The following is a 115,343-nucleotide window of genomic DNA, read 5'->3' on the forward strand; positions in this document are numbered from 1 at the left end:
ATTCGGGCTGGGGCTCGTTTTTAAAAGAGAATCCGGATCGAAAACGCTAATGTAAAATATTCAATTGATGAATTTTTCTTAAAATTTGTATGTTTACCCAAATGAATTTAAATATGAAGAATAGGTTTTGTTTTTTATTGTTGCAATTGCTTTGGATGCCGTTGTGGGCGCAAGAAAATAGTTGGCAGCAAAGAGTGGATTATGATATGGAAATTGATGTAGATCATGCTAAATTTCAGTACGATGGTAAAATGAAGTTGGAATACACCAATCATTCTCCAGATCAGTTGGACAAAGTGTATTTTCATTTGTATTACAATGCTTTTCAACCCGGAAGTGCGATGGATGCCCGATTGACCAATATCAAAGACCCTGATGGACGTATGGTCATCAAAGAAGCAGATGGAACGATCAAAAGCCGAATTGCTGCATTGACCGACGAGAACATCGGTTTTCAAAAAATAAGTTCACTCAAACAAAACGGAAAAAACCTTAGTTATAAAGTCAGCGGAACCATTTTGGAAGTTCAATTGGTGGATGCATTGAAGCCAGGAGCGAAAGCGACTTTCGATATGATTTGGAAGGCGCAAGTACCGGAGTTGATCAGAAGAGGTGGAAGAAATTCAAAAGAAGGCGTTGATTTTTCCATGACGCAATGGTACCCAAAAATGGCACAATATGATGCTTTTGGATGGCATTTGGACGAATATGTAGGTAGAGAATTCATCGCGCCGTTTGGTGATTTTGATATAAAAATTAAAATCCAAAAAGACTACGTGATCGGGGCTTCCGGTAAATTGATGAATCAAGATGCCGTAAAAGGCTATTCAGAAAAAGGAAATACAAAAACTGCAAGTTTAAAAAATTCGGACAAAGTCATTTGGCAATTTCATGCAGAGAACATCCATGACTTTGCATGGGCGGCTGATAAGGAATTTCTAGTCACCAAACAAAAAGCAGTGGATGGACCGGAAATTTATTTTGTACGAATGAATGATGAAACCACAGCCAAAAACTGGAAAGAAGCAGAAGTTCCGACCGTTCAGTTTTTTGAATACATGAGACGGAATTTTGGGAAATATCCTTGGGAAACCTACACCATCGTTCAGGGCGGAGATGGTGGAATGGAATATGGAACGGTAACTTTAATTACTGGAAAACGAAGTTTCGAAAGTTTGGTGGGTGTGATTTACCACGAAGCGGCACATTCTTGGTTCCAACATTTATTTGGGATCAATGAAACTGTAGACGAATGGATGGACGAGGGATTTACTTCTTATGCGGAACATTTGGCTTATTTGGAAATTTTCAAAAAACCGGTTGAACCCAATCCAAATTATGCTGCGTATGAAGGTTATTTTGCCTTGGCAAAATCAGGTTATGAAGAACCGATGAGTCTTCTGGCAGACTATTATGACACCAATTATGCTTATGGTGTTCAGGCTTATGTGAAAGGGCAGGTTTATTTGATCCAATTGGAATATATCATCGGAAAAGAAAATTTGAAAAAGACTTTTTCAGAATTTTATAAAAACTGGAAATTCAAACATCCGACGCCAAATGACTTCAGACGTACGGCTGAAAAAGTATCGGGTTTGAATTTGAAATGGTATGAAAATCTTTTTGTCAATACGACAAGAACAGTCGATTATTCCATTGAAAACCTGAGCGATACCACAATTGAGTTAAAAAATTTAAGCAATTTCCCGATGCCGATTGATCTTTTGGTCGAATATGCAGACGGAAGTAAGGAATTATTTTATATCCCAAATTTGGAGTTAAGAGGAGAAAAACCGGCAGAAGACTTTGAATTGTACAAAAATGCAAAACGAACGATTTTAGAACCTTGGATTTGGACCAATCCAAATTATACAGTAAAAATCTCAAAAGCAGTCAAAAGGGTGACGATTGATCCTACATTGCGATTGGCAGATTTGAATTATTCCAATAATATTTATTCGAAATAAAATGCTTTTAGCGGTAAACATAGGAAATTCAAACATTCGTTTTGGTGTTTTTAAACCAGAGGAAGAAATCATTTCCTGGACGATCAATACGAAACCTTATCGGACGGAAGATGAGTGCTTTGCGAAATTTAACAGCATGTATAGGCCATTTGGTTTAAAAAAAGAAGACATCACGGGAATTGTGATCGGATCTGTTGTTCCGCCGATGACTGCATCTGTTGTGAATTCTTTGGAGAGAATTCATCAAATTACACCCAAAGTAGTTGACCGAAATACACCATCTGAAGTGAAACACCAATCCAAACAAATGGGAACGGATCTCTATGCCAATGCTGTTGCAGCTCATGGATTATACGAAGGAAAAAAGATCGTCATTGATTTTGGGACGGCGCTCACTTTTACGGCTTTGGATGAAAATGGGCAGTCGTTGGGCGTTGTGATAGCGCCGGGAATCAATACCGCACTAAAATCTTTGATAGGAGAAACGGCTCAGCTTCCCGAAATCGAAATGAAAGCACCTGAAAAGGTTTTGGGCTTTGATACGGTAAGTTGTATGCAAAGTGGTATGGTTTATGGTTTTTTAAGTTTTGTTGAAGGGATGATCGATCGTATAAACGAAGAGGTAAATGCCAAATGTTTTGTGGTTGCAACCGGAGGAATGAGTTATGTGTATGCGCCATTGACAAAAAAAATAGATAGACAAGATGCTTTGCATACCATCAAAGGATTAAAAATATTGTACAATCAATAATTCAAACTAAAAAATTAAAATATGAAAAAGACGTTGGTTTTAGTTGCCATATCCGCTTTTTTAGCGATAGGATGTGAGTCAAAAAAGGAAGAGTCAGTCGTAGTTCAGCCGGAAGAAGTTGTGGATGAGCATACGGCCAGAAATTCGTTAGATTATTTGGGGACCTACAAAGGCGTTCTGCCTTGTGCGGATTGTGAAGGAATCGAAACGGAAATCACTTTAAATCAGGATGAAACCTATGTGATAAAGACCAAATATTTGGGTAAGGACGATAAGGTTTTTGAAGAGTTGGGAGATTTCACTTGGTTGGAAGACGGGAATAGAATGAGTTTAGAAGGAGTAGACTCTGAACCTATGTTGTATTTTGTTTCTGAAAATAAATTGACCCACTTGGACCAAGATGGAAATAAAATTCAAGGAAGTTTGGCCAAAAATTATGAATTATTAAAGTCGAATTGAGAGTTTGGCACGGGGATTGCTATTATTAAATAGGAATTTAGTAAAATAAATTGTCCTCATGTGTTAATTAAGATAAAAGCCCGTTCCTCAAACGGGCTTTTTCATTTTTAAGAATTTGCCATTAATTCTTCTGCTTTTTCCACCATATTTTTTGAGCCACAAAAGAAAGGAACTCTTTGGTGTAATTCTGTGGGCTGAATGTCCATGATTCTTTGGAATCCGTCTGTGGCTTTTCCGCCGGCTTGTTCGGCGATATAAGCCATAGGATTGCACTCGTACAACAAACGCAATTTTCCATTTGGACTTTTGGAACCTGAAGGATAAATGTAGATTCCGCCTTTCAGCATATTTCTATGGAAATCGGCACAAAGGGAACCGATGTATCTTGAGGTATAAGGTCTGTCTTCCTCAACTTTCTGACAATATTTCAAATAATCTTTCACTCCTTGTGGGAAATGCGCATAATTTCCTTCATTGATGCTGTAAATATTTCCGTCCTCGGGAATTCGCATATTGGGATGAGACAAATAAAAAGTCCCGATGGAAGGATTGAGCGTAAATCCATTCACACCATTTCCGGTCGTATAGATCAACATGGTTGAACTACCATAAATCACATAACCGGCGGCGACTTGTTGGTTTCCTTTTTGTAAAAAATCTTCTATTTGAACCGGTGTTCCTTCAGGTGTAACTCTTCTATAAATGGAAAAAATGGTTCCGACTGAAACATTGACATCGATGTTTGAAGAGCCGTCCAGAGGGTCAATGAGCACGACATATTTGCTTAGATGCGAATTGACAGTATTGGTGATTTGGATGAAATCATCGTTTTCTTCAGAAGCGATTCCACATACAACTTCTCGCTGGGAAAGGGTTTTGATAAAAGCTTCGTTGGCAAAAACATCCAGTTTTTGTTGTTCTTCTCCTTGAATGTTTTCTGATCCGAATTTCCCTAAAATATCTACCAATCCAGCTTGATTGACTTTGTGGTTGACTACTTTGGTTGCCAATTTTATCGAACTGATTAATCGGCTTAATTCACCAGATGAGTATTTAAAATCTTTTTGGTTCTCGATGATAAATTCACCTAAAGTTTGACCTGCTTCTAAATTCATGATTGATTTTATTTTTTTGCGTTGCACAAATATCGTAAAATTCTAAAACTACCGATTTAAATTGAAATCTAACATTACTATATTTGTCAGAATTTTATAGAGCTAATTAATTCAATGAAACCGACATGATTAAAATAGTCTTTAAACACATGGCGTAATGATTATTTTAATCATCTAAGGTTGCATGTGTCAATTGAAAAAATATAAAATAAATACATGAAAGTATACAAATTTGGGGGGGCATCTGTAAAGGATGCCGATGGGGTAAAAAACATAGCTTCCGTTTTAACATCTACTGGTTTTTCAGACACATTTATGGTCATTTCTGCAATGGGAAAGACGACTAACGCACTTGAGGAGGTCGTAAAATCCTATTTTGATAAAAAAGATTTCGAAGCAAAAATTGATGAAATTCTCCATCAACATTTGCGTATTTCGTCCAATTTATTTGAAAAACCGGAGCTTACCAATTCGGAAATTCAATTGTTTTTTGATGATTTAAAAGCCTTTTTACGTAGAAATAAATCTCCAAATTATGATTTCGTTTATGATCAAGTGGTTTGTTGTGGCGAGTTGATTTCAACTAAAATCGTCAGCAATTATTTGAATTCGATAGGAATCGACAACGTTTGGTTGGATGTGCGCGATTATATCAAAACGGACGAAACTTATAGAGAAGGAAAAGTTGATTTTAATTGGACCGAAAAGAATTTTGCAGCGTTAGAAAAAAATAAATTCTACATTACCCAAGGTTTTCTCGGTTCAGATCCCAATTATTTTACGACAACACTTGGGAGAGAAGGCTCTGACTATACAGCTGCTATCATCGCATATTGTTTAAATGCAGAAAACATGACAATTTGGAAAGATGTACCGGGTGTTTTAAACGCAGATCCACGTTATTTTGACGATACGAAATTGTTAAACAAAATTTCGTTTGAAGAAGCCATTGAATTGGCTTATTACGGCGCATCTGTGATTCATCCAAAAACCATGCAACCGCTTCGTCAGAAAGGAATTCCGTTTTTTGTCAAATCATTTATCAGCCCAAATGATCCCGGAACTGAAATCCAGAAAAAATTTCAATTGGAACCGCAGATTCCTTGTTTCATTGTTAAAAAAGAGCAAAATCTCGTCACTTTGACGACTGCTGATTTTTCGTTTATTTCCGAGGATAAAATCAGTAAAATATTTAAAGTTTTACATGCCTTAAAAATTAAGGTCAATATGATGCAGAATTCCGCCATCAGTTTGTCGCTTTGTTTGGAAGATAAATATGGAAAGTTGGATGAGTTTTTAAAAAGTCTGGAAGACAGCTATCAGGTTGAAATTGAAAAAAATGTATCTTTATACACCATTAGGCATTTCGAAGAAAGATCATCTTATTCTTTTTATAAAGGAGAAGAATTGCTTCGTCAGATCATTAAAAACACCTTGCAAATCATCGTAAAAGAAGCATGAAGCTCGTCAGCACAAAAGATATTTACCAAGCATCCGGGTTAAAAAAGATTTGGCCTGTAGGTTATCCTGTGGCCTGGCTTTATAAAAGCATCGGTGGAATAAATAAATTAAATGACCTTTATAACCGCGGATATAAAAAAAATGCACCGGACTTTTTAGACTATTTATTGGATGATTTAAATGTAACTTATGAATTGCATGAAGTCGATCTGAATCGGATTCCAAAAGAAGGACCTTTTGTGATCGTTTCCAACCATCCGCTCGGCGCACTGGATGGGATTTTGATGATGCACATCATCGGAAAAATACGCCCCGATTTTAAAGTCATGGGAAATTTCCTTTTGCATAAAATCAAACCGCTTGAACCGATGGTCATTGCGGTAAATCCTTTTGAAACGAGGAAAGAAGTGTACAGCAGTAGTTCCGGAATGCGTGAAGCCATGCGTCATGTATGGGATGGTGGATGTTTGGGGATTTTTCCGGCAGGCGAAGTTTCGACAAAAGATGAAGATGGAACTGTTACGGACAGAGCTTGGCAGGAATCGGCTATCAAATTGATTAAAAAATTAAATGTCCCGATTATTCCCATGTATTTCAGAGCGAGAAACAGTCCGCTTTTTTATAGAATGGCAGCTTTGAGTCCCAATTTGCAAACGGCCATGTTACCGTCCGAAATGGTTCGGCCGAGGACTAAACCCATTCAAATCCGAATAGGAAAGCCGATTTTGTTAAAACAACAAAATGAATTTGATGATATCGCTTCTTTTTCTGAATTTTTAAGAAAGAAAACCTATGCGCTTTCTACTTATTATACCCAGAAAAGATCTTTGTTGATGGAAACCTTAAAAATCCCATCGACGATTGCCATCAATTCGAAAAGTAAAAAACCAAAACCTATCGTTGGTGAAACCGATAAAGAATTAATTCTCAGCGAAATAAATGAGCTTCGGAAAGTAGAAGATCAATTGTTGTTTAAAAATAACAATTACGAATGTTATTTCACAAAAGCCCATGAAATTCCCAATATCTTACGTGAAATAGGGCGTTTGCGCGAATTGACCTTTCGTGAAATTGGTGAAGGAACCAATCAGGAAATCGATTTGGATCGGTATGATGTGCATTATCACCATATGTTTTTATGGGACGAAGACACCCAAAAAATAGTAGGTGCCTACCGAATGGCGCTTGGAAAAGAAGTCTACGAACAGTTTGGGGTGAATGGTTTTTATCTTCACGAATTGTTTCATATAGAACCGGAATTGCATCCGTTTTTCAAAAGATGTATAGAAATGGGACGCGCATTTGTGGTTCCCGAATACCAACAAAAACCCATGCCTTTGTTTTTGCTTTGGCGCGGAATTGTCCATGTGACACTTCGAAATCCGGAGGAAAAATACATCATAGGAAGTGTTTCTATTTCCAATCAATTTTCCGATTTCTCCAAATCCTTGATGATCGAATTCATGAAATCGCATTATTATGATCCATATGTGGCGCAATATGTACGACCGAAAAACGAATTCAAAATCAAACTCAAAGACGAGGATAAAGAATTCTTTTTTGACGAAGCGGAAGCCGATTTGAATAAATTTGATAAACTCATCGACGAAATCGAACCCAACGTTTTGCGTCTTCCGGTTTTGATCAAAAAATACATCAAACAAAATGCGAAATTAATCGGATTTAATGTCGATCCGAAATTCAACGATGCTATTGATGGACTGATGTACATCCGCATTTCTGATTTACCTGAAAGTACGGTAAAACCGGTACTGGAAGAATTTCAAGCGGAGTTGAATAAGAAATTGAACGGTGGTGGAAATGGTGGGGAAGAATCGGGAAAAATCTAAGTCGTTTTTTAATTTTTGCGTTGCAAACGATTTTAATTCTAGCGCGCGTTTGCAAACCAGCGCCAGACTCAAATGTTTAAAACCCCAAAAATTTTCTCTTTTTCGGGCGGGAATCATCATCGTAAAACTCTAACATCCAAACCAATGCGCATCCGGCGACATATGCCCAAATATCGTTAAGATCGAAAGTCGTTCCGATTACAGTGGAGAAAAATTTATTGTCTTGTAGATTTAGTTTTTCGATGATTTTGAAGGCTTGTGCAACTTCAACCAAAAGGGCAAAAATCCCTACACCGATGATGGTTTTCTTTTTATCCACCGCAAAAAAGGTTTGGATGAAACAATAAATCAAAATCACAACCAACACATCACCAATCGCACCTCTGATGATTTCGTTTTTTATAAAAAGAGCAATCAAAATTTCTACGATGAGTAAACCTAAAAAGTAAAGCGCGTATTTTTTATCAAATCTGAACATACCCAAAGATAATTATTCCTGAGAAAATGAGAATAGAAGATAGAACATCTTGGCTTGGATCGAAGTGACAAACTATTTTTGGAGTATTTCTATCAAAATTTCCGGCTCGTTTGTGGTGATGAAATCGGCTTTTTGGTCGATGAGCCATTGCATATCGGCTTTTTCATTGACCGTCCAAGCATTGATGGTCATTCCTAAATCATGTGCTTCACTTATCCATTTGGGATATTTTTTATAAACAGAAAAATGGTAATCCAAACCGTTGTATCCGGTAGCTTTCACTTCAGCAGGCGTTTTATCTCCTTCTAAGTAGGCAACATTTGCATTCGGACTTAATTTTGCGATTAATTTTCCTGCTTCGAAATCAAAACAGATGTAATCGACTTGATTTTGTAAGTTAAATTTTTGGACTAATTCGACTGATTTTCGGGCAGCTTCTAATGTTTTTTCCGTTTGTTTGGCTTTTTTGACTTCCAGTACCAAACGCATTTCGGGGAATTTTTTTCCGGCATTTAAATATTCTTCCAGCGCAGGAACTTTTTCACCATTGGAAAGTTGGTGTTTTCTTAAATCTTTGAAATTGGTTTCAGAAATGATCTGCCCATTGATATCAGCATCGTGGTTGACTATAATTTCGCCGTCTTTTGTGATGTGCACATCAAATTCGCTTGCAAAACAACCGATTCTTGCCGCTTCTTCTAGTGCTGCAATAGAATTTTCAGGCAAATTGTTATTCTGAAAAGCACCACGGTGTGCGATGACTTTGGTTTGAGAAAATGTGGAAATGGACATGATAAGGATGAGAATATGGATTAAAATTTTCATTTAAAGTTGGAATTAATGTTACAAATTAAGCATCAAAATTCAGACTTAAAATCGAATTGGATGTTAATTTAAAATAAAAAATCCCCTCACCGAAGCAAGAGGATCTGAGTACAAAGTATAAATGAATTTACGATCGAGCGTAAATGCTTATCGTTTGATTAATTTGTTGGTAAAAATTTCGAAATTATGAAGGGCTTTGATCACATAAATTCCGACAGGAAGTTCACGTATATCAAATGCTTTTCCTTTTTCAAATTTTCCGGTAAAGGTTTTCAGTTTTTTCCCGGTCATATCGTAAATCTCAACTGACTGAACTTCTTTGTTCAAATGAAATGAGCCGGAAGTCGGTGTCGGATAAACCTGAATTTTTTCTTGGGATGGATTTTCATCTGAAATGCCCATTTCAGGAAGTTGGTTTCCGTAAATATGGAACTCTCCAGGTTGTAAACTGATCGTGAAATTCTCGCTGGTTGAGGTCACATTGAGTGTTTCTTCGGTCAATAAATCATACCAAATTCCAGTATAAGGAAAATAAGGAATGATGTCTTTTTCAACCACATCAAAGTTGGCAACTACAACGACATTTTTCAATTCGGAAGGCTCGATTTCGTCGTTCCAAACATAAATTCTCGGCAGCAAATCACCAGACTGGATATCATAAGTTGTCGTATTGAAAACCTCTTGTGAAATGCGTAATTGGATGATGTCCGCCCAAGTATTGTAAACCGCCAAACGGTTTTCATCTGTCGTATAACCGATTTCAGATGGAATCGGCTTTGGATCTGTACGACAAGCATCGCTGATCGTTCCGTCTTGACAATGGTTGATGCTGAAATCATATCCCAATTCTCCAAACTGCCACAACATTTTCGGTCCGGGAATGGTAAACAAAATCGCTCCTAATGCTTGTTGGCGTTCTAAAGCGGTTTCGGTGTCTTTTACATCATAAGTTCCGCTTTCATTTCCCCATTGGGAGTTTTTGTACATCATGCGTTCTTCATCATGGCTTTCTGCGTAAGCGACGTTTCGTCTGCCCGGATAGCCTTGGGTTTCATGATCAATCCAACTGAAAGAACTATTTTCAACCCAACCCATCGTGTTTTGGTTGTAAGGTTCGGTCGCTTTGTTCCACAACATGATTCCTTTTCCTTCCGGGAATTTATAATTGGCCCATTCGATTTGTTCTTCATGCGAACCGCCATAGCCCAAATGTTCAAAAATGATGTAGAAATCATCATCCATCGCCCATTGGTAATCAGCATATTGTTTCAAAATCGCGACACGATCAGCTTGGTAATTATTGGTACATTCTTCGTCTGAAGCGCTACAGTTTTGGGTAAAACCTTTAGTCAAATCCCATCGGAATCCATCGATTTTGAATTCTTCCATCCAATATTCGACTGTTCTTCTGACGTAATTTTGTGTGGCAAAGGATTGATGGTTCAAATCATAACCGACGTTATAAGCATGACGCGCTTCAGTATTCAGGTAAGGATTTTCAGCTGTCGGATTTCCAAATCCGTCTCCATCGGGATCGTCCATCCACATTCTGACCAACGGCGATCGACCGAAAACATGGTTCAATGCAAGATCCAAAATCACAGCAATTCCGTTTTGGTGACATAAATCGATGAATGCTTTCATAGCATTTTTATCACCATAAGCTTTGTCGAGTGCCATATGGTAAGCGGTGTTGTAGCCCCAAGAAATATTGCCTTCAAATTCCATAACCGGCATGATTTCGATGGCGTTGACGTTGAGGTTTTTGAAATAATCGAAATCATCTATCAAGGAATTCCATGTTTTTTCCGAATTAAAATCACGAATCAACAATTCGTACACGACCAAATTTTCTTTTGCCGGACGGTTAAAGTTCTCAATTTGCCAATCGAATTCGGGTTGGTTCGTTTGCAAAACGGATACTTCAAATTCTTGTCCGTCAGGATATTCCGGTAAGTTTGGATACATTTCCGGCGTGATATAAGGATCGTCCCAAGGACTTAAAACCAATGTTGAAAAAGGATCGGCTGTTTTGATGCCGTCGCTGGTTCGGTATTGGAACGTATAGATTTGTCCAGGAGTTAAATCATTGATTTCGAGCCAATATAAATCAGGATTGGTCGTATCGCGTTTCATGAGATAATTATTTTGAATCGTCCAATCGTTAAAACTTCCGATCACGTGCACAAAACTTTTTCCGGGTGCGTACAAAGCCAGCGTAACCCGCGTTGTAGTTTGATTGTAGTTGATCCCTTGATCTACCCAATCCGGAATGGCCTGAGATTGTACGACTGGCGTAACGATTGCCGTAAATTCTATGGAAATGCTTTGTCCGCCGGAATGTGTAGCGGTCAATTCAAAATTGATGGTTTCGTTGATGGCATAGTTAAAAGCATAATTCGAAGTATTATTGGACGAATTGACAATCGTTCCATTGGCTTTTAATGACCAATTAGCATTTAAAGAAGTAGAAGCCGTGATGTTGAGGTTTTGCCCTTGATTAACGGTTACGGTTGCTCCGTTTGTAGGATTGGAAGCAATTAGTTGGAATCCGCCAACGGGAATGGTATAATCGGGATTGGTTTGTTGGGTGCCGTCTGCGCTTCTGAAAACCACGTTGATCGCAGAAATGTTGCTGGATTCCGGTGCGCCAAAGTAGGCAAATAGGGTAGGCGACATGGTCAAAGAATAAGTCGTTCCGGACACATGTGTCAAAGCAGGTTGAGCGCCATTATCTCCCCATTCTCCGATGACGTTTTGCCAGGCCTCTCCGTTTACCGTTACGCCCATATGCGCATAAATAGTTCCATTGTATCCGGCCAATCCAGTTCCGGCTTTATCAAAATACAAGATGACTTGTCCATCAGCTTCAGGTGGATTGGGGACAGTGGTTACTTGACCAAATGCAACTGAACCGAAAAGTAAAATAATGAAGTAAAATAATTTGTTCATGTGTAAATTTTAAAAAAAAGGCCGCTCATATTGGGCGACCTTTTTGATAATGATATTTATTCGCTTGGCGTTATGGAATAGGTATTGGTCGAAAGATCAAATACCACATCATAATTTCCATCTGCGGCTATTACGATATTTGCTCCCCCGTTTTCTAAGGTTCCATCCGCACCATCATCTCCATAATTCAATCCCCAATCGTTATCAGCTCTGAATTTGATTTCTCCGGCTACTAATTGAACACCATTGATGTACCAAATGCCTTGGCCTGATGCATATTCGCTTGAATAATCAATGTTCAAAGGAACGTCAGGACCGTCCCAACCATTTGGTGTAGCAGAACCGACTAGTCCCCAAATATTTGGAATGGACTCTAACTCATAAGTCATGTCGTTCATGTTGACCGTTACGACATATTTTCCTGCAGTTACCATGATGTTGTCTCCTCCTAAATCTAGGACACCATCATTACCAGTATCGCCCCAATTGGTTCCCCAATCGTTGTTCAATCTGAATTTCATTTCGCCTTCGGCCAATGCAACGATCGCTCTGAATTGGTCAGAAGAAGAATCAAAAACCATTTCCACATCTGGACCATCCCAACCGTTTGGTGTAGCGGAACCTACAATTCCCAACGACCAAGTTTCGATGGAATAAGTTAAAGCATTTAAGTCAATGGTAATTTTGTATTTTCCGGCTGTAACAGGGATATTTGGGCCATCCTGAACCAAACTTCCACTCGTACTGCTGTTTCCTCCATAGTTGATGTTAGGAGCATCCCATGAATTATTCATTCTGAATTTAATTTCTCCATCCGTTAATGTTGCATAAGCGACAATGATTCCATTGTTCTCGCTTCCTTGCTGTTTCCAGAAAGGAACATCCGGACCATTCCATCCATTTGGTGTAGCAGAACCGACCACTCCCCATGGAGTAGAAAGATCCAAAACGTCTGTATAAGGTGTAACTGTAATGGAAACGGTCTCGGAAATCAAATCATGATTATCTGTCGTTCCAATTCTGGCGATTACCCGAAAGTCGATCGTCCCTTGTGTTTCCGGTAAAATTCCGAAAGTAACCGCTCTTGAATTTAGCTGCCCAACGGTCATACTAAAGGAAGTTTCGGTTGAGTTCTGTAAAGTAGCCGGAGCTGCAAAATTGGTTCCGCCCAAAGCTGCTTCCAAAATGTAAGTAACGGGCGTGTTAACGTTTAGTGTGGTTTCGTTCCAAGAAAAAGCCAAAGCTTCCAAACTTGCATTCTCACTCAATAAAACTTGGGTAGTATCACCTGTTACGGATACAGTAGGCGCCTGTTCAGATCCGCTAAGCATCGTATAATCATCATCCGTACAGGAAGAAATCATTCCTGAGATGAACAGGATTCCGAATATATATTTTAATAATTTCATGTGTCTAATTTTTTAAAAATTAATAACCCGGATTTTGAGTCAGATTAGGGTTTGCTGATAAATCGGCAACCGGCAACGGGTAAATGTCGTATTTAGCATCGGTAGAAGTTCCTTCCGGTGATTGTCCTTTCCAAGGCCAAACATAAGTTCCGCCCGTAAATTTTCCGAAACGCACCAAATCCGTTCTTCTGGTTGCTTCCCAATACAATTCTCTTCCTCTTTCATCCAAGATGAATTGGTCGTTGATTTGTCCTGCTGTAACCGTCGAAGCATTGGCACGCGTTCTCAATAAGTTCACATAAGTCGCATCAGCTCCTCCCGTTCTCAATTTGGCTTCTGTCCACATCAAATACACATCACCCAATCTGAACAAAGGAAAATCTACGCTAACTTGGCTTGCATCGTTTGAACCGGTAGTACCGGCTGTTCCGTCAGCATTTAAGTTTTTAAATTTGAATACGCCAAATCCATTGCTGTATTGGGTTACATCTGCCATTTCCAATTGTTGTCCTTCAGTAAAGAAAGTTCCATTTCCACTTGAGTAGACTTTTCCACGTGTATCTACAACATTGTTAACATTTCCATCTGCAGCAAAAAGTTGCACCAAATTTTTGGTCGTACGGGTTCCGCCCCATCCACCACCTGGTACACCCAATTCAGATGGGCTTGCGTCTCCACCTATGGAAGCATTGATGATGAAGGTCATTCCACCAAAAGTCTGCATATAGTTTGCATCATAAGGAATTGCAAAAATGATTTCGTTTAAGGCATCACCTTGGTGATTGTCTGCTCGGAAAAGATTTTCATAATTGGCAGCTAAGGAATATCCGCCGTTCATGATTTTTTCACAATACGTGATACAATCTGCATAACGAGCTGTTCCGGTATAGACTTCAGCGTTCAAATACATTTTGGCCAAAAGCGCCCAAGCGGCAGCTCTGTCAGCGCGGCCATAATGTCCGGCGGTACGCGGAGCCACCATTTCGTTTTCGATGGCGATCAATTCAGATTCGATATAATTGAACAATTCCGTTCTGGAATATTGCGGTGGATAATAGCCTCCAACCGGATCGTTTTCCGTTTTGAATGGAACATTTGCAAACAAATCCATCGCATGGTAATAGCCCAAAGCTCTTAACCAACGGGCTTCTGCGCGGTATTGATGCACAACTGCTTTGTCAGCATCAGAAAGTCCGATTGCGTTCAATTGGTCATCGCCTGAATCGCGTAAAAATTGATTGGCCAATTCGACCTCATATAAAAATCGGCTGTATCCGGCATTGATGAATTCACTTGAACTGGACCAAGTTTGGAAATTGAACGTTTGTAAAGTTCCGTCGTTCCATGCGATTTTGGTTTCGTCTGTTGGCAATTGTTGCAATTGCCAATAAGCACGTAAATATTGTCCAAATCCTTCATCGATTCCTCCGATGTCGCCTTGTCCTGCAGATCCTTGTTGACCTGATAAAGCCAATCCGGCATAAACTTTTGCGATACCTGAAGTATAATCTTCCAAATTTTGGTAAGCATTTCCACCGATGATTTCGTCCGGATCTTCAATTTCTACATCTAAGTCATCTACACAGGCCGTTGTGAAAAACAAACTGGATAGAAAAACAAATAAGATTGAATATTTTATATTTTTCATTGCTGTTGATTTAATAAGTTAAAAGTTCACATTTACACCTAAGGTATAGATTCTTGGACGCGGATAAACATTGTTATCGATTCCACTTCCGATTTCTGGATCTAGTCCATCATATTCCGTAATGGTAAATACATTTTGAACGGTTCCGTAAAAACGCATATTGGTTTTGCCAAAGATTTTGTCAAACGTATAACCCAAAGTCATATAATCCATCTTCAAGAAAGAAGCGTTTTGGATATAATAATCTGAGAAATATTCGTTGTTCTCAAATTGTGAATTCAAAGCGTCAGCCTGAATGTTCGCCAAATATCCGTTGGTTCCGCGTGTTGCAGCATAAGTTCCGACGTTTGAAGCGACGTTGTTGTACAAATAATTTCCAATGTTGGCACGCATAGAGAATCCGAAATCCCAATTTTTATAATTCAAATTGGAGCTGAATCCCAACATCCAATCCGGTCTTCCACTATGGAAAATACGCAAATCCTGGTCGTTGATTTGACCGTCTCCGTTTTGGTCAACATAAGCCCCTTCGATAGGCGTTCCGTTTGCGTCATAAACTTGTTCATATACATAGAACGAATAAGAAGGCGCACCGACCATATTGGCCAATACCAAATTTCCAGTTCCTCCTGCAATAGCATCACCTGTTAAGTAAAATTCGTTGTTTCCGGCACCTGAAATTTTGGTGATTTCGTTTTCATTGAATGTTGCGTTTGCATTTACAGTCCAAGTGAAATCTGTTGATTTGATCAGATCTCCACCGAGTGCGATTTCCACACCTCTGTTTTCCATGGTTCCGATGTTGGTTGTGATTCTGTTGTTCAAATTCGGAAGTGGAGCAGCCACATTTTGGATCATGTCTTCCGTTTCTTTTAGATAATATTCAACTGAACCCCACATTCTATTGTTAAAAAATCCGAAATCTAAACCGATGTTCCATGTCGTCGTTTCTTCCCATTTGATCAATGGATCATAAATGTTGGGACGCAAAGTCGGTACATAATTTCCACCGATTGGGTAATAAGCGTATTGGTTAACAGAGCTCAAATAGATCGGCAAATAAGGATAAGGTTGGTTGTTCAAATTCTCCTGACCTGTAATTCCCCATCCGGCACGTAGTTTTAAGTTAGAAACCGTTTTTGAATCTTTAAGAAATCCTTCTTCCGAAATATTCCAAGCCGCAGCCAATGAAGGGAACCATCCCCATCTTACGTCTTCCGCAAAACGAGAAGTTCCATCATAACGCAAAGTACCGGTTAACAAATACTTTTCGTTGAAGGTATAATTGAAACGTCCAAAAAACCCTAACAATACACGAGTGTTAATGTCCGAAATTTCACTGTTTAGTACTTCTCCGTTTTCGCTGGTGCTCAACTCATGGTTGTCATAATCAAAACTTTGGTAAGAATAACCAGCCGTTACATCAAATAAACTTTTGATGGAAGCAACTTCTTTGTTATAATTCAAATAAAAATCAAACAATTGATTTCTTCTGATTTGATCATAATCTCTCCTTAATCCTCCATTGTCAGGAACATCAGAATTATAATTCATGCGTGCAAAAGCAGGGACAGTCTCTGAACCGCTGGATTGTGAATAATCCAATCCTAAATTCATCACCGCTTTTAAATCTTCAAATCCATGGATTTTATAATCAAACTTCACGTTTCCAACCAATCGGTTGACATAAGAATGATTGTCTTTCAACATCAATAATGCAAGCGGATTTCTTGTTGCATTGGCATTTGGATTTCCATCCGCATTTAACCATTCCCAATAACCTCCAAAGTCAGAGTTCCCCGAATAAACCGGCTGCGTCGGATCCATCATGATCGCAGAACCGATGGCTCCTGTGTCAGCAAATTGGTTTTCTTCTACAGATCCTTTTGCATTGATGTCAATTTTCAAATGATCGTCCAATAAAGATGGCGACAAACTAACTGAAGCCGTAGTTCGTTCGAAGTTGCTGGTTTTCAACATACCATCTTGATTGGTGTATCCAAGTGATAAACGGAAAGGTAGGTTCGGAGTGATGTTTCCGGTCAAACCTACATTGGTATCATAACCCAATGCTTTTTTAAAGATTTCATCTTGCCAGTTGGTGTTAGCAGTACCCAATAAAGCAGCCACATCTTCATTGGCTCTTTCATTGATTACCTGACGGAATTGATCGCCCGATAAAACATCAACTTGATTGATACGGTCTTGAAGCGATACGGAACTGTTTAAAGTTACACCTAGTTTTTTGTTTTTATTTCCTCTTTTTGTAGTGATGATGATCACACCATTGGATGCTCTTGCGCCATAGATGGCCGTTGCAGAAGCATCTTTTAAAACACTGATGGACTCGATGTCCGCTGAATTGATGTAATTCAAAGGATTGGAGGAACCCGCAATCGAAGCCCCATTATCCATCGGAACACCATCTACGACAAATAACGGATCATTTACCGCATTGATGGAAGAACCACCTCTGATTCGGATCAGTGATCCGGTTCCAGGTTGTCCACCACCTGTGGTAATCGCCAAACCGGCTACTTTTCCGGTCAACAATTGCTCCGGTGCAGTTACGATTCCTTCGTTAAAATCTTTTTCCGTAACGGCGACCACAGAACCTGTTGCGTCTTTGTAAGTAGTTGTACCATATCCGATTACGACGACTTCATCCAATTGAAATGAAGAGGAAGTTCGCATGGTGATATTGAGCGAAGACTCATTGTTATAATTGATGGACATATCATCATAGCCATCCAATGAAAACAAGATGACGTCACCCTCACTGGCTTGGAGACTGAAAGCACCATCCAAATCTGTAAAGACTTCTTCCAGTGTGCTTTGGTTAGTGACAGTAACATCAGGAAGCGTAAATCCGGCTTCGTCCTCAGTTACCACTCCGGTCACTGTTGTTTGTGCGACTGCCCATATCGGGACAACCAAAAGGCAAACAACATAAATTTTGTTCAATAATTTCATCTGTTTAAATTTTATTGTTTTAAATAGTCAGATGGAATTCGCCATAAATCTGTTCAAATAGATTTCCAATTTTACGGCTCATTTCAACCCTCAGTTATTAATTAACGTTTTGAAAAAAATGTTATATTTTTACTTCTCGGTGTTAAAAATATGTAAATAGAACATATGTTGGTGTAGTCGCGACACTATAAAAAACTCCGAAAACGTTTTCGTGTTGATAAGTTTTTCAATTTCTTTAAGAATTCTAAGTAATTGAAAGATAAAAATTTAAAAAACTTGGAGAATTGAAGAAAAATGTAACCTTAAAACAAATTGCCAAAGAATTGGGCGTTTCCGTTTCTACCGTTTCTAAATCTCTTCGCGATAATGAAGAAATTGGTCTGGAAACTCGACAAAAAATTCAGGCATTTGCCAAAATGTACAATTACAAACCCAATAGTATTGCATTAAACCTTCGCAATAAATCCACAAATTCGATTGCGATCATCCTTCCCCAAATCGTGAACCACTTCTTTACCAACGTGGTACAAGGAATTGAGTCTGAGGCCAATCGTCGGAATTACAACGTCATCATCGCAGTCTCAAATGATTCTTTTGAAAAAGAAGTCCTCAATATGGAAACTTTGGTCAACGGAAGCATCGACGGTTTCATTCTTTCTGTCGCAAAAGAAACGATGAAAAGAGGTGATTATCATCATTTTAACGAAACCATTTCGCAAGGCGTTCCCATAGTTATGTTTGACCGGGAAGTCCAAGAGGTAAATTGTGATAAAGTGGTGATCGATGATGTTCAGGGAGCAAAAGAAGCCACACAGAAATTACTGAAAACCGGCTGTAAACGTATTGTATTTATTACAACAGAAGACTTTGTTTCGGTAGGAAATCTTCGATTAAAAGGATATAAGGAAGCTTTAATTGAAAGTCAGATTGAAATTGACGATGCATTAATTATCAAAGTGAAAGACCAATTTTCTTCGGACGAAATTGAAAAATTCATCTTTCAAGAATTGGAAAAACTAATCCAAATTTATCCGGATGTAGACGGACTCATCGGCGTAAACGAGTTCTATACCATTACAGCTGCCAATTATTTTAAAAAGAAAGGCTCTAAAATTCCGGGTGAGGTCTCCATCATCGCTTTTTCAGACGGAGATTTGCCCAAATATTCCTATCCGAGTTTAACGGCGGTTCGGCAACACGGCCGCGAAATGGGAGAAGCCGCAGCCAAACTTCTACTTGATAAATTGGAAGGCATCACACCGGAAGAAGAATACCAAACCATCGTCATCGAAACCGAATTAAAAGAAAGAGAATCTACTAAGTAGTGGCGTGGTTGAGTGGTTGAGTGGTTGAGTAAATGGGTGAGAGTTTATAGGATGGGGAAATTTTATTCTTTAAGAAAGCTGTTAAACGATAAATTGATCATTTTTGCTTGTATTTTTGATGTGCAACATTCAAAAATCATGACAAAATTTAACATTAAATCTTTTTCATAAATTATTCTAAATCAAATTATCCATTATATTTGCCTTGTCGAAACTTATATTTTTACTTCTCACATGATTATAGGTTTTGATAAGCTTTTAGCTTATCGTATTGTTTAACAATTAATTACGATAATGAAAAAGCGTAAATTAGGATTTCTCGAAATCTGGAATCTCAGTTTCGGTTATCTTGGTGTACAAATGGGATTTGCACTTCAAAATGCAAATGCCAGTAGAATTCTCAGCACTTTTGGTGCAGACATACATCAATTATCATGGTTTTGGATCGTGGCGCCATTGATGGGTTTGGTCGTTCAACCAATAATCGGTCATTATTCAGATAACACTTGGTCCAAATTCGGAAGAAGAAAGCCTTATTTCCTTTTGGGCGCGATGTTGGCTTCGATTGGATTAATTCTCATGCCGCAGGCAGGTGCTTTTACAGCAATTCTTCCGGCACTTTGGATGGGCGCAGGATTTCTGATGATCATGGACGCTTCTTTCAACATTGCGATGGAACCCATGCGCGCATTTGTTGCAGACATGTTGCCATCAGATCAGAGAACCTTGGGGTACTCTATTCAAACCGTTTTGATTGGTTTGGGAGCTGTGATCGGTTCTTGGTTGCCCTATGTTTTGAGCAATTGGTTTGGGGTTTCAAATGAAGCGGCAGTCGGAGAAATTCCTTTGCATTTGATTTTGTCATTTGGAATTGGAGCCGTTGCAATTGTCGTGACGGTATTGATAACGGTATTTACTACAAAAGAATATTCGCCTGAAGAACTGGAAGCCTTTGAGAAAGCTGAAGGAAAAACAATCCTAGTAGAAGAAAAAGCCAGTTTCTCCCAAATCTTCAAAGATTTTGGCCAAATGCCCAAAACGATGAAGCAATTGGGTCTGGTTCAATTTTTCACCTGGTTTGCGCTATTTGGCATGTGGGTTTTTTCCACACCTGCGATTGCGCATCATGTTTATGGACTTCCACTGGATGACAACCACTCTGCCACGTATCAAAAAGCAGGAGATTGGGTTGGGATTATTTTTGGGGTATACAATGCAGTTTCAGCTGTTTATGCCTTTTTCTTACCCGCCATTGCCAAAAAATTAGGAAGAAAAAAAACACATACGTTTTCTTTGATCGCAGGTGGTTTGGGTTTGATCTCCATTTATTTTATTCAAAATCCAAATTATTTGATTCTTTCTATGGTCGGTGTCGGAATAGCTTGGGCGAGTATTTTGGCGATGCCTTATGCGATTTTGGCAGGATCGATTCCAGCCAAAAAAATGGGGGTTTATATGGGAATTTTCAACTTTTTCATTTGTATGCCCCAAATTGTCAATGCAGTAATTGGTGGACCGATTGTAAAATATTTCTATGGTGGAAATCCGATTTATGCCATGATGACCAGTGGGATTGCTTTGATCATCGCCGCTCTTTTTGTGATGCGTGTACATGATGTGGACGAACCTTTAATCACCAATTAAAATGATAAACACCTACATATTTGATCTCGACGGCGTTATCGTCGACACGGCGAAATACCATTATTTGGCATGGAAAAATTTGGCTGATGAACTCGAAATCGATTTCACAAAAGAACACAACGAATTATTAAAAGGCGTAAGCCGAATTCGTTCACTCGAAATCATTTTGGATTTGGGTAATAAAACCATTTCCGATGCAGATTTTGATCGGTTTTTACACAAAAAAAACGAAGAATACCTTTCCTATATTGAAAAAATGAATGCTTCCGAAATTCTTCCAGGGGTTTTAAATGCATTGGATTTCATCAAGAAAATAGAAGGAAAAATCGTTTTGGGGTCGGCGAGTAAAAATGCCAAACCGATTTTGGAAAAAGTTGGGTTGTTGGATTATTTCGATGCGATAGTAGATGGAAATGATGTTTCCAAAGCCAAACCCGATCCGGAAGTATTTTTAATCGGTGCGGAAAAAGTCAAATCAAATCCAGTCAATTGTGTCGTTTTTGAAGATGCCGTTGCCGGAATTCAAGCTGCAAATAGTGCAGGGATGCTCAGCATTGGCATTGGAGAAAAAGAAATTTTGAAAGAAGCCGATTTTGTTTTTTCGGACTTTAATCAAATTTCAAATGAGTTTTTAGAAAAATTAGAAAACAACTAAAAGTACTTTGTACGTATTACATTATACTTATTACAATTAAAAATGAATCAAAATTATATCATACCGGATGCGTGGTCGATCATCGAAGAAGGATTTGACAAAGATCGCGTGATGTCATCCGAAAGTCTTTTCAGCATAGGAAATGGCGCAATGGGACAACGCGCCAATTTCGAAGAAATGTACACCGGAGAAACTTTTCAGGGGAGTTACATCGCCGGGGTTTATTATCCCGACAAAACCAAAGTGGGTTGGTGGAAAAACGGCTATCCTGAATATTTTGCCAAAGTTTTAAATGGGCCAAACTGGATCGGAATCGATATCGAAATCAATGACGAAATTCTAGATTTAAATCAAGTAGAAGTTTCCAACTTCCGTCGCGAATTGAATATGAAAGAAGGTTGGCTCGGGCGTTCTTATTCTGCAAAATTGAAAAATGGAACTGAAATAGAAGTCCATGTGAAACGATTTCTGTCTTTGGATTTAGACGAATTGGGAGCGATCAAGTATGAAATTAAACCTTTAAATAATTCCGCTAGAATTAATTTCAATCCTTATGTCGATTCAGGCGTAAAAAACCGCGATGCAAATTGGGAAGAAACTTTTTGGGAACCGATTATTTCCGGAATTGACAACGAATTTGGATTTGTGCAAGCCAAAACATTCAAAACCGGATTTAACGTCGTGACTTTCATGGAAAATTCCATTTTTATCAATGATCAAAAACAAAAAATTCATTCTTCCGAAAATATTCAATCCGAAACCAAAGTTCAGTTGAAATATGAAGTTGATGTCAACCAGAATGAAACCGCTTCTTTAGTAAAATTCGGCGGATATACCGTTTCGACGAATCATGATGAAAAAGAATTGGTAAAAGCTGCACAAAGTGTTTTGGCGAAAGCAAATGATTTAGGATTTGAGAAATTATTCCAAAATCAAAAAAAGGCTTGGGCCAAAATCTGGGAAATGGCAGATATCACCATCGATGGCGATGTCAAAGCCCAACAAGGCATTCGCTTCAATATATTTCAATTGAACCAAACTTATTTAGGTAAAGACGCCCGATTGAACATCGGCCCAAAAGGATTTACCGGAGAGAAATATGGTGGATCAACTTATTGGGATACAGAGGCTTATTGTCTTCCTTTTTATATGGCGACCAAAAATCAGGAAGTAGCACGAAATCTTTTGGTTTACCGATTTAATCATTTGGAAAAAGCCATCGAAAATGCAGAAAAATTAGGATTTAAAAACGGAGCAGCGCTGTATCCGATGGTCACGATGAACGGTGAAGAATGCCATAACGAATGGGAAATCACCTTTGAAGAAATCCACCGAAACGGTGCGATTGCATTTGCGATTTACAATTATGTTCGGTACACGGGCGATTTCAGTTACGTTCCGGAAATGGGATTGGAAGTTTTAATCGGGATTGCGCGTTTTTGGCACCAAAGAGTGAATTGGTCGGAAGCCAAACAAAAATTTGTAATGCTCGGTGTGACCGGCCCCAATGAATATGAAAACAACATCAATAATAATTTCTATACCAATTATTTAGCGAAATGGTGTATCGATTATACGATCGAAAACATAGAGAAATTGGAAAAGGAATTCAACTCGGATTACATCCGAATTTTAAACAAAGTTCGACTGTCCAAATCCGAAATCGCCGAATGGAAAAATGTTTCCGACAACATATATTTTCCTTTCTCGGAAGAACATGGCGTTTATTTACAACAAGACGGATTTTTGGATAAAGATTTAAAACCTGTTTCCCAATTGGACTCTTCGGAAAGACCGCTGAATCAGAAATGGTCTTGGGACCGGATTTTGCGTTCGCCTTATATCAAACAAGCTGATGTTTTACAAGGATTTTATTTTTTTGAAGATGATTTTTCGGTAGAAGAATTGGAAAAGCATTTTGATTTTTATGAACCTTTGACTGTTCATGAATCCTCGCTTTCGCCTTGTGTACACAGCATTCAAGCAGCGAAATTGGGACGAATGAATCAAGCTTACGAATTTTACTTAAGGACTTCACGTTTGGATTTGGATGATTACAACAAAGAAGTGGAAGAAGGTTTGCACATCACGTCGATGGCGGGAACTTGGATGAGTATCGTGGAAGGATTTGGGGGAATGCGTGTGAAAAACGGGAAATTGTATTTTGAACCTAAAATTCCTATTGAATGGAAAAGTTTTTCGTTTAAAGTCAATTTCAGAAACCAAATATTGAAAGTGAATGTTTCACACGAAGGAACAGAATTTTCGCTTGATGGAAATGATCATTTAGATGTGAATCTGAATGGAAAATCTGTAAGAATTGAACCTGGTAACTTTGTAAAAGTGTAAATTATAAACGACCTCCAAAATTATTTTCAGATTGTATATGACCTTGACGTAAATAAAAATGTAACCACATAGAAAAACTAGATAACTATCTGGTTAGTAGTTAAACTTTAAATTAATTAAAAATGAAAAATAATATTCTGAATCTAAGTATAATGCTGTTGATTGCGAGCCTTTCCTTTGGGCAGCAATTGAAGTCTCCCAACGGAAATTTCACAATGGAATTTGCTTTGTCTTCAAACGGAACCCCAACGTATCAATTGAATTACAAAGGAAAACCGGTCATCAAAACCAGCCAATTGGGATTTGAATTGAAATCCAAAAATATGGATATGGAGTTTGACTCGCAAAAATCGGTAGAAGCCGAAAAAGCTAGAGCCATGACCAATCTTCAATCAGGATTTAAAGTAAGTGATTTGAAAAATTCAACTTTTGATGAAACTTGGAAACCGGTTTGGGGCGAAGTTTCAGCAATAAGAAACCATTATAACGAATTGGCGGTAACGCTTCATCAAGACAAAACGGATCGAAATATTTTGATTCGTTTCCGCTTGTTTGATGATGGATTGGGATTCCGATATGAATTTCCGGAACAGAAAAACCTGACTTATTTCGTCATCAAAGAAGAAAAAACGCAGTTTGCAATGACCGGCGACCACACCGCTTGGTGGCTTCCGGGCGATTATGACTCACAAGAATACGATTATACCGAATCCAAACTTTCTGAAATCAGAGGATTGTTTGACACGGCGGTTACAAGCAATGCTTCGCAAAAACAATTTTCCAAAACCGGAGTTCAAACGGCTTTGATGATGAAATCAAGCGATGGAATTTACATCAATTTGCACGAAGCAGCTTTGATCAATTTTGCTTGTTTGAGTTTAGAATTGGACGATAAAAATTTGGTTTTCAATGCGCATCTCACACCCGATGTTTTGGGTGACAAAGGTTACATTCAAGCGCCGACCACAACACCTTGGCGTACGATCATCGTGAGCGATGATGCACGTGATATTTTGGCTTCAAAGATGACGTATAATTTAAATGAACCTTCCAAAATCGACGATACTTCTTGGATCAAACCGGTGAAATATGTCGGCGTTTGGTGGGAGATGATCACCGGAAAAAGTTCATGGGCATATACCACTGATTTTTCAACGGTTCAATTGGGTGTGACCGATTATTCAAAAGCCAAACAAAGTCCAAACCACGGCGCCAACAATGATCACGTAAAATCCTACATCGATTTTGCTTCGAAACATGGGTTTGATGCGGTTTTGGTAGAAGGATGGAACGAAGGATGGGAAGATTGGTTCGGCAACCACAAAGATTATGTTTTTGATTTCGTGACACCTTATCCCGATTTTGATGTGAAAATGTTGAATGCTTACGCAAAATCAAAAGGAGTTGAATTGATCATGCACCATGAAACTTCAAGTTCGGTTCGTAATTACGAGCGCCACATGGACAAAGCCTATCAATTTATGAAAGACAATGGTTACAATGCCGTGAAAAGTGGCTATGTTGGTGATATCATTCCGAGAGGCGAATACCATTACAGCCAAAATACAGTCAATCATTTTCAGTATGCCATTGAAAAAGCGGCAGATTATCAAATCATGGTCAATGCACACGAAGCGGTTCGTCCGACGGGTGTTGCGAGAACTTGGCCGAATTTAATCGGAAATGAATCTGCGCGGGGAACGGAATTCCAAGCTTTTGGTGGTTCAAAACCCAATCACACAACGATTTTACCTTTTACCAGATTGATCGGTGGGCCGATGGATTATACACCGGGAATTTTTGAAATGCACATCGAAAAAGTAAATCCAAACAACAAATCACATGGGAATTTCACAATCGCAAATCAATTGGGATTGTATTTGACCATGTACAGCCCATTACAAATGGCTGCGGATTTGATCGAAAATTACGAACGCTTTCCCGATGCGTTTCAATTCATCAAAGACGTTCCGGTGGACTGGCAGGACAGCAAGTATTTGGAAGCCGAACCGGGAAAATACATAACGGTAGCGCGAAAAGATAAAAACTCCAACAATTGGTTCATAGGTAATTCAAATGGTTTGGAAAAAAGAACTTCGAAATTGAAATTGGACTTTTTGGACAAAGGAAAAAAATATGAAGCAACCATTTATGCCGATGCTAAAGATGCGCATTATAAAACCAATCCACAGGCTTATGTGATTTCGAAACAAAAAGTAACTTCGAAATCGGAGTTGAGTTTGACATCCGCTCCGGGTGGTGGATTTGCAGTAAGTATTGTTGAAGTGAAATAAAAATCTGCGTTTATCTGTGCAATCTGTGGGCGATTTATTTCCCGCAGATCTCGTAGAGTTTCGCAGAAAAACTAAATTAAATATGAAGAAATTAACATCGATTTTATTCCTATTCATTCTAATCAATTCATTTGCCCAAATTCAAAAAATAGAACCAGAATTTTGGTGGAGCGGCATGAAAAACACCGAATTGCAATTGTTGGTGTATGGAAAAAATATCAACCATTTGGTGCCGGAATTTTCGAACGGAATTCAAATCAAAGAAGTCCTAAAAGTTGAAAATCCTAATTATCTTTTTGTAACGATCGACACCAAAGGTGTTCAACCTGGAAAAGTAAAATTGAACTTTAAAAAAGGAAAAAAAACAGTTCAATCCTTTGATTATGAATTCAAATCAAGAGAAAACAATTCCGCTCAGCGAAAAGGTTTCGACAGTTCAGATGTGTTTTATTTATTGATGCCGGATCGTTTTGCAAATGGAAATCCCAACAACGATAACACCAAAGAAACAGCCGAAATCGCCAATCGTTCTGACCTGAACGGTCGTCATGGAGGAGATTTGGAAGGAATCATCCAGAATCTTGATTATTTGGACGAACTAGGCATTACGACGATTTGGAGTACGCCGCTTTTGGAAGACAACGAACCGGCGTATTCCTATCACGGGTATGCGCAAAGCGATTATTATAAAATCGATCCGCGTTATGGAACCAATGCTGATTATAAACGATTGGCAGACGAATTGCACAAACGTGAAATGAAATTGGTGATGGATTATGTGACCAATCATTGGGGATCTAAACATTGGATCATTCAGGATTTACCTATGGAAGATTGGATTCATGTTTGGCACACGGAAGAAGCCCAAAAGCAAAATGGATTTCAGCGAAGCAATTACCGCATGACGACACAATTTGATCAAAATGCTGCGGAAATTGATGCTGAAGGCTGTATGGATGGTTGGTTTGATACAACGATGCCGGATATGAATCAGAGCAATCCTTTGGTGTTGAATTATATGGTGCAAAATGCGATTTGGTGGATAGAATTTGCCGGATTGGATGGATTGCGGGTGGATACGTATTCATATAATGATAAAAAAGGAATTGCCGAATGGACCAAACGCATCATGGACGAATACCCAAATTTCAACATCGTAGGCGAAATCTGGATGCATGACCAAGCCCAAATGGCTTATTGGCAAAAGGACAGTAAAATCGGAGCATTGGATAATTATAATTCCAATTTGCCTTCGGTGATGGATTTTACTTTGCACGATGCAATTGGTTTGGCGTTCAAAGAAAATCAAGGTTGGGACAGCGGAATGATGCGTGTTTATGAAAATTTCACAAATGATTTTTTATATCCGGAAATCGACAACATCATGGTATTTGCGGAGAATCATGACACCAACCGATTCAATGAAATTTATTCGAATATTGAAGACTACAAATTAGCGATGAGCTTAATTCTTACCATTCGCGGGATTCCGCAGCTATATTATGGTTCCGAAATCGGAATGAAAGGTGATAAAGGAAAAGGTGATGGCGACATCCGTCGTGATTTTCCTGGTGGTTGGGCTGGAGACAAAAACAATGCTTTTACGGAAGAAGGAAGAACAGCTGAACAAAAAGCTTATTTCAATTTCACCAAAAAATTATTGAACTGGAGAAAAGGAAAAGATGTGATTCATACTGGAAAGACTTTACATTTTATACCGCAAGAAAATGTGTATGTGTACTTTCGACATAACGAGAAAGAATCCGTTATGGTGGTTTTGAATAGTTCGGAGAAGGATCATAAGTTGGAATTAAAGCGATTTATGGAAGGAATTAAAGATTTTACAGCGGGAAAAGATGTGATGAGCGGAAATGAATTTAAATTAACCGATCAATTGAAAGTAAAAGCGAAATCTTCTTTGATTTTGGAGTTGAAATAAGTAATCCGATTAGCCCTGCCAGGGTTTCAAACCCTGGCAGGGCTGTTAAGAAAAAATACAATATGAAAAAATTAATCATAACAAGTCTAAGTTTATTCTTATTTGCTGTGGCTTGTAAAAAGGAAAAAACAGTAGAAGTAGACCAATTGGCGATGAAAGAATATTCGCCTGCGGAAATGGAAAATGCAGTGATTTATGAAGCGAATATCCGTCAATATTCGCCTGAAGGAACCTTTGAAGCCTTTACGAAAGACATTCCCGAACTGAAGAAATTGGGTGTAAAAGTGATTTGGGTGATGCCGATTCAACCGATTTCGATGAACCGAAGAAAGGCAACTGGCGATAAATCGATTGAAGATATCACCGACCCGGAAGAAAAGAAAAAATATTTAGGCAGTTATTATGCGATTTCCGATTATACGGCGGTTCATCCCGATTATGGAACGCTTGAAGATTTTAAGAAATTGGTTGATACAGCACATGAAAATGGAATGTATGTGATTCTGGATTGGGTGGCCAATCATACCGGATGGGACCATAAATGGATAAAAGAACATCCTGAATTCTATCAAAAAAATGCAAAAGGAGAAGTAACCGATCCGCTGAATCCAGAGACGGGCGAAACCTGGGGCTGGACGGACGTTGCGCATTTGAAATATGAAGACCGAGGGCTTTATGATGCGATGGCTGAGGAAATGGTGTATTGGATCAAAGAAGCGAACATCGACGGATTTCGTTGTGATGTGGCGGATAACGTGAAATACGATTATTGGGAATTTGTGTATCCGAAATTGAAAGAGCAGAAACCGGTTTTCATGTTGATGGAATCTAACAAACCTGAATTGCTAAAAGGTATTTTTGATATGGGATACAATTGGCCTGTGCATCATTTGATGAACGAAATCGCAAAAGGAGAGAAGAATGTTTCGGATTTTGACCAATTGATTTCGGAACAAGATTCGATGTATCAAAAACAAGATATCATGATGAATTTTACTTCCAATCACGATGAAAACGCATGGAACGGAACGGAATACGAGCGACTCGGCGATGCAGTGGAAACCTTTGCTGCTTTGACTTACGTGCTTCCGGGAATGCCGTTGATTTACAATGGGCAGGAATATGATTTGGATAAAAGGTTGAAGTTTTTTGAAAAAGATACGATTCCGCATGAAAAGGGAAAAATGTTTCCAGTATATGAGAAATTGGGGAAATTGAAAAAGGAAAATCCGGCGTTAAATGGTGGCGTGAACAAAGCTTCTTATGAACGAATTCAAACTTCGGACGATAAACATATTCTCGCATTTAAACGTGAAAAGGATGGAAAGAAAGTTTATTTCATTGCCAATTTATCTAAGGAAAGCAAAACCTTTACCTTACCGATTTCCGGAGAATTTGAAAATTATATGATGGGCGAAAAATTCAATTTAGAAAAAAGCCAGGAATTGGAGTTTCAACCCTGGCAATATTGGATTTTGGTAGATGAAATGGAATAGAAAACAGGAATTGAGTTGGTTTAATCAAAAATCATCATACGGGGTCCTCTTCCAGGCCCCCGTTCTTTTTTACCGCCAAATTTGTCCAATTTGAACCCAAGCGAGAACATCAAATAACGTTTCAAGACATCATTTTGAACATCAGAAATATAAGTGTCTGAAACCGTTCTTCTATCTCCGGTATTTTGATTCAAAATATCATAAACTTTGACTTTGAAAGTAAGTTTGTCTTTCCAGAAATTATACGCCAAACTTGTATTCCATAAAAAGAAATCTTTTTTAAATCCGTCGGCGATATTGGAATTATAGGTATAACTGAAATCGTTTCCAAACACGAAGTTTTTCGGCCAATAATTCGTCGTGGTCAATTTAGCTGTATGGACGATATTGGTTGAATTTTCGATTTGATAATTTTCATAATCTGTGAATTGGTACCGCAAATTATAGCTTGGATTTACGGTTAAAATTTCGCCTAAATCCCAATTGAAATTCACACGAGGGGAAAGACTGATGATTTTTGACAAATATTCTGCACCATCCACAAATCCTTTATTGGAAGAGTGGTTGACGCCGATTCCACCACCTAAACGAAACTTGCTTTTCCCTTTTGTAAAAGATTTGTTTCCGTTCACTCCAGCCCAGAGATTATAGTTTCCATGGACATTTCTATAAGTCGAAGTCGTCACGAAATCTTCATCGATTGAGCGGAAATTGGTGATGGCAACTTCGTTAAAATTCCCTCCGAAATAAACATTGTATCCTGTGCGGGTTTGAAAGTTGAAATTATTGTAGCCGAAATAAACATTATGCGTTTTAGTTGGATCTAAATCAGGATTTCCGATATAATAATTCAAAGGATTGTTACGGTTTTCAATCGGCAATAATTGTTGTGCCGAAGGCAAATCTACACTGTAACTATAATTGAAATAAAGCGAATTCCCTTTCCCAAACCGATAATTTCCATTGGCAGAAATAGAAGGAAGCGTATAGTCTTGTCTTTGGAAATAGGTTTCTGAAAGATAATTTCCGTTGTTTTTTTGTGATAAAAATTGAACACCACCATTTAGGGACAAATTGAATTTCTTTTTTCGCCATTTAAAGGCAGCATAAGGGTTGATGTTATAAAAATCAGACGCATACTCGAAACTTAAAAATTCGTTTTGCGTCACATAGTCCTGAAAAGTTTCATCATAATTAAAAGTATAGGTGTTGTCCGTCCTGTTTCTGATGGCATAATCTGAACCTAAAGCAAGATAAGCCGAATCCAGAACCGGAATTTCATATTCTAAATTGAATTCAAATTCATCAGACTGATTTCGGTCTTGTGTATATTGATTCCTGATGTCATCAGCATCGCCTGACTGATAGAAATAGGTGTTGGAAATATTGTAAGCATCGGCTTTATCACGTGAATTGGAGTTGGAGAACTCTAAGTTCAGTTTGGATTTATTTCGAAATGATTTGAAGAAATTGATGTTGTTGCTGAAAGTTTGTTTGGATTTTTCATCTTCCGTTGTTCCATTGCTTTCATTCAAAAGTTCTCCAGCTTCATTGACTGAATTCTTATCAAAAATACTGGAAGATTTGGTTTTATTGTACGCATAACCCGGTTCAAACCAAATGGTAGAAGTGGAGTCAATTTTCACTTCCAATTCGGTGGTAAAATTATGGTTGTAGGACTGATTGCGTGATTTCGTAACTGAAGTCGTCGTGTACAAATTGTCGGGCAATAAATTTTGTTGCACCGTTCGGTTGTTGTTTTTCGTGTCAGAATCGGTATAATAATAACTTCCGTTGAACTCGATATCTTCGTCTGCCCAACTATCCGAATAATTGATTCCACCGACGTTGGACTGTGTAATTCCGTTTCCAGAACCACCAAAATTGATCCCATTGATGCTGAAAGATCCGCTGTCATTCATCCATACAGAACGATTTCTCCCGCCGGACATATTGTCAAAAATATCATTCATAGAAAAACCTACGGAATTGATGTTATTGGACGAGCCTAAAATGCTCAGTCGGGTATTTCCTTTAAAATAATTGGCCATCAAACTCGATTCATAACGGTCATCCGTTCCGTATCCGCCCATCGCTTTGAGCATAAATCCTTTGTTTTTATCTTCATCTATGGTGAGGTTGATACTGGAATTGTTTCCACTGGCTTTGTCACCTGAAAGTTCTTCCTTTTTGGTTTTGGTGTCGGTGACTTGGACTTTATTGATGAGATTGGCCGGAAGATTTTGTAGTGCAATTTTTCCGTCTTTGTCAAAAAAGGGTTTTCCGTTGACCAGAATTTGATTGACTTCTTTTCCGTTGACCGTTATTTTTCCTTCTTCATCGATTTCTACGCCGGGTAATTGTTTGAGAAGCGTTTCCACATTGGCGTCCGGACGGACTTTGAACGAAGAAGCATTGAACTCCAAAGTATCGGTTTTGATGCGAATCGGTGGCGCACCTGAAATGACAACGCCTTCCAAATCGATGACCGTTTTGAGTTGTACTTCACCTAAATTTTTATTTTCGGTTAAAGATTCAAAATCAATTTGATAACTGCCTGACAAATCATCTGATACCGTAAAAAATACCGGTTTTTCTATTTTTTTTACTTCCAAATTGAAATTTCCTTCGGCATCGGTAATCGAATACTCCACAACAGTTGAATCTCTCTTCAACGAAAGATAGACGGTAGCGGCCTCAACGGGCGTTTGAAGGATTTCGTCAATGGCGGTTCCAGTGATATTTACTTTTTCTTGTGCAAAATTGTAGGAGAAAAATGCAAAAAATAGAATAAGGAGGAAAGGTCGAAACATGAAAATCAAATAAAATTCTTGCAAGTTTACAAGGAAATTGGGATGGGAGCGGTTAATGAAACGTTAATCTGATTAAAATCGTTTCAAATCCTCCACTATCAATTCCGCCGTTCGTCCGGAAGCACCTGCGCCGCCCAATTTTTCCCGAAGTTCTCTGTAATCGTTTAAAACCTGAGAACGTTTGGGTTCAGTCAGAATTTTAGTTAATTCTGTTTTTAGATTTTTCGTATTTAATTCGCTTTGAATCAATTCTTTGACGACTTCTTTGTCCATGATCAAATTGACCAATGAAATATAATCGATGTATTTCACCACTCTTTTTCCGATTTCATACGAAATCCGACTTCCTTTGTAGCAAACCACTTCCGGGATATTTAACAAAGCCGTTTCCAAGGTTGCCGTACCGGAAGTGACCAATGCCGCTTCCGAACTTCGAAGCAAATCATAGGTTTTCCCAAATACGATTTTCAAATCCTTTCCTCCGACTTCTTTGTAAAATCCGGCATCCTGAGATGGAGCGCCGGCTACTACAAATTGGAATTCCGGGAAATCTTTTTGAACCGAAAGCATGATGGGAAGTTTTACACTGATTTCCTGCTTGCGGCTTCCAGGAAGAAGCGCGATGACTTTTCGTTCGTCCAAATTATTTTCCGATTTAAATTTTTCCAAATCCAAATCGGGTAAATCTTTCATCGCATCCAGCAATGGATGCCCCACGAAATCCACTTCATAATCGTATTTGGCATAAAAATCCTTTTCAAACGGAAGAATGACAAACATACGGTCCACAAATTTTTTAATCGTATGAACCCGTCCGGATTTCCATGCCCAAATCTGTGGCGAAATATAATAATAAACCTTGATGCCGAGCGATTTTACAAATTCGGCAACTCGTAAATTGAACCCCGGATAATCGATCAAAATCACTGCATCGGGTTTCCAATTTTCGATGTCCTTTTTACAAAACTTGATATTTCCGAGAATGGTACGTAGATTCATCGCAACTTCGATAAATCCCATAAAAGCCAGATCCCGATAGTGTTTGACGGGTTTTCCGCCTTGTTCCGCCATCAAATCTCCACCCCAAAACCGAAATTCGGCAGATGCATCTTTTCGTTTGATTTCTTTCATCAAATTAGAACCGTGTAAATCTCCGGACGCTTCTCCTGCTATGATATAGTATTTCATCTATTTTCCAACTGTTTAAATTTCGGTCAAATTCCTATATCATGAATCGATTTGAAAAGAATTTTTAACCGAAAAAACAAAGGTAGCGTTTCTTACAAAAAAAATCAGGGAAACCAATTGGGTTCCCTGATTTCACAATTAAACTATAGAACAAATTTCTATTTTTTCACTATTTTTTTGGTTTCCGTTTTTCCATTTTCCAATTGGATTTGTAAAAGATAAATTCCTTTTGGAAGCGTAGAAATGTTCAATGTAGAGCCGGAAGGTTCACCCAATTTTCTTCCCGTCATATCCATTAAAACCATCTTTTGAATTGCAGATTTGGATTGAATTTGAAGGATGCCGGTAGTCGGATTGGGATAAAGTATGGTTTCGGCGGCATATGTTTCACCATCTGAAACACCCATCGTGGTTAAGTCCAAAGTATATTGAATCAAACCTAAATCGGAAACTTGAAAATATACATCAGCCGAATTTTCATCGGTAAAAATAATTTCCGTTGTCATGGTCCGCATAAATCCTAATTCGTCTGTGGAAATTTCGATCCAATTGTCTCCACCGTCTTTTGTATAAACCGTTTTTGAATCGGATGCCGGATAAAAGCTTCCATCCTCAAAACGTGCAGTAGCCACGATTTTCCCGTCAACAAAAGGAGAGAATTCCACCCGGTTCATAGGGCTTGTAATAGCCGTTTCTTCCCAGTTTTGACCGTTGTCGTTTGACATAAAAACACCTTTTGATGTTGCTATGGCCAATTGATCATTATTTACAGGATTTCGTTTTAAATCATAAATAAAATCGTTTCCGGTCAGGGATTCCAAACCCGTTGAAACATCTACCCAATTTTGACCGTCATCAGTGGTTTTATGTATTTTATTGAGTTGGGCGATAAAAAATTGATTTTCATTTTCATCAAACAACATAGTTTCCACAAATCCAACAGACGGAACGGTTAATTCCTGATGGGTTACATTTTCCAAATCACTTACATCAAATTTGAACAACATTTCGCCAAAAGCAATTAAAAGGATATCCGGATTGGAAGGTAAACTTCGCGTTGCGGTCAACAACAAATACGAGCCGTTATAAAAAGTCGTGAAACTGGCGCCGTGATCATTGCTTACATGAACTGCGGATTGTCCCATCATGGAAGAAGTTGAGAAAAAGAGACGTCCTTCCTCATTTAGGTCTGCATACACGCCACTATTGGAAGAATTGGAAAATCCACCCAAAGGTATCAGACCTACTTCATTTTCAGTTTGGGTTTGGAGATCTTTGTGGATAAATCCACCACGCAATCCATAATACACATGGTTATTTTCACCTTGAAAAGCAGCCATGCGCCCGGTGCTGTTGAGAAATGGCGATCTGAATTTTTCGATGGTGGCACCACCGTCATGGGAAATAAACGGATAATAATTGGCAGAAATGATAACTTGGTTTTCTACGAATGGATTATAGGATGCAGAAATTCCATAATAATATTCGGTTTCGAAATCCTCTCCGGAATAGACATGATTTTCCCATGTTTGGCCTCCGTCTTCCGAAAGAACGATTTCGTTTTCTTCCAAAATGATCAATTTATCTGAATTGGAAGGATTAAAAACGATAGAATGGATGCTATTGCTGGACATAGCGGTCCAATTTATCGGAACGATGTTCCAGTTTTCTCCTCCATCGTTCGATTTGTAGAGGTTTTCTTCCATATCACCACTCAAATAATAGGTTCCTAAATAGATTTCGTTTTCATTTTCCGGATGGAAAGTCAAAGCGGAATAAGTTGTATTGGGCAATTTCTCTTCCCAGGTAATTCCTCCGTCACCGGAAATTAAAAGGCCTCCTTGTGTGGGATTGGGAGAGCCTCCGCGCATGATAAATAAACGTTGAGAATCATAGGGAGAAATCATCACATTGTTCACATTTATATCTCCATAATCGGGGCCGAAATAAACCGAATCCCAATCCGTGCCTCCATTTACCGTATAAAATATTTCAGTAGTCAAACCCCAGTTGATCATGCGGGTCGTATGCAATAAAGCAACGTCAGCGTCATCGGATGCTAAGGAATACGACTGCACCAAACTTCCATTTTCCGCTCCGATCGGTGAAAACATTTGTTTTTCAACGGTTTCGGTAGAAAGATTTAGGATTTCCAATCGATTATAAATGGTTCCTTCCGCAACGCAGAGATAAGAAAGCGAATTCCCATCGGCAGTCAATCGAAGATCTTTTATGTTTATAAAATAATTTTCCTGTGGAACGGAATGAATCACTTCCCAGGTTTCGCCTAAATCGATCGATTTTACGATATGGTTGTTTACGGTACGTCCATAAACGGTATTTTGTTGGTTAACAGAATAGGTCACATCGAGAATTTGTCCAAACTCATCGGAACCGGCCAATTGAAATTGACCCTGTAGGTTCACAAGAATTCCGAAAAACAAACCAATAAATATTTTTTTCATTTTGTGGTGAATTTAGTTCTAAGGTAAATTTCCAAAATAGAAAGATGAAACCTGAAAAAATAGGTGCGACATTTTGTGACAAAACAGAATTCCGGTGTGACAAAAAATCTAAATACTTGATAAATAAGCAAATAAAGATTCTCCTTCCGTTAGATTTATTTTTTTACTCAGTCTTTCTTTGCGTTTACGCGTGGATTGTGGAGTGATGTTTAGAAGTGAAGCGATTTCTTTGTTGTTCAGATTCATATAGATATAGGTGATGAATCGGATTTCTCCCGGGATCAAATCGGGGTGTTTTTCAGAGAGTCTCTTTAAAAATCCCGGATTGGCTTCTTCAAAATGGGTAAAAAAGGAATCGAGTTGCCGGTCATTTTTTAATTGGAATTTTAATTCGGTCAAATATTTTTTTACAAATTCACTGTTGGCCGTTTGAGGATGAGCCGATAATTCTTTGATGACCTGTTCGATTATTTCATTTTTACTCGAAAGATGCAAGGCACGGGTCGCCAATTTCCGGTTTTTCTTTTCCAATTCGTTTTGAAGGCGTTCGTTTTCCAATAAATTTAAGGTTTCCTGCTCTTTCCATTGTTTTTCCAACAAAAGATTTTCATTTCGTTCTTTTTCCAATTCCAATTCGACGATTTTTTCTTTTTGTTTGTGTTTGATATGGTTGTTTCGGAAGGCTAATCCGATTAAAAGAATAATCAAAATCCCCGAAATCAAAAACGTCAACAACAATTCCCGGCTCGCTTCCAGTTTTCGCTGGCTTTCTTTGAGTTCGTATTGATAATTTTGAATTTCAAATTTTATTTTCCCGTTTTCATACAAAGCGGAATTGGTGAAATTGCTCAAAGAATCTTTTGTATAAATCACCGAATCCTTGTACAATAGAGATTTGTCGTATTGATTTTGTCGGGCATAAACCTTCGAAATCAATTGGTAAACTTCTATTTTATCCTGAATATTGAGGGGTTCGTTTTGGGATTTTTTTAAATAAAATAGGGCTTTATCGGTTTGGTTTGTTTGTTCATAAATCTGCGCCAACACCAGATAATTAAAAACCCTGTTTTCCTGTTGTTTATTTCCGGAAAGCTGAGGGATTATACCCAATGCAATTTTTTCTGCCAACGGATAATTTTTTCGAAACAATGCGTTTTCGGCTTTGGAAAGTTGGATCATGGGAAAGAAATCCGAATCTGCCGGAATGAGTTTTTCCGCCTCTTTTGTATAGGTTTCGGCTTCGTCCAGTTTTGATATTTTATTCAAAACCAAACTTAGATTTAATGCATAATATCCTTTTTTTTCCGATTGTTTTTTCTCGTCCGCCAAATCATAGGCTTTCAAAAAATATTCATAGGCTTTTGGATAATTTCGTTCTTGAAAATACAAAATGGCGATGTTATTTAAGACCGCCATGATGTTTCGTTTGTCGGCCGATTTTTCGGCTATTTCATAGGCTTCGAGATAAAATTTCAGTGCTTCTTCAAAATCCATCATCATGTAATAATTGGCCCCGATGTTTATGGTCGCTCTGAAATTTTGTCGGATCCAATTTTTATTTTCCGAAACCGATTTTGCCTGAACCAAAAGTTCCAACGAAGAAGCGTGTTCTTTCATGTACATTTTTTCAATTGCATTTTCAATTTGAGCATCGCATTCTTTTTCATTTTTGGGCTGAGCCAAAAGAAAAAGGGGGAAAAGGATCCAAAACAGAAATTGATTCAGCTTTCTCAAAACCGGGATTTAAGGGGATAAAAAATCATGATTCTTTTGTAAATTTACAACCTGAACAAAGATAGAGAATTTAAAATGGAAGAGATCGTAAATAGAGTCGCCAAAAGTCCACTCATCACCATAGATTTAGAAGATTATTATCCGGAAGGAAAAAGAATTCAATTTGACCTAAAGGATTTTTTATATGAAGAATTGATTTTAAAAGAAAAAGACTTTCGTGAACAATTGAAAAATCATGATTGGAACATTTATCAGGATGCTTATGTGGCGATGAATTGTTCAACTGATGCGATCATTCCTTCCTGGGCTTTTCTATTGGTTGCAACTTATTTACAGCCGGTTGCTAGAAAAATCGTGAAAGGAAATTTGGTGGATTTGGAGACTTCAATTTACCAAGAAATCATTTTCAAATTGGACATAACGCCATTTGAAAACAAAAAAATCATCGTAAAAGGTTGTAGTAAAAAACCGGTTCCGGACGCAGCATATATCCAATTGATAGAAAAAATCCAACCGCATATTCAAACTTTGATGTTTGGCGAAGCTTGTAGTACGGTTCCACTTCTGAAAAAGAAATAATTTGAATAGTAATATAATCCGTTCACTGAGGTTCTCGAAGTGAACGGATTTTTATTTTATTTCAACTCTTTCAAAAGCACTGTGTACACCGGAAAATGGTCGCTGTATCCTTTTGCTCTAAAGGTGTCACCAGAAAACATACGATAAGGATAACCTTTGTATTGGCCGTCCGGTTGAACCAATTTTTCTGGAGAATAGATTTCTGTTTTATACACTTTATAAGAATCAAATTTTTTGTCTTTGTCCATTAATGTTCCCGTTACGAGAAATTGGTCAAAGAGATTCCAAGAGTCGCGGTAGGCCAGAGTTCCATTGCCATTTTTAAACATCGTATACATCAAATTGACGATGTCTCCATCTTTAATTTTCCCTTTAGTGGAAATGGCGCCCATCGTTTTGTCTAAACTTGGACTTACGGGATCATCATTAAAATCACCCATGGCGATGATTTTGGCATTGGGGTTTTCCGCTCTGATTTCGTCATAAATTCCTTTCATAACCTCAGCGGCTTTTTGTCTTCTGGGGCGGCTTGCTGCTTCACCACCACTTCTGGAAGGCCAGTGATTTACCAAAAAGGTGATTTCTTCACCATCTAAAAGCCCAGTTACACGTAAAATATCACGGGTATAATCACGGCTTCCATCGTTTTCAAAAATATCGATCACATAAGGTTTTGCTTTTGTTACTTGAAATCGGCTTTTCTGGTAAATCAAAGCGACATCAACGCCTCGAGCATCAAAAGAATTAAAATGGGCGATGCCATAATTATATTTTTTCAACAAAGGTTGGTTGATGAGGTCTTCAACGGTTTTGAAGTTTTCGATTTCACAAAGACCGACGATGACGGGCGCATCATTTGTGGTTTCTCTACCCAATTCAGAGATGACTTCAGCTAAATTTTTTAACTTTTGGTTGTATTTTTCTTCATTCCAAACCTTTTTTCCTGAGGGTGAGAATTCTTCTTTTTGTAAAATCAAAGGACGGATGACTTTCTTTCCTGCGACATTTTCATAGGTAAATTCACCTAAAAATTCTTCATGTTCATAATTGGAAATTTCATCTTCAGAAATTGAAATATGGTACATAGGGTCTTCTGGACTGCGGGTTCCGTCAATGTATCCGACAGAAATTCCCGTATCAAATAGGTTTTCAACATTATAGAAGCCGATTGTTGCTGCTTGGTAATTTTGTTGACCATTAACTGAAGAAACAATTAAAAGGAAAAAGAAGGTTAAATTCGTTAATGTTTTATTAATTTTATACATAATTATATTTGTTACATTTGTGCCCTCATAAAAAAATGAGCTGAGGCAAATTTGAATTGCAAAAATAGAGATTAAAATTCTTTGAATGGATAAATTATTATTAAGTATGGCGATAAGTGTGATGATGAGCGTTGCACTTTGGGGTCAAACGAGAATTTCAGGTGTTGTAAAAGACGCTTCGACTGAGAAGGAAGTCTACAATCTATCGGTAATCCTAGTGGAAACCGGTGAAGAGGTGAAAACCGACAGGATCGGTTATTTCCAATTTGTGGACGTTGAAACCGGAACGTACACAGTTCGCGTTTCTGGAGTGGGTTATTTGACTCATGAACAAGAAGTTGTGGTAAGCAATGAACCAAGAATCGATTTGGGAGAAATGAAAATCGTTTTCAATCCCAAAAATGAAGAAATTGGAATCATAACGTTAACTTCAGATGAACTTTCTGCAGACGAGTCTTCTTCTCAATCTGCTGCAGGTCTTTTACAATCCTCTCAGGATGTATTTGCCAGCACGGCTGCATTTGAATTGGGAGCTTATTGGTTCAAAGTTCGTGGCTACGACAACAAATACAACGATGTATTTTTCAACGGAGTTCGTATGAACAAAATCAACAATGACCGTGTGAACTTCGGTGATTGGGGAGGTTTAAATGATGTGACCCGAAGACCGGCTGAACAAACTTTAGGTATCGAGCCTTCTCAATATGTTTTTGGTGATGTAGGTGGTGTAACTTATTTTGACACACGTCCTTCCATGATGAGAAAAGGAACCAGTTTGGCTTATTCGTTTACCAACCGTTCGTATAACCAACGTGTTTTGGCAACTTACAACACCGGATTGATGGACAATGGATGGGCTTTTATGGCTTCTGGAGCGCGCAGATGGGCAGAAGAAGGAGTGATCGACGGAACTTTTTATGATTCTTGGGCGTATTTCTTTGCAGCGGAAAAGAAATTCAACGACCGACATTCCATCGTTTTATCAGGTTTTGGTTCGCCAACGCGTCGTTCTACCAACAGCCCCAACACACAGGAAGTTTATGATTTGATGGGGAAAGATTATAATGCTTATTGGGGATGGCAAGACGGAGAGAAACGCAGCGAAAGAATTCGTCAGTTCCACCAACCTTTGTTCATGTTGACGCATCATTTCAATATTTCAAATCGTACCAATTTGATTACAACACTTGGTTACCAATTCGGAAAAGACAGTAGAAGTCGTTTGGACTGGCATACGGCCAACAATCCTTCACCGACTTATTATCGAAACTTGCCGAGTTATTATGCGCAACTGGATGATGCCAATCCTGAAAATGTTGCGGAAATCACCCGACTTTGGCAAACCGACCAAACCGTTTCTCAAATAGATTGGACTGATATCTATAACCAAAATAGAAACCGTACCGGTGCTGCAGCTTATGTTTTGGCTGCCGATGTAAACGAAGACCAAATCATGACATTCTCTACGAGATTGCAATCACAAATCATGAGCAATTTCAAATTGACAGCGGGATTGAATTATCAAAATACCCGTTCAGAATATTATAGAGAAGTATTGGATTTGTTGGGTGGAAATTATTTCGTGAACAACAATGCTTTTCAAGATACACGCTACAACATGGACGAGGATGAAAACCGTCAAGTGATGGAAGGCGATAAATACCAATACAATTATATCATCAACCACCAAAGAGGAGATGCCTTCATTCAAGGGGAATATACCTCTACAAAATTTGATGTAACGCTTGGAATGAAAGCAGCATATACGTCTGTCAATAGAGATGGAAAATACCGTCACGAACAATATTTGGACCGATCTGCAGGAAAAAGTGAAACCTATGATTTTGTAGATTGGGGATCTAAACTACAAGTTCTTTATAAATTAAATGGTCGTAATTTCTTCCAGTTAAATGCGATGTATGCTTCTTATGCACCGACAGTGGATGAAATCTTCCCAAATGCACGTTCCAACGATTATACCATTGATAATTATGTAGCCGTAAAAAGAAATGGTGCGGTTGAAACGTTGGAGAATGGAAATAATTTAAAGAATTCAAAAATTTTGTCGACAGATTTAAGCTATATCCTAAGAGCGCCAAGAGTAAAAGGACGTTTGACCGGATTCTATACAAGGTTTTTTGACGAATACGAAAAGAATTTTGGGTACATTGACGTAACAGATGGTTCTGGTGGACAGGAAAACTTATTTGGAGCGGAGTATCTATACAACGTAGACAAATTATTTTTCGGTGGAGAATTTGCGTTAGAAGCGCAGTTGACCACAACATTGACTTTATCTGCTGTTGCTTCAGTTGGACAATACACTTACGACAACAACCCAACGTATCAACGTTTTTCAGATAGTAATTTCATCGATGGAGATGAAGGGACAGCAGGACAAATGGTAACTTTTGGATCAACGAGCCCGGAAACGGCATATATGGAAAATTACCGATTGGCAGTAGGACCACAACAAGGATTCTCTTTAGGATTGGAATACCGTGCACCGCAATATTGGTGGATTGGAGCAACCGGAAATTATTTGGCAGCCAACTATTTGGACATTGCACCTTTTAAAAGAACGAGTTCTTTCCTTACTTATGAAACAGCTTCCGGAACACAACCTTATCCACAATCTTCTGACGAAGCATTGGTAAGAAGTCTTTTGGAACAACAAGAATTGTCAAGTGAATTCATGTTGAACTTGAATGCCGGAAAAACATTCCGATTTGGGAAATACTATATGGGAATCAGCGCAAACGTGAACAACGTTTTGGATAACCGTGATTATGTAACCGGAGGTTTTGAACAAATCCGATTGGGTAACTTACCGGAAGCGATGGATGAAGGAAATCAATCCATGTTTGGACCAAAATACTGGTATGACAGAGGACGTTCCTATTTCATCAATGTTTTCTTTAGATTCTAATTTTTTACAAACGAATAATTATACTTACAATGAATACAATCAAAAAAATTAAATTATTGTTCTTGACCGTGAGCAGCTTGCTTATTGTGAACTCATGTGTGCAGGACGACGATTGGACAACGCCACCTGCAAACTGTACCGATAACTGGGTTGCAGATTTATCCATAGAAGAATTGTATGCTTTAGTGGATGCAGATGAAGACCATATCATCAGTTTTGAAACAGACAGAATCGTAGAAGGTTATGTCGTTTCAAGTGATAGCACCGGAAATTTCTTTAAGACGCTTTCCATTCAAAACAGTTTGACCAATCCTACCTTTGCACTTCAGGTAGAAATGGACAGAACGAATTTGTTCAACAACTTTCCTTTGGGCTCCAAAATCAAAATCAATTTGAACGGTTTGGATGCAGGTTATGACAGAGGAATGTTGAAAATCGGTGAAATTTATGACATCAACCGTGTAGGTCGTATGGCGGAATTCAAAATTGACCAAAAAGTGGTAAAAACTTGTGATGACATCGCTTATGCAACACCGGTCGTTTATCCAAATATCCAAGCCGTATACGACTCAGGTGTATTTAACACATTGGTTACCATCGAAAACGTTCAGTTTATTGCGGAAGAATTAGGAACAACTTATGCTGACGCACAAAACCAAACCACCGTTAACAAAACCCTAATCGACGTAAACGGAACTACCATAATTTTGAGAAATAGTGGTTATGCTAATTTCGCTGGCGAACTTTTACCGGAAGGAAGTGGAAATATCACAGTTGTGATAAGCGGATATGACGGAAACGTAAATGGAACGGTTTCACCAAGCGAATATCAATTGTTCATCCGTGATACAGATGATGTTCAGTTTAACGAACCTCGATTTGGTCCATTGTTTTCGGATGGATTTGACAATGGATTGGCCAATTGGACTACACAAAGCGTAGTGGGTGCACAGATTTGGGAAACCCGAAACTTCGGAAATCCTGCACCTTGTGCTTATATGAGTGGATTTGCTTCAGGTAACCAAGTGAATGAAGACTGGTTGGTAAGCAACGCCATTTCAGCACCTTCTACTTTGAGCAACCTTTATTTAAGCTTTGAAACCGATAGAGGATATAACGGAAATGCATTGGAAGTATTTTATACGACGAATTTTACCGGAGACGTAACCACAACAACTTGGACTTCACTTCCAGCAACTTTGGATACGCAAAACGACTGGAATACTTGGACGAATTCAGGTAATTTGGATGTTTCTGCTGCTATCGGTGGAGATTTGTATATTGCTTTTAAATATACTTCTACGACTTCAGCTGCTGCCACTTGGGAATTGGATAACGTGAAAGTATTTGAAGAATAATTGAATTCAAATTCAAATTTTTAAATTATCGAAACCCGCCATTGTGCGGGTTTTTTTTATCTTTATTCTAATTCTAATCCGATGTGTTTTCATACCAAATTGACCAAAAAGCCACGCGCAATCGAGCATCATTTTCAAGCCAAATTTGAGGCGCCTGAATTGTTCTCACCTGAAGAACACATCAACGGATTTACCTTTCCAAAAACACCAGTAATTTCCAATTGGGACCCATCAAAAATTCTCATGATGAATTGGGGACTGCTGCCGGAATGGGCAACGGAAGATTGGAACCGAACCTTTACGCTAAACGCCAAATGGGAAACAATTTCGGAAAAACCTGCTTTTCGGGATTATATCCAGAACCGATGTCTGATCATCGTGGATGGTTTCTACGAATGGCAACAACGCGGCAAAGAGAAAGTCAAGTATGAAATTGGTTTTGACGACGAAATCTTTGCTCTGGCCGGAATTTTTAACCGAAATACCTATTCGGTCGTGACAACGGAAGCCAAAGGCATCATGCGGGAAATTCACAACACCAAACAGCGGATGCCCATTGCGCTGAAAACCCGTGAAGAAATGGAAAATTGGATGGAAAACAAGGAAATTCAACCTCGATTTGATTTCACCACAAAATCGGAAGGCCCGATTCAGACTTCTTTATTCTAAACGGATTTTCAAGTTTATATGGTTTTATTTTTTCTATTTGAACACATTTCGACTTCGCTCAATGTGACATCTCGACATCTTCGCTCAATGTGACATCTCGACATCTTCGCTGGTAAGTAAGCCTATAGCTCATGCTCAATGTGACAGTAAACAAAAAAAGCGAACATTTCTGTCCGCTTTCTAATTACTCTTTACTAATTATTTAGAGAGAATTACATCATTCCCGGCATTCCGCCTCCCATTGGTGGCATCGCTGGTTCATCTTTTTTGATTTCGGTAATCACCGCTTCGGTCGTAATCAACATTCCGGAAACAGAAGCTGCATTTTCAAGCGCAACACGGGTTACTTTGGTTGGGTCAATGATTCCGGCTTCCAACATGTTTTCGTAAGTATCATTTTTCGCATTATAACCAAAATCAGCTTTTCCTTCTTTTACTTTGGCTACAACGACTGAACCTTCACCTCCTGCGTTCAATACGATTTGACGCAACGGCTCTTCGATTGCACGACGTACGATATTGATTCCGGTTGCTTCGTCAGCATTTTCTCCTTTTAATTTGTCCAAAGCAGTCAAAGCACGTACATAAGCAACACCTCCACCTGGAACGATTCCTTCTTCAACAGCAGCACGCGTTGCATGAAGCGCATCGTCGATTCGGTCTTTTTTCTCTTTCATTTCTACTTCAGAAGCAGCTCCTACATAAAGAACCGCAACTCCTCCGGCCAATTTAGCCAAACGCTCTTGTAACTTTTCTTTGTCATAATCAGAAGTCGTAGACTCAATTTGCGCTTTGATTTCGTTTACACGAGCTTTGATTTGTGTATCATCTCCTTTTCCGTTTACGATCGTCGTATTGTCTTTGTCGATTTGTACTTTTTCTGCCGTTCCCAACATATCCAAAGTCGCATTTTCCAAAGAATAACCTCTTTCTTCAGAAATTACCGTTCCACCAGTCAAAATCGCAATGTCTTCCAACATGGCTTTTCTTCTGTCTCCAAATCCTGGAGCCTTAACCGCAGCGATTTTCAAAGATCCTCTCAAACGGTTTACCACCAAAGTTGCCAAGGCTTGACCTTCTACTTCTTCAGAAATGATCATCAATGGACGGCCGGATTGTGCAACAGGCTCTAAAACAGGTAAAATATCTTGTAAGTTGGAAATCTTTTTATCGTACAATAAAATATATGGATTTTCCAATTCAGCTACCATCTTATCAGGATTGGTTACAAAATAAGGAGATTGATATCCTCTGTCGAATTGCATTCCTTCTACAACATCTACATACGTTTCCGTTCCTTTTGCTTCTTCTACGGTAATCACACCTTCTTTTCCAACTTTTCCGAATGCTTCAGAAATTAAAGTTCCGATGGTATCATCATTGTTAGCAGAAATAGAAGCTACTTGTTTGATTTTATCAGAACTATCGCCTACTTCTTGGGATTGTTTTTTCAAATTGGTCACAATCGCTGTAACGGCTTTGTCGATTCCTCTTTTTAGATCCATTGGGTTTGCACCCGCAGCAACGTTTTTCAAACCTTCACGTACGATGGCTTGCGCCAAAACTGTTGCAGTCGTTGTTCCGTCACCGGCTACATCATTGGTTTTAGAAGCGACTTCTTTCACCATTTGCGCTCCAAGGTTTTCGATTGGATCTTCCAATTCGATTTCTTTAGCGACAGAAACACCGTCTTTGGTTACGTGTGGAGCTCCAAATGATTTCTCCAAAACGACGTTACGACCTTTTGGTCCCAATGTTACTTTTACTGCATTTGCCAACGCATCGACGCCTCTTTTTAAAGCGTCTCTTGATTCGATATCAAATTTTATTTCTTTTGCCATTTTCTTTTGTTTAACGTTTAATGTTCAAAGTTTAATGTTAGGAACTCAGGTCAGGAAACTTTGAACGTGAAACCTGAAACCTGAAACATTTATTTTAAACAATCGCTAGGATGTCAGACTCTTTCATGATCAAATAATCCTTTCCTTCCCATTTCAATTCAGTTCCGGAATATTTTCCATAAAGGACTTTGTCTCCAACTTTTACGGTCAAAGGTTCGTCTTTTTTACCCGCACCCGCAGCTACAACTGTACCTTGTTGTGGTTTTTCTTTTGCAGTATCAGGGATGATAATTCCCGAAGCAGTTTGGGTTTCAGCCGGAGCCGGCTCAACAACTACTCTGTCTGCCAATGGTTGAATTGTAATTTTTGACATATTTCTAAATTTTTATTTGAAGATTAATGCTTTCTGTATTGTCGAAAAATATGCCAATCCCATGATTCTGACATTTTGAAATTATTAATTTTAAATGAAATGACAACTTGGCAGAATTAATCCAAATTACAATTGATGATAAGCCAACTTTGACAAAATTTGGAACTTTGTCAAAGTTATTTAGAATCAGAATTGGGATTCAAAAACTCATCTGTAAAATGAGTCTTCACTTTGGGTTTAGAAAATTTTTCTGAATTGTAAATTTGAGAATTTCCTTTTGGAATGGAAAGTGATTGCCAAGCATTTTCACTCAACATTTTACCAAAATAAACAATTTGTCCGACATGATAAGGATAATGCGCTAATTGTCTATTGATGGCTTCCATGACCGTATGACCTTGGTTTCGGATATAAATGATTTTGTATAAATCTTCTTCTTTTAAGGAATTCAAAGTATCAAATAAACAATTCCAGCCTTCTTCCCATTTGGAAATCATTTCTTGTTTGGACTGAATTGTATTTTCAAATTCCGAATCGCGATTTCTCCATTCTTTTTCTCCGTCGGAGTTCAAAAAATCCGTCCAACGCGAAAGCATATTACCCCAAAGGTGTTTGACAATCATCGAGATACTGTTGCTTTCTTCATTAAACTGATAAAATAATTTTTCGTCAGAAATCTGCGCAAAGGTTTTTTCACCTAACATTTTGTAATACTCAAATTGTTTGATGACACTTTCTAAGTAATTCGAATTCATACTAAATGAATTTATTATTAAAACTGAATTATTTAATCAAACAAACCGCCTTGCTGACTGGATTTAATTTTCCCCAAATGTTTATACGCTTTTTCGGTGGCTTCACGTCCGCGAGGAGTTCGCATCAAATAACCTTCTTGGATCAAATACGGCTCATAAACTTCTTCGAGTGTTCCGATGTTTTCGCCCACCGCAGTTGCAATCGTCGAAATCCCGACTGGCCCACCTTTGAATTTGTCGATGATGGTGGAAAGAATTTTATTGTCCATTTCGTCCAAACCGTTTTGATCGACTTTTAAAGCCGTCAAACTGAACTCCGATATCTTTTGATCGATTTTTCCTGTTCCTTTGATTTGTGCGAAATCACGGGTTCGGCGTAACAAAGCATTGGCAATTCTCGGTGTTCCACGACTTCGGCCGGCAATTTCGATGGCGGCTTCTTCGTCGATTTCCGTTCCGAGAATTCGGGAACTTCGTTGGATGATGGTGCTTAACAATTCTTGACCATAATATTCGAAACGGAAATTGATCCCAAATCGAGCTCGAAGTGGAGCAGTCAACAATCCGGAACGCGTCGTTGCGCCAATTAAGGTAAATGGATTTAATCCAATTTGTACCGAACGGGCATTGGGTCCTGATTCGATCATGATGTCGATTTTGTAATCTTCCATCGCCGAATACAAATATTCCTCTATCACCGGCGACATCCTGTGGATTTCGTCGATAAACAGTACGTCGTTTTCTTCCAGATTGGTCAGCAAACCCGCTAAATCTCCGGGTTTGTCTAAAACCGGTCCCGATGTGATTTTGATTCCGACGCCCAATTCATTTGCAATGATATGCGCCAAAGTCGTTTTTCCCAGACCCGGAGGTCCGTGCAACAAAACGTGATCCAAGGCTTCGCTGCGCAATTTCGCGGCTTTGACAAAGATTTCGAGATTGTCGAGTATGTGCATTTGTCCCGTAAAGTCGTGGAAACTCTGCGGACGGAATTGTTCTTCAATTCTCAATTCTTCATCTGAAAAATTCTCTCTATCTGGGTTGAGGATGTCTGACATTTTTATTTTTCCAGTTTACAAAATTAAGGAAACAATTCTCGTTTATTGATATTTATTCTATTTCCCAACTTCCCATCACGTTTCTTTCATCTAAATTATAAATAATAATTTTTCTATTGGTCTCAAACCACCCATGCCACCCATCAATATAAGATTTTAAAGCAATAGGTTGCAAGTTATAAGGGTCAGAAGAAAAATCCAATAATTGAATTGAGAGATATTTTTCGCCCTCCATTTGTCCACCAAAAATTTGAATAATTGTAGTTGGTTTACCTGCAATTTTTTCAAATTCTTCAATACTATATTTTTTTTCTTCTCTCAATTGCCTTTTAATCAATTTATCCATATCCTTATTTGGGCGATAAAACCAATTGTAATTTTCTTTCCACATTTTAAAATTTTTCCTTTCCACTCTTCCAAGTACTTTTTCCACAATTTCAAAGGTTGGAGTAAAAAATTGTATGGAATCTTCAAATTTACCTAAATCATATTCTTTTGGAAAAATCACAACTTTTGAATTTTTGTACGTATAGATTTTAATATTCTTTTCATGAATTGAGTCAAATTTTGGAAATACCCCAACACCAGATTGTGCAATGGTAATTGTTGCTAAAAGTGAAATTAGTATGGAAAAATAAATTGACATCGGATAAATGATAGATTAAAATTAATCTTTTCCTTGTCAAAAGAAAGGTTTCTACTAATTTTGTTATCAATTTCAAATAAATAGAATGAAAAAAGGAGTATTGTTGATCAATTTAGGTTCGCCCGATTCTACCAATGTTGAAGACGTAAGGAAGTATTTACGAGAATTTCTGATGGATCCTATGGTTTTGGACACTCCCTGGTTGGTGCGCAAAGCTGTTGTTGAATTGGCAATTCTACCGAAACGCCCTGTAGCTTCAGCCGAAGCTTATGAAAAAATTTGGTGGGAAGAAGGTTCTCCCTTGATTGTGATTTCCAAACGTGTTCAAGAAAAACTGCAAAAGAAATTGGACATTCCGGTGGCTTTGGGGATGCGCTATCAAAGTCCTTCCATTCAGTCGGCTATGCAAGAATTATACGATAAAGGAATCCGGGAAGTTTTGGTCATTCCTTTGTATCCGCAGTATACGATGAGTTCGACTTGGTCGGTGGTAGGAAAAACCAAAGAAGTTCAGAATAAACATTTTAAAGATCTGAATTTAACGTTTTTAAATTCGTTTTATGACCGACCGGATTATATCAAAGTTTTGGCGGAGCATATCAAAAATCAATTGCCGGAATCTTTTGATAAATTGCTTTTTTCTTATCATGGAATTCCGGAAAGACATGATCGAAAAGCAGTTGAAATCGGGAAAAAACATACCAATTCAAACATTAAAACCTATCGGGATCAATGTTATGAAACAACCGAATTGGTCAGAAAAGAATTGGGTTTACCAGAAGAAAAAGTGATGGTTTCTTTCCAATCAAGATTAGGAAAAGATCCTTGGATCAAACCTTATACTGATTTTGTGTTGAAAGATTTTCCGGCAGAAGGTGTAAAAAACATAGTGGTTGTAGCTCCTGCTTTTGTATCTGATTGTTTGGAAACTTTGGAAGAAATCGCTATGGGTTATGAAGAATTGTTTATGGAAAGTGGAGGTGAAAAATATGAATACCTGCCTTGTTTGAACGAGTCAGACGAATGGATCGATGTGCTTGCGAAATGGTCAAATGGTTGGGCCGCAAAAGAAGATTAGCATGAAAATAAAACAAATCATCGCATTAATTTCCTTGTTCATACTGACAGTTTCTTGTAGCAATGAAGTGAAAAATCTTTCCGATTTACAATCCAATTTTTATGAATTGCAACACAATGGACTTCGTTTGGGCGATAGTTTGAACGTGTATTTCTTTAAAAATCAAGAATTGGTGGATTCCGTTGAATTGACTTGGAATGGAAAATCAGTTTCCAACCATATGGTAATGGATAATGCCAACACCAATTTGGGTGTAAATGAATTGAAAATAAAAGTGCATCTCGGTAGTGAATTCATTACAGGTGAAACCCATGTTCCGATTTTAAATTCGACCAAAGAAACATCCATTTCATACGATGTCATCAATGAATATCCTCACCCGAAAGAGCTTTTTACACAAGGGTTTTTCTACCACGATGATAAAGTTTATGAAAGTTCCGGTCATTATGGAAAATCAAAAATTGTGACGTATCATCTTGGTACTACGAACTTTTTACAAGAAACCAAACAAGAAGCCAAGGTCTTTTCAGAGGGAATTTCCATCCTCAACGGGAAATTGTTTTTGTTGACTTACAAAGAGCGAAAAGTTTTGGTTTATGATGCGCAAACTTTTGAATTGAAAGAGGAAATTGCTTTGCCAAACATGGTAAAAGAAGGTTGGGGAATGACCACAAATGGTAAAGAACTCATCGTTTCTGATGGGACGCAAAATGTGTTTTTCTTCAATGAAAAATTTGAACTTCAAAGGAAAATTCAAATCGCAGGTTACCAATCCGTTTATACATACATCAACGAATTGGAATTTGTAAATGGAAAACTTTTTGCAAACGTTTGGACTACCAATTTCATTCTGGTCATTGACCCAAAAACAGGTGCTGTAGAACAATTTTATGATTTAACCGATCTTTCTGAGTCCAAAGGCTCTGATGATGTCCTGAATGGAATTGCAGTGAAGGGAAATCAACTTTTGGTGACAGGGAAAAATTGGGAAAAGATCTATGAACTACCTCTTCCCAATTGATTTTACATATCTTCTCTAGTTTTTTGTTCTCCATCAGCCCATTTCTCCAGCATCACGCGTTCAGAAGGAGAAGGATGGACGCCACCGGCCAATAATTCCATGAAAGAATCCCAAAGGTTTTGTGGTTTGAATTCTCGTTGAAACTCGCTTATCGCTTTGATATATTGGTTTTTATATTCGACCGGATTGGACCAGTCAATGTCTTTAGATGAATTTTCATGAACGATTTCAGAGATTTTATTGAGTTCATCTTTGTCGTACTTATAGACAAAATCGAGTATGAATTTTTCAAATTCGGATTTCATTTTTATTCGGGGCTCTATGTCTTTTTCAAAAACCACAAAATTGTCTTCCCATTCCACTTTTTTATCTTCAGGTAAAGCATTTTGACCTTTGCTTTCAAACTTTAAAGCAGCTTCTTTGAGATACTTATGATGGGTTTCAAATTCTTCCCAATTTTTGGAATAATTGGTTTTTTCTTTTCTTTCTAGAATTTGGTCGGCTGTTTTTTTCAGTTGGTGGTTCATTTGGTTGGCATGAACTCGGACTTCATTTAAAATTTCATCTGCTTCTTTTTTGAAATCCTCTTCTGCATATTCATATAAAAACCCAAGACCTTTTTCATAAGCTGAAATAAGATCTTGGGTCGCTTTTTCTATCTCTTGGGCATTGGTTGTAAAATCCTTTTGAAAATCACGGATTGACATCAAAAGTTTTAAGCGGGCATCAATGGTTCCGCTGATAAACGTGTTTTTTTCATTTGTTTCCATAATCTGTAGATTTAACCTAAAAGGAAACAAAAATCATGCGGTAAAAAGAGTTTTTTGTTTTTTTTAACAAATCTAAATTTACCTTTTTAACTTCTATTTATCTAAGATCCAATGATTTTTGGCCTATTTTCAAACCATTTTGATACAAATCGATTTTATACGTTCCTTTCGGGAAATCATATTCTTCCCAATCGAAAGTTACATTTTGTTTCGTTCCTTTTGTGTAGTCAAACGCTACTTTATCCGAATATTCTATCGTTCCCAAAGACCAAGTTTCCAATTGACCCGGTGAAGCATCTTGAAATTTACCCAAAGTTCCGTCAGGTTTATAAATAGCGATGTAGACTTCTTGTTCACCTGATTCAGCAAATTCATTTGGATCCAAATCAAAAGTCACACGCATTTTATCGATTCTTTTGGCTTTATCAGTCTCTACTTCTTTTCCGGAATTACGCACGCGGAGACCGGTGATTTTATAATTGGAAACAGAGAATGTCGAGCGCATTTTATTTTCAGTAGCAACCGCTTTTGCTTTTTCTGATTCTACTTTTCCGCTCATTTTGAATGAGTTGTACCGCAAAGTGTCATTGACGACCAATAGAGAATCGTTTTTTTGTTGTAAAACCGCGATTTCTTGTTTGAACCTTGCGATGTCAGCATTGAGCGCATTGATCATGCGTTTGGCCTGTTTCAATTCAGACTCAGAAATATTGTTTTTATTCAAAATGTTTTGAATCTCTTTTTGTTTGTCAAAAATTTCGATGTCCCGTTTGGATAATAATGAGTCTTTGACACCCAAATCCAATTTGGATTGTTCAAATTCTTCCGTCAATAAGTCTAATTGATTCTGTAAGAGTGTCTTAGCGTTTTCCGTGTCTTTTAGATCTATGGTCAGCAAGTCGGTTTCTGCTTTGTTTTGGGAATGCTGGTAAAAATTATAGCCCAAGCTTCCGAGCAGCAACGCCGCCAAAACGCCCATGATGATGTACTCTTTAGTTTTTGAAGGTGGTGTAGGTTGTTCGTAGTTTGTTTGGGTTTCATTTGTTTCCATAAACTCAATTATTAAAATATGTTATTTCTCTTTGAATGTTATAAATGGGGGTTTGGTTTCGCAAAATCTTGCATTTGGTCCAATTATTTTCACTATCCATTTCAAATTCAAATCGATACAAATCGAATTGCTGAGTAGTATGGTTGAACGCCTTTAGCTCTGAGAGTAATCCGTCTTCATCATAAATTTCCGTTCGCTGAATCTTTCCTACTTGATCCGAAAACTCAATTTGGTTCAGTTGACCATTATCGTATGTAAACGTTTGGATTGTTTTTTCATTGCCCAATGCTGCAACTTTTTTTAACAAATCACCATTTTTGTATTCATATTTTACCGACTTTCCCTTATTTCCATTGTTATAGAAATTGGTTTCATTTCGGATAAGCCCCTTTTCATATTCCATTTGGTCCACAGAAAAAATTTTATCCTCCATCCAAAATACTTTTTTGATGATCTCTCCATTTTCATAAGAAGCATTCATCACCCAAAACTGGTCAGAAGTCTTTCCTGAATTGAATTCATCCGTTCTTACCAATTGATTTTGAATGTAATAATAAATTTTTCGCTGCGAAATCTTTCTCGGTTCTTCTCCATTTTGAATGAGTGTCGTTTCTAGTTTTTCCAATTGATTGGAAGGATTGATCTGAAAAATCGTTCGGTCAAACAATCCCAATTTCCCCCTATAATCCAAATAATTTTCCCGCAAAACCAAATTCCGTCTCGAGTCAAATTTCAGGTAAACGGAATCAAATTGTTCGCTGTCCAAAAACCCGGAAACGCCCGTTTGATTTGGATTTGAAAAATGGGTTGTAATGGAAGAAACGCTTTCCACTTTTCCGAGCAACCGAAAGTCGGTCGTGCGAAATTGCCCCGACAAAATTCCGTTCAATAACAGAAAGAAAAGACTAATTTTTATGACGCATTTCTTTGTATGCATTGATCAATCCATTGGTTGAGGAATCATGTGATTCGATTTGATTTTCATTTTCCAATTCGGGTAAAATTTGGTTGGCCAATTGCTTGCCCAATTCTACGCCCCACTGATCATAACTAAAAATGTTCCAAATTACACCTTGTACAAATATTTTATGTTCGTACATCGCGATTAAACTGCCTAAAGTTTTAGGTGTCAATTCTTTGTAAATAAAAGAATTGCTCGGTCTGTTTCCTTCAAAGATTTTATATGGTTTTAAAAACTCAATTTCTTCCTCCGTTTTTCCTGCTTTTTTCAATTCTTCCACCACTATTTCTTCCGATTTCCCAAAAGCCAAAGCTTCTGTTTGCGCAAAAAAGTTGGACAATAATTTTATTTGATGATCACCGATCGGATTTAATGAATTCGCGCCGGCGAGGAAATCACAAGGAATCAATTTCGTCCCCTGATGGATCAATTGGTAAAAAGCATGTTGACCATTTGTTCCCGGTTCTCCCCAAATGATTGGTCCTGTTTGATAGTTCACCACTTTTCCGTTTCGGTCCACATATTTTCCATTGCTTTCCATATCACCTTGTTGGAAATAAGCCGCAAACCTTGATAAATACTGTTCATAGGGTAAAATCGCAATGCTTTCCGCACCAAAAAAATTATTGTACCAAATGCCCAACAAGGCCAAAATCACCGGAATATTTTCTTCGAAATCCGCTACTTTGAAATGCGTATCCATCGCAAATGCTCCTTCCAATAAATCTTCAAAATTTTCATATCCAACACCCAAACAAATACTCAAACCAATTGCACTCCAAAGCGAATAACGACCGCCGACCCAATCCCAAAATTGGAACATATTTTTCGTGTCGATTCCAAATTTTTCCACTTCAGATTGATTAGTAGATAATGCGACAAAATGTTTAGCCACATCGGATTCTTTTGCTTCCGAACTTAAAAACCAATTCCGAGCCGTATGTGCATTGGTCATCGTTTCCTGTGTCGTAAAGGTTTTGGAAGCGATAATAAACAAAGTCGTTTCGGGATTTACTTTTTTCAAAGTTTCGGCGATATGCGTTCCATCAACATTGGACACAAAATGGAGGTTTAGCCTCGTTTGATAATGTTTCAAAGCTTCGGTTACCATGACCGGCCCCAAATCGGAACCACCGATTCCGATGTTCACAACGTCGGTGATTTCTTTTCCGGAAAATCCTTTCCATTTTCCGGAAATTACCTTTTCCGAAAAGACTTTCATTTGTTCCAAAACCGCATTGACTTCCGGCATCACATCTTTGCCTTTTACAAAAACAGGTTGGTTATCCCGGTTTCGCAAAGCCGTATGCAAAACGGCTCTTCCTTCCGTTTCATTGATCAAATCTCCGGCAAATTGTTTTTCGATGGCATCTTTCAATTGGCATTCTTCCGCCAATTCGAGTAACAACTTTTTGGTTTCTTCGTTGATCCGGTTTTTCGAATAATCAAAAAGGATATCGTTGAATTTCAGATGAAATTTTTCAAACCGATTTTCGTCTTGAAACATTTGAAGAAGCGAATGATGATGTATTTCCGAATAATGTTTTTCTAACTTTCGCCAAGCAGAAGTTTGGGTGGGATTTATTTTTTCTAAGGACATATTTTCATTTCTATTCAAACAAAAATAACGGAATTCTCCTTCAACTTCAATTTCAAAATGTGAAAAATTGTTTAAATTTATATGCAATTAAAAGAAAGTAAAATTAGAAAATGCGCCAAATTGTCATAGAAACATTTTCGGTTTTGATTTTGCTTTAGGTAAAGAAAATTAAACTAAAAAATGGATTTTAATCAATATACAATCAAATCAAGAGAAGCGGTTCAAAAAGCACAACAAATTGCTTTGGGGAATAGCAATCAGGCAATTGAGCCTGCCCATCTTTTTAAAGGAATGATGGAAACGGAACAAGATGTTTTAGACTTTATCATCGAGAAACAAAGTGGAAATATTCAACATATCAACAACGAAATAGCTGACATAATTTCAGGTTTTTCAAAAGTTTCGGGCGGATCCGGAAATCATATTTCCAACGAAACCAATAAAATTTTGATTTCGGCGACGGAGGAAGCCAAAAAGATGAAAGACGAATTCATCAGTTTGGAACATTTGTTTTTGGGATTTTTGAAAAACAATTCCAATGTGTCTCAAATCCTGAAAGATCAAGGCATCAGCTATGACGCCACCATTCAAGTCATCAACGAACTCCGAAAAGGCCAACGCGTAACTTCTGAAAACGCAGAAGAAACCTATAATTCTTTAAATAAATACGCCAAGAATTTAACGGAATTGGCTTACGATGGAAAATTGGATCCGGTCATCGGACGAGACGATGAAATCCGTCGTGTATTGCAAATTCTATCCCGAAGAACCAAAAACAATCCAATTCTGATAGGAGAGCCGGGAGTAGGTAAAACGGCGATTGCGGAAGGAATTGCGCATCGGATCGTAAGCGGAGATATTCCAGAAAACCTTATCGGAAAACAGGTTTTCTCACTCGATATGGGTGCTTTGGTTGCCGGGGCCAAATACAAAGGAGAATTCGAAGAAAGACTCAAATCGGTTGTGAAAGAAGTGACTTCTTCCGACGGAAACATTATTTTGTTCATCGATGAAATTCACACATTGGTCGGTGCAGGAGGTGGTGGAGAAGGAGCAATGGATGCGGCCAATATTCTGAAACCCGCTTTGGCACGTGGTGAATTAAGAGCAATAGGTGCAACGACTTTGAGCGAATACCAAAAATATTTCGAAAAAGACAAAGCCCTGGAAAGACGTTTCCAAAAAGTGATGGTGGAAGAACCGGATGAAGAATCGGCGATTTCGATTTTGCGGGGAATTAAAGAAAAATATGAAGTTCACCATAAAATCAGAATAAAAGACGAAGCAATTATTTCGGCAGTTCAACTTTCAACCCGATATATTTCAGATCGATTTCTGCCCGATAAAGCCATCGATTTAATGGACGAAGCCGCTTCGAAATTGCGGATGGAAATGAATTCCAAACCGGAAGAAATTGACAATTTGGATCGGAAAATCATCCAATTGGAAATTGAAATTCAAGCAATTAAAAAAGAAGGCGACGAAAAGAAATTGAATTTGCTCAAAGAAGAATTGGCCAATTTACAGGAACAAAGAACCGAGTTAAATGCCAAATGGCTGGAAGAAAAAGGAAAAGCAGATCAGGTGCAGGAAGCCAAAAAGAAAATCGATGAATTGAAAATTCAAGCCGAACAAGCCGAGCGCGCCGGAGATTATGAAACCGTAGCCCGAATTCGATATGAAGCTTTGAAACAAGAAGAGGAAAAGCTGCAAGAATTGGAACAACAAGTGGCGGAAGAAGGCGCCGGAAAAATGGTAAAAGAAGCCGTAGATGCGGAAGATATTGCAGAAGTCGTTTCCAAATGGACAGGTATTCCGGTCAATAAAATGTTGCAAAGCGAACGCGAAAAATTATTGCATCTCGAAGATGAGTTGCACAAAAGAGTCATCGGTCAAGAAGAAGCCATTCAAGCGGTTTCCGATGCGATTCGTCGTAGTCGTGCCGGACTCAGCGACGAAGGAAAACCGATTGGTTCGTTTTTGTTTCTCGGTCCTACGGGAGTTGGAAAAACGGAGTTGGCCAAAGCGCTTGCAGAATTTTTATTTGACGACGAAAATTCGATGACGCGGATTGACATGAGCGAATACCAGGAACGCCATTCCGTAAGCCGTTTGGTGGGCGCGCCTCCGGGTTATGTCGGTTATGATGAAGGCGGACAATTGACCGAAGCCGTGCGCCGAAGACCTTATTCGGTGATTTTGTTGGACGAGGTGGAAAAAGCGCATCCGGACGTTTTCAATATTTTGTTACAGGTGTTGGATGATGGTCGTTTGACGGACAACAAAGGACGTGTGGTCAATTTTAAAAATTCGATTATCATTATGACTTCGAACTTTGGTTCGCATATCATTTTGGAGAATTTTGAAAATTTGAAAACGGAAAATGTTCAGGAAATTTATGGGAAAACGAAAGCTCAAGTTTTTGAAGAATTGAAACGAAATTTCCGTCCGGAATTCTTGAATCGAATCGACGAAACGATTTTGTTCAAACCGTTGAGCAATAGCCAAATTTCAGGAATTGTGAAAATCCAGATTGACGAATTGGCTAAAAAATTGGCGAAGCGAGACATTACATTGGACATCACAAATGAAGCGCTCGAATACATTTCGCAACGTGGTTATGATCCGCAATTTGGAGCAAGACCGTTGAAAAGAGTCGTGCAACACGATGTTTTAAATGAATTGTCCAAAGAGATTTTAAAAGGAAATGTTCACGACAACAGTGTGGTGTTGATCGATTATTTTCCTGAAAAAGAAGGCGATAACAAATTGGTATTCAATGTGAAATAAAATAGGCGATAGAAATAAGACATAAGATTTTAGAGAAATCCCGTTGGTGAAATCCGGCGGGATTTTTATTTTTGCCGGATGAAAAAATTTATTGTCTTCCTCTTTTTCGCAATTTCTTCCATAAGTTATGCTCAAGATTATTTTAAAGGAAAAAATTTGGTTTGCGAACCAAAAAATGAAAAAGCAAGGGAAACATTTGAGTCTGCTATAAAAATCCTTCATCTTAATAAACAATTGGAACCTAAATATTTGAGAGCAAATAGTGAATTGTTCTTCCGGGCCACAAAAGAGGACAGCACTTTTTGTGATGCGTATTTTTTTACCGGCTATACTTCAAGGTTATTGAATGAATTTGAAAATGCTTTGGTTTTTTATTATATGGCAGATTCTTTGGCAGTTAAACCATCTGTAGAGTTCAAGCAGAATCTGGCAATGAGTGCTATGATATTGGGCAGTGATGAAATTGCCAGAAAGAAATTTGACGAGCTTAAGGAAAACTTTCCAGAAAATCCGGAAGGATATTATGGGGTAGGCTTGACTTCGACTATAATTGGTGATTATGAAAATGGTATTAATAATCTAAACCAAGCTATTTCCCTTTATAAAAATTCATCAAATCCTTCTATAACAGACGCCTATTACATCAAAGCGATTTTACTCACTTTATCAGAAAAATATGAGGATGCAATTTCGTATTTTGAAAAGTCATCTAAATTTAAAAAAGAGCCAAATTACTACACTCATTATTCATTGGCATTACTTAAAACTGCACAGAAAAACAACGATGAGAAAATGCTTAAAACGGCTAAAAAAATGTACGGAAAAATAGAAGATAAAACCCAAATTCCAGCTTTTTTGGTTCCTTTGTTTGATTTTAATTAACGGTAGCGGTCCAGTCTTTTTAGTTCGGTGGAAATCGAATCCTGCCAGTGAATCAATCGCTCACGCGTATGATTTTCCACTCGCTTTCCATTGAAAATATAACCATAAGATTGGGTGTCAAAAAGCGCATCGGCTTTGTCATTTTCGGCACGATAAAATTCGATAATGTCAAAATATGACTGAAGTTTGTGCACCTTTTTTTGATTCAATTTCGCTAAATCCCTTCGAATTTTCCTGGTGTACAATTCTGCCAAATCAAAATGAAGTTTTTCGTGTTGAAGCGTATTGGAATCTTTCAAAATCATCCAAGATTGATCTTTCAAAAAATAGGTTTTCACCGTAAAAACCGGCGGATTTTTGTCTTTGATTTGGTAATGGTATTCGATGCGTATTCCCGATTTGGCCAATACATTTTTGACATTTCTGGGTGGTTTTTGTTCAAAATCAGCATAATTCAATTCCAAAGATTCTCTCCATAAAATCTTGTTATCATCTTTCACAAACGATAGACAAAAAAGTAAAATCAATAAAGTGAAAGCTTTAGATTTCAAATTCAAATTTTTAGTAAAACGAATTCTAAATCAACTTAGTATGAACGAATTGATATATTCACCCAACACCCAACACCCAACATCTGCCATCCACATCCATCATCTCAATACCCAAACCTCCTTAAATCCCCATCTTTTTTCCGCCAATCTTTTTTGACTTTCACAAAGAGTTTGAGGAAGATTTTTTTATTGAAAAACTTTTCCAAATCCTCTCGTGCTTCTTTTCCGACTTTGGAAAGGGATTCCCCTTTATGACCAATGATGATTCCTTTTTGGGTATCGCGTTCCACGTAGATTTCGGTTTCGATTTGGATCAATTCCAGCCCTTCTTTAAAAATTTGGGTGACAACTTCTACCGAATACGGAATTTCCTTTTTATAATTCATCAGAATTTTTTCCCTGATTACTTCATTTACGATGAATCGTTCCGATTTGTCGGTCAATTGGTCTTCCGGAAAATACATCGGACCTTCCGGTAAAACCGAAATGATTTTGGTTTTCAGCATATCCACATTTACATTTTCCAAAGCCGAAATCGGAAGAATTTCAGCGTTGGGCAACAATTGATGCCAATGTTCCACCGTTTCTTCCAATCGTTCTTGCGTCGTCGTGTCGATTTTATTGATCAAAACCAAAAGCGGCGTTGACGTTTTTTGCAATCGCTCAAAGAATTCTTCATTTTTCGGACGTTTTTCACCGGCTTCCACCACGTACAAAATCAAATCGGCATCGACCAAAGATTCTTTTACATAATCCATCATTTTGGATTGGAGTTCGTAAGCAGGTTCAAGAATTCCCGGTGTATCGGAAAACACGATTTGGTAATCTTCGCCTGTAAGAATTCCTTTAATGCGATGACGAGTCGTTTGCGCTTTGGGTGTTGCGATGACCAATTTTTCATCCATCAACAAATTGAGCAAAGTTGATTTACCTACATTTGGATTTCCAATGATGTTGACGAAACCCGATCTGAATTTTTTTTCTTCCGACATATTTTGCAAAGATAGTTAGGAAGTTGGGAAAGTCCGAAAGATTTCGTGTTTCGTAAAAATTCTCTGCCTGACTTATATGGAATAATAAGTTTCTACCTAAATTTGTATCATGAGCAGATTAGTAATTTTAAATAGCGATCGTGAAGAGCAATTAGACTTGTTGATAAAAGTAGCTCGCGAAATGGGTATACAGGTGTCTTTGCTCGATGAAGAAACCAATCCCGAATTTGAAGTACGTTGGGCAAACGCCATCAGTATTGAAGAAGCACGCCAAATCAGCTTAGAACATTTAAAAACGCTTAACTGGAAAAAATGATATCGGTAGAGCGAGTAGTAACGAATTATCTTAACGACCTTATTGATATTTTATTTGAAGAAGAATACTTCACAAGTTACGAAAGCGCTAAACAGTATGTAAATAAAATCTATGATTTCATACTAAATACGACATCTTATGAACGTTTTAGAATAACCAAAGTTGACCAAGCAAGTTTGGGAAAATTTTTTGTTGTTTACAAAGCGAATAAAAGAACGAGTTGGCTTATCTTTTTTGAAAAAAATAAAAATCGTATACTCGTAACCCATATCACAAATAACCACACAGAAGAATACTCGAGAATTTTGGATTAACTCAATAGAGTAAAATGAGAAAAAACTTTGCAAATTTAACATACAAAACGCCCTTTGTTTTAGTAAATAAAACGGCTGAAGAAACCGAATTGGACAGTTTGCTTGTAAAAGAAAATTACACGGAAAAAGATGCGGAATTAAATCCGTATCGGGACAATCTTCCGGGAATTGCACCTTTTTTACGTGGACCTTATACCACGATGTATGTGCGGAAACCTTGGACCATACGTCAATACGCCGGATTTTCCACCGCCGAAGAGTCCAATGCTTTTTACCGCAGAAATCTCGCCGCCGGACAAAAAGGACTTTCCGTTGCTTTTGATTTGGCGACACATCGCGGTTACGATTCCGATCACGAACGTGTAGTGGGGGATGTAGGAAAAGCTGGGGTTGCGATCGATTCGGTTGAGGATATGAAAATTTTATTTGACCAAATTCCTTTGGATCAAATTTCCGTTTCCATGACGATGAACGGAGCGGTTTTGCCGATTTTGGCGTATTATATCGTGGCGGCGGAAGAACAAGGCGTTCAACAAAACCAATTGAGCGGAACGATTCAAAACGATATTTTAAAGGAATTTATGGTGCGAAATACGTATATCTATCCGCCGACGCCTTCCATGAAAATCATCGCCGACATATTCGAATACACTTCTCAAAACATCCCAAGATTTAATTCCATTTCGATTTCGGGCTATCATATGCAAGAAGCCGGAGCGACACCGGTTTTGGAAATGGCGTATACGCTGGCAGACGGATACGAATACGTGAAAACCGGATTGCAAGCGGGTTTAAATATTGATGATTTTGCTCCGAGATTGTCTTTTTTCTGGGCAATCGGGATGAATTATTATCAGGAAATTGCCAAAATGAGAGCAGCCAGAGTGATTTGGGCGGAAATGATGAAAGAATTCAATCCAAAAAGTCAAAAATCTTTGATGCTTAGAACGCATTGTCAAACTTCGGGTTGGAGTTTGACCGAACAAGAACCGTATAATAATATCACCCGAACAGCGATCGAAGCGATGGCGGCCGCATTGGGCGGAACACAATCTTTGCACACCAATGCTTTGGATGAAGCCATTGCACTTCCAACTGATTTCTCGGCTCGAATTGCCCGAAATACGCAATTGATCATCCAAGAAGAAACCCAAATTTGCCGAACGGCAGATCCAATGGCCGGAAGTTTTATGGTAGAATCTCTAACCGGACAGATGATGGAACAAGCTTGGAAATACATAGAAGAAGTAAAAGAATTGGGCGGAATGACCAAAGCCATCGAAGCGGGAATTCCGAAAATGCGCATCGAAGAAGCAGCAGCAAAAAAACAAGCCAAAATCGACATAGGAGAAGACGCTATCATCGGCGTGAATGCATACAAATCCAAATTGGAACAAGAAGAATTGGAGATTTTGGAAATCGACAATACGGCGGTTCGACTGAGTCAAATTGAACGTTTGAATAAAATCCGTTCGGAAAGAAATACCGAAAAAGTAGAAGAAATATTGGAACAACTGACCAAAGCAGCCAAAACCGGACAAGGAAATTTACTCGAATTGTCGATCGAGGCTGCACGAAGAAGAGTAACTTTGGGCGAAATTTCCGATGCCTTGGAAAGCGTATTCGGACGACACAAAGCCCAAACCAAATCCATTCAAGGCGTATATGCTATGGGAGCAAATCAAAATACATCGTTTACGGAAGCCCGAAAGTTGGCGGAAGAATTTTCAGAAAAATTTGGTCGCAGACCTCGAATTATGGTCGCCAAAATGGGACAAGACGGACACGATCGCGGCGCAAAAGTCGTAGCGACGAGCTATGCCGATATGGGATTTGACGTGGACATCGCACCCCTTTTTCAAACACCGGCCGAAGTCGCCAAACAAGCCATCGAAAACGATGTACATATTTTAGGGATTTCGTCTTTGGCAGCCGGACACAAAACTTTGGTTCCCGAAGTGGTGGAAGAACTTAAAAAATACGGTCGTGAAGATATGTTCATCGTGGTGGGAGGTGTAATTCCCCGACAAGATTATGATTTCCTTTACAAGCACGGTGCCCATGCGATTTTCGGGCCGGGAACCAATTTGGCCGATTCGGCGATTGAAGTTTTGAATAAATTTTTAAAAGATTGAGAGCTCTATGAATGAAGAGGTGAAAATACCAATGAGTATGAAAAAGTCAATACTATCAATTATCGGGTGCCTTATCTTTATTGGCTTTAGCATTTGGTTCATTATAGATCCTCAACAATTTCTGAATTTTAGACGTCAAAATGAAACGACTATATTTATTGTTGGAATTATTGGATTAATCACATTTTCAATTTTTTTAATTTCTATTACTTACAAATTATTCCAAAAAAACACTGGAATTCATTTCAAAAAGGATGGTTTTTTCGATAATTCAAATGCCACTTCTGCTGGTTTTGTAAAATGGGAAGATGTTTTGAAAATTGATGAAGCAAAAGTCGCTAATCAAAAATTTGTCTTGGTAATGGTTAAAAACCCGGATGATTATGTAAAAAGGCAAAAATCATTGGTAAAACGTAAATTGATGGCGTCTAATATGTCTTTTTATGAATCTCCAATTATGATATCAGCAAATCATTTACAGATAAATTATGATAAACTGTTGGAACTAATGAAAAGTCAGTTTGAAAAATATAATTTAATAACCACTTAAATTATCGGAATTTGTTTAGATTATTTACTAATACCCTAAAATTTTTCTGCATCGCATTCATCATTTGGTTTGCAGTATATTTCCTATTGGGCGATCGATTTTCCATCTATTTTACAGACCGGGTTTTTGCGTCTTATTTTCCAGAGATTTTGGTGTTTTTGACCGCCGCTTCGATTTATGGATTGTTTATTTTAGCCATCAAATCTTCCTACAAAAAATGGCAAAACATTTTACTTTTCATCGGCGGATTTCTATTTGCATTAACTCCATTTTTGGCTTACCATGGCTATTTTCAATATCAATGTGATTTTTGGAATCAGGAAATCAAAGAAGAAAAGACGATTTATTTCAATTCTCAAAACAAGTTTGAAACTGTAAAAGTGATCCAATCTGTTTGTGGTACTGATAATTCGGAAATCAAATTGGATACGGTTTTTTCGAAACAATTCACACCTTATTTCGAAATGCAAAATCCGGTAAAAATTCAGAAAGTTGAAAATGCGGATTGGACAGTAGTGAAATAGAAGGCGTTTATAAAAATCCTTCCTTTCCCTACAAGATTTCCAAAATCTTGGAGATTTTTCATTAATTCATTTCTTTTTATCTTTAGAATTCAAATCGTCAAAATGTCCACCCAAAAAGAAAAATTATTGCGCAAACACAAAGCCATTGCCACCGGTTTGTTTTTTCTGATGGCGTTGGTGTATGGTTTGATGGTGTATTTTCAGCATCATTCGCCAGCAGCTTGGATGGGTTATGTGGAAGCTTTTTCGGAAGCAGCGATGGTCGGTGCATTGGCGGATTGGTTCGCGGTGACGGCATTGTTCAAACATCCACTCGGAATTCCGATTCCGCATACCAATTTGATCGAAAACAAGAAAAACGATCTTGGTCGGAACCTCGGTTCATTTGTTCGAAATAACTTTTTGACTCCAAAAAACATTCGCCCATATATTGAAAAATTGGATGTAGTAAAATTTGCGTCGGGTTGGTTGGACAAACCGAGTAGTAGGGAAATTCTAGGTCAGGAAATTTTGCATTTGATTCAGAAAATCATCCATGATTTAGATGATGAAGAAGTTCGGAATTTCATTGCCAATAAAGGTTCGGAAATCTTAAAAACCATTGATTACCAAAAAATTACTTCTTCCGGAATTCATTATATGGTGGAAAAAGGCGAACATGTCAAATTGCTCGAAACGCTATTGCCGCAATTGAAAGCATATGTAGAGGAAAGTCAGGAATTGATCCGTGAACGAATTTCTGAAAACAAACCTTTTATTGCATTTCTGGCCGGTAAAAGGATTTCGAGAGAAATGACGGATGGAATCATGAAATTTATCGAAGAAGTTGAATTGGACAAAGAACATTTCGTCCGAAATAAATTGACCGAGAATTTAGAGTCTTTTGCGGAAGAGTTGTTGGTTTCGGAAAGTTGGAATGAAAAGTTCGACCAATTGAAAACGGATTTGATTTCGCCTGAAAATTTAAGTCAATATGCGGATGACGCTTGGGAATCAATCAAGGCAATGTTGGATGAAAACATCGAAAATCCGGATTCAGGACTGAATCAATACCTCCATAAAAACATCAGAAAGCTCTCTGAATCGTTACAAAACGATGAAGAATTAAAATTACGCATCAACAAATGGATCCGTCATTTTTTGTATCGGATGATTTTAAAAAACAGCGAAGAGGTTCAAACATTAATCAGCAAAACGGTTGAAAGTTGGGAAGGTAAAGAGTTGAGTAACAAGTTGGAACTAGAAGTTGGGAAAGATCTGCAATTTATTCGGATCAACGGAACTTTGGTCGGTGGACTGGTAGGATTGGTGATTTATACGATTACCCATTTTTTTGTTTCTTCATAAATTATGGGCTGAAAACTTGCTTATATGCTTGTAAATGCTATTTTTGTATGCCTTAAAATTAATTTATAAATAAAATAATTATGAAAAATTTAGTTGACAAAATTCACGAAGAATTCGAATCATTTAAAAATGAAGCTGCGGCTCAAGTAGAAAAAGGAAACAAAGCGGCTGGAACAAGAGCCCGTAAATCTGCATTGGAATTGAGCAAAATGTTCAAAGAATTCAGAAAAGCATCTGTAGAAGCTTCAAAAAAATAAGAATTCAGAAAAATTAAACGCTGCGTTCTGTGAAATTTCATAGCACGCGGCGTTTTCTTTTGCGATGCACGCAACCTTTCTCGCTCTCTTCTCTTTATCGTATCTTTATCGCTTCATTATCAAAAGAGTGTCGGGAATTAAAACCATATTTTGCTGGACTTTTCTGTTCGTTTTGTCATTTTTAAATGCACAAACCGTTGAAGAATGCGATAAAATCTTGGTCGAAGCGGTTCAGGAAATGAACCGGAAAAACCATGCTCGTTCGTTGGAATTGCTTACGGAAGTCAAATCCATGGCGGAGACCAATAATTGGAACAAACAACTTTTTCTTGCCATTAATAACATCGGTGCAAATTATTATTTGATGCTTGATTACGGTGAAGCACTCGATAATTACCTTGAAGCTTATAAAATTGCGCTCAAAGATTTAGACGCAAAACATGAAATGATTGTCTTGAATAACATTGCGATTTTGTATTCCAAAGACGCCAAAAATGACAAAGCCGAAGAATATTTTCTCAAAGCCTATGAAATCGCCAAAGACAACAATGACAGTTTAAAAATAGGTTTGTACGCTACGAATCTGGCGACCGTTGCCAACGCCAAAGAAGAAATTCAAAAGGCGGAATCTTACATTAAAATTGCACTTCCTTTATTAAAAGACACACCACCGATTTTGGCGCAGGCACAAATCACCAATGCGCAGAATTTAGTTTTGAAGAAGAAATTTCCGGAAGCAAAAGAGATTGCTTTGGAGCTTTTACCAAATTTGAAAACGTCTGAACTGAGTGAACATCGCATTTCGGTTTTGATGATTTTAGCAAAAGTGTATGAGAGTGAAAAAAACATTCCCTTGGCAATCGACTATATAAAACGAGCAGGAACTGATCCCAATGTAAGTCTGGAAAACAAGATAGATGTATTTGATCGTTTGACGGAATTGTATCGGAAACGGAACGAGAATTCTACCGCATTTGCCTATAAAGATTCTGTAATTTTTGCCAAAGATTCATTGAACCAAATCAAGAACGGAAAGCTTTTCGAAAACAGTAGAATTAAATTCGAATTACAGAATTATCAAAAAGAATTGTCCGAAAGCCAGGAAAAATTAATTTCGGAACGTCGGTTATTTTATTTCATTTTAGGTGGAATTTTAATTTTCATTGTCCTGATTCTTTGGGCAATATGGAATTATTCCTCCCGATTGAAACAGAAGAAAATCATCGCAGAAAGCAATCAGAAAATAGCTGAACTCGAATTGGAAAACCAGAAAAACGACAAAATCCTTTTGGAGCAACAACTCAATGAAAAAGAAGTGCTTACGCTTTTGGAACAGGAAAAATTCAAAAACGAAATTGAATCCAAAAACCGCCAGCTCGCTTCTAAAGCTTTATCCATTTCTACGCGTAACGAACTGATTGAAGACATCATGGAAGCCCTTTCGAAAGAGTCAGAAATTCGAGGAAACGAACGACTGAAGCGCAGGATTTTTGAATTGCGAAATCATTTGAAAAAGGATTCGGAATGGGACGAATTTTTTACGCATTTTGAAGAAACAAACCATGGTTTTCTGTCTTCACTTCGGGAAAAACATCCGGAACTGACTTCCAACGACGTACGCTTTCTTTCTTATATCTACATGAATTTGTCCACCAAAGAAATTTCGTCTCTTTTGAACATTACCGTAGAGGCTTGTCGTAAACGAAAAGAAAGAATTACCAAGAAAATGAATTTGTCAGAAGAAACAGATTTATATAAGTATATTTCAATCATTTAGAAAAAATGTCACGCTTTTTCTAATAGTCAGTCGTGTTATTTCTTTTAAAAATTTTTGGATTGAAAATCTTTGTGGCGAATTTGCGATATAAAATTTTACATCCACATTCACATGAGAAAAATTACTTTATTACTTCTATTGAACTGTTGTTGTTTCAGTCTTTTATTTGGACAAGTTGAGGCAATTGGTTCGAACGAGTACGGCAGAATCTTCGGCGTGACTTACGACAAAACAACAGAGAACAAATTATACGCCATCACATTGGGAAATCATATTTTGAGTTCTACGGATAACGGACAGAACTGGGATATTTTTTATTCCATTCAAGATGGATATTTTAACAAATTAGAAAATAATTTAAAGAATTACGGAGACGATCAATTAACCTTTTCGATGCGTTCCGTTACAGACGTTGCCCGAACGGTATTTCTATTGAATACGACCACTCGTCAGATTGATCATCAATATACTGCTCCCAGCCCAAATCCCGGAGGTGATACTTGGGTTTCTTCTTACAGTATTTCTGCATCGGATGAAAACTATGCATTGCTTTCTATAGGTTATCCGCTTGGTTTCGGAGCAGCAGAGACCACCTATTATACAGCCGACGGAGGAAGTACTTGGACTGTGGTTTATGATTCCACTCAAAACATGGACATCATCCCTGGACAGGTTGCGATTCACCCTGAAATCCCAGAAAAACTTTACATTGCTCGTGGAAACGGAAACACAGACGTAGATGGAGGTTTATTGATTTCAGAAGATGGAGGAGCGAGTTGGGAAGAAAAGTTAGCAGGAATCGTTTTGAATCCGATTACTTTTAATCCTTCTAATGCTGACGAAATCTGGGTAGGAACCGGAATCAGTTTTGGGGAATATCCGGAAGGTTTATATAAATCAACAGATGGTGGAGATACGTGGAATGAAGTTGAAATTGCTTGGACAGATTATTTATTGGATTGCATCAACGTAATTCAATTCAATCCATCTGATCCGATGAATATAATTGTTTTGGAAGATAACGAAGTAGCCATTTCAAATGATGGAGGAGCGAGTTGGGATGTTCATGTGTATGAAAATGCGGCCGATATGCCAGAGGAATATTATTATGGACTTGATGCTTCATTTAATCCTTTTGCAGAAAATGAAGTTTTTATCTCTGCAAATTATTATCCGATGTTTTCAACCAATCAAGGAGAAACGATGACCAGAGTAAAAACCAAATATTTTGCGGGAGGTGGAAATGTTCATTATTTTAACAACGGAACGGAAGAACATCTTTATTACGGTGCACAATTCGGATATGCTCACAGGAACATTCAAACTTCCACAGAAAACGGATATGACATCATGCCGTTGAATTTTGTGACCAATAATTCAGGAACTGGAGTAATGATTGATTCGAACATGGCAGGAAGGGTTTATACTTTTGCGGGCGGATTTATGGGATCCAGTTTAAAAATGAGCAATAATCATGGAGAAAATCCGACAGAAATTTTCAGTACTTTTTCAGGTAGTTTGCACGATGTAAAATCTGTTCCTGGCAATGAAAACAAAGTTTGGGCTTCTTTCTCATCTTTCGGAGAAAATGCAGAAATCTATGAAATTGACTTTTCGGACATCAATAGTATTCAGTCAAACAGCATTTCACTTCCTAATTCTTCCGGAGTTGTGATGGGATTTCTTTTCGGAGAAAATGATGAAACTGTCATTGCTGTAAGAGGAAGCCGTGTGCATAAAACAATGGACGGAGGAAGTTCATGGATGGAAATCAGTTCGGGATTGGAAACTTTGAACATCGATAATGACATTATTTTCAAGATTGTTCAAAATCCATTGGATGTCAATCAAATGACGATTACTTCCAACAAAGGAATTTTTACAACAACGGACGGTGGCGAAAACTGGACAAGAATCCATAATTCTTTTGTACACAATGTGAAACATTCCACTGTTACAAACGGACAAATCATCGCAGCAACGCATGATTCCAATGATTCTCAATTTGGTTTGAGATATTCAAAAGATAGTGGAGCAACTTGGACAGAAATACCGGATGAAGACTTGAACTATTTAAGTTCTACCAATGTTTTTGGATCAACTGATTTTGATTTTCATGAAGATTTAGTGGATGTTTACGTTTCGACTTCAGGATTGGGACTGATCAAATACACCATCAATTTGGAAACCATGAGCGTTATCGATTCCGACTTGTTGGCAAATAAATCAACGGTTATTTATCCGAATCCGGCTACGGATGTTGTCAACATCGAAAGCAAAGAAAACATTAATTCAGTAGAAATCATTGGATTAACAGGTCAGAAGTTATTGAACTCAACTGCGAAACAAATCAATGTTTCTCATCTGAACAAAGGAATCTACATCGTAAAAGTACTTCTTGAAAATGGAAAAACAGAAACGCATAAATTGATTAAAAAATAAAATTTATTAAATAATTCTTCATGAAAAGGCAACTCTGTATGGGTTGCCTTTTCTTTTAACATTCCTGCTAAAGTACACGGATTATTCGGCGAAATTTTTTAATATTAGTATTTGGAATGAGGAATTTTTTTAGAATTTTCATAAAAACCATTATTGTATTTCTGATTTTACATTCATTTGCTCGTGCTTCTACGCCCGAAAAATGCGATGAAATCATCAATGCAGCCATAGAAGAACGCCAGAACCGAGACTTTACCAAATCACTCGAATTGCTTTCGCAAGCAAAAAACATAGCGGAAGAAAACAATTGGCAGGAACAGCGTTTCAGAGCGATTAACAATATCGGGGCGGCTTATTATGTCATGTCGGATTTCGGGGAAGCGATTTCATACTATCTGGAAGCATACTCAATTGCAATCGAACACCTCACGTTCAAGCAGGAAATTACGGCTTTGAACAACATTGCCATTCTGTATTTTGACGAAGGCGATTTCAATAGAGCGGAAGAATATTTTCAAAAAGCATACACCATCGCAAAAAATGAAAACATTGAAGCTAAAATCCCTTTATATGCCGTAAATCTTGGGAATTCGCTCAACCGTCAAAAAAGATATGAGGAAGCACTGAATTACTATGAAGAAGCAATTTCTTCAGCCGGGGAGGACAAAATTGTTTTAACACACGCTTTTCTTGGAAAAGGCGAAATCTTCTTTTTACAAAAAAAATATACAGAAGCTGAAACCGTCCTCAATGAACTTTCCAAAAAAACTTCTGAAATAGCACTCAGGCAAGTACATATCACAAGTCTGACCATGCTTTCTCAAATCTATCAACAAAAAGGGCTTTGGAGAGAATCTTTAAATTATGCGTTGGAAGCCCAACGAAAAAGTTTATCGCTGGAACAGAAAATCCAAAGCTACGAACAGCTTTTTTCGATTTATAAACATCAGAACGACCTGGACAATTCTATTCTTTATAAAGATTCGGTTATTTGGGCAAAAGACAGTTTGAATGTGCTGAAAAACAGTGCTTTGTTTGAAAATAACAAAGTGAAATTTGAAATTCAGAATTACCAGAAAGAACTTTCAGAAAGTCAGCAAAAATTAGAATCGGAAAGAAAAATCTTTCTGACAACAATCGCTTTAAGTTCGGTTGCTTTAATTCTTCTGATTTGGGCTTTGTGGAACAATTCAATCAAATACAAACAGAAAAAAATCATTTCGGAACGTAATCAGAAAATTATCCAATTGGAATTGGAAAAGGAAATTGAATCCAAAAACCGAAAACTGACCGCAAAAGCGATTCATCTTTCTTCCAAAAACGAATTGATTCAAGATTTGATTGATACGTTTTCCAACGAACCGGAAATTTTACAATCCGCTTCCGTCCGCGGAAAAATAAATTCTATTCAAAATCATTTGAAAAAAGAAAACGAACTGGATGATTTTTTTACGCATTTCGAAGAAGCCAATCATGGATTCATTTCTTCAGTCAAATCCAGTCATCCTGATTTGAATTCAAATGACCTTCGATTCATCGCTTACATCTACATGGATCTCAGTATCAAAGAAATTTCTTCACTTTTGAACATCACGATGGATGCTTGTCGCAAAAGAAAAGAGAGAATCAGCCGGAAAATGGGAATTGAAGATACTTCTTTGTTATACAATCACTTACATTCTTTTGTAAAATAGCGTCCGATTATATTTAGAGGATGTCCGATTAATTCGTGTCTGATTTTTTGTGCTGAAATTCATTTTTCGGAACATTGAACTATCAATCACAAAAAGAAAGATATGAAGAGACATTTTATTTTATTTTTCATTGTTGCGCTTTATGGTCTTACAAACCTGAAAGCCCAATTTGAAACCAGCGGTACAGAAGATTTCGGTAGATTATTTGACATTACCTATGATTTAAATGTGGAAGACAAACTTTACGCTTCCACCTTGAAAAACCATTTATTGGTTTCGTACGACAAAGGAGAAAATTGGGAAATTCTTTTTTCGTTTCCCATTACGGAAGCCATCGAAATTCATGATCTGAAACAAATGGGAGACAATACCTTGAGTTTCATTATGTATAATTTAGATTCTAATAACAATAAATTGGTCTTTTATGACATGGAAACCAATGAGTTGACAAAAGAAATTTATCCTCCGTATGAAGCAGATTTTAATCGGATCAAATCCTATTCTGTTTATGGGCCCAATCCCAATATCATTCTTTTACATGCTAGTTTTGACTGGGAAAACACAGAGAAAGTATTTTACACAACCGATGGCGGAGAAAACTGGTCGGAAGTTTATGATCATGCACAAAACAATGGCGTTACGGTTAACAATGCTGTCATCAGTCCGTTTGATCCCGATAAACTATTTTTAGCAAGAGGTGTCGGGAATTTTGAAGAAGATGGCGGATTGTGGGTTTCGGAAAATGCCGGAGCTGACTGGACGGAAGTGATCAGTGGAGCCAATTTTGACGCAATTGAATTCAATGCCATGAACCCGCAAGATATTTTGGTGGGAACCAGCATGAATTTCAACGAACAAACTCAAAATGTTTTCCGTTCTTCTGACGGTGGAAACACTTGGGTAGAAATGCCGATTTCCTGGACAGACGGAGTGTTGAATCATATCAACATCATCAAATTCAATCCATTTAATTTTGACAATATCATCGTTTTAGAAGAAAACGAAATCGTAATTTCTCAAGACAGAGGAAATACGTGGGAAAACTATCCTTATACCAATGATGATCCGTTTGAATACTATGCAGGACTCAATATGAGTTTCAATCCTTTTGTAGAAGACGAACTGATCATCACCGGAAATTTTTATCCGTTTTATTCCAACGATGGAGCTGTTACGCTTTCTCAGATGAAAAATCCTTATTTTGAAGTGACGGGCAGTTTGGATGTTTTCTCACAAGATGCACAACACCTTTATTATGGTGTTCAAGGTGGATACATTCATCTCAACCTTACAACGATGGAACAACAAAGCACGGAAATCCCACCGATTGGAAGTTATTCTGTTTCGTCGGCCGATAAAATTTTTGCTGATCAAAATGTGGAAGGAAGGGTTTACAATTTCAAAGGTGGTTTCATGGGAGCTGAAGTAACGCTCAGTGAAGACCATGGTCAAACGAAACTAACGTTGATGAATACATTTATGAATTATCTAGATGTTGCAGTTTCCGATCCAAATGATGTTAATTTGATCTGGGTTGCGGTTTCTGACATAGTTACTGAAAATGAATTGTATAAAATAGACGTTTCCAATCAGGAGAACATCAGCAGTACGATGATGAATTTACCACAGCCCGGCGCCTTGAGTGGTTTATACATCAACCCTTCAAACAGTCAGGAAATGATAGCGGCAATTGGTGCAGGCATATTCAAATCGATGGATGGCGCCAACACTTGGACGTCTTGGGGAAGCGGGCTGGAAATGTCTTTAGACCCTTCAGTAGATGTAATTCTTAAATTTACTCAAAACCCGGCAAACCCTAATATTTTTTCCATTGCCACCAGTCAGGGGATTTTTGTATCAACGGATGCCGGAGAGAATTGGGTCAAAAAATACGACGGAGTCATCCAAAACGTTTCACTTTCTGCTTATAACGAAAATCACATAGTAGGCGTGATTCAAACTTCAGAATTTACAAGCCCCAAAATAATTTTCTCAACTGATCTTGGAGAATCTTGGGAAGAAATCACAAGCGAAGAGCTATTTGATGTAGCTACTTACAAAAGCACCGTTCGGTTTTTGGAAGACTCGGCAGAAATTTATTTGGGAACTTTTGATTTGGGATTAATTAAAATAACCGTTGATTTGGAAACCATGGATGTCAGCGAACCTGAATTCATCTCACACAACACGATTTATCCCAATCCAACCCGTGATTTCTTAAACATACAAATCCGTGAAGAAATAAATTCTGTTGAAATATATTCCCTTTCCGGACAGAGACTAATGATTTCTTCTGGTTCTAAAATAAATGTTTCGCATTTAAATAAAGGGATTTACATCATTCAAATTCATTCAAAAAACGGAAAAACAGAAAGTCAAAAGTTCATAATAAATTAATGTGTGTTAAACTGATAAGTCCTGAAAATTAAAATTTCAGGGCTTATTTTAATTTTATAATTCACTCATTTTTAAACAAATAAATCAGTTGTCACAAAATGTCTTGTATCATTTTTCCGATTTTAAAAATATATTTTTCAAATTCACCATTCAAAAAAAACACATGATGAAACAATTTTTACAACCTTTCAAAACTCTCATAACCTTATTATTTTTCGGTATCATGTTTACCGGAAACGCACAATTTGAAGAACAGGCAAAATTAGTCGGCGATTTCAGGGAATCCCGTGCCGAGTTCGGTACTTCAGTTGATTTCAATGATGATTTCATCGCTGTGGGTGCATCGAGAGAGTCTATCGCCGCAGGAGCAGTTTACATTTACAAAACACAAGGCGAAAACATCGAATTCCATCAAAAACTGACGGCTTTTGATGCAGCGGAAGGAGCCGAATTCGGTGGAATTGTCCGGTTTATGGATGATTATCTGGTTGTTGCATCAGGAAGAGCTAATGTAGAAGAAGCCTGGATGGCGGGTGCACTTTACATTTATAAATTGGATGCCAATGACGAATGGACTTTCCACGCAAAATTGGTCGCTTCTGATTATCAGGATACGGCCTTGCTGGGAGCAAATCCTACTTGTCTGGACACAAACGGGAACATCCTCGCAGTCGGTGCGATGGCTTATGACAATTGGACGGGTGCAGTCTATATTTTTGAAAATAATGACGGCGTATGGACTGAAACTCAAAAAGTAGAAGTGCCTGATGGAGTACAAAATGAAAATTTCGGCATTGGAGTTTCAATCTCTGATGATTATTTAATCGTGGGAGCAAGCGGTGCCAATAATGGTCAAGGAAAAGCCTACGTTTTCAAGAAAAATGCAAACAATGCTTGGGAATTAGAACAGGTTGTGATGGCTTCCGATGCTCAGAATAATATTTATTTCGGTACCTCTGTGAGCGTGGACGGAAACCAATTTGTGGTAGGAGCTTATGCAGAAGGGGCTATGTCAAGTGACGTTCCGGCTGCTTATGTTTTTGAACAGAATGTTTCCGGACAGTGGGATGAAGTTCAGAGAATTGCAAGCCATGAATCCGGCGAAGACACTTACTTTGGCTGGCATTGTGAGATGAAAGACGATATGCTTTTTGTCGCTGCACCTCACGTTTTCGGGTTGGAAGAATCACGTGTGAACGTTTACAAAAAAAATGAAAATGGCAGTTGGGATGAATTTTTTACGGTGACACCATCCGATAATTTCAATGCTTTTTTCGGTTGGCATTTTGCTTACCATGGTGATAAACTTTTAGTGGGCGCTCCGAGAAATGATTTTGACGAAAATGGAGAAGACGAAATGATGGATGCCGGAGCCGCTTTTATGTTTAAACAAACCAATTTAGGTTTTGAAGAAATGAATGCAAATCAAAATTCAATTTCTGTTTATCCAAATCCGGTTGAAAATCAATTGAATATTGTAAGCAAAGAAGAAATCAAATCCGTAGAAATTTATAGTTTATCAGGACAGAAAATTAGTTCTAAAAAACAAAATTCTGTAAACGTATCTCATTTGCCAAAAGGAACTTACATCATTAAAACAACCACAATTTCCGGAAAAGTAAATACTCAAAAGTTCATTAAAATTTAAATAAACTATAGAGAAGCTTTGACAAAGTTCAGAACTTTGTCAAAGTTTTTTACAATTCAATTTCTACATAAAAACCTTCATGTCCACGGACGTTCCAAACTGTTCCGTCTTCAAAAATCCAGTATTGACCTTTGATTCCTGTTAGAACTCCTTCAAATTCCCGCTGTTTTTTTAGGTTAAGCGATTTGACTTTTTTAGGAAATTCCAAAACCGGATATTCAAACGTATAAACGGAATCATCAGACAAATAAAATTTTGATTCCTCCTCCGGAATATACATTTTAAACAAATCTTTTTGTTGGATCAAATCCAATTCTGGCACATCGTTTTTCAGCATTTTCTGCCAATTGGTTTTATCAGAAGCATGGTTTTTTAAGGCAACTTCTATCATTCCGGCTTCGTATCTGTTATCCGTTTTGGCGAAAATCGTTGCATAAGAAGCGCCTTGATCGATCCATCTTGTTGGAATCTGAGCCGCACGCGTGACACCGACTTTTAAATCGGAAGAAACCGCCAAATAAACAATATGCGGCTGCAATTCAAACTTCTTTTCCCATTCTAAATCTCTTTGTTCAATTCCCAGATGAGCCGTCGATAATTCCGGTCTGATGATGCTTTCGTTCGCTTCAGGCAAAGAGAAAAAACAGGTTTGACAATAACCCATTCTATAAATCTCTTTGTCCAATCCACAACCCAAACATTCATTGTGCAAATGTTTGATTCTGATTTTTTTCTCCAATTGTTGGTTTACATCGAGATAATCATCCTTGAAATTCAAATAATAACGGATCGGTTTTCCATTTTCTGTGATCATCTTGCGAATCTGTCCCTCAAAAGTCATCGTCTTTGATTATTTTTGTGATTAAACTGAAATATATGCCTGCACAAGGTTTGGTAAACAAAGTTATGGAATTGCTGATGAGCAAACGCATGCGTCAGATAGAAAGTTTCATGCAGAGTCCCATCGAAACACAAGAAAACGTCTTGTTTGATATTTTATCGCACGCCCGAAATACCGAATATGGAAAGTTGTACGGTTTCAATGATATCAACCATTATGAAACCTTTCAAAATCAAGTACCCATCGTAACTTATGAAGAATTTGAACCTTTTATCGAAAAAGCGAGAAAAGGAGGAGAGAACATCAGTTGGCATGGGAAAATCAAATGGTTTGCCAAATCTTCCGGTACTACAAATGCCAAAAGCAAATTCATCCCGATCAGCGAAGAATCGTTAGAGAACGGTCATTATGCAGCAGGGAAAATGATGTTTGCCTTGTATCTGAACAACCATCCGGAAACCCAAATTTTTAAAAATAAAAATCTCCGATTGGGAGGAAGTAGTGAGATTTATCAGAAATATGAAACTTTATTTGGGGATTTATCGGCGATTTTGATCGATAACCTTCCTTTTTATGCAGAACTCCGAAACACACCCAACAAACAGATTTCGCTGATGAGCGAATGGGAAACCAAAATGAAAGCCATTGCAGATGCGGTTATCAAAGAAGACATCGGCTGTTTGACCGGCGTTCCGTCCTGGATGTTGGTTTTGCTGAATTATGTTTTGAACCAAACCGGAAAAACCCATTTGGATGAAATTTGGACTGACTTGGAAGTGTTTTTTCATGGCGGAATCAGTTTCAAACCCTATGAAGAAAACTACCGATTGTTGACTCAGAAACCATTGAATTTCTACGAAATTTACAATGCTTCAGAAGGTTTTTTTGGGATTCAAGACCAGAAAGACTCAAAAGATTTGTTGTTGTTGTTGGACAATGGAATTTACTACGAATTTATTCCGATGAGTGAATTTGGAAGTTCAAATGCCAAAGCCATTCCATTACAAGAAGTAGAAATCGGAAAAAACTATGCGATGGTGATTTCGACTAATGGCGGACTTTGGCGTTATTTGATCGGTGATACCGTTAAATTTACTTCGAAATCTCCTTATCGGATTCTCGTTACGGGTCGTACCAAACATTATATCAATGCATTTGGAGAAGAATTGATAATCGAAAACGCAGAAGAAGGACTGAAACGCGCTTGTCAGAAAACCGGAGCGATCATCAAAGAATTTACAGCAGCGCCGATTTTCATGTCAGGAAATGAAAAAGGAGCGCACGAATGGTTAATTGAATTTGAAAAAAGACCGGAAAACCCAGAAGAATTCGCAGAAATATTGGACAAAACGCTTCAAGAATTGAATTCGGATTATGAAGCCAAACGCTATAAAAACATTACCTTAAACAGATTGAAATTGAATATCGCCAAAGAAAATTTATTTTTCAATTGGATGAAAGAGCGCGGGAAGCTCGGTGGACAAAATAAAGTCCCTCGACTTGCCAATACCAGAGAATTTTTAGAGCCATTACTTCAAATGAACCAATGATATGAGTCCGGAAAAAGCCACCCAAAAATACCATCAAATCGTAGAAAACAAATACCAGATTTACAACAGTCTTTTCATGAATTTGCCTTATGATAAGATGCTAAATATAGGTGCGCTGATTCCATTTTTGTATCAGGAAAGTCATTCCGGATTCCCAACCGGAAAAACACCCATCGAAATCATTCAATCTTTTTTTGAGAAATATACCGAAATCAGCGATGAAAATGAGCAAATCGATTTGTTGTTCAGAATCGTACAATACATTGAACGCCAGGTAGTATTATTTGACAGTATCGAAGATGCAGCTTTTGGGAGTATGTATGGAAATTCCGAAGAAGGAACGCTTGAAAACCTTTTTCAGTTGGCCAAACAGCAAGACAAAGTCGATGAGGTTAAAAATAAATTGGCGGACTACGCCGTTCGGATTGTTTTTACGGCGCATCCTACACAGTTTTATCCAAATAATGTGCTGCATATCATTCAAGATTTGAGAAATGCCGTTCAAGATGATTCAGTGAGTAAAATCGATTTGTTGTTACAGCAATTGGGGAAAACGCCATTTATTAACGAAGAAAAACCGACACCTTATGACGAGGCAATGAGCATCATTTATTATTTGCGAAATGTTTATTATGATGCCGTTGGCGAATTGGCTTCGCAAATCAATTCGACGTTTTTTGAAAAAGAAGGAGCAGCGGTTGAAAACCCTTTTATCCAATTGGGTTTCTGGCCGGGAGGTGATCGTGACGGAAATCCATTTGTGACGGCAGAAATCACCCGAAAAGTAGCTTCTGAACTGCGTATTGCGATTTTGAAGAGTTATTATAAACATTTAAAAGAAGTGCGCAGAAGGTTGACTTTCAAATTCATTTCTGAACCGCTGAAAACACTTCATGATGCGATTTACAACGAAATGTTTGTCAACGAAGGTCAATTGACTGAAACCGAAATTTTGAATTCTCTATTGCGCATCAGAACGGTTTTGGTAGAAAGACACAATGGGATTTTTCTCGATGTTTTGGATGGATTGATTCATCGGGTGAGGATTTTCGGATTGCATTTCGCTTCGTTGGACATTCGCCAAAATGCCAAAATTCATGATCGCATCATCCGTGAAATCGTTGAAAAAGAATTCAATTTGGATTTTGACCAACTTTCTGAAGCAGAACAAATTCAAATTTTGACCGAAAGAGAATTGAACATCAATGAAGAAGATTTTGAAGATGAATTGACCCGAGATACCATCCGAAATGTAAAGCAACTCAAAGAAATACAGCGATTTAACGGCGAGCGAGGCGTGCATCGGTACATCATTTCAGATAGTGAAACGATCTTTGATGTGTTGAATGTTTATGCGTTGTTCAAATTTTGCGGATACCAAGACGAAGAAATCAAATTTGACATCGTTCCGCTTTTTGAAACCATCGTAGGACTAGATGAAGCGGAAAGTACCATGCAGAAATTGTATGATCTTCCGATTTATAAAAATCATTTGGCCAGAAGAAAAAACCAACAAACGATCATGCTTGGCTTTTCTGACGGAACTAAAGATGGCGGTTATCTGAAGGCGAATTGGGAGATTTACCATACCAAAGAAACCCTGACCCGTGTTTCAAATGAAAACGACATCAAAGTGGTCTTTTTTGACGGTCGAGGAGGTCCTCCGGCACGTGGAGGTGGAAAAACACACCAATTCTATGCTTCTCAAGGAAGAACAATTGCCAACAACCAAATCGAATTGACCATTCAGGGACAGACGATTACGAGTATGTTTGGTGCGAAACCGCAAGCGAAATATAATTTCGAACAATTGCTCACAGCCGGAATTCGCTCCACGGTTATCGATGATCCAAAAGCCAAATTGGAAGCAAATGAAAGAAAGGTTTTGGATGAATTATCAGAAATCAGTTTGCAGAAATATCTGGATCTGAAGGCGCATCCACTTTTTATTCCGTATTTGGAAAACAGAAGTACGTTGAAATACTATGGCATGACCAACATAGGCAGCCGTCCGAGCAAAAGAAACAGCGGTTCTCGGTTGAAATTTGGTGATTTGCGTGCGATTCCATTTGTGGGAAGTTGGAGCCAGTTGAAACAAAATGTTCCGGGATATTTCGGCGTAGGAACGGCTTTGCAAAGTTTTAAGGACAAAGGGAAATTGGAAGAAGTAAAAGCATTGTTTCATCATTCTTCTTTTTTCAAAACACTGATTTTGAATAGTATGATGTCCATGCAAAAGACCTATTTCCCATTGACCTATTATTTAAAAAACGATGTTGAATATGCGCCTTTCTGGCAGATTTTGTATGACGAATATATTTTGTCGAGGGATTTGACTTTGGAGATTTCGGGATATGAATCATTGATGGAGTATGAAAACATAAGCAAAGCTTCGGTTTTGATGCGGGAAAAAATCGTTTTGCCGCTTTTGGCGATTCAGCAATATGCTTTGGAGAAAATTCAGAAGGATTCAGATAAAAAAGAAGTCTATGAGCGATTGGTGATGCGATCGCTTTTTGGGAATATCAATGCGAGCCGGAATTCGGCGTAATGGAAAAACGTAGAAAACAAAGGCAGAAACCCGCGTTACAAACGCTTTGCAAATTCTGACACTCGTTACAGTTATCGCTCAAACGAGCGCCAGTGAAATTTAAAGCACGGATTAAAATTTGCGTTATCGGCGTTAGAAACAGCAGTATCTAATCCATAATTTTTTCATGTGCTAATGGGAGAATTGCTGGCCAAATATTGTTAATTTTGAGCCTTTATTTAGAAAATCACATCAATAAATGTTAGATTATATCATTGTCGGACAGGGAGTTGCTGGAAGTTGTTTTGCTTTAAAATTATTAAAAGAAAACAAATCATTTATCGTCATTGACGAAAACAAAAATAAAGCTTCTTCCGTTGCGGTTGGGATTTATAATCCGGTGGTTTTGAAGCGGTTTTCGCTGATTTGGAATGCGGAAGAACAATTGAAATGGATGTTGGATTATTTCAGTTCTTTTGAAAAACTCTTAGGTGAAAAATTCATCCATGAAATTCCAACTTATCGGATTTTTAAGAACGAAGATGAAATCAAAACTTGGCAGAAAAAAGCCAAGCAACCGGAACTGATTCCTTTTTTAAACGACGAAATTTTTCAGTCTAATTCACCTGAGATTAAGGCTCCATTTGGATTTGCTGAAGTGAAACAAACCGGAAGAATTGATTTGGAAAATTGTATGAAATTGTTTCAAATGTATTTATCAGAACATGATTTGATTCGAAATGAAAAATTCGATCATCTTAAAATTCAATTTCATGAAAATCATGTGGAGTATGAAGGAATTCTAGCCAAACGCATCGTTTTTTGTGAAGGATTTGGTGTAAAAGAAAATCCGTTTTTTAAAGATTTGCCGGTAATCGGAGTGAAGGGAGAAGTTTTAAAAATCAAAACCGAAACCGAGATTCCCAAAGGGATCTGGAAGGCGTATAATTTTTTATTGCCGTTGGAAGATCAATTGGCTTTGACTGCTTCGACTTATGATCGGGATGATTTGACGTATGAACCGACGGAAAAGGGAAGGGCGGAAATCCAAAATTATTTAGAAGAAATTTATACCGGAAATTATGAAATAGCGAAACAAAATGCTGGAATAAGACCGACGATCATCGATAGAAGACCGATTTTAGGGCATCATCCTAAGTTTGAAAATCTTTGGATTTTAAACGGGATGGGAACGCGAGGGACATTGCTTGGGCCGCAGATGACAGAGTTTTTATATGACCAAATAGAAAAAGGTGTGGAATTGCCTAAAGAAACGGATGTAAAAAGGTTTGAAAAGTATTGGAATTAAATTATACTTGTAAAAATTATCTTATGAACTCTTTTTTAAATCCAATTGATTTATCAATTGCTTCTAAAGCACTTCGCCTTGCCAATTATTTGATTGATGTCATTGCATTTTTGATTTTCTTTATCATCATTTTTATTGTGGTTACGCTTTTTGGTGTAGATATGGAATTGTTTTTTGCTGAAAACCCTTTTATAGATAGAATTTTATCGGCTGTCATGTATTTTTTATTCATGAGTTTGCAGGAAATTATCTTTAAAGGAAGAAGTTTGGGGAAGTTTTTGACCGGAACCGTCGCAGTAAATGAAAATGGTGAGCCAATGGATGTGCAAAAGACCTTCATCCGAAATTTATGTCGTCTTATACCTTTTGACGGATTTTCTTTTTTGGGGACTTTGGGATGGCATGATAAAGTTTCGAAGACACGTGTTGTGATGAAAAAGGAATTTGAAAAACACCAATTAGATACAAATTCCATAGACCAAATCGGAGTAGAGCCAAGGCTTCATGATTAAAATTTAACAAATCAAGGGAATTTATTAACAGTCTTATTTCCTTAAAAATAAGTGATTTGTCTTTAAATTTGTAAGCTTCAAAATTAGGGTTAGCAATTCAGTGTTTTTGAGCAGATGAAGAAGGGTATAGTATTAGGTGTCGCAGGATTACTTTTTTTGGGAATCGTTCAGGGTAAATCCCATTATTTTGGGTCTATTTTACCTATTTTTCAGTCGGACAACAAAGAAATTGACTCTTTAATTGTGGTAGGAGATGATTTATATGCAGAAGAAAAATACGATGCTTCTCTTGCCGTTTATAATCAAATCATCCAAAAATCACTGAAAGAAAACTATTCTAAAGGTTTGGTCAAAGCATATATCGGGAGTTCCTTTATTTATTTTAACAAGGGTCAACTCGATGTTTCATCTCGTTATTTGGTAAAGGCAAAAAACGAATCTTATGTGAAAACTAGTCCAGAAGATTTGTATTTGATCAGTTTTCAGGAGGCATTGAATCTCCATTCTTTGGGCATCCACAGGGAAGCGATCAAAAAATACCTAGAAGCCATTGCGATAACTGAGCGGATCAAGGATGAAAAGGAGCAAATCAACATGGAAATTGGGGCTTATGTGAATATCGGTGATATTTATGAAACCCATGAAATGATGGATTCGGCTTTGTATTATTATAAAATTGCATTTGAAACACCGGAAGCGGATGATTTGAACCAATTTATCAGTTCTGTGAGTATAGCCGAGGTATTTACGGATTTAAAGGAGTTGGATTCTGCAAAATATTATTTAGATGTTGCGAGAGAAATTCTTCCCAAGATCAATTCCACTTATACTTCATCTGTCTTTGGTCGCATCAAAGGTAAATTCCATGTAGCGGAGGGAGAGAATGAAAAAGGGATTTTGGCTTATAAACAATCATTGGTGTTGGCAGATCGGCTAAAAATACCGAAGCCGGAACTCTACAAACTATTGTCCGAGGCATATCAAAACAATGGTGAAATGGATTTGTCCATTCAGTATTTGAAACGCTATGTAGAAGTCAATGATAGTTTGAATTGGGTGGCAAAAAGAAATCTGAAAGGACCGTTGCTGATGATACAAACGGACAATGAAAAAGAATTGGCCAAAGCCACTTCCAACACTTGGTACATCATTGTGATAGCTGTTTTGTCGATTTCTTTGATCGTTCTGGTGATGTACAGGTTGCTTAAGAAGCAAAAGCTAAAAAATCTAAAAGGAAAAAAAGAAAAAATTCAATTAGAGAAAAAATTGAACAATGCATTTGAAGAAGTCGCTGAATTGGCAAAATCCAATTCACCCAATTTCATGTCGAGGTTTGTCGAGGTTTATCCGGAGTTTTATAACCAATTGAATATAGAATTTCCTGACTTGACTGCGGCAGATTTAAAGTTATGTGCTTTGATGAAATTGGATTTTTCTACCAAAGAAATTGCCGAAATAACCTTTAGTTCCATCCGTACCATCCAGAACCGGAAATACAAATTGCGTAAAAAATTTGAGTTAAGTTCAGAAGAGAACTTACAGATTTGGATTCAGAATTTCCATTTGGAAGCGATAGGGCAGATTTGATTTACCATTTTTCGAATTTTCCAAAATCGGTTTAACGTATTTTTTTTATTTAACTTCAGTTCAATTTAAGGGATTAGCCTAGTTGAATTATTTTGAACCCATTACATTTAACAAAGAAATCAGTTGAAACAAATAGATGAATCGAACTTAGGTTAAAAGGGATCATAGATGATTCAAGTCTAAATAATTAGATGAAATTTAAACAGGCTCTTAATTCTTAAAAGAATTGATAATGTTTACGGATTGATTGAATTATTAAATATTGACAAAATCAAAAAGCCGCACTTTCGTACGGCTTTTCTCATAAAACATTAAATTCTCCTAACTGATTTTTTTCTTAATAATTAGGATTTTGTTGCCCTGCCAAAGCCGGGTTTGTGTTCATTTCGTTTAATGGAATAGGGAACACACGACGGTAATCTGAGAAAGGCATTTCGCAGTTAGCCGTACAGTTTCCATTTTTGTTGATATCCAATTGGTATCGGTTCATATCGAAATATCTGTGTCCTTCAAAAGCCAATTCGATTCTTCTTTGGTTCAAAATCTCATCCAACAGAGCTTGACCTGAACCAGCGAATGTATAAGCCGGATCTCTGTAAGTAGAAACATAATCAACCAATTCGTTCAAAGCTGAAGTTGGATCGGTAAAATAAAGGGCTTCGATTTTATTCAAGATCACCTCAGAACCTCTGATCACGATGATGTCATCATCTACAGATTGGTATTTTAAAACACCGTATGGTTGAGGAACGTCATTAGTGTCCCAAAGTTCGTATAATCCAGTTCTGGCATCTGTTGCAGACATCAAATTGTAAAATTCTGTTGTAGCAGCAGTATCACCGTAACGGTTGGTCGACCATGTCGCAAAAATCGCATCGTTTGCTCCTGGGTTATCCAATTCTGTAAAATCGATTCCGAAAAGAGTTTCAGCACTCAATGGGTTTCTGTAAAAAGAAGACAAATCATCACCAGAAACGATTTCTACACTAGGAATAGCCATATCTGCATATTGACTTGCTTTTACATAATCTTTTTTGTACAAATACACTCTGGAAAGCAATGCATAAACCGCTTCTTTAGAGATTCTAGATCGCTCATTAAGATTTGGCAATAAATTCGCAGCCAATTCTAATTGAGTAGTGATCTCATCATAAACCTCAGCTACAGAACTGCGCGCAATAGGTTGATCGCTTTCAAAAGCCATTGGAATTGGAATACCCAAATCCTGATCTGTCGTGCCATAAGGTCTTGCATAGTAATTCACCAAATTGAATAAAGTCAAAGCTCTCAAAGCCCGGGCTTCAGCAAAATATGCTGCTGAGGCATCTCCTTGTATTTTTCCTTCATATGAAAGAACGAAATTGGCTCTTGCTATGACTCTATAACCAATTGTCCACATATTGGCGATGGAACCTCCAGTTACACTAGCATGTTCGTATCGGTAGAAATCTGTAAATCGGTTTGAGTTTTCAAAAATTACAAATCCATTGTCTGTCAATAACTCTTGAGAAGTTATATAATAGTTTCCATAGGCAAAGTTGCTTTGTAGACCATCATAAACACCAAGAAGAGCAGTTTGAAGTTGTTCTTCATTTGTAATGGTACCTTCATTAACTTGTGCTGAACTTGAAGGTTCGTAGTTTAAAAATTCGTCTTCCGAGCAAGACTGGAATCCCAGTAACCCGATTAGACCTAAACTCATTATTATTTTTTTCATTTTATTCGAATTTTAAAATTTAGAAATCGATTTTTACACCAAAGATGAATTGTCTCAAGTTCGGCTGAGTCAAGTTAAATAATCCCATGTTCTCGATTCCATTGTAATCGACATCATTGGTCGCTACTTCAGGATCAAACCAAAGGTCATCATCAAAAGTCCAAACAACCAAGTTGTATCCTTTTACGTACACATAAACATTGTTTAAGAATAAATTCTCACCCAAGATATCTTTACCAAATCGGTATCCGATTTCAGCAGATCTCCAACGGATGTTGTCAGCGTCATATAAATAACGGGTAGAAGCAGAGTTACTTTGGTTATTTCCTCCATAAACAACCTGAGGTAAAGTTGCACTACCTGCATTATCAGGAGTCCAAGCTCCATTTGCCCAATCTTCTCTTGTATTTAACTGACCATATGTTCCATCACTGTTGTAAACAAATCCCCAAGTATCATATACAGAGTGTCCTCCTGCATAAGAGAATTGAGAGCTTAATACAAATCCTTTGTAAGTTAAGGAAGTTGATAAACCTGCGTTATGAACCGGCAATGCTTGTTTTCCGGTAAATACTTGTGCCGCTTGGTTTAGTTCACTTGTCGTTGTCGTACGGGTTTCGTCCGTGTACCAAAGAGGTAAACCATTTTCTTGATTTACACCTGCCCAAAGTCTAGTGTAAAACTCAGTTGGGTTATGTCCATTCATCCATGCTTTACGTCCGTTTCTGATAGAAATGTTTCCATCATTCAAATTTTGAATTTCAGAATCATTGTAGGAATAATTTCCGGAAATAGACCATTCAAAATCATCCGTTCTTACCGGAACTACAGTCAAACTTGCTTCGATACCACGGCTTTGTAATTCTCCATCGTTTGTCCAATAGCTTGTGAAACCTGAAGATGAGGCATTTGTAGGAACTGTATACAATAAGTCTTCTACATTTTTCACATAATAATCAACAGTTGCTCTTAAACGGTTTTCGAAAATTCCGAAATCCAAACCAACGTTCAATTGTTTGGTCGTTTCCCATTTCAAATCATTATTACCCAATTGTGTAATGGCACCCGCAGCTTGTCCTAAATATGCACCATTTGCAGCTCTATATAAGTTCATCCAAGCATAGTTACCAATCTCACCGTTACCAACTGTACCATAAGAACCTCTTAATTTCAATTCATTGATAGAAGAACTGCTCAAAAATGCTTCACGGTTGATGTTCCATGCAGCACCTACGCCCCAGAAAGTTCCCCATTTATTATCTGTACCAAATCGAGATGAACCATCTCTACGGATGTTTGCCGTCAAGGAGTATCGATTGTCGAAACTATACGCCAAACGTCCAAAATAACTCATAAATGAATAATCTGATCCGGAAGAACTAGCATCAGATGGATTAGCCGCATTGTCCAAAGTTGGTTTAGTATTTCCCGCTGGATAACCTTTTCTTTCAGCAAAAACTACACTATAATTGTATTTGATAGCTTCCGTACCTGCAGTTAAGGTCAAATCATGAACATCTGCAAATGTTTTTTGGTATTTCAAGGCATTGGACCAGTTCCAAGTGTTGAAATTTCTTTGAGAAGCATAACCATAACCATCACCTAGCGGATCTGCACCATCAGAGTTTCCATCTCCAAAATCAGGATTCCAATACAGTAATTCATCGTAGAAATTGTAATCAACCCCAAATTTTGTAGCAAAATTCAAGTTGTTTGTGATATCATAATCTCCACCTAAATTGACGATCGCTTTGTAAAAATCTGAATCTGATCTGTTGGCTTCTTGTAAAGCCAATGGGTTGAACTCTGGATTCAAAAAATATAAATCCAAATTATAAGATCCATCAGGATTGTAAAAAGACTGTGTCGGAGACATCACATATCCGGCAAATATCGGATTTGAGAAAGCTGAACCATCTGTAGGTCCTGTTTGCTTGGCTTTACTTAAAGTAACATCAAAGTTCAAATTCAATTTTTCTTTTACTTTCCAGTCTGCACCTAAATATCCGGAAATACGGTTATAATCTGAATTGCTTGCGATACCTTCCTGATCATTGTAGCTTAAGGAAGAAAATAATCTCATTTTATCAGAACCTCCCGAATAATTGAAAATGTATTTCTGAGAGCTGATGGAATTTTGGCGTACTGCATCCTTCCAGTCATAAGAAGAAACACCATCCCATCCTAACGCATCAACGATTACCGGATATAGATCGTCAAAAGATCCTCCAGTAGCATTGGCATAAGCTGTTGTAAAATAGTTCGCATGTCCTTGCGCATCTAACCAATCATTTTTCTCAAAAGCGACATCACCTACACCAAATTCCGTGTTAAATGAAAATTTATCTGTTCCGTAAGCTCCTTTTTTCAAAGTAACCAAAATTACTCCGTTTGCACCACGTGAACCATATAGGGAAGTTCCCATCGCATCTTTTAAAACAGTAACATTCTCAATCGTTGATGGATCGATGTTCGCCAAAGGATTGGATGTTGCAGCAATTCCGGATAAATCTTCCGTAGTTACAGGAACACCGTTGATCACTACCAAAGGCTGCGAGCTTCCTGTTAATGAAGTTATACCTCGGATGTTGATAGGAGTATATGAACCAGGCTGACCACTTCCTGCACCTATGTTCACACCAGCTACCTGACCTTGTAATGCTTGGTCAAACGAAAGTGTACCTACTTTTTCGATATCTTCCGATTTTACAGTTGTATAAGCTCCTGTTTTTTGTTCGTCCGTTTCCGAAATACCATAACCTAAAATTACAACTTCAGTTAAGACTTCAGCACTCATCGAAAGTGTACCCATATCTTCCGCATTTACTGCAAAATCTTTTGAAGAACCCAACATATCGGTAACAACCAATACATCACCAACTTTTGCATCGATCTCAAACGCTCCATTTTCATCAGTAAAAGAAGTAGCTTCACCACCTCTTACTTGAATCTCTGCGTCAGAAACCGCAAAACCATCTTGGTCTTGAATTACTCCTTTTACCTGAGCATCCACCAATTGGAAAACTGCAAATAAAAAGAGAAAACTTAATAAGACATTTCTCCTCATTTTCTTTAATTTTTAAATTTTATGAACGCAAATGAAACAAAGAAATGTGAAAAGTTTATGTACGTAATGTTAATTGAGTATATAATAAGTTGATACAAATGCTATACTCACAAACTACTCAATAACGATTTAAAATACTGATAGATAGCCGTATAAGAAGTTTTGTTAGAAATTCTTTGTTTTGAAATGGTTATTGATATGTTAAGGTTAGACTCAGAAATATCTATTGATTTTGGACAAAAAAAATTGAAATATTAGAATGAGTATTTTCTAAGTAATTCAAATTTTGGTAGCTTCTTCATTCTTGAATTTCTTTGCACCATAAATCAAAGAGTAGATAGATTTTTTCATAATTTTTCCTCAACGGCTTATTGATTTATTAGCATTATTAATTTAGTTAAAAAAGGGAGGGATTTATTTCTCCCTTTTTTTATGCCCTAAATTTCCTATTCCTAAATATCAACTTATTTTTGCAAAATGTTACTCGTTCAAAATTTAGGCGTTCATTTCGCCGGAAATTATCTATTTGACAATGTTTCCTTTCGTATCAACAAAGGCAATCGCGTAGGATTGGCCGGAAAAAACGGCGCCGGAAAATCTACCCTTTTAAAAATCCTAGCCAAAAAACAAATTGCAGACGAAGGAGATGTCGTGCATGAAGGTGAAGTCAGCGTTGGGTTTTTAACTCAGGACATCGATTTTGAAAAAGGAAGAACCGTTTGGGAAGAAGCCGGACGTGCATTTCAACAATTGAACGAAATCCAACAGAAAATTGATTTTACAAACGATCAACTTTCCACTCGTATAGACTATGAAAGCGATGCCTACGGAAAGTTAATTGAAGACATCACCCATTTGACCGATCGATTTAACCTACTCGGCGGATACACCAAAGACGCTGAAATGGAAAAAATCCTGTTTGGGCTAGGTTTTAAAGCCGAAGATTTCCATCGACAAACAGAAGAGTTTTCCGGTGGCTGGCGCATGCGGATCGAACTCGCAAAGTTGTTGCTTCAAAAACACGATGTTTTATTATTAGACGAACCAACCAACCACTTGGACATCGATTCCATTCTTTGGTTGGAAGATTTTTTACAGGATTACCCCGGTGCTGTGGTTTTGGTTTCGCACGACAAACAATTTCTGGACAATGTGACCAACAGAACACTCGAAATCGCCAACAAACAAGTTCATGATTACAAAGCCAATTATTCCAAATACATAGAACTCCGTCAGGAAAGACGTGAAAAGATGGAACAAGCGCAAAAAAATCAGGAACAATACATCAAACATACAGAACAACTCATCAATAAATTCCGCGCCAAGGCTTCAAAAGCCGCAACTGCTCAATCTTTGATCAAAAAGTTGGACAAAATTGATAGAATTGAAGTCGAAAATGAAGATGTACACAAAATGAACATCCGATTTGCATCTGCAGTTGTTCCCGGCAAAATCATATTTGAATTAGAAAAAGTTGGAAAAAAATATGGTGAAAAACAGATTTTTGATGACGTCAATTTTTATGTAAATCGTGGGGAGAAAATAGCATTTGTCGGACAAAATGGACAAGGTAAAACAACGCTTGCACGTGTGATGGTAGATGGACTGGAACACAGTGGTATTATCAAACTCGGACATAATGTGGAAGTTGGCTATTTCGCCCAAAATCAAGCGGAAGTACTAAATGAAAAATGGTCCGTACTGGAAGAAGCTGAATATGCCTCAACTGAAGAAACCCGTAAACAAGTTCGGGACGTTTTAGGGGCTTTTTTATTCAGCGGTGAAACCGTAGAGAAAAAAGTTTCCGTACTCTCAGGAGGTGAACGAAATCGTTTGGCGTTAGCCAAATTATTATTGAAACCCTTTAATGTTTTGGTAATGGATGAGCCTACGAACCATTTGGACATTCAATCCAAAGAAATTTTAAAACAAGCCTTAAAAAACTTTGATGGAACGTTGATATTGGTTTCGCATGACAGGGAATTTTTAGATGGTTTGGCCAATAAAGTATTTGAATTCCGCGATGGAAAAGTAAATGAATTTTTAGGTGGAATTACGGAATATCTGGCAGAAAGAAAAGCACAAGGCTTCCGTGAAATCGAAAAAGTAGAGACGCAAAGCATTGCGTCTGTACAATCTGAATTGAAAAAGGAAAAAGTCCAATTGTCTCAAGAAGAAATCAAAGAGCAAAAACGCATCAAAAATAAAATCACCAAATTGGAAGAAGAAATCGCAGATTTAGAATCAAAGATTGCGGATTTGGAAAAGAAATTTGAGACTTCTCATGCTGACGAAGATTTGAAAAAATATGACGAATTGAAATTGAATCTGGAAGATAAAATGCAGGAGTGGGAAGAGTTGATGATGTTGATTTAATCTAAAGAATTCCTCTAGGCTTGACTCGAGGTTTCCGCTGAAATTGTCATCCCGAACTTGTTTCGGGATTTAAATAAAGAATTTCGTTTCAAGAAATTCTTTATTTATTCTTTAAAAAACACCAATTCTCCTTTTGCTTTTTGAATTTCATGAATTTCGGTCAGTCCGATTGCGGTTTGGGTTTTTTCCATCAAATCAGCTATCATTTTCTTTTTATTGGTGATTTTCCGATTCATCATTTCTTTGTAGAATTCTCGCCCAACTTCGTTATTATGCAAGTCCATCTCTCGATCAAAATCCTCATTGGGAAAACATTCTTCATGTAAATCCGTAATGTATTTGGCCCAAACGATGGCTTTTCTATTAGAGGTGAAAATTGAACAATTTTTGGCAATCAACAAATTCCATGCAGCATGACGAAAAGCATTTGGTATACCTCTTCCACTATGAGATTCCTCAAAATTTAATTCAGAAAATAAAACCGATTCTATCGTTGCCCAAATTGTCGGCAATAAAAGCAATGGTTTGGAAATCAGTGCAATGAACATTTTCCAGGTAAACCCGATTGATAGTTTTTTTACGGTTTTGAAAATTCGTTTCAAAGGATGGAAATTTGAAAAACATTATTCACTCTCTTTCTTTTTTTTCTGTTCAGCCCTTTTTTGTTTTTCCATTTTTCTTTTTTTCTGTTGCTCACTTAAGATATAAGAATCATTCGGTTCGCTCAGTAAAAAGCCATAAGCTGAAGTCTCTGGGAGTGCATCGAAAATGACTTTTAACATCGCCAAAATGGGCAAAGCCAAAATCATCCCTAAAATCCCAAACAACATTCCACCGAGGAAGAAAGATAAAAGTGAAACCAAAGGATTTAAACTGGCTTTGCCTCCGACTATTTTTGGTGTGATGAAATTTCCTTCAAGCGTTTGGACCAATTGAAACCATAAAATGACACCACCGGCATACCAAGCACTGTCTTTTGTAGCCAATGCAAATAGCGCTGGAATCAGGGAACCAATAAATATCCCAACATAAGGAAAAATTGTCAACATGGCCGCCAAAACGCCAAAAAATACCGCATGTTCTATGCCCAAAATCGTCAATCCAATTGTGTTCAATATGGCCACAATTCCCATTACGGTAATGAGTCCCACCAAATAATTTCGCAGAACATCATAAATTTTACGGATGACTTCTTCGATTTCTTTTTTTGGTTTGGAAACAAAAATTCGGAAGAAAAATTCTTTGAAAAACTCACGGTAATACAAAAAGAAAAAAATCATCACCGGAATGAGGATGAAATAGGTAAGCGAACTTCCTATGGAATTTAGTCCTGTCGAAATGAACTGACCCATCGTTGAAAAGCTATTTCCAAGTTCTTTCTCTACTCTTGACATAATTTCGGCAGATGAAACATGGAATTGATCTGATGCCCAGTCCAACATAGATTTTAAGAGCGATTGGATTTTATTGAGAATTTCAGATGTGTCTTGACTGATCGTTAAGGTTTGGGAGACGACCAGGTAAGCGATTCCCAAAACGATCAAAATGGCAAAAATCAACGAAATAATAGAGGCAAAAGCCCTTCCGACTCCCCATTTTTCCAATCTTTCACAAATCGGTAGCAGCAAAACGGAAAGAATCAATGCAAATAAAATGGGTACAACGATGCTCTGTAAAGTATAACAAATCAACACGATCAAAACCAAAATCAATAGTCTTGATGCAATTTTTATACTGGTTTCTTTTTGAAATTCTTGCATTTTTCAATTCATTTTGGATTAAAGATAAATCATTTTAAATAATGAAATTGGAAAATGAAAAATCGATCAGGATAGTCTTGCTATGATGGATTTGATCCGATTCAACACTTCTTCTTTTCCTAAAAATTCCATGATTACAGGTACATCCGGTCCTTGTAAACTGCCGACCAATGCCAAACGAACCGGCATCATCAATTTTCCAAAACCAATTTCTTTTTTCTGTACGAAACTTTGAATTTGGTCATGCAGTGTGGTGTGATTGAAGTCCTGAATGGAAGAAAGTTCAGTTGAGAATTCCTCAAGCAAACCAGCTGTGTCCTCTTTCCAAGCTTTTCCAACTGCCTTTTCATCATAATTCTCCGGTGATTGATAGAAAAATGCACCTTGTGTATAAATATCTTGGATGAAATTGGCGCGTTCTTTTAACAATTCTATGATGTTTAAATTGAATGTATCATCAGCTTGAATTCCTGCTTTAGCCAATATTTTTGAGTATTCAGGCAAAATTTCTTCAGCTGATTTTTGTTGGATGTATTGATGGTTGAACCAAATCGTTTTTTCCGGATTAAATCTTGCACCTGATTTGCTTACTTTTTCCAGTGAGAAATTGGAAATCAATTCTTCCATCGTGAAAATTTCCTGTTCCGTTCCCGGATTCCAACCCAAGAGCGCCAACATATTGACAACCGCATCCGACAAATACCCTTCTTCTCTGTATCCTTTTGAAATTCCTTCTGCTGTCATCCATTCTAGTGGAAAAACAGGGAAACCATGTTTGTCACCATCTCTTTTGCTCAATTTTCCTTTTCCTTCCGGTTTCAAAATCAAAGGCAAATGCGCAAATCGAGGCGCAGTCCAGCCAAATGCTTGGTAAAGCAATTCATGCAAAGCCATGGATGGCAACCATTCTTCTCCTCTGATCACATGGGTGATTTCCATCAAATGATCATCGACAATATTGGCCAAATGATAAGTAGGCATACCGTCAGATTTGTATAAAACTTTATCATCCAGCGTGTTGGAGTCAATTGAAATTTTACCACGGATCAAATCGTCCAATAAAACGGTTTGGTTTTCCGGAATTTTAAATCGGATCACATAAGGAACGCCGGCATTGATTTTTTCTTGAACTTCTTCTTTTGATAAATTCAAAGAATTGTTCAATTGATTTCGGTTTTGAGAATTGTAAATAAAGGTTTCGCCTTTGGACTCTGCCTCAGAACGGAGTTTATCCAATTCTTCTGCTGTATCAAAAGCATAATAGCCGCTGCCGGAATCGATCAATTCCTGAGCATATTTGGCATAAATTTCTTTGCGTTCAGATTGTCGATAAGATGCATGCGTTCCGCCAAATCCTACGCCTTCATCCGGCAATATATTCAACCATTTTAGGGATTCGATGATGTAATCTTCTGCACCCGGAACATATCGGTTTTGGTCTGTATCTTCTATGCGCAATAAAAATTTGCCTCCATGGTGTTTGGCAAATAAATAGTTGAACAATGCTGTGCGTACACCGCCGATGTGCAAAGGACCAGTTGGGCTTGGCGCAAATCGTACTCTAACTTCTGACATTCTGATTTTTTTTGCGAAGATAAAAACTTTGAACGTTGAACTTTAAACTTTGAATCAAGTTTTTGGCTGAATTTTTGTAATTTCATTTCGGTTTTAAAAAAATAAGAATGAAAAAGTACATGTCTATATTTTTAGTTCTGTTATTTCTAGGGAATTCTTTTGCGCAAGAAGTACCAACTGAAGTGAAAACAGAATTTGATGAGACGGCTTTGGGGCAAAAAGTTCAGGATTTGGAAGGGAATTTACTGACGGTAGGTGAAGTTTTTAAAAAGTATGAAGGAAAGGTGGTTTTGGTAGATGTTTGGGCTTCATGGTGTTCAGATTGTATCAAAGGACTTCCAAAGCTAAAAGCAGTTCAAAGCCAATTTCCGGAAGTGGTTTATCTCTTTTTGTCTTTGGATAGAATTGGGAAAGAGGAAGCTTGGAAAAATGGAATTGAAAAATTTGGAATTGAAGGTGAACATTATTGGTTCAATGCGGATTGGAAAAATGATTTCACCAATTACATAGGGTTGAACTGGATTCCGAGGTATATGTTGATTGACCGTGAAGGGAAAATAGCCCATTATTATGCGATTCATGCAGATGATGCTCAAATGATGGAACGGTTGGTCGAATTGATGCAGATTCCGAAGAATTAAAATTAGAAATAAACCTATAGTTCATTTTGTTTATCAATAGCTTAATCAAAAGCAAGCTCCGTAGGAGCTAAATGTTAGTAGCCTTCGGTAATGCCCAAGGTGATTTGAATAGGTGAAATGGACATTTTGGCGTATATTTTTGATGTGAAACAATCAAAATATCATGACAAAATTCTATTTTAATAATGCACTATGAGTAGAAAATAAAAAACCACCCGAAATGAGTGGTTTTTTTATGAATTCAAATTGAGTTTTACTGATTGAAATTAATGGTGTCGTTGCCTGAATTTGCATTGCTGTTGACACCTTGGAGCGGATCTACGTATTCAACTGCATCTGAATAATCATAATCAAATGTTCCGCCCATGCTACCATAGCTATGGAATCCGGTAAGAGATGAACAGTCCCACTTCTCGTCGAGGTCTTTTGGTTTTTCAAATTTATCGGCAGTCGTCACCCCAAATTCTTTACCGTTTTTATACACACCTTGCATATAATATGCCCAAATCGGCAATGCTGTTGCTGCACCCTGCCCGCGGCCAGTGCTTTGGAAATGCGCAAAACGGTCTTCACAACCCACCCAAACGCCGGTCACCAAATTGGGTGTAATTCCGATGAACCAACCGTCCGAATTATCATTGGTTGTTCCGGTTTTGGAAGCAACTTCACTGTTGATGCCATATTTGGTTCTTACCCATCTACCGGTACCTTTATTGGTTACACCCTGCATCAAATCGATCATGGCATAAGCGACATATTCGTTGACTACTTCTCTGGTTTCCGGTCGATAATCTTTGATGACACGACCAGTTTTGTCTTCGATTCTGACGATCAATTCCGGTTTGATATAGATTCCACCGTTGGCAAATGTACTCATGGCGCCCACCATTTCATAAACGGTTAAATCAGCAGATCCAAGTGCAATGGTATAATCTTTAGGGATTTTACTTTCTACACCTAATTCTTTTGCGATTTGGATAACAGGTTCAACTCCGGTTTGGGCAATTAATCTAGCCGTCACTACGTTGGTTGACCAAGCAAGCGCGGTGCGTAAATCTTGACTTCCACCATATTTTCCATTTGCATTTCGCGGTTTCCAGTTCCCGATGGAAAAGGGAGCGTTTGAAACGGTATTACAAGGTGTGTAGTTCATTTGGTTAATCGCAGTCACATAGACAAATGGTTTGAATACTGATCCGACTTGTCTACGAGCTTGTTTGACATGGTCATATTTAAAATAATCCCAATTGATCCCACCGACCCAAGCTTTTATGGTCCCGTCTTTTGGGTCCATGGACATCATTCCCGCTTGTAAAATATGTTTATGGTACTGGATCGAGTCCATTAGCGACATGTTTTTTCTATACTCCACACCATCCCAAGTAAAGATTTTGACAGAGTCTTTTGGTTTTTTAAATTCGGCTAGTATTTCTTCTTCAGATTTCCCTAAATTTTTCCAGTGTTTGTAAACATGCGTATTTTTCATCGCTCGCTGGAAAATACGCTGTCTTTTTTCCTCTGAAAGTCCATAGAAAGGTGCTTTTTTATTGTTTTTATGTTCAGCGAAAAAGGTTTTTTGGATCGTTTTTAAGTGTTTGGCAACTGCATCTTCTGCCATTTTTTGCATGCGCGAGTCAAGTGTGACATAGATTTTCAGTCCGTCTTTGTACAAATTGTATTTTTTTCCGGTTTCTTTTTCTAAATTTTTAAAATATTCCTGAATTTCTCTTCTTAATTCATGTTTATAATAAGCCGAATAAGATTCACTGATCGTATTGATTTCTTGTTTGTCTATTTTGATCGGTTTGGCTTTGGCATTTGTTGCTTCTTCTTTTGTCAGGAAGTTGTATTTGACCATTTGGTTTAAAACGACATCGCGTTCATGTTTGGCATCATTTGGGTTTCGGATAGGATTAAATGCCACCGGATTTTTTAGCATGGCGATCAACATAGCCGATTCTTCCAAAGTCAATTTACTTGTGGTCGTATTAAAATAAACTTTTGAGGCCAACTCAATTCCATTTGCATTATAAACGAAATCAAATTTGTTCAAATACATGACGATGATTTCTTCCTTTGTGTATCGTTTTTCTAGTTCTACCGCAACAACCCATTCTTTTAATTTTTGAATTCCTCTTTCAAAGGTATTGGTCGAACTATTTACAGTAAACAATTGTTTGGCCAATTGTTGTGTGATCGTACTCGCACCTCCGGAACCTCCTCCGGATGTAATCGCACGCAACGTACTTCTCGGGTCTATACCCGAATGTTCCTCAAAACGGATGTCTTCTCTCGCTAAAAGTGCATCGACTAAATATTGGGGAAGATCTTTATAAGTGACGGGAATCCTTTTTTCTGTTTCAAATCGATCCAATAAGACTCCGTCGGACGAATAAATTTCTGAAGAAACATAAATGTCCGGATTTTCCAAAGCTTGTACATCTGGCATTTCACCCAGAATTCCATGAGAAGTTCCCCAAAATAAAAGGAATACACCTAAAATTCCTGCGATAAAAAGTCCCCAAAGAATGAATAGCATCCTTTTTATGGAAAAGGTTTTGCTTGGTTTTTTTGTTTTTTGAGTGTTTTTGTTTTGTGTACTCATTTTGAATTATTTTTTGTCCACAATTAAACTGATGTCTTCAATTCCAGATAAATTCTCTTCACGCATACCGTGCCAAACTGAAAGTTGATAATTTCCGGTATCTTTTAGTGAAACGTTTTCTCTGTATAAAAGGTATAATTCTTTTAAACTATTTCCTTTCCCAACCCATTCGCCGTCTTGAAACGCCAAATAGTATTGCAAAGTATCGGTAAAAGTTTCCCCTTTTGGGGTAGTGAGTTTTGTAAATAAATAAAGATTGCTGTAGGGATATTCGTTGTTATTTCTGCTTAACAAATAGAAATCATATTTCCCGATGCTGTCTTTTACTTCGAAATTAAATGTAACAGCGGCATCTTTGTTCCAATTGTTTTGGGTAGCAACTTGTTCCTGATAAAAGTGGGGAGAATCACATTGTACAACCAATACAAAGCAAATCAAAACCATCAGCCAACTCTTAATTTTCATCTTTGTTCGGGTTATCACGGTTGTTTCTTTTTTTATTACGTGGTTGTCGAGACTGATTTTGTTTGTTTGGATTGGGCTTGCTTGAACTCGGTTTGTTTGGATTGGGTTTTGTCTCCTGATTTTGATTTTTGGGTTGCTTCTTTGTTGGATTTTGTTGTTTGTTTACTGGTTTGTTTTTTTGTTCAGTTTTTCGGTTTTCGTTTTTTGGCTTTTCAGTTCGACGATTTCGATTCGGACGGTTTTGTTTTTCCTTGTTATCGCCTGCTTTTTCCGTTTTTTGGTTTCTTTCCGGGCGATTGTTGTTGGATTTTAAATTGGTATTGGGTTTTTGCTTTTGTTTGTCTTGACGATTCCGGCTTTTATTTCGGTTGCGATTTTTTCGTTCAAATCTTTCAAGAGAATTCTCCTCAATTACATCCACAAAATCATTTTTGACTTCTACTATGTTGTCCTTTTCTAAATCTTCTAAAGTTGCCGTTTTTCCACCTTTTTTACTGATTGCGATATAGTCTTTGATTTGATCCAAAGAAAATTTGTACCAATTAAAACCACCATCAGTATATGCAAACCACATTTCTTTTTTGAAAACATCGATTTTCATGCAACCGGCAGTTCCTTTTTCAGTTTCAAACGTAGTTTCCATCGAGGGAAATTCATCCAAAGCGTCTAAATAAGAATCCAGTTCGTAGTTCAAACAACATTTTAATTTACCGCATTGACCGGCCAATTTCTGAGGATTGATGGACAATTGCTGGTAACGTGCTGCTGCAGTATTGACAGAACGGAAATCTGTCAACCAAGTGGAACAACAAAGTTCACGACCACAAGAACCGATTCCGCCTACTTTTGCTGCTTCTTGACGATAACCTATTTGTTTCATTTCGATGCGGACTGAAAAAGCAGCCGCATATTGTTTGATCAATTCACGGAAATCTACACGTCCTTCAGCGGTGTAATAAAAAATGGCTTTGGTACCATCACCTTGGTATTCGACATCGGTAATTTTCATTTCCAACCCCAAATTCACTGCGATTCTTCTAGCGCGCATTTTGGTTTCCTGTTCCTTTGCACGAAAGGCTTGCCAGGTTTCGATGTCTTTTTCGTTGGCTTTGCGGTATATTTTTTTTACTTCTTCTGAATTTTCGGTTAGCTTTCTTTTTTTCATTTGAATTCTAACCAATTCACCGGTAAGTGTAACCACACCGATATCATGTCCGGATTGGGCTTCCACAGCAACAACGTCGCCTATGCCCAATGGGAGATTATGACTATTTATATAGTATTGTTTTCTATCGTTTTTAAATCGGACTTCTACACAATTGAACGCCAATTGACCATTTGGTAAACGCATATTGGACAACCAGTCAAAAACGGGCAATTTCCCGCATCCTGTATCTACGCCACATGCACCGTTGTTCTTACAGCCTTTTGGCAATCCGCTTGATGAAGATCCACAGCTTCCACAACTCATATATCTACATTAATTCTAACGTACAAAGATAGAAATTTTTAACGGTTGCAATTGGAAATAATTATTTTCCGAAAACTTCAGAAAATGAAAAAGTCGAGTCCAGCAATATTCCTTTTTCTGTTTTGGTTACGGTAGCCAATTCTCTGTAGGGATCATGTTCGAAGAAAAAGATATATTCTTCTTCTACCGCTTTTTCTAAAAATGCTCCTTTTTCCTCTAAAGTCAAAAGTGGCCTTGTGTCATAGCCCATGACATAAACGAGTGGAACATGTCCTGCAGTAGCAATTAAATCTGCAGTAAATACGATGGTTTTTCCTTTGTATTTGATCATCGGAAGCATTTGTTTGTCTGTATGACCGTTAACAAAGAGGATGTCAAATCCCAGTGGGGAATTTCTCAATCGATTTCCTTCAGTTGGAACATCGATGAAATTTAAATTTCCTGATTCTTTGATGGAAAGAAAATTCTCCGGTAAAAAGGAAGCTTTTTCTCTAGGGTTAGGTTTTGTCGCCCATTCCCAATGATCTGCATTGCTCCAATATTTGGCGTTTTTAAAGGTCAATTCATAGCCGCCATTGGTCAAATCCATCTGTACTGCACCACCACAGTGGTCAAAATGCAAATGGGTCAAAAACACATCGGTCACATCCTCTTTTGAGAACCCATATTGCGCCAAAGAAGTTTCCAAATCATAATCTCCCCAAAGGTCATAATACCCAAAAAATTTGTCAGACTGTTTGTTCCCAATTCCGCAATCGATCAAAATCAAACGGTTTCCATCCTCGATGAGCAATGCACGCATGGCCAATTCGATTTTGTTCTGGCTGTCCGCGGGATTGGTTTTTTGCCAAATGCTTTTTGGGATCGTTCCAAACATGGCACCACCGTCCAATTTAAAATTTCCTGTTTCGATCGGGTAAAGTTTCATTTCTAATTTGTGAATTGGTTTGAATTACAATTATACGAAATAAGAAACGGGAAGTTCCAAGTTCGAAGAAAATACTTCTAAATTTGCCGTATGCAAAAATATTTAATCGTAGGACTGGGAAACATCGGTGAAAAATACAAATACACGCGCCATAACATCGGGTTTTTGGCAGTAGAAGAATTGGTGAGAAAAATGGATGCGAAATTTACTCCTTCCAATTTTGGTGAAATTGCACAATTCAAATACAAAGCCCGTCCCGTGACGGTTTTGAAGCCGAATACTTACATGAATTTAAGCGGAGACGCCGTGCGTTTCTGGATGCAAAAAGAAGGAATTCCGATTGAAAATATTTTTGTGGTGACAGATGATTTGAATTTGCCATTTGGGACGATAAGGATGCGCGGAAAAGGCAGCGATGGCGGACATAATGGACTGAAAGACATTCAAAATAAATTGCAAAATCAAAATTATCCAAGGTTGAGATTTGGGGTAGGAAATGAGTTTGAGCAAGGACGACAAGTGGATTATGTGCTGGGAAATTGGTCAGAAGAAGAAGTGGAGAAACTGCCGGAAAGGTTAAATTTTGTGGCGGATGCGGTTTTAAGTTTTATCTTTAGTGGATTGAACAATACGATGAATGCTTTTAATGGGAAGTGACCCTTCGACTCCGCTCAGGGTGATGGAAGATGGAAGATGGAAGATGGAGGATGGAAGATGGAGGATGGAAGAAATTTCCCACCCTTTGGGGCAGGGAAATTTTAGGATGGAAGTAAGTCGAATTAGAAAATTAACAAAATGAGATATATATTATTAATAATTAGTTTTTTGATGATTTTGACGAGTTGTCAAACTAAAATGGAAACCCAAGAAATCAGTTCAGTCAATGAAATTGCTCAAATTGATTTTGCAGATGAAAACAAGGTTTTATTGGACGTGCGAACTCCGGAAGAATTCAATGCCGGAAATATTCCCAATTCTGTCAATATTGATTTTAATTCGGATGAATTTGATGCGATGATTCAGGATTTGGACAAGGAGAAAACTTATTATGTGTATTGCAAATCGGGCAATCGAAGCACAAAGGCAAGTCAAAAAATGCAGGAAGCCGGATTTCAACATGTGGTGAATCTGAAAGACGGGTATTCGGCTTATCAAAAATGATGGATCAACCCAACCCCGAAATACTTAAAGAACTAGTTGTTCACACCATGCCGTTTGGAAAATACAAAGGCAGGAAATTATGCGATTTACCGGTTTTTTACCTCGAATGGTTTGCGTCGAAAGGTTTTCCGCAAGGGAAATTGGGAATGCAACTGGCCACTGTTTATGAAATCAAAACCAATGGATTGGAAGAGATTTTGGAGGGATTGAAGCGATTGAAGTAATTTTTATATTTTAGCCGAAATTTATCCCTATGAGACTTAATTTATTCTTTTTAACCCTTTTATTTTCTTTTACATTTTCTAAATCAAATGCGCAATGTCCTGAAGGAGACGTTCAGCTACTGTCTCAAGCTGATGTAGATAATTTTGTTTCCACATACCCCAATTGTACCAATATATCAGGAATTCTAACATTTGGAGAATTTAATTCTGGTTTCAATGACATATCTGATATCTCCGGATTAAATAATATGACTACAGTAGATGGGGAACTTAGAATATTTGGAACCCAATTAACTAACCTAAATGGTTTAAATAATTTAATCGAAATTGGTGGGTTAAACATATTAGATAACAATCAATTAATAGCTTTAAGTGAATTGGGGAACATTTCAGAATTAAATAATGGACAATTACAAATTGCTTTCAATTACAATTTACAGTCTTTGGAAGGCTTGGACAATATACAATCCATTAGTGGAAGATTGTACTTTGGTAAAAATGATAGTTTGTATTCATTCTCAAATTTAAGTAGTTTAAATTCGGTTGGAGAATTAGTCTTTATTGCAGGCACTAATGTGACCACATTAGGAGGATTGGAAAATCTGCAATACATAGGTTCTCGAATAATCATTGGAGACAACCAAAACCTTGAAAATATTACTTCACTAAATTCCGTAAATTATGTAGGCGGCAATGTATATATTAGCGAAAACCCTCAACTAACCTCATTGGAAGGAATCCAGAACATGGTAATTTCTACTGAAGGAGAAACTATCGGATTAATATTCAATGATAATCCTAATTTATCAACTTGCAACTTCCCAAATATTTGTGAATATTTAAGCTGGAATTCTACAGAATACCCACGTGAAATTTCAGGAAACACCGGAAATTGTCTAGATGAGCAAGCCGTTTTGGCAGCTTGTGGTTTAGGTATATCAGATGTAGAAAATAATACGACAAACTGGAATGTTGCTTATCAGAAAAACAAAGGGTCTTTTTTAATTCAATCGAACGGATTTCAATTAGCTGAAATAGAAGTGTATGATTTGACCGGAAAATTAATTAAAAGCGTTCAAAATCTTAATTCAAACCAAGAGGAATTAAGGGTTTTCACTCCTGAAAATGTATTGATAATAAAAGTCAAATCAAAGGAAGGAAAAGTATTGGCCAAGAAAGTTTTGATGAAATAAAAAAATACCGGAAGCTTAACTTCCGGTACAAGTTTCTGAACAAATCGAATTTACTTGAGAATTATTTTTTTTGTGAGAGAGGTTCCCTTTTCCGGGGAAATTTTCATCAGGTAAACTCCTTTGTTCAGGTTAGAAAGGTTCAGTTCATAGGTTGAGTATTCTTTTTTCAGCAATTGGCCGGTCAAACTATAAATTTCAATTTTTTCAATTGGCGCATCGGACTGAATATGCAGGATTCCGGAAGTTGGATTGGGATATACAGAAACAGAGCTCGACACCAAATCATTTGTGTTCATTTCCGGTTCTACCACAAAGTTCTGCGCAAAAGCTTGGGAAGTTCCGCCACGGTTTTCCGTCCAAACCGCCACACTTTGTCCTTCCGCATTTTGGGTAAAATCAAATCGACCTTTGTTACCTGCGCTAGTTGCGATCATTTGGTATTCTTCTTCCCAAACGAATTCTCCGTTTTCATCCAAATGAACAACGCCCAATTGAATCGGATTTACACCATCACTGATGTTGTTGGAAAATAAAAACAAAGGTTTGTCATTGGCCAATTGTAATTCACCTACATAAATCCAATTTTGCGGATCTACCGGAAAAATCGTTTGACCAAACATATCCAACTCAACGGCTCCGGTTTCTTTGTTGAACCTTTGTACAGAAACGCCATATTGTGACTGTGCCGGCGTGGTGATATTTGAAATGGCCCAAACATAATCCAACTCTGGATCATTTGCGATGCTCATATCCATTTCGAAGTAATTATCATCCGTTCCGAAATCAATTCCGTTTTCACCCCATGGTAATGTTCCGTCTGCATTTATCCGTTGTAAATAAGCATCAAATCGGTTGTTTTCTACACCCGAATACCCAAAATATACCACATCATTTTCTTGTGAAATTGAATACCTACGATTGCTTCTCATCAATTTATTGGATACCGAAACGGGATTTTCCCACACCGCATTTCCATCCCCATCATATCGCTGCGCCCAGAAATAGGCATCTACGGTCCAAGCCGTTGCACTGTTGGTGATCATTTGAACAAAAGATCCGTCGGAAAGTGCGACCATATCTCCAATTCCGGTAAAGGGATTGGAAGCGTCCGGTTTGTCAATGATAATTTCAGTATCCCAAGCCGGGTTTCCTGTCGCATCGTATTTCATCAAATGACCATAACTATCTGGTTCCCAGCCAACCACAACGCCACCATCGCTTAAAGGCAAAACGTTCATATTCCATCCGTCCGCAAACTCAATTCCGCTTGCGCCAAATATTTGTTCGCCTTCCGGTGAAATCTTATTTAGATAACCGGAACTGGAATTGGTCGCCGTAAAAACGATATACAAATTTCCTGCTTCGTCTACAGCTTGGGATCGGATAGCCGTCCAAGTTCCATTATCGGCAACATCGTTGGCCAATATTCCATTTGTTCCAAATAATTGGGTGCCGTCAACGTCCAAAAGTTGAACTCTTAATTCGTATCCGTCAGATTCATCCCAAAAAATAACATAGGTTTTTCCGTCATTTGTTCCGATGGATTGAATATCTCCAGTAGGTGCATCTGCGACCAAGGTGTTCACTCCATACTCATCTGTCCATTGTCCATAACATGTAAATGCCATCAAAATAATTAGAAATGTAAATTTTTTCATGTGTTTGATAAATTTTTCTCAAAATTCACCATTCAATTCTGATATTCAAAAAATCTACACCATGAAACACCACTCATTCCAAATTCTCCCACCACTCATTTACCACTCATTTAAGTTTTTAAGTAGTTGAAAATAAATGATTTGATTATTAGCATTATAGTTCGTCTAAATATTTGCTTAATTCTATTTTTCGATTGGTCAAACCCAATTTTTTTCGCAATCTCGTTCGGGTATTTTCGACAGATTTGACAGAAGTTTTGGAAATATTGGAGATTTCCTTGGTTGACAAATTGAGTTTGATGAGTGCGCAAATTCGTTTGTCATAAGCGCTTAAATTGGGATGAAATTGGTTTAGTTTTTCATAAAATGAATCGTAAACATGGGAAAATCTCAAATCAAATTCTTCCCAATTATTTTGTGAAGAATTGGACTTTATTTTATTGACCAATTGATTTAAGGCCTTTTTGGTTTCGGACTGAATCGCCATCGATTGGATTTCTTTCAGGTCTTTGCGTACGATATTGATCAACTCAGACTGTTCTGTTTCTTTGATAGTTTTGGATGCCAATTCTTTATTTTTCAGTTCCAAAGCCAATTTCAACTCGTTTTCTTTCACTTCTTTTAATTCATTTTCCAATTTGGCTTTTACCAAACGGTTTTTATATCGGATCATAAATAAAATCAAGACCAATAATAAAATGGCTAACCCAAAAATAGCAACCAGAAATTTTAATTGTTTGCGGTTGTTTTTAATTTCCGCTTCTTGTTCTTTTATTTTATAATCATATCCGATTTTAAACTTTTCGATGTTGACGGCCTTTTCTTCTATGTTCAAACTATCACGCACTTGATCATATTTTTGAAAATACCGACCTGCATTTTTATAATCTTCATTGCCCAAATACGCTTGATACAGCGTTTTAAATATGTCTCTTTGGCTAAATCCGCCGATCGCAGGTTCCGCTTTTTCGGCCAATTTGGAAAAATGAATCGCCTTTTCAAATTCCTTGTTTTGAAGATAATGATCGGCCGTTGCTTGATAAACAAAACTAACTAGATTTGGTTCAGTAGCATCATTGATGAGGTTTAGTGCATTATTTAAATAAGTTTCGGCGATTTCGCCTTGGTTTAACTCATCATAACTACGCGCCAAATTGGTGTTAAGGTAGATTTCCAATTTGGGATTGGGGCTTTTCTTTAAATTTCCTAAAGAATAATTGAAAAAAATCAAAGCCGAATCGGTCTTTCCACTTGTCAAATATAGATTTCCAATGTTGTTCTCGATGCGAGCCAATTGATCAAATTGCTTAGTTGTCGCATAGCGTTTCCTTAGATTGTTAAAATAAAACAAGGCTTTTTCTTGGTTGTTCATTCGTGCATAAATGATTCCCAATTGACTTTCTATTTCCAGCTTGCGTTCATGATCCGTTTTTTCATAATAAGCCAATTCTTTTAACAAATAATCAATGGCGACATCAAAAGCATCCAAATCATAATAGATCAAAGAACCTTCTCTGTAGAAGGTTTTCCAATTCTCTTCTTGATCCATTTCTTCCGCTTTTTTTCGGGCGAGTTCTAAGTATTGTATGGCGCGAGAAGTATTGGAATACTTTAATTCGTCGGCGATTTTTAGGCTGATGTCAAACGAATTTTGATCCGTTTTTATCATGGCCAAACTGTCGAACAAAATATCGATGCGCTCTTGGCCTTGTGTTATCTGAATAGATAACAATTGAGATACAAAGAAAAAGGCTATATATAAGGCTGATTTTTTCAATTCACCTGAAATTCAAAATATAAATGTACGGCTTATTTATACATCGAACTCCCATCCAAATATTCCCAAACTTCATCAGGCAACATCGGTTGTATGTTTTTCTTTTCTTTTAAAGCTTGTCGGATAAAAGTGGAAGAAATTTCCATGATCGGTGCATCTATAAAATGAAACTTTTCATGATTTTCCCATTGCCCAGGTTCAGAACCGATTCTCGGATATACATATACCGAATAATTCTTCAAAATCTGTTCATGATTTTTCCATTTATGAAAGGATTTCAAATTGTCCATTCCCATAATCAAACTAAAATCATGCTCCGGATGTTTTTCCTTTAAAACTACAAGCGTATCGATTGTATAAGAAGGAATTGGTAAGTTAAATTCTATATTTGAAGCCATCAAATGAGGATAATTCTCAATCGCCAAATTCACCAAATGAAGCCTGTCATAATCATTGGCCAGACTGGCTTTTTCCTTAAATGGATTTTGAGGCGAAACCACAAACCAAACTTGATCCAAATCAGAAAATTGTTGCAAATGATTGGCAATCACCAAATGTCCGATGTGAATCGGGTTAAACGAACCAAAATATAAACCGATTTTCATACTGCGAATTTAGAAAAACTTCCATCACCTATCATCCAACTTCCATCATAATTTGGGTATCGCCTCTATCAATTCTTTCGTATAATTGGTTTTGGGATTGGCATAAATTTCATCAGCATCGCCCAATTCTTTTTGTTCGCCATGTTGCATCACTAGAAGTTGATCGCTCATGTATTTTACCACTGCCAAATCATGCGAAATGAAAATATAAGTCAATCCAAATTCTTCCTTCAAATCGTTCAATAAATTCAAAACCTGCGCCTGAACCGAAACATCCAAAGCCGAAACGCTTTCATCACAAATGATAAATTTTGGATTGACCGCCAATGCTCTTGCGATGCCGATTCGCTGACGTTGCCCACCGGAAAATTCGTGCGGATATTTCTTTAAATCATTTGAATTTAATCCAACTTTTACCAATAGTTCTGCCGCTTTTCCTAAACGCTCTTTTTTAGTCGTTCCGATTCCATGAACAACCATCGGAGTGATTAATATTTCGCCGATGTTCATTCTCGGATTTAAACTCGAATAAGGATCTTGAAAGATGATTTGAATTTCTTTTCTGAGTTTTCTGACTTCAGCTTTGGACAATTTGACGATGTCCTTTCCACGGTAGAAAATCTCCCCGGCTGTTGGTTTTTCGAGCAATAAAACCGTGCGGCTCAATGTCGTTTTTCCACTTCCGGACTCACCAACTAGTCCCAGAGTTTCACCCGGAAATACTTTGAAACTCACATCATCAACCGCTTTGACCGAAATTTCCTCCTTGCCGAAAAGAGAAGGTTTAGCATAAAAATATTTCGAAAGATTTTTTACTTCAAGAATCGGGGTTTGGTTGTAAATTTTTTCATGAAAAGCTTTTCTTTCTTTTTCCGAATAAATTTCAGATAGATGGTTTTCATCTTTCAAGAAATCCGAAATGGTCGGTAATTCATGATAGCGGACGTCCAATCTCGGTCGGCAAGCGATCAGTCCTTTTGTATAATTCTGTTTTGGATTTTCAAAAATCTCCAGAACACTGCCTTTTTCTACGATTTCACCTTTGTACATCACCACGACTTCATCGCAAACTTCCGAAATAACGCCCAAATCATGCGAAATGAATATGCAACTCAAACCGATTTCAACTTGCAATTTTTTGATCAACTCCAAAATCGTACGTTGCACCGTAACATCCAGCGCAGTTGTAGGTTCATCTGCAATCAGGATTTTTGGGTTGCAGGAAATCGCCATTGCGATCATCACCCTTTGGCGTTGTCCGCCGGAAAGCTCGTGTGGATAAGCACTGTACATCCTCTCGGGATTGGGTAAAAGCACCGTGTTAAAAAGTTCTATGACACGTTTTTTTGCCAAATTTTTATCCAATTTTAAATGCAATCGGATGGCTTCTTCCACTTGTTCTCCACAACGGATGCTCGGATTGAGTGAAGTCATCGGTTCTTGAAAAATCATGCCGATTTCATTTCCCCTGAATTTTCTTTTTTCTTCTGAATTTAATTTCAATAAATCGATGGTTTCAGAATCCGATTGGAATAAGATTTTGCTTTTATCCGAAATCTGGGCGGATTTGGGTAAAAGCCCCATCACTGCGAGTGAAGTGATGGATTTTCCTGAGCCGGATTCTCCTACAACACCGATTATTTTTCCCTTCGGTACGGCAAATGAAATGTTTTTTAAAATTTCATTCTCACCAAAAGAGAGCGATAGATTTTGTATGTCGAGAACATTTGGATTCAAAAGGAATATTTTTTACAAATTAAAACAAAATATAGGTATTTGGAAATCAGTGAAAAAATTTTATTTTTGCTTGAAAGGTTTTTGACAATTATTTCGAAATTATTTTTCGAGTCAAAAGTAAACAAATGTTTATAAGTTCCTTAAAACAAATAGATTGGATCTTGCCTTGTAATATTTTTTAAATGGACTCAGACCCGTTACTTTCTTTTATTTTTGCCACCGGTGTTCCCGGAGGTGGACTTGTTTCACATGATATTTCTATTTGGAAATTAATTCTTACGATCTTTTTGGTTTTACTCAACGGCTTTTTTGTAGCTGCAGAATTCGCCATTGTAAAAGTTCGGACTTCACAGATTGATGTTCGCACGGACTTGAGTCCGGTTGTGGCTAAAATGGCCAAAATGATTGTCAATAATTTGGATTCTTACCTCGCAGCAACTCAGCTGGGGATTACACTTGCTTCGCTTGGACTAGGTTTCGTGGGCGAAGGCGCCATTGCGCCTGTCATCGTCAAAATTTTTGATGGTTTTGGTTGGACTGGACCAGAGTGGGTAACCATTGCAAATAATACCGCCGTTTGGGGTGCTTTTGCAGTCATTACGGTGTTGCATATCGTTTTTGGTGAATTGGCACCCAAATCTTTGGCGATTCAGTTTCCTGCAAAAACGACCTTTTCAGTGGCTTGGCCGTTAAGGATTTTTTATGTGGTTTTTGGGCCGGTGATCTGGATGATGAATGGTTTGGCCAACTTTATTCTCAAAATTTTTGGTATACGTGCGATCCATGGATCAGAAATTCATTCGGAAGAAGAATTGAAAATGATTATTTCGGAAAGTCAGGAAGGTGGCGCCATCGAACAAACAGAACGTGATTTAATTCAGAATGTATTTGAATTTGATGACAGAAGAGTAAGTAATATTCAGACCTTGCGTAAAAATGTTTCAGCTGTGGAATTGGGAACGAGCGTAAGAGAAGCGATAGATTTTGCGATCAACGAAGGTTATTCGAGGTATCCGGTTTATGAAGAATCACTGGACAACATCAAAGGAATTCTCTATACCAAAGATTTGGTGAAATTAACGTTGGACAAACCAGAAGAGACGAGTTTTGCGGGGATTTTACGTAAGCCTTTATTTATTTCGGAGAGTTCTAAGATTAAAAATTTGTTGAAACAATTCCAGAAAAAACGTATCCAGTTAGCAATTGTGACTAACGAAATCGGTGAATTGACCGGAATCGTCAGTATGGAAGATATCCTAGAGGAATTGGTGGGTGAAATTCAGGACGAATATGACAACGAAGATCCAATTGTCGTAAATGTGGGCGAAGGCGTTTACTCGGTCGATGCACATAGTAATCTTTCTGATATCAACAGATATTTGCCGTATCGATTTGAGGAAAGCGAGCATTATGACACACTTTCCGGATTGTTGGCTGAACAATTTCCTGATAAAGAAATAAAAGCAGGCGATGTTTTGGACTTGAAAGATTATCAAGTGAAAATTATCAAAATGTACCGAAATTCAGTTGAGCGAGCGGAATTGACATTGACACATTTGACTGAGGAAGAAGAAGAGAATACCTAAATTAGAAATTAATCTATTTTCTTTCCAATAAATTTTCTCCTCTGAACTTTCTGAAAATCTGTGCAACGGTCAAAACATCCTTTTCACAATAAGTTTTAATTCTTCCCAAATCATGGTCGTCATAATAAACCGATGCGACTTGTGAGCCATCGATGTCGTCTTTGGGTGTAGGAATTCCGAGAACGGCGGCCAATAAGTTGAGCGAGGTATAATGTTTATAATCCCCAAATTTCCACAATTCCATCGTGTCCAAATGTGGAATTTCCCATGGTTTTTTTCCTTGTAAATCCAGTGCTGGAGGTAATTCTATTTCGTTGATGATCATGCGCCTTGCCATATAAGGAAAATCGAATTCTTTTCCGTTGTGCGCACAAAAAATAACGTTGGAATCAAAATATTTACCGTTGATCAATTCATTGAAATCTTTTAAAATCTGGCTTTCATTGTCACCATAAAAACTTTTGAGGTGAATTTTATCGTTTTCTACTATGATGCCGCATGAAATACAGATGATTTTTCCAAATTCAGCCAGAATCCCGGCGCGTTTTCCATAAAATTCTTCAGCGGTTTCATCTTCAGTCAATTGTTTGTCGATCTTTTTAGCCCATAAATCTTTCCATTCATCGGAAAGTTCTGACCAATTTCCAACTTCCGGAACTGTTTCAATGTCCAGAAATAGGACTTTCTGTGAGGGAATCTTTTTTAACATCTGTTTGTTGGTTTAAGAGGTTGTTTTCTTTGAGCATTTTCATGACTTCGTCTACAAAATAATAGGTGTCTGTGTCCAGAAATCCTTTGCCCAAATTGCGTTTGTCTTTTTCGTGTCCCAATCGTACGATCACCAAATTCTCACTTGGAATGACGATCACACGTTGCCCCAAATGTCCCATCAAACCATAAAAATTGGGTTGATGTTCGTAGTCTGTCCATATGGAATAGCCGTATCGAGCCGGTTCATTCTTTTTAAATGCTTTATAATTGGGTGTGACCATTTTCTCTACAAAAGCGGAATCGAGAATTTGTCTGCCGTTCCAGTTGCCTTTTTGCAACAGCAATTGTCCAAATTTGGCGAAATCCCGTACATTGGAATTCAAACAACAATAGGCTTTTTCCATCCCGTCTTTTCGGTCTTTGGACCAATAAGCATCTTGTTCCATGCCCATCGGTTGCCAGAATTCTTCTTGTAGATATTGTGACATACTGATGCCAACAGCTCTCTCCAAAACGATTCCGAGCAATTGCGTCGTTCCAGAAGTATAATCAAAATGTTTTCCCGGTGCTTTACTAAAGCCTTTTCCAAGCATTTGTTTTTCGATGTTGTCGCCATAATAGGCTTTGGCCGTATCGTCAAAAGGATGGTAATAGTCTTCAATCCAATCAAATCCTGATGTCATCGCAGATAAATCTCCGATCGTACATTTCTGCGCAAATTGATCGTCTTTGAATTCAGGTAAAAAGTCGGTAATCGATTGATCAAGTGATTGGATATACCCTTGTTCTATTGCCTTTCCAAGCAACATGGTCACGACAGATTTCGCCATGGAAAAAGAATTGGTGTGGCTTTCTGCTGAATATCCGTCCCAATAGTATTCCCAGAGCGCTTTTCCATCTTTCGCCACAAAAAAACCGATGGATTTGAATCGTTCCAATTCAGTTGTTAACGTATCTGTTAGTGGAATTTTATTGTAGAATTCATGTTCAAACCAAGGCTGAGGTTGTTTGGAAAGTACTATGTTGTAATCAAAATCTTTGAAATCATCGATGTTTGCTGTTTTTTTCCCTTGAAAATAAACCAATTGAACGCCTTTGATGACATGTTGGTTGCCGGTCAGATACAATAAACCAACTGCCAAAATGATCAAACCGCCGATGATTTGTAAAGTTCTTGTGAAAATTTTCCTAAATCTTGTCATAATGATGAATTCAACTGCAATTTAGAAAATTTATAGACGAATCAGAAGTTTTAATTTAATCTTCACATTATTTGAGAAAATGAGCCTTATATTTGGATTGAACATATTTAATAACAATTTAAAAAACCAAAATCATGGCATTTGAATTACCAAATTTACCCTATGCATTTGATGCGTTGGAACCTCACATAGATGCAAGAACGATGGAAATCCATCACGACAGACACCATAAAGGTTATACAGACAATCTGAACAAAGCGATTGAAGGAACAGATCTTGAAGGCGCTTCCATTGAAGAAATCTTGAAAAACGGTGTAGGAAATCCAGCCGTTCGTAACAATGGCGGCGGATATTACAACCACAATTTGTTTTGGGAAGTGATGAGTCCAAATGGAGGAGGAGCACCAACTGGAGCATTGGCAGAAGCAATTGATACTGCTTTTGGTTCATTTGATGCCTTTAAAGAAGAATTCTCCAAAGCTGCTGCAACACGTTTTGGATCGGGTTGGGCTTGGTTGGTCAAAAAAGATGGAAAATTGGCTGTTACTTCAACCCCAAATCAGGACAATCCTTTGATGCCGGTTGCTGAAGTTCAGGGAACGCCACTTTTAGGATTAGACGTATGGGAACATGCGTATTATTTGAACTACCAAAACAAACGTCCGGACTATATCGCTGCATTTTTCAATGTGGTGAATTGGGACAAAGTAGCGGAATTGTTTGCAAAATAATTAGATAGAAAGTAAAGCGTAAAAAGTAGAAGGAAATATTCTTTCTACTTTTTTGTTTAGATGTATATGAATAAAAGTTTAGCGCTATTGATCATCCTGATTTTTTGTAATGCTTGTCAAAATGAATCGGCTTCAAAAGAAGAAGTTCAAAATGTGTTGGCAGAAAATTTAAAATCAAATTTTATTACAGATGGATTTGATTTTCCGGTCGGAAAACCGGAGGGTGAAGGTTATTATGATGCGCAACATTTTGGAGAGAATGGTCATTTGGGTGAGGACTGGAATGGAAATGGTGGGGGAGATACGGATTTAGGTGATCCGGTTTATGCTGTCGCCAACGGAAAAGTGAGTTTCGCTGAAGATTTAAAAGGAGGTTGGGGAAAAGTGGTTCGGATCATTCATACATTGCCTTCAGGCGAACAAGTGGAGTCACTTTATGCACATTTTGACGAAATTTTTGTTCAATTGGATGAAGAAATTAAAAAAGGACAAAAAATAGGAACGATCGGAACGGCTGATGGTCAATACAAAGCACATCTGCATTTTGAAATCAGGGAAAAAATAGGGATGCCGTTAGGTAAGGGATATTCGGAGAAAATAGACGGTTATGTAAATCCTTCCAAATTTATTTATCGAAACAGAAATTAGTCGATATTTCAAAAAATACAGTTTACTTTGTACCTCATACATTGTACTTTGGAATATGGGAAAAATCATATTAGAAAACATCAGGATTTATTCTAATCACGGTTGTTTGGATGAAGAAGCGTTGATCGGTTCAGATTATGTAGTGGATTTGGAAATCGAGGCCGATTTGTCAAAATCTGCAGAAACAGACGAATTGGGTGATACGGTAGATTATGTTCATTTAAACAGAATCGTTAAAGAAGAAGTTTCCATCCGCTCCAAATTATTGGAAAAAGTAGCCGATAGGGTTTTGCAAAGAATTGGAAAAGAGATTTTTATGGTGCGTTTTGCCAGGGTGAAATTGTCCAAAATGAATCCGCCGATTGGAGGAAATGTTGAAAAAGTGAGCATCATCCTCGAAAAGAAATTTTCAGTTTAACCGAATTTTATATCTTTGCAGTCCTGAATAAGGAAAAGGGTTCCGTGGCCGAGTGGCTAGGCACCGGTCTGCAAAACCGTATACAGCGGTTCGAATCCGCTCGGAACCTCTTGATTTAAAAGCAATTAACTTTTTAGTTAGTTGCTTTTTTGTTACCCTTAAACCCCACAAGCGATCGTCATCACGCTGATTTTTACCTTTGGGAATTTAGCATGAATGAGGTTGACACAAGTCGAAATCGTCGCACCCGTCGTCAGCACATCATCCATGATGATAAAATGTCCTTCTAAATTTTGATTTGTCAATCCAAATGCGTTTTGGATAGAGTTCAGGCGTTTTTCACGGTTTTTGAAAACTTGGGAAGGATTATTTTCTACACGAATCAAAATGTCTTCTCG

At 37.7% G+C, this 115,343-nt stretch carries 88 protein-coding genes and 1 tRNA gene (2 of these 89 only partly in view); 49 read left to right on the top strand and 40 right to left on the bottom strand.

What is annotated here, in order from left to right; all coding sequences use genetic code 11:
• From ruvC to HU137_RS04905, 4 genes are all read left to right on the top strand, one after another.
• Positions 1-50: the 3' portion of a crossover junction endodeoxyribonuclease RuvC gene (gene ruvC, locus HU137_RS04890; protein ID WP_182042670.1), read on the top strand. It extends 496 nt beyond the left edge of the window; 50 of the gene's 546 nt are visible here — the last part of the coding sequence; the start codon falls outside the window, past its left edge; it ends in the stop codon at positions 48-50.
• A 63-nt stretch (positions 51-113) separates the two neighbouring features.
• On the top strand, positions 114-1,967 hold the full coding sequence (locus HU137_RS04895; RefSeq protein WP_182042671.1) for a M1 family metallopeptidase: 1,854 nt from the start codon (positions 114-116) through the stop codon (positions 1,965-1,967).
• A gap of 1 nt (position 1,968) precedes the next feature.
• Positions 1,969-2,718 (top strand): type III pantothenate kinase, encoded by a 750-nt coding sequence (locus HU137_RS04900; RefSeq protein WP_182042672.1) that lies wholly within the window; start codon positions 1,969-1,971, stop codon positions 2,716-2,718.
• Between the two features lie 21 nt (positions 2,719-2,739).
• Positions 2,740-3,177: a copper resistance protein NlpE gene (locus HU137_RS04905; RefSeq protein WP_182042673.1), complete on the top strand. Its 438-nt coding sequence runs from the start codon at positions 2,740-2,742 to the stop codon at positions 3,175-3,177.
• Positions 3,178-3,284: 107 nt separating this feature from the next.
• Here the strand turns inward: HU137_RS04905 and fbp are convergent, their stop codons facing one another.
• Complete coding sequence (gene fbp / locus HU137_RS04910) at positions 3,285-4,292, bottom strand: class 1 fructose-bisphosphatase (RefSeq protein WP_182042674.1); 1,008 nt, start codon at positions 4,290-4,292, stop codon at positions 3,285-3,287.
• Between the two features lie 216 nt (positions 4,293-4,508).
• Here fbp and HU137_RS04915 point away from each other — a divergent pair, with 216 nt between their 5' ends.
• Entirely contained in the window at positions 4,509-5,753 is a 1,245-nt protein-coding gene (locus HU137_RS04915) for an aspartate kinase (protein ID WP_182042675.1), read from the top strand.
• A complete protein-coding gene (locus HU137_RS04920; protein WP_182042676.1) occupies positions 5,750-7,603 on the top strand; it encodes a lysophospholipid acyltransferase family protein in 1,854 nt (617 codons plus the stop codon). The genes HU137_RS04915 and HU137_RS04920 overlap by 4 nt, the downstream gene beginning before the upstream one ends.
• A gap of 76 nt (positions 7,604-7,679) precedes the next feature.
• Here HU137_RS04920 and HU137_RS04925 read toward each other — a convergent pair whose 3' ends face one another.
• From HU137_RS04925 to HU137_RS04950, 6 genes are all read right to left on the bottom strand, one after another.
• A complete protein-coding gene (locus HU137_RS04925) occupies positions 7,680-8,081 on the bottom strand; it encodes a ribosomal maturation YjgA family protein (RefSeq protein WP_182042677.1) in 402 nt (133 codons plus the stop codon).
• A gap of 72 nt (positions 8,082-8,153) precedes the next feature.
• The gene (locus HU137_RS04930) at positions 8,154-8,906 is read right to left on the bottom strand and encodes a glycerophosphodiester phosphodiesterase (RefSeq protein WP_182042678.1); all 753 of its coding nucleotides are present in this window, start codon (positions 8,904-8,906) and stop codon (positions 8,154-8,156) included.
• A 147-nt stretch (positions 8,907-9,053) separates the two neighbouring features.
• On the bottom strand, positions 9,054-11,858 hold the full coding sequence (locus tag HU137_RS04935; protein ID WP_182042679.1) for an alpha-amylase family glycosyl hydrolase: 2,805 nt from the start codon (positions 11,856-11,858) through the stop codon (positions 9,054-9,056).
• 56 nt (positions 11,859-11,914) lie between these two features.
• A complete protein-coding gene (locus HU137_RS04940; RefSeq protein WP_182042680.1) occupies positions 11,915-13,267 on the bottom strand; it encodes a SusF/SusE family outer membrane protein in 1,353 nt (450 codons plus the stop codon).
• Positions 13,268-13,286: 19 nt separating this feature from the next.
• Positions 13,287-14,915 (bottom strand): RagB/SusD family nutrient uptake outer membrane protein, encoded by a 1,629-nt coding sequence (locus HU137_RS04945; protein ID WP_182042681.1) that lies wholly within the window; start codon positions 14,913-14,915, stop codon positions 13,287-13,289.
• A gap of 18 nt (positions 14,916-14,933) precedes the next feature.
• Positions 14,934-17,888: a SusC/RagA family TonB-linked outer membrane protein gene (locus tag HU137_RS04950; RefSeq protein ID WP_182042682.1), complete on the bottom strand. Its 2,955-nt coding sequence runs from the start codon at positions 17,886-17,888 to the stop codon at positions 14,934-14,936.
• 284 nt (positions 17,889-18,172) lie between these two features.
• Between HU137_RS04950 and HU137_RS04955 the strand changes: the two genes are divergently transcribed.
• The 7 genes from HU137_RS04955 (at position 18,173) to HU137_RS04985 (ending at position 29,590) form a co-directional block, all read left to right on the top strand.
• On the top strand, positions 18,173-19,213 hold the full coding sequence (locus tag HU137_RS04955; RefSeq protein ID WP_182042683.1) for a LacI family DNA-binding transcriptional regulator: 1,041 nt from the start codon (positions 18,173-18,175) through the stop codon (positions 19,211-19,213).
• Positions 19,214-19,507: 294 nt separating this feature from the next.
• Positions 19,508-20,857: an MFS transporter gene (locus tag HU137_RS04960; RefSeq protein ID WP_182042684.1), complete on the top strand. Its 1,350-nt coding sequence runs from the start codon at positions 19,508-19,510 to the stop codon at positions 20,855-20,857.
• Position 20,858: 1 nt separating this feature from the next.
• On the top strand, positions 20,859-21,512 hold the full coding sequence (pgmB, locus tag HU137_RS04965) for a beta-phosphoglucomutase (RefSeq protein WP_182042685.1): 654 nt from the start codon (positions 20,859-20,861) through the stop codon (positions 21,510-21,512).
• Positions 21,513-21,554: 42 nt separating this feature from the next.
• On the top strand, positions 21,555-23,861 hold the full coding sequence (locus HU137_RS04970) for a glycoside hydrolase family 65 protein (RefSeq protein ID WP_182042686.1): 2,307 nt from the start codon (positions 21,555-21,557) through the stop codon (positions 23,859-23,861).
• 122 nt (positions 23,862-23,983) lie between these two features.
• Entirely contained in the window at positions 23,984-26,155 is a 2,172-nt protein-coding gene (locus tag HU137_RS04975; RefSeq protein ID WP_182042687.1) for a glycoside hydrolase family 97 protein, read from the top strand.
• Between the two features lie 82 nt (positions 26,156-26,237).
• Positions 26,238-28,094, top strand: coding sequence for a glycoside hydrolase family 13 protein (locus HU137_RS04980; protein ID WP_182042688.1), 1,857 nt, complete (start codon positions 26,238-26,240; stop codon positions 28,092-28,094).
• A 62-nt stretch (positions 28,095-28,156) separates the two neighbouring features.
• Complete coding sequence (locus tag HU137_RS04985) at positions 28,157-29,590, top strand: alpha-amylase family glycosyl hydrolase (RefSeq protein ID WP_182042689.1); 1,434 nt, start codon at positions 28,157-28,159, stop codon at positions 29,588-29,590.
• A gap of 20 nt (positions 29,591-29,610) precedes the next feature.
• On the opposite strand, the gene HU137_RS04990 is transcribed toward HU137_RS04985, so the two are convergent.
• From HU137_RS04990 to HU137_RS05005, 4 genes are all read right to left on the bottom strand, one after another.
• Positions 29,611-32,403 (bottom strand): outer membrane beta-barrel protein, encoded by a 2,793-nt coding sequence (locus HU137_RS04990; RefSeq protein ID WP_182042690.1) that lies wholly within the window; start codon positions 32,401-32,403, stop codon positions 29,611-29,613.
• A 72-nt stretch (positions 32,404-32,475) separates the two neighbouring features.
• Positions 32,476-33,591, bottom strand: a complete 1,116-nt coding sequence (lpxB, locus tag HU137_RS04995; protein ID WP_182042691.1) for a lipid-A-disaccharide synthase — start codon at positions 33,589-33,591, stop codon at positions 32,476-32,478.
• Positions 33,592-33,749: 158 nt separating this feature from the next.
• Positions 33,750-36,056 (bottom strand): VPS10 domain-containing protein, encoded by a 2,307-nt coding sequence (locus HU137_RS05000; protein ID WP_182042692.1) that lies wholly within the window; start codon positions 36,054-36,056, stop codon positions 33,750-33,752.
• 108 nt (positions 36,057-36,164) lie between these two features.
• The gene (locus HU137_RS05005; protein WP_182042693.1) at positions 36,165-37,790 is read right to left on the bottom strand and encodes a tetratricopeptide repeat protein; all 1,626 of its coding nucleotides are present in this window, start codon (positions 37,788-37,790) and stop codon (positions 36,165-36,167) included.
• A 75-nt stretch (positions 37,791-37,865) separates the two neighbouring features.
• Here HU137_RS05005 and HU137_RS05010 point away from each other — a divergent pair, with 75 nt between their 5' ends.
• Positions 37,866-38,369 carry a DUF2480 family protein gene (locus HU137_RS05010; protein ID WP_182042694.1) on the top strand — a complete coding sequence of 168 codons (504 nt, stop codon included), beginning with the start codon at positions 37,866-37,868 and terminating at the stop codon, positions 38,367-38,369.
• A 56-nt stretch (positions 38,370-38,425) separates the two neighbouring features.
• On the opposite strand, the gene HU137_RS05015 is transcribed toward HU137_RS05010, so the two are convergent.
• The gene (locus HU137_RS05015; RefSeq protein WP_182042695.1) at positions 38,426-39,634 is read right to left on the bottom strand and encodes an endonuclease/exonuclease/phosphatase family protein; all 1,209 of its coding nucleotides are present in this window, start codon (positions 39,632-39,634) and stop codon (positions 38,426-38,428) included.
• Between the two features lie 85 nt (positions 39,635-39,719).
• Here HU137_RS05015 and HU137_RS05020 point away from each other — a divergent pair, with 85 nt between their 5' ends.
• The 3 genes from HU137_RS05020 to HU137_RS05030 all read left to right on the top strand — a co-directional run bounded on the left by HU137_RS05020 (position 39,720) and on the right by HU137_RS05030 (position 44,590).
• A complete protein-coding gene (locus tag HU137_RS05020) occupies positions 39,720-42,563 on the top strand; it encodes a TonB-dependent receptor (protein WP_182042696.1) in 2,844 nt (947 codons plus the stop codon).
• A 29-nt stretch (positions 42,564-42,592) separates the two neighbouring features.
• Positions 42,593-43,921: a DUF5689 domain-containing protein gene (locus HU137_RS05025; protein WP_182042697.1), complete on the top strand. Its 1,329-nt coding sequence runs from the start codon at positions 42,593-42,595 to the stop codon at positions 43,919-43,921.
• A gap of 81 nt (positions 43,922-44,002) precedes the next feature.
• The gene (locus HU137_RS05030; protein WP_182042698.1) at positions 44,003-44,590 is read left to right on the top strand and encodes an SOS response-associated peptidase; all 588 of its coding nucleotides are present in this window, start codon (positions 44,003-44,005) and stop codon (positions 44,588-44,590) included.
• A 212-nt stretch (positions 44,591-44,802) separates the two neighbouring features.
• Here HU137_RS05030 and groL read toward each other — a convergent pair whose 3' ends face one another.
• From groL to HU137_RS05055, 5 genes are all read right to left on the bottom strand, one after another.
• A complete protein-coding gene (groL, locus tag HU137_RS05035; RefSeq protein ID WP_182042699.1) occupies positions 44,803-46,431 on the bottom strand; it encodes a chaperonin GroEL in 1,629 nt (542 codons plus the stop codon).
• A gap of 94 nt (positions 46,432-46,525) precedes the next feature.
• Positions 46,526-46,804 (bottom strand): co-chaperone GroES, encoded by a 279-nt coding sequence (locus HU137_RS05040; RefSeq protein WP_182042700.1) that lies wholly within the window; start codon positions 46,802-46,804, stop codon positions 46,526-46,528.
• 176 nt (positions 46,805-46,980) lie between these two features.
• Positions 46,981-47,559 carry a DUF1572 domain-containing protein gene (locus tag HU137_RS05045; RefSeq protein WP_182042701.1) on the bottom strand — a complete coding sequence of 193 codons (579 nt, stop codon included), beginning with the start codon at positions 47,557-47,559 and terminating at the stop codon, positions 46,981-46,983.
• A 32-nt stretch (positions 47,560-47,591) separates the two neighbouring features.
• On the bottom strand, positions 47,592-48,617 hold the full coding sequence (gene ruvB, locus HU137_RS05050) for a Holliday junction branch migration DNA helicase RuvB (protein ID WP_182042702.1): 1,026 nt from the start codon (positions 48,615-48,617) through the stop codon (positions 47,592-47,594).
• 52 nt (positions 48,618-48,669) lie between these two features.
• Entirely contained in the window at positions 48,670-49,263 is a 594-nt protein-coding gene (locus tag HU137_RS05055) for a hypothetical protein (protein WP_182042703.1), read from the bottom strand.
• A gap of 85 nt (positions 49,264-49,348) precedes the next feature.
• Here HU137_RS05055 and hemH point away from each other — a divergent pair, with 85 nt between their 5' ends.
• Positions 49,349-50,341, top strand: coding sequence for a ferrochelatase (gene hemH / locus HU137_RS05060; RefSeq protein WP_182042704.1), 993 nt, complete (start codon positions 49,349-49,351; stop codon positions 50,339-50,341).
• Between the two features lies 1 nt (position 50,342).
• Positions 50,343-51,362: a glutaminyl-peptide cyclotransferase gene (locus HU137_RS05065; protein ID WP_182042705.1), complete on the top strand. Its 1,020-nt coding sequence runs from the start codon at positions 50,343-50,345 to the stop codon at positions 51,360-51,362.
• Positions 51,363-51,364: 2 nt separating this feature from the next.
• On the opposite strand, the gene HU137_RS05070 is transcribed toward HU137_RS05065, so the two are convergent.
• The 4 genes from HU137_RS05070 to pgi all read right to left on the bottom strand — a co-directional run bounded on the left by HU137_RS05070 (position 51,365) and on the right by pgi (position 55,744).
• Complete coding sequence (locus HU137_RS05070; RefSeq protein WP_182042706.1) at positions 51,365-52,132, bottom strand: hypothetical protein; 768 nt, start codon at positions 52,130-52,132, stop codon at positions 51,365-51,367.
• A 97-nt stretch (positions 52,133-52,229) separates the two neighbouring features.
• Entirely contained in the window at positions 52,230-53,183 is a 954-nt protein-coding gene (locus HU137_RS05075) for a coiled-coil domain-containing protein (RefSeq protein WP_182042707.1), read from the bottom strand.
• A gap of 4 nt (positions 53,184-53,187) precedes the next feature.
• A complete protein-coding gene (locus HU137_RS05080; RefSeq protein WP_182042708.1) occupies positions 53,188-54,120 on the bottom strand; it encodes a hypothetical protein in 933 nt (310 codons plus the stop codon).
• Positions 54,089-55,744 (bottom strand): glucose-6-phosphate isomerase, encoded by a 1,656-nt coding sequence (pgi, locus tag HU137_RS05085; RefSeq protein ID WP_182042709.1) that lies wholly within the window; start codon positions 55,742-55,744, stop codon positions 54,089-54,091. The genes HU137_RS05080 and pgi overlap by 32 nt, the downstream gene beginning before the upstream one ends.
• A gap of 180 nt (positions 55,745-55,924) precedes the next feature.
• Here pgi and clpB point away from each other — a divergent pair, with 180 nt between their 5' ends.
• Together clpB and HU137_RS05095 are read left to right on the top strand one after the other, a co-directional pair.
• A complete protein-coding gene (gene clpB, locus HU137_RS05090; protein WP_182042710.1) occupies positions 55,925-58,534 on the top strand; it encodes an ATP-dependent chaperone ClpB in 2,610 nt (869 codons plus the stop codon).
• Between the two features lie 78 nt (positions 58,535-58,612).
• Positions 58,613-59,416 (top strand): tetratricopeptide repeat protein, encoded by an 804-nt coding sequence (locus HU137_RS05095; protein ID WP_182042711.1) that lies wholly within the window; start codon positions 58,613-58,615, stop codon positions 59,414-59,416.
• Here HU137_RS05095 and HU137_RS05100 read toward each other — a convergent pair.
• Positions 59,413-59,967, bottom strand: a complete 555-nt coding sequence (locus tag HU137_RS05100) for a hypothetical protein (protein WP_182042712.1) — start codon at positions 59,965-59,967, stop codon at positions 59,413-59,415. The genes HU137_RS05095 and HU137_RS05100 overlap by 4 nt on opposite strands.
• 104 nt (positions 59,968-60,071) lie before the next feature.
• The gene (gene era, locus HU137_RS05105; RefSeq protein WP_182042713.1) at positions 60,072-60,959 is read right to left on the bottom strand and encodes a GTPase Era; all 888 of its coding nucleotides are present in this window, start codon (positions 60,957-60,959) and stop codon (positions 60,072-60,074) included.
• Between the two features lie 109 nt (positions 60,960-61,068).
• Here era and HU137_RS05110 point away from each other — a divergent pair, with 109 nt between their 5' ends.
• From HU137_RS05110 to HU137_RS05165, 12 genes are all read left to right on the top strand, one after another.
• Positions 61,069-61,275, top strand: a complete 207-nt coding sequence (locus HU137_RS05110; RefSeq protein WP_182042714.1) for a hypothetical protein — start codon at positions 61,069-61,071, stop codon at positions 61,273-61,275.
• A complete protein-coding gene (locus HU137_RS05115; protein ID WP_182042715.1) occupies positions 61,272-61,589 on the top strand; it encodes a hypothetical protein in 318 nt (105 codons plus the stop codon). The genes HU137_RS05110 and HU137_RS05115 overlap by 4 nt, the downstream gene beginning before the upstream one ends.
• A gap of 14 nt (positions 61,590-61,603) precedes the next feature.
• Entirely contained in the window at positions 61,604-63,724 is a 2,121-nt protein-coding gene (gene scpA, locus HU137_RS05120; RefSeq protein ID WP_182042716.1) for a methylmalonyl-CoA mutase, read from the top strand.
• Between the two features lie 37 nt (positions 63,725-63,761).
• Complete coding sequence (locus HU137_RS05125) at positions 63,762-64,274, top strand: STM3941 family protein (protein WP_182042717.1); 513 nt, start codon at positions 63,762-63,764, stop codon at positions 64,272-64,274.
• A gap of 11 nt (positions 64,275-64,285) precedes the next feature.
• Entirely contained in the window at positions 64,286-64,798 is a 513-nt protein-coding gene (locus tag HU137_RS05130) for a hypothetical protein (RefSeq protein WP_182042718.1), read from the top strand.
• 102 nt (positions 64,799-64,900) lie between these two features.
• Positions 64,901-66,145: a DUF445 domain-containing protein gene (locus HU137_RS05135; protein WP_182042719.1), complete on the top strand. Its 1,245-nt coding sequence runs from the start codon at positions 64,901-64,903 to the stop codon at positions 66,143-66,145.
• Between the two features lie 80 nt (positions 66,146-66,225).
• The gene (locus HU137_RS05140) at positions 66,226-66,402 is read left to right on the top strand and encodes a histone H1 (protein ID WP_182042720.1); all 177 of its coding nucleotides are present in this window, start codon (positions 66,226-66,228) and stop codon (positions 66,400-66,402) included.
• A gap of 127 nt (positions 66,403-66,529) precedes the next feature.
• Entirely contained in the window at positions 66,530-68,179 is a 1,650-nt protein-coding gene (locus HU137_RS05145; protein WP_182042721.1) for a tetratricopeptide repeat protein, read from the top strand.
• Between the two features lie 111 nt (positions 68,180-68,290).
• Positions 68,291-70,621 carry a T9SS type A sorting domain-containing protein gene (locus tag HU137_RS05150; protein ID WP_182042722.1) on the top strand — a complete coding sequence of 777 codons (2,331 nt, stop codon included), beginning with the start codon at positions 68,291-68,293 and terminating at the stop codon, positions 70,619-70,621.
• Between the two features lie 116 nt (positions 70,622-70,737).
• Positions 70,738-72,315 (top strand): tetratricopeptide repeat protein, encoded by a 1,578-nt coding sequence (locus HU137_RS05155; protein ID WP_182042723.1) that lies wholly within the window; start codon positions 70,738-70,740, stop codon positions 72,313-72,315.
• 102 nt (positions 72,316-72,417) lie between these two features.
• Entirely contained in the window at positions 72,418-74,712 is a 2,295-nt protein-coding gene (locus tag HU137_RS05160) for a VPS10 domain-containing protein (RefSeq protein ID WP_182042724.1), read from the top strand.
• Between the two features lie 166 nt (positions 74,713-74,878).
• Entirely contained in the window at positions 74,879-76,360 is a 1,482-nt protein-coding gene (locus HU137_RS05165; RefSeq protein ID WP_182042725.1) for a T9SS type A sorting domain-containing protein, read from the top strand.
• Between the two features lie 49 nt (positions 76,361-76,409).
• Here the strand turns inward: HU137_RS05165 and HU137_RS05170 are convergent, their stop codons facing one another.
• Positions 76,410-77,201, bottom strand: coding sequence for a DUF2797 domain-containing protein (locus tag HU137_RS05170; RefSeq protein ID WP_182042726.1), 792 nt, complete (start codon positions 77,199-77,201; stop codon positions 76,410-76,412).
• 35 nt (positions 77,202-77,236) lie between these two features.
• Here HU137_RS05170 and HU137_RS05175 point away from each other — a divergent pair, with 35 nt between their 5' ends.
• The 5 genes from HU137_RS05175 (at position 77,237) to HU137_RS05195 (ending at position 84,689) form a co-directional block, all read left to right on the top strand.
• Entirely contained in the window at positions 77,237-78,751 is a 1,515-nt protein-coding gene (locus HU137_RS05175) for a GH3 auxin-responsive promoter family protein (protein WP_182042727.1), read from the top strand.
• A gap of 1 nt (position 78,752) precedes the next feature.
• Complete coding sequence (locus HU137_RS05180) at positions 78,753-81,302, top strand: phosphoenolpyruvate carboxylase (RefSeq protein WP_182042728.1); 2,550 nt, start codon at positions 78,753-78,755, stop codon at positions 81,300-81,302.
• Between the two features lie 238 nt (positions 81,303-81,540).
• Positions 81,541-82,590, top strand: coding sequence for an NAD(P)/FAD-dependent oxidoreductase (locus tag HU137_RS05185; RefSeq protein WP_182042729.1), 1,050 nt, complete (start codon positions 81,541-81,543; stop codon positions 82,588-82,590).
• Between the two features lie 23 nt (positions 82,591-82,613).
• Complete coding sequence (locus tag HU137_RS05190) at positions 82,614-83,102, top strand: RDD family protein (RefSeq protein WP_182042730.1); 489 nt, start codon at positions 82,614-82,616, stop codon at positions 83,100-83,102.
• A 114-nt stretch (positions 83,103-83,216) separates the two neighbouring features.
• Positions 83,217-84,689: a tetratricopeptide repeat protein gene (locus HU137_RS05195; RefSeq protein ID WP_182042731.1), complete on the top strand. Its 1,473-nt coding sequence runs from the start codon at positions 83,217-83,219 to the stop codon at positions 84,687-84,689.
• A 337-nt stretch (positions 84,690-85,026) separates the two neighbouring features.
• Here the strand turns inward: HU137_RS05195 and HU137_RS05200 are convergent, their stop codons facing one another.
• Together HU137_RS05200 and HU137_RS05205 are read right to left on the bottom strand one after the other, a co-directional pair.
• The gene (locus HU137_RS05200) at positions 85,027-86,406 is read right to left on the bottom strand and encodes a RagB/SusD family nutrient uptake outer membrane protein (protein ID WP_182042732.1); all 1,380 of its coding nucleotides are present in this window, start codon (positions 86,404-86,406) and stop codon (positions 85,027-85,029) included.
• Positions 86,407-86,425: 19 nt separating this feature from the next.
• On the bottom strand, positions 86,426-89,473 hold the full coding sequence (locus HU137_RS05205) for a SusC/RagA family TonB-linked outer membrane protein (RefSeq protein ID WP_182042733.1): 3,048 nt from the start codon (positions 89,471-89,473) through the stop codon (positions 86,426-86,428).
• A 477-nt stretch (positions 89,474-89,950) separates the two neighbouring features.
• Here HU137_RS05205 and HU137_RS05210 point away from each other — a divergent pair, with 477 nt between their 5' ends.
• Positions 89,951-91,849 carry an ABC-F family ATP-binding cassette domain-containing protein gene (locus tag HU137_RS05210; protein ID WP_182042734.1) on the top strand — a complete coding sequence of 633 codons (1,899 nt, stop codon included), beginning with the start codon at positions 89,951-89,953 and terminating at the stop codon, positions 91,847-91,849.
• Positions 91,850-91,953: 104 nt separating this feature from the next.
• Here HU137_RS05210 and HU137_RS05215 read toward each other — a convergent pair whose 3' ends face one another.
• From HU137_RS05215 to gltX, 3 genes are all read right to left on the bottom strand, one after another.
• Positions 91,954-92,451 (bottom strand): DUF6973 domain-containing protein, encoded by a 498-nt coding sequence (locus HU137_RS05215; protein WP_182042735.1) that lies wholly within the window; start codon positions 92,449-92,451, stop codon positions 91,954-91,956.
• 21 nt (positions 92,452-92,472) lie between these two features.
• Positions 92,473-93,609, bottom strand: coding sequence for an AI-2E family transporter (locus tag HU137_RS05220; protein ID WP_182042736.1), 1,137 nt, complete (start codon positions 93,607-93,609; stop codon positions 92,473-92,475).
• A 66-nt stretch (positions 93,610-93,675) separates the two neighbouring features.
• A complete protein-coding gene (gltX, locus tag HU137_RS05225) occupies positions 93,676-95,184 on the bottom strand; it encodes a glutamate--tRNA ligase (RefSeq protein WP_182042737.1) in 1,509 nt (502 codons plus the stop codon).
• A gap of 107 nt (positions 95,185-95,291) precedes the next feature.
• On the opposite strand from gltX, the gene HU137_RS05230 reads away from it, so the two are divergent.
• Entirely contained in the window at positions 95,292-95,825 is a 534-nt protein-coding gene (locus HU137_RS05230; RefSeq protein WP_182042738.1) for a TlpA family protein disulfide reductase, read from the top strand.
• Between the two features lie 253 nt (positions 95,826-96,078).
• Here the strand turns inward: HU137_RS05230 and HU137_RS05235 are convergent, their stop codons facing one another.
• The 4 genes from HU137_RS05235 to HU137_RS05250 all read right to left on the bottom strand — a co-directional run bounded on the left by HU137_RS05235 (position 96,079) and on the right by HU137_RS05250 (position 101,294).
• A complete protein-coding gene (locus HU137_RS05235; RefSeq protein WP_182042739.1) occupies positions 96,079-98,430 on the bottom strand; it encodes a penicillin-binding protein 1A in 2,352 nt (783 codons plus the stop codon).
• A gap of 6 nt (positions 98,431-98,436) precedes the next feature.
• Complete coding sequence (locus tag HU137_RS05240) at positions 98,437-98,895, bottom strand: gliding motility lipoprotein GldH (RefSeq protein WP_182042740.1); 459 nt, start codon at positions 98,893-98,895, stop codon at positions 98,437-98,439.
• Complete coding sequence (gene ricT, locus HU137_RS05245; protein ID WP_182042741.1) at positions 98,885-100,366, bottom strand: regulatory iron-sulfur-containing complex subunit RicT; 1,482 nt, start codon at positions 100,364-100,366, stop codon at positions 98,885-98,887. The genes HU137_RS05240 and ricT overlap by 11 nt, the downstream gene beginning before the upstream one ends.
• Positions 100,367-100,427: 61 nt before the next feature.
• Positions 100,428-101,294 carry an MBL fold metallo-hydrolase gene (locus tag HU137_RS05250; protein ID WP_182042742.1) on the bottom strand — a complete coding sequence of 289 codons (867 nt, stop codon included), beginning with the start codon at positions 101,292-101,294 and terminating at the stop codon, positions 100,428-100,430.
• 90 nt (positions 101,295-101,384) lie between these two features.
• On the opposite strand from HU137_RS05250, the gene pth reads away from it, so the two are divergent.
• The 4 genes from pth (at position 101,385) to HU137_RS05270 (ending at position 103,872) form a co-directional block, all read left to right on the top strand.
• The gene (gene pth / locus HU137_RS05255) at positions 101,385-101,951 is read left to right on the top strand and encodes an aminoacyl-tRNA hydrolase (protein ID WP_182042743.1); all 567 of its coding nucleotides are present in this window, start codon (positions 101,385-101,387) and stop codon (positions 101,949-101,951) included.
• 138 nt (positions 101,952-102,089) lie between these two features.
• Entirely contained in the window at positions 102,090-102,455 is a 366-nt protein-coding gene (locus tag HU137_RS05260) for a rhodanese-like domain-containing protein (protein ID WP_182042744.1), read from the top strand.
• Positions 102,455-102,679 (top strand): DUF3820 family protein, encoded by a 225-nt coding sequence (locus tag HU137_RS05265; protein WP_182042745.1) that lies wholly within the window; start codon positions 102,455-102,457, stop codon positions 102,677-102,679. The genes HU137_RS05260 and HU137_RS05265 overlap by 1 nt, the downstream gene beginning before the upstream one ends.
• A gap of 29 nt (positions 102,680-102,708) precedes the next feature.
• Positions 102,709-103,872 carry a T9SS sorting signal type C domain-containing protein gene (locus HU137_RS05270; RefSeq protein ID WP_182042746.1) on the top strand — a complete coding sequence of 388 codons (1,164 nt, stop codon included), beginning with the start codon at positions 102,709-102,711 and terminating at the stop codon, positions 103,870-103,872.
• Positions 103,873-103,922: 50 nt separating this feature from the next.
• Here the strand turns inward: HU137_RS05270 and HU137_RS05275 are convergent, their stop codons facing one another.
• From HU137_RS05275 to HU137_RS05290, 4 genes are all read right to left on the bottom strand, one after another.
• Positions 103,923-105,530, bottom strand: coding sequence for a T9SS type A sorting domain-containing protein (locus tag HU137_RS05275; protein WP_182042747.1), 1,608 nt, complete (start codon positions 105,528-105,530; stop codon positions 103,923-103,925).
• 154 nt (positions 105,531-105,684) lie between these two features.
• On the bottom strand, positions 105,685-107,307 hold the full coding sequence (locus HU137_RS05280; protein WP_182042748.1) for a tetratricopeptide repeat protein: 1,623 nt from the start codon (positions 107,305-107,307) through the stop codon (positions 105,685-105,687).
• Positions 107,308-107,339: 32 nt separating this feature from the next.
• Complete coding sequence (nadD, locus tag HU137_RS05285) at positions 107,340-107,912, bottom strand: nicotinate (nicotinamide) nucleotide adenylyltransferase (protein WP_182042749.1); 573 nt, start codon at positions 107,910-107,912, stop codon at positions 107,340-107,342.
• A 45-nt stretch (positions 107,913-107,957) separates the two neighbouring features.
• On the bottom strand, positions 107,958-109,649 hold the full coding sequence (locus HU137_RS05290; RefSeq protein WP_182042750.1) for an ABC transporter ATP-binding protein: 1,692 nt from the start codon (positions 109,647-109,649) through the stop codon (positions 107,958-107,960).
• Positions 109,650-109,831: 182 nt separating this feature from the next.
• Between HU137_RS05290 and HU137_RS05295 the strand changes: the two genes are divergently transcribed.
• Entirely contained in the window at positions 109,832-111,235 is a 1,404-nt protein-coding gene (locus tag HU137_RS05295; protein WP_182042751.1) for a hemolysin family protein, read from the top strand.
• Between the two features lie 13 nt (positions 111,236-111,248).
• On the opposite strand, the gene HU137_RS05300 is transcribed toward HU137_RS05295, so the two are convergent.
• Together HU137_RS05300 and HU137_RS05305 are read right to left on the bottom strand one after the other, a co-directional pair.
• On the bottom strand, positions 111,249-111,944 hold the full coding sequence (locus HU137_RS05300; protein ID WP_182042752.1) for a 3'-5' exonuclease: 696 nt from the start codon (positions 111,942-111,944) through the stop codon (positions 111,249-111,251).
• Positions 111,898-113,148: a serine hydrolase domain-containing protein gene (locus HU137_RS05305; RefSeq protein ID WP_182042753.1), complete on the bottom strand. Its 1,251-nt coding sequence runs from the start codon at positions 113,146-113,148 to the stop codon at positions 111,898-111,900. Before HU137_RS05305 ends, HU137_RS05300 begins: the two co-directional genes overlap by 47 nt.
• 134 nt (positions 113,149-113,282) lie before the next feature.
• On the opposite strand from HU137_RS05305, the gene HU137_RS05310 reads away from it, so the two are divergent.
• The 4 genes from HU137_RS05310 to HU137_RS05325 all read left to right on the top strand — a co-directional run bounded on the left by HU137_RS05310 (position 113,283) and on the right by HU137_RS05325 (position 115,054).
• Positions 113,283-113,879 (top strand): superoxide dismutase, encoded by a 597-nt coding sequence (locus tag HU137_RS05310; RefSeq protein WP_220457176.1) that lies wholly within the window; start codon positions 113,283-113,285, stop codon positions 113,877-113,879.
• 66 nt (positions 113,880-113,945) lie between these two features.
• Positions 113,946-114,527 carry a murein hydrolase activator EnvC family protein gene (locus tag HU137_RS05315; RefSeq protein WP_182042754.1) on the top strand — a complete coding sequence of 194 codons (582 nt, stop codon included), beginning with the start codon at positions 113,946-113,948 and terminating at the stop codon, positions 114,525-114,527.
• 55 nt (positions 114,528-114,582) lie between these two features.
• A complete protein-coding gene (folB, locus tag HU137_RS05320) occupies positions 114,583-114,945 on the top strand; it encodes a dihydroneopterin aldolase (protein ID WP_182042755.1) in 363 nt (120 codons plus the stop codon).
• Between the two features lie 38 nt (positions 114,946-114,983).
• Positions 114,984-115,054, top strand: a tRNA-Cys gene (locus HU137_RS05325).
• Positions 115,055-115,103: 49 nt separating this feature from the next.
• On the opposite strand, the gene HU137_RS05330 is transcribed toward HU137_RS05325, so the two are convergent.
• A protein-coding gene (locus HU137_RS05330; protein ID WP_182042756.1) for a ComF family protein crosses the window boundary here: on the bottom strand, positions 115,104-115,343 show its 3' end. The gene runs 438 nt beyond the window's last position; 240 of the gene's 678 nt are visible here — the last part of the coding sequence; the start codon falls outside the window, past its right edge; it ends in the stop codon at positions 115,104-115,106.

This window comes from Moheibacter lacus (assembly GCF_014042165.1).
GTDB lineage: Bacteria > Bacteroidota > Bacteroidia > Flavobacteriales > Weeksellaceae > Moheibacter > Moheibacter lacus.

Bases quoted from the DNA above. Each gene is read 5' to 3' on its own strand.
- HU137_RS04895 (WP_182042671.1), top strand. From the start codon at position 114: ATGAAGAATAGGTTTTGTTTTTTATTGTTGCAATTGCTTTGGATGCCG.
- HU137_RS04900 (WP_182042672.1), top strand. From the start codon at position 1,969: ATGCTTTTAGCGGTAAACATAGGAAATTCAAACATTCGTTTTGGTGTT.
- HU137_RS04905 (WP_182042673.1), top strand. From the start codon at position 2,740: ATGAAAAAGACGTTGGTTTTAGTTGCCATATCCGCTTTTTTAGCGATA.
- fbp (WP_182042674.1), bottom strand. From the start codon at position 4,292: ATGAATTTAGAAGCAGGTCAAACTTTAGGTGAATTTATCATCGAGAAC.
- HU137_RS04915 (WP_182042675.1), top strand. From the start codon at position 4,509: ATGAAAGTATACAAATTTGGGGGGGCATCTGTAAAGGATGCCGATGGG.
- HU137_RS04920 (WP_182042676.1), top strand. From the start codon at position 5,750: ATGAAGCTCGTCAGCACAAAAGATATTTACCAAGCATCCGGGTTAAAA.
- HU137_RS04925 (WP_182042677.1), bottom strand. From the start codon at position 8,081: ATGTTCAGATTTGATAAAAAATACGCGCTTTACTTTTTAGGTTTACTC.
- HU137_RS04930 (WP_182042678.1), bottom strand. From the start codon at position 8,906: ATGAAAATTTTAATCCATATTCTCATCCTTATCATGTCCATTTCCACA.
- HU137_RS04935 (WP_182042679.1), bottom strand. From the start codon at position 11,858: ATGAACAAATTATTTTACTTCATTATTTTACTTTTCGGTTCAGTTGCA.
- HU137_RS04940 (WP_182042680.1), bottom strand. From the start codon at position 13,267: ATGAAATTATTAAAATATATATTCGGAATCCTGTTCATCTCAGGAATG.
- HU137_RS04945 (WP_182042681.1), bottom strand. From the start codon at position 14,915: ATGAAAAATATAAAATATTCAATCTTATTTGTTTTTCTATCCAGTTTG.
- HU137_RS04950 (WP_182042682.1), bottom strand. From the start codon at position 17,888: ATGAAATTATTGAACAAAATTTATGTTGTTTGCCTTTTGGTTGTCCCG.
- HU137_RS04960 (WP_182042684.1), top strand. From the start codon at position 19,508: ATGAAAAAGCGTAAATTAGGATTTCTCGAAATCTGGAATCTCAGTTTC.
- pgmB (WP_182042685.1), top strand. From the start codon at position 20,859: ATGATAAACACCTACATATTTGATCTCGACGGCGTTATCGTCGACACG.
- HU137_RS04970 (WP_182042686.1), top strand. From the start codon at position 21,555: ATGAATCAAAATTATATCATACCGGATGCGTGGTCGATCATCGAAGAA.
- HU137_RS04975 (WP_182042687.1), top strand. From the start codon at position 23,984: ATGAAAAATAATATTCTGAATCTAAGTATAATGCTGTTGATTGCGAGC.
- HU137_RS04980 (WP_182042688.1), top strand. From the start codon at position 26,238: ATGAAGAAATTAACATCGATTTTATTCCTATTCATTCTAATCAATTCA.
- HU137_RS04985 (WP_182042689.1), top strand. From the start codon at position 28,157: ATGAAAAAATTAATCATAACAAGTCTAAGTTTATTCTTATTTGCTGTG.
- HU137_RS04990 (WP_182042690.1), bottom strand. From the start codon at position 32,403: ATGTTTCGACCTTTCCTCCTTATTCTATTTTTTGCATTTTTCTCCTAC.
- lpxB (WP_182042691.1), bottom strand. From the start codon at position 33,591: ATGAAATACTATATCATAGCAGGAGAAGCGTCCGGAGATTTACACGGT.
- HU137_RS05000 (WP_182042692.1), bottom strand. From the start codon at position 36,056: ATGAAAAAAATATTTATTGGTTTGTTTTTCGGAATTCTTGTGAACCTA.
- HU137_RS05010 (WP_182042694.1), top strand. From the start codon at position 37,866: ATGGAAGAGATCGTAAATAGAGTCGCCAAAAGTCCACTCATCACCATA.
- HU137_RS05015 (WP_182042695.1), bottom strand. From the start codon at position 39,634: ATGTATAAAATTAATAAAACATTAACGAATTTAACCTTCTTTTTCCTT.
- HU137_RS05020 (WP_182042696.1), top strand. From the start codon at position 39,720: ATGGATAAATTATTATTAAGTATGGCGATAAGTGTGATGATGAGCGTT.
- HU137_RS05025 (WP_182042697.1), top strand. From the start codon at position 42,593: ATGAATACAATCAAAAAAATTAAATTATTGTTCTTGACCGTGAGCAGC.
- HU137_RS05030 (WP_182042698.1), top strand. From the start codon at position 44,003: ATGTGTTTTCATACCAAATTGACCAAAAAGCCACGCGCAATCGAGCAT.
- groL (WP_182042699.1), bottom strand. From the start codon at position 46,431: ATGGCAAAAGAAATAAAATTTGATATCGAATCAAGAGACGCTTTAAAA.
- HU137_RS05040 (WP_182042700.1), bottom strand. From the start codon at position 46,804: ATGTCAAAAATTACAATTCAACCATTGGCAGACAGAGTAGTTGTTGAG.
- HU137_RS05045 (WP_182042701.1), bottom strand. From the start codon at position 47,559: ATGAATTCGAATTACTTAGAAAGTGTCATCAAACAATTTGAGTATTAC.
- ruvB (WP_182042702.1), bottom strand. From the start codon at position 48,617: ATGTCAGACATCCTCAACCCAGATAGAGAGAATTTTTCAGATGAAGAA.
- HU137_RS05055 (WP_182042703.1), bottom strand. From the start codon at position 49,263: ATGTCAATTTATTTTTCCATACTAATTTCACTTTTAGCAACAATTACC.
- hemH (WP_182042704.1), top strand. From the start codon at position 49,349: ATGAAAAAAGGAGTATTGTTGATCAATTTAGGTTCGCCCGATTCTACC.
- HU137_RS05065 (WP_182042705.1), top strand. From the start codon at position 50,343: ATGAAAATAAAACAAATCATCGCATTAATTTCCTTGTTCATACTGACA.
- HU137_RS05070 (WP_182042706.1), bottom strand. From the start codon at position 52,132: ATGGAAACAAATGAAAAAAACACGTTTATCAGCGGAACCATTGATGCC.
- HU137_RS05075 (WP_182042707.1), bottom strand. From the start codon at position 53,183: ATGGAAACAAATGAAACCCAAACAAACTACGAACAACCTACACCACCT.
- HU137_RS05080 (WP_182042708.1), bottom strand. From the start codon at position 54,120: ATGCATACAAAGAAATGCGTCATAAAAATTAGTCTTTTCTTTCTGTTA.
- pgi (WP_182042709.1), bottom strand. From the start codon at position 55,744: ATGTCCTTAGAAAAAATAAATCCCACCCAAACTTCTGCTTGGCGAAAG.
- clpB (WP_182042710.1), top strand. From the start codon at position 55,925: ATGGATTTTAATCAATATACAATCAAATCAAGAGAAGCGGTTCAAAAA.
- HU137_RS05095 (WP_182042711.1), top strand. From the start codon at position 58,613: ATGAAAAAATTTATTGTCTTCCTCTTTTTCGCAATTTCTTCCATAAGT.
- era (WP_182042713.1), bottom strand. From the start codon at position 60,959: ATGTCGGAAGAAAAAAAATTCAGATCGGGTTTCGTCAACATCATTGGA.
- HU137_RS05110 (WP_182042714.1), top strand. From the start codon at position 61,069: ATGAGCAGATTAGTAATTTTAAATAGCGATCGTGAAGAGCAATTAGAC.
- HU137_RS05115 (WP_182042715.1), top strand. From the start codon at position 61,272: ATGATATCGGTAGAGCGAGTAGTAACGAATTATCTTAACGACCTTATT.
- scpA (WP_182042716.1), top strand. From the start codon at position 61,604: ATGAGAAAAAACTTTGCAAATTTAACATACAAAACGCCCTTTGTTTTA.
- HU137_RS05125 (WP_182042717.1), top strand. From the start codon at position 63,762: ATGAAAAAGTCAATACTATCAATTATCGGGTGCCTTATCTTTATTGGC.
- HU137_RS05135 (WP_182042719.1), top strand. From the start codon at position 64,901: ATGTCCACCCAAAAAGAAAAATTATTGCGCAAACACAAAGCCATTGCC.
- HU137_RS05140 (WP_182042720.1), top strand. From the start codon at position 66,226: ATGAAAAATTTAGTTGACAAAATTCACGAAGAATTCGAATCATTTAAA.
- HU137_RS05150 (WP_182042722.1), top strand. From the start codon at position 68,291: ATGAGAAAAATTACTTTATTACTTCTATTGAACTGTTGTTGTTTCAGT.
- HU137_RS05155 (WP_182042723.1), top strand. From the start codon at position 70,738: ATGAGGAATTTTTTTAGAATTTTCATAAAAACCATTATTGTATTTCTG.
- HU137_RS05160 (WP_182042724.1), top strand. From the start codon at position 72,418: ATGAAGAGACATTTTATTTTATTTTTCATTGTTGCGCTTTATGGTCTT.
- HU137_RS05165 (WP_182042725.1), top strand. From the start codon at position 74,879: ATGAAACAATTTTTACAACCTTTCAAAACTCTCATAACCTTATTATTT.
- HU137_RS05170 (WP_182042726.1), bottom strand. From the start codon at position 77,201: ATGACTTTTGAGGGACAGATTCGCAAGATGATCACAGAAAATGGAAAA.
- HU137_RS05175 (WP_182042727.1), top strand. From the start codon at position 77,237: ATGCCTGCACAAGGTTTGGTAAACAAAGTTATGGAATTGCTGATGAGC.
- HU137_RS05180 (WP_182042728.1), top strand. From the start codon at position 78,753: ATGAGTCCGGAAAAAGCCACCCAAAAATACCATCAAATCGTAGAAAAC.
- HU137_RS05185 (WP_182042729.1), top strand. From the start codon at position 81,541: ATGTTAGATTATATCATTGTCGGACAGGGAGTTGCTGGAAGTTGTTTT.
- HU137_RS05190 (WP_182042730.1), top strand. From the start codon at position 82,614: ATGAACTCTTTTTTAAATCCAATTGATTTATCAATTGCTTCTAAAGCA.
- HU137_RS05195 (WP_182042731.1), top strand. From the start codon at position 83,217: ATGAAGAAGGGTATAGTATTAGGTGTCGCAGGATTACTTTTTTTGGGA.
- HU137_RS05200 (WP_182042732.1), bottom strand. From the start codon at position 86,406: ATGAAAAAAATAATAATGAGTTTAGGTCTAATCGGGTTACTGGGATTC.
- HU137_RS05205 (WP_182042733.1), bottom strand. From the start codon at position 89,473: ATGAGGAGAAATGTCTTATTAAGTTTTCTCTTTTTATTTGCAGTTTTC.
- HU137_RS05210 (WP_182042734.1), top strand. From the start codon at position 89,951: ATGTTACTCGTTCAAAATTTAGGCGTTCATTTCGCCGGAAATTATCTA.
- HU137_RS05220 (WP_182042736.1), bottom strand. From the start codon at position 93,609: ATGCAAGAATTTCAAAAAGAAACCAGTATAAAAATTGCATCAAGACTA.
- gltX (WP_182042737.1), bottom strand. From the start codon at position 95,184: ATGTCAGAAGTTAGAGTACGATTTGCGCCAAGCCCAACTGGTCCTTTG.
- HU137_RS05230 (WP_182042738.1), top strand. From the start codon at position 95,292: ATGAAAAAGTACATGTCTATATTTTTAGTTCTGTTATTTCTAGGGAAT.
- HU137_RS05235 (WP_182042739.1), bottom strand. From the start codon at position 98,430: ATGAGTACACAAAACAAAAACACTCAAAAAACAAAAAAACCAAGCAAA.
- HU137_RS05240 (WP_182042740.1), bottom strand. From the start codon at position 98,895: ATGAAAATTAAGAGTTGGCTGATGGTTTTGATTTGCTTTGTATTGGTT.
- ricT (WP_182042741.1), bottom strand. From the start codon at position 100,366: ATGAGTTGTGGAAGCTGTGGATCTTCATCAAGCGGATTGCCAAAAGGC.
- HU137_RS05250 (WP_182042742.1), bottom strand. From the start codon at position 101,294: ATGAAACTTTACCCGATCGAAACAGGAAATTTTAAATTGGACGGTGGT.
- pth (WP_182042743.1), top strand. From the start codon at position 101,385: ATGCAAAAATATTTAATCGTAGGACTGGGAAACATCGGTGAAAAATAC.
- HU137_RS05260 (WP_182042744.1), top strand. From the start codon at position 102,090: ATGAGATATATATTATTAATAATTAGTTTTTTGATGATTTTGACGAGT.
- HU137_RS05265 (WP_182042745.1), top strand. From the start codon at position 102,455: ATGGATCAACCCAACCCCGAAATACTTAAAGAACTAGTTGTTCACACC.
- HU137_RS05270 (WP_182042746.1), top strand. From the start codon at position 102,709: ATGAGACTTAATTTATTCTTTTTAACCCTTTTATTTTCTTTTACATTT.
- HU137_RS05275 (WP_182042747.1), bottom strand. From the start codon at position 105,530: ATGAAAAAATTTACATTTCTAATTATTTTGATGGCATTTACATGTTAT.
- nadD (WP_182042749.1), bottom strand. From the start codon at position 107,912: ATGAAAATCGGTTTATATTTTGGTTCGTTTAACCCGATTCACATCGGA.
- HU137_RS05295 (WP_182042751.1), top strand. From the start codon at position 109,832: ATGGACTCAGACCCGTTACTTTCTTTTATTTTTGCCACCGGTGTTCCC.
- HU137_RS05300 (WP_182042752.1), bottom strand. From the start codon at position 111,944: ATGTTAAAAAAGATTCCCTCACAGAAAGTCCTATTTCTGGACATTGAA.
- HU137_RS05305 (WP_182042753.1), bottom strand. From the start codon at position 113,148: ATGACAAGATTTAGGAAAATTTTCACAAGAACTTTACAAATCATCGGC.
- HU137_RS05310 (WP_220457176.1), top strand. From the start codon at position 113,283: ATGGCATTTGAATTACCAAATTTACCCTATGCATTTGATGCGTTGGAA.
- HU137_RS05315 (WP_182042754.1), top strand. From the start codon at position 113,946: ATGAATAAAAGTTTAGCGCTATTGATCATCCTGATTTTTTGTAATGCT.
- folB (WP_182042755.1), top strand. From the start codon at position 114,583: ATGGGAAAAATCATATTAGAAAACATCAGGATTTATTCTAATCACGGT.